Raw genomic sequence first — 98,870 nt, 5'->3', positions numbered from 1 at the left:
CGCGGGGGGGGGGGCGCGCGGGGGGGGGGGGGCGGGGCGCGGCTCCGCGGGGCCGGGGGCCCCCCCGCCCCCCCCCCCCCCCCCCCCCCCCGCCGTTCCCCGACTCCGGCCGCCCAGATCAATCACCCAGTTCGTCGAGCGACGCGACGAAGCGGATATCGCGGCCCCGGTTCGCCTCGCGCACCCAGTCGCGGAAGGCGTCGCTCGCGGCGACGTGGGCGGTGATGTCGCCGAGGACGACGAGGCGGCGGCGGTAGTTGACGAACTTCTGCGCGATCTCGCCGGCGACACCGGTCGAAAGGCGGAAGAAGTCAGGATCGAGACGCTCCACGGGTACGACGACGGTGTCCGCTCCCCCGGCGCCGAACGTCGTGGCGATGAGGTCCATCGCGTCCTGCCCGCTCCGGAGGCGGGGTCCGACCGCGTCGAGGGAGAGGATCGTGGCCATGGGACCACGCTAGGGCTTGCCAGACGCTGTTACGCGAAGATGCGGCGCATGTACTCGGCGCTCTCGTGGAAGCCGAGCCGGTCGTAGAAGCCGCCCGCGCGCCGGCTGGCGACGGTGAGCTGTGTGACGCCGCGGCGCTCGCACTCCTCCTCGACGGCGCGCACAAGGGCGGTGCCGAGATCGCGGCCGCGGGCCTGCTGGTCGACGACGATCTCCTGCAGCTGCGCGGAGGGACCGTTGGTGGAGAGCAGTGGCACGACCGTCATGAGGGCGTACCCGAGCAGTCCTTCCGGCTCCTCGGCGACGAACAGCACGACCGTCGGCTGCTCCCCCGCGAGGTAGGACGCGAGGGTGGCGTCGAACGCCGCGCGCTCCGGGGCGAAAGCGTGCCCGAGCTGCTGGACCAGAGCGAAGACGCCGTCCTCGTCGCCGGCCTGTGCGAGCCGGATCATCAGCGCGCGAAGTTGTTGCGGTAGTACTCGTAGTTCCAGCCGACGATCGCGATCAGCGCAATCGGGCCGCCGAAGAACGAGATCCACGGTCCGATGGCGAGTCCGAGGAATACCAGCATGATCCCGACGGCCAGGGCGAAGGGCCACCAACTCCAGGGGCTGAACTGGCCCATCTCCGGGTCGCCGTCGTCGACGTTCGCATCGGCCCGGTCCTGCGGGAGCTCCCCGCCCTGCGACGCGTGCGTGCGGCCGACGTAGAAGGCGACGAAGAACGCCAGGATGCCGCTCAACGCCATCGCGACGGTCCCGACCCACTCCACCCGGCCGGTGTCGATGAGCGACCAGACGATGTAGACCAGGTCGGCGAGCCAGAAGAACGCGCCGAGGATCCAGAAGAGGTTCGAGTTGGTACGCATGCGCTACTTGACCTCGCCCTTCGCGACGTCGACGACCGGAGCCTCGGGCGCGTCGGCCGGGCCGGGGCCGATGCCCACGGGCACGCCCGCCTCGGGGTGGTGGAGGTCGAACGCCGGCGACTCGGAACGGATCCGCGGGATCGAGGAGAAGTTGTGCCGTGGCGGCGGGCACGAGGTGGCCCACTCGAGCGAGCGCGCGTTGCCCCACGGGTCGTCCACGGTCACCTTCGGCGCCCGGCGGGCGGTGATCCACACGTTGAGGAGGAACGGCAGGATCGAGACGCCCAGGATGACGGCACCGATGGTCGACAGCTGGTTCATCCAGGTGAACCCGTCGGACGGCAGGTAGTTCGCGTAACGACGCGGCATCCCGATGACGCCCAGCCAGTGCTGGATGAGGAACGTCGTGTGGAATCCGATGAACAGCAGCCAGAAGTGGATCTTGCCGAGCCGCTCGTCGAGCATCTTTCCCGTCCACTTGGGCCACCAGAAGTAGAAGCCCGAGAACATCGCGAACACGACCGTGCCGAACACGACGTAGTGGAAGTGCGCAACGACGAAGTACGAGTCCGAGAGCGCGAAGTCGAGCGGCGGCGACGCGAGGATGACGCCCGTGAGACCACCGAAGGTGAACGTCACGAGGAAGCCGATCGCCCAGATCATCGGGGTCTCGAACGTGACCGAGCCGCGCCACATCGTGCCGATCCAGTTGAAGATCTTCACCCCGGTCGGCACCGCGATGAGCATCGTCATCAGGGAGAAGAACGGCAGCAGCACGGAGCCGGTGACGTACATGTGGTGCGCCCACACCGTGACCGAGAGGGCCGCGATCGCGATCGTCGCGTAGATCAGGGTCTTGTAGCCGAAGATCGGCTTGCGGCTGAAGACCGGGAAGACCTCGCTGACGATGCCGAAGAACGGCAGCGCGATGATGTAGACCTCGGGGTGCCCGAAGAACCAGAACAGGTGCTGCCAGAGGATCGCTCCCCCGTTGGCCGGGTCGAGCAGGTGGGCGTCGAAGACACGATCGGCGCCGAGCGCGAACAGCGCGGCCGCGAGCACCGGGAACGCGATGAGCACGAGGATCGACGTGATCAGGATGTTCCAGGTGAAGATCGGCATCCGGAACATGGTCATGCCGGGCGCGCGCATCGTGATGATCGTCGTGATGAAGTTGACGCCGCCGAGGATGGTGCCGAATCCGCTCATCGCGAGGCCGAACACCCACAGGTTGCCGCCGAGCCCCGGCGTGAACGTCGTGTCGCTGAGCGGCGTATAGGCGGTCCAGCCGAAGGCCGCCGCGCCCTGCGGGGTGAAGAAGCCGCCGACCGCGACGAGCGAGCCGAAGAAGTAGAGCCAGTACGCGAGCGCGTTGAGCCGCGGGAACGCGACGTCGGGCGCGCCGATCTGCAGCGGCATGGCGACGTTGGCGAAGCCGGCGAACAGCGGCGTCGCGAACATCAGCAGCATGATCGTGCCGTGCATCGTGAAGAGCTGGTTGTACTGCTCGTTCGACTGCAGCACGTCGAGCCCGGGCGTGAACAGCTCCGCGCGGATCACGAGGGCCAGGACGCCGCCGACGCAGAAGTAGAGGAACGAGGTGATCAGATAGAGGTACCCGATCGTCTTGTGGTCCGTCGTGGTGATCCACTTGACGAACACGTTGCCCTTGCGCTCGACCCGCGATCCCGCCGCCGTGCCGGTGGTGCTGTTCGGCGTGAACTTCGCCGTTCCGGTTGCCGTGGTCATCAGTTTCCTTCGGTGGAGGCGCGGCCCGTGGTGCCGGGAAGGTTGGTGTCGGTGTTGTAGCCGGGGCCGAGTCGACCGGTCTGACCGGCATCGCGCAGCTTCTGCATCTGCGCGTCGAAGTCGGACTGGCTGACCACCTTCACCTGGAAGAGCATGTCGGCGTGGTACTCGCCGCAGAGCTCCGCGCACTTGCCCTGGTAGGTGCCGGTCTTAGTGGGGATGAAGTACATGTGATTGGTCTGACCGGGGATCAGATCCTTCTTGTACAGGAAGTCGATCACCCAGAACGAGTGCGCCACGTCGCGCGACTGCTCGTCGATCTGGATCTTCTTGTTGACCGGCAGGTACAGGGTCGGGAGCTTCGACTGGTCGACGGAGCCGTCCTTGTTGAGCCGGTCGGTGACCTGCACGCCCGGCGAGTAGACGTTCTCGTCGAGGTAGTTGAAGTCCCACGACCAGCGCTTGCCGAAGACCTCGATCTTCTGATCGGGGTTGCCCGGGTTCGCCTCGATCGTCGACTGGTCGCGCGCGGTGAAGGCGAAGAAGCCGATGACCAGGATGAGCGGCACGATCGTGTAGAAGATCTCGATCGGCAGGTTGTAGCGCAGCTGCACCGGGAGGCCGGTCTGCCCCTTGCGGCGGCGGTAGACGACGGCGGCCCAGATGATGAGGCCCCAGGTGATGATGCCGACGCCGAGCAGCACGATCCACGAGTTGACCCAGAGGCTGGTCATCAACTCGGTGTGGTTGGTGACGCCCGGGCCGCCGGGCAGGAAGCCCGCTTGCTGCTGCTGCGTGCAGCCCGCGAGGGCGATGGCTCCGGCCCCGAGCAGGGGCACGACAGCCCACCGGGCAAGGCGCGAACGCCGGATCGGACGACGGCGACTGGTGCGCACTCGGGACCTCTCGGACGGCGGGGTGATACGTCGGCCAGTCTATAACGCAGCGGGGCCCCGACCTTCCCGGTCGGGGCCCCGTGTCAGTGCGCCGTGGCGCACCGGTCAACTCAGTGGAACGAGTCGCCGCAGGCGCAACTGCCGGTCGCGTTGGGGTTGTCGATCGTGAAGCCCTGCTTCTGGATGCTGTCCTCGAAGTCGATCGAGGCGCCGTCGAGGTACGGGGCGCTCATCGGGTCGACGACCACCTCGACGCCGTCGAAGTCACGGGTCGCGTCGCCGTCGAGGAGGCGCTCGTCGAAGTAGAGCTGGTAGATGAGGCCCGAGCAGCCGCCGGGCTGGACGGCGACGCGCAGACGCAGGTCGTCGCGGCCCTCCTGCTCGAGGAGGCGGCGCACCTTGTCGGCGGCGCCGTCGGTGAGCGCGACACCGTGGGTCGGCTCCGTCGTCGACGAGCTCAGGGCGGTCTCGGGGCTCAGTGCGGTGTCGGTCATGACTCGATGGTACGCGCGTCGAGCTTCGCGAGCATGAAGGCCTCGGCCAGGATCGCGCGCTTGAGGCTCGGCAGGTGCACCGACTCGTTGGGGCTGTGGGCGCGGCTGTCGGGATCCTCGACTCCCGTGATCAGGATCTGCGCGTCGGGGAAGTGCCGGACGAGGTCGGCGGTGAAGGGGATCGAGCCGCCCGATCCCATGAGCACCGGCTCGACGCCGTCCCACGCCTCGCGGAGCGCCGCCTGCTCGGCCTCGACCGCCCAGCCGTCGACCGGGGCGAGGAAGGCCTGCCCGAGGTCGATGTCGGGGTCGAAGTCGAGCTTCGCGCCGAACGGCGCGTTCGCGACGAGGTGCTCGCGCAGGATCCGCTCGAACTCGTGGGCGTCCTGCCCGGGAGCGACGCGCGCGGCGATGCGCACCCGGACGCTCGGGATGAGCGTGTTCGAGGCGTTCAGCACGCTGGGCGCGTCGATGCCGGTCACCGTGATCGAGGGCTGGAACCACTCGCGACTGAGGATCTCGCCCCGCCCGATCGGCGACGTGTGGTCCGGCAGGCCCGACTCCTCGCGGAGCTTCGCCTCGTCGTAGTCGGGCGTGGGCGCGTCGTGGCTGCGGAGGCCCTCCACCGCGACGGAGCCGTCCTCGTCCCAGAGCGTCGCGAGGAGCTTCGTGGCGGCGAGCATCGCGTCGGGGATCGCCCCGCCGAACATGCCCGAGTGCACGGCGTGGCCGAGCGTCGTGATGCGGAGGTTGAAGGCCACCATCCCGCGGAGCGCGACGTTGATGGCGGGGGTGTCGATGTCCCAGTTGCCGCCGTCGGCGACGACGATCACGTCGGCCGCGATCCGGTCGTGGAAGCGCTCGAGGAAGGTCGGGAGGGAGCGGGAGCCGAACTCCTCCTCCCCCTCGGCGTAGAGGACGATGCCGACCTGCGGGTCGATGCCGGCGGCGACGAGCGCGCGGATCGCGGCGATGTGCGCGGTGACGCCGGCCTTGTCGTCGGCGGCACCGCGGCCCGCGATGCGGTCCTCGCCCTTCAGGGTCGGCTCGTAGGGCTTCGTCTCCCAGTCGGCGTCGTCGCCGGGGGGCTGCACGTCGTGGTGCGCGTAGAGGAGGACCGTGGGCCGGCCGCCGCGGGCGGCGCGGGTGGCGAGCACGGCGGGCTGGCCGTCCTCGTCCTTGCCGGGGATCCGTGTGCGCACGATCTCGACCGACTCGAAGACCCCGGTGTCGCGGGCGAGCTCCGCCACCGCCTCGGCGCTGCGCTGCACGTGCGAGTGGTCGAAGCCGTCCCAGGAGACGGAGGGGATGCGCACGAGTCGCGTGAGGTCGGCGACGGCGGCCGGGAATCCGGCCTCCACCGCCTCGCGCAGCTCGGCCGATCGGGTGGTGTCGTCGGTCATGCGGGTATCCTAGGTTCCTCAGAATCAGAGGACTTCCCGTGGCCAAGACCCCGACGACACCCCCGCAGAGCGACGACACCGAGGTCGCCGCCGGCAAGGGGCGTGCGACCCCCACCCGCAAGGAGCGCGAGGCGGCGAACAAGCGACCGCTCGTGCCGACCGACCGCAAACAGGCCTCCAAGCTCTCGAAGGAGCAGCTGGCCGCGCAGCGCGACCGCGCCCGCGTCGGCATGGCCGCCGGCGAGGAGCGCTACCTGCCCCTGCGCGACAAGGGCCCGCAGAAGCGCTACACCCGCGACTTCGTGGACGCGCGCTGGAACGTGGGCGAGGTCCTGCTGCCGCTGCTCGTCCTCGTGATCCTCAGCTACTTCTTCCAGGGCTCGCTCGCCTGGATCGCCGAGGCGGCGCTCATCGGCGTGTGGATCGTCATCGCGATCGTCGCGGTCGACGGGATCGTCATGACGTTCCAACTGCGCAAGCGGCTCGTCGCGAAGTTCGGCTCGATGGAGCGCGGGGTGCGCTGGTACGCGTTCATGCGCGCGATCCAGCTCCGTCCGATGCGGATGCCGAAGGTGCAGGTCAAGCGCGGGCAGTACCCGAGCTGAGACCGCGGTTGATCGCACGGGCCCAGAACGGGCCCTCGTAGAGGAACGCCGTGTAGCCCTGCACGAGCGTCGCCCCCGCGTCGAGCCGCTCGCGCACGTCGGCCGCGGTCTCCACTCCCCCGACGGAGATGATGCAGAGCTGCGCCGGGACCGCGGCGCGCAGCAGGCGCAGCAGCTCGAGCGACCGGGCGGCGACGGGCGGACCGGAGAGGCCCCCGGCTCCGGCACGGTCGACGACCTCCGGATCCGTGACGAGACCCTCGCGCGACAGTGTCGTGTTGGTCGCCACGATCCCGGCGAGCCCGAGGCGCACCACGAGGGCGGCGATCCGCTCGGCCTGCTCGTCGCTGACGTCGGGCGCGATCTTGACGAGCACCGGCACTCTCCCGGCCTCGGCCTGGACCGCCTCGAGGAGCGGCGCGAGCCGGTCCAGCTCCTGCAGCCCGCGCAGCCCGGGCGTGTTCGGCGAGCTGACGTTGACGACGAGGTAGTCGGCGTGCGGCGCCAGGAGCCGCGTGCTCGCCCGATAGTCGTCGATCGCGTCGTCGACCTCGACGACGCGGCTCTTACCGATGTTGACGCCGATGATCGGGCGGCGGCGGCGTCCGCGCTCCCGCGCGACGCGGGGGGCGACCTCCTCGGCGCCGTCGTTGTTGAAGCCCATCCGGTTGATGAGCGCCCGATCCGGGATCAGGCGGAAGAGCCGAGGGCGCGGGTTGCCGGGCTGTGGTCGCGCGGTCACGGTGCCGATCTCGACGTGGCCGAAGCCGAGGACGCCGAGCCCGCGGATCGCGCGCGCCTCCTTGTCGAACCCGGCCGCGACGCCGAAGGGCGACGCGAACTCGAGGCCGAGCGCGCGGACGGCGAGCGACGGGGCGGGCCGCGTCATCGCCCGGAGAACGGGAGCGAGGATCGGCAGGATCCGGATGACGAGGTATCCGAGGCGGTGGGCGTCCTCCGCGTCGAGATGCGCGAGGACGAGCCGGAACAGGACGCGGTACATGCCGCGCCCAGCGTAGCGGGCGGTGCGACCTACTCGGCCTCGGTCGCGGCCGGCGACGCGACCCCGTGCTCCGAGCGCAGCACCGTGATCGCCGATTCGAAGTCGTCGAGCGACTCGAACGCCTGGTAGACGCTCGCGAACCGCAGGTACGCCACCTCGTCGAGCTCGCGCAGCGGCGGCAGGATCGCGAGCCCGATGTCGTTGGCGTCGATCTGCGAGACGCCCGTGGAGCGGATCGCCTCCTCCACCTTCTGCGCGAGGAGCGCCAGGTCGGCGTCGCTCACCGGTCGCCCCTGGCAGGCCTTGCGGACGCCGGAGACGATCTTCTCCCGGCTGAACGGCTCCACGATGCCGCTCCGCTTGATGACCGTGAGGCTCGCTGTCTCGGTGGTCGAGAAACGGCGGCCGCACTCCGGGCACTGGCGGCGGCGGCGGATGGCGAGGCCGTCGTCCGAGGTCCGCGAGTCGATCACGCGGCTGTCGGGGTAGCGGCAGAAGGGGCAGAACATGGCGCGACCAGGATAATTCGCGGATCAGCCGTTGGCTGGGAAGCGGGCGTCGACCGCGTCGCCGTGGGCCGGCAGCTGCTCGGCGTTGCTCAGGGCGCGCACGTGGGCCCGGACCGCCGCGAGGCCGGCGCGGTCGTACCGCACCACCTGCTGCGGGCGGAGGAACGTGGAGGCGGAGAGCCCGGAGGAGAAACGCGACTGCCCCGCGGTGGGGAGCACGTGGTTCGACCCGGCGAGGTAGTCGCCGAGGCTGACGGGCGCGTTCGCGCCGAGGAAGACGGCCCCGGCGTTGCTCACGAGCGCGAGCGTCGCCTCCGGGTCGGCGGTCTGGATCTCGAGGTGCTCCGGCCCGTAGGCGTCGCTGAACGCGGCGGCGGTGGCGATGTCGTCGACGAGCACGATCGCCGACTGCCGCCCGTCGAGGGCGGTCGTGGCGCGTGCGCGGTGCTGCGTGGCGGCGAGACGGCGGTCGAGCTCCGCGACGACGGCGCGGGCGAGGTCGGGCGCGTCGGTCACGAGGACAGCGGCGGCGATCTCGTCGTGCTCCGCCTGGCTGATGAGGTCGGCGGCGACGAGTCGCGCATCGGCGCTCCCGTCGGCAATGACGAGGATCTCGGTGGGGCCCGCCTCCGCGTCGATGCCGACCACCCCGCGGACCAGGCGCTTGGCGGCGGCCACGAAGATGTTGCCGGGCCCGGTCACGAGGTCCACGGGCTCGAGGTCGATCCCGGGGACGCCGTAGGCGAAGGCGCCGATCGCACCGGCGCCGCCCATCGCGTACACCTCGTCGACGCCGAGCAGGGCGGCGGCGGCGAGGATCGCGGGGTTCGGCAGCCCGCCGCTGTCGGCCTGTGCGGGCGAGGCGAGGGCGATCCCGCGGACACCGGCGATCTGGGCGGGGACGACGTTCATGACGACGCTCGACGGGTAGACCGCCTTGCCGCCCGGCACGTAGAGGCCGACGCGGTTCATCGGCTGCCAGCGCTGCACGACCTCGGCGCCGTCGCCGAGGGTGGTGGTGCGGTCGGGCGGCACCTGTGCGGCGCTCGCCTCGCGGACCCGTCGGATCGACTCCTCGAGCGCCGTACGGACGGCCGGATCGAGGGTCTCGAGCGCGGCGGCGATCGCGTCGGGAGCGACGCGGACCGACGTCGGGCGCACCCGGTCGAAGCGCTCCGACTGCTCCAGGAGGGCGTCCTCCCCGCGCTCCCGGACCGCCGCGATCAGCTCTGCGGCCGCCTCCGACGCCACGGCGACGTCGACCTGCGCGCGCGGCACGAGATGCGCGAACTCCGATCGGGTCGGCCGGGTGCCGCGGAGGTCGAGCGTCTGGATCACGCGCTCCAGGCTATCGGCGGTCGGCGGAGCGGCGCCGCGCGCGCGAGGATGGAGGCATGCAGGACCAGGAGGCCTTCCGTCTCGCCTTCCGTCGTCTCGCGGCCGGCGTCTCCGTCGTCACCGCGCTCACCCCGGACGGCGAGCCCGTGGGATTCACCGCGACGTCGCTCGCATCGCTCGCGGCCGTTCCGCCGATGGCGACCTTCAACATGGCGCGGTCGTCGAGCTCGTGGCGCGCGGTCGAGCAGACCGAGCACGTCCTCGTACACATCCTCGGCGCCCGCAATCGGGCGGCCGCCCATCAGATGTCGCTCGACGCCCAGCTGCGCTTCCGCGGCGACCACTGGGTGCCGGGGCCGCTCGGACTCCCCCAGCTGCGCGACGTACCGGCCTGGATGCTCGGCCGCATCGTCGGCCGCTACCCGGTCGAGGACAGCGCGCTGGTCGTCGTGCGCATCGAAGACGGCGGCTTCGGCGAGCCGGACGAGCCGCTCCTCTACCACCAGCGGCAGTACTGGCGGCCCGGCCCGGCGATCGAGTAGCCGAGCGGGGCTCAGACCACGCAGTTCGGGCCGAGCAGGCGCTTCAGCTCGCCGTAGAGGTCGGCGGTCACCGAGACCGGGAACGGGATCTCGAACATCCGCGCCGTCTCGCCGCGCACGAGCCGCAGCCGCACCTCGTTGTCGCCGGAATGCCGGATCAGCACGTCGTTGAGCGCCGAGACGACGTCGGTCGTGGCCTTCAGCTCCGGCACCGAGATGACGAGCGGCCCCGACCCCAGCGACTGCCCGGTGTCGGGCACGAAGAGGCTCTGCGCGTGCAGGTTGAACCCGTCGTCGCGCGAGCTGACACGCCCCTTGATGACGACGATCGCGTCGGCGGCGAGCGACGGCGCGAACTCCTGATAGGTCTTGCCCAGGAACATGACGGAGACCTCGCCGCTGAAGTCCTCGAGCTCGACGATGCCGTACGGGTTGCCCGACTGACGGGCGGTGCGGTGCTGCACGCTCGTCAGGAGGCCCGCCACCGTGACGACGTCGCCGTCCTGCGGCTCCGACTCGATGAGCTCGCCGATCGAGATGCTGGCGTGCTTCGCGAGCGTCATCTCGAGCCCGGCGAGCGGGTGGTCGCTCACGTAGAGCCCGAGCATGTCGCGCTCGAACGCCAGCTTCTCCCGCTTGCCCCATTCGGGCCGCTCCGGCACCTTGTCGACGGCGTGCTCGGGCTCGTCCCACAGCGAGTCGAAGTCGAATCCGACCTGCCCGTTGGCCTCGGCCCGCTTGTCGCTGACCGCGCTCTCGATCGCGCCCTCGTGGATCTCGATGAGCGCCCGGCGGGTGTCGCCGAGCGAGTCGAAGGCGCCTGCCTTGATGAGCGACTCGATGGTGCGCTTGTTGAGCGCCCCGAGCGGCACCTTGCGGAGGAAGTCGTGGAAGCTCGTGAACGCCCCCTTCTCCTCGCGCGCGGCCGTGATGAGGTCGACGACACCGAAGCCGACGTTGCGCACGGCGCCCATGCCGAAGCGGATGTCGGATCCCACCGCCGAGAAGTAGCCGATCGACTCGTTGACGTCGGGCGAGAGCACCTTGATGCCCATCCTGCGGCACTCGTTGAGGTACATGGCGAGCTTGTCGCGCGCGTCGCCGACGCTCGTGAGGAGGGCCGCCATGTACTCGGCCGGGTAGTGCGCCTTGAGGTAGGCGGTCCAGTAGCTGAGCACGCCGTACGCGGCCGAGTGCGCCTTGTTGAAGGCGTAGTCGGAGAACGGCAGCAGGATCTCCCACAGGGTCTTGATCGCCGTGTCGCTGTAGCCGTTGGCCTTCATGCCGGCCTCGAAGCCCTCGTACTGCTTGTCGAGCTCCGACTTCTTCTTCTTGCCCATCGCGCGGCGCAGGATGTCGGCCTGTCCGAGCGAGAAGCCGGCGACGCGCTGGGCGATCGCCATGACCTGCTCCTGGTAGATGATCAGGCCGTAGCTCGTGTCGAGGATGTCGGCGAGCGACTCCTGGAACTCCGGGTGGATCGGCGTGATCTCCTGCTGCCCGTTCTTGCGCAGCGCGTAGTTGATGTGCGAGTTCGCGCCCATGGGCCCCGGGCGGTACAGCGCGATGAGGGCGGAGATGTCCTCGAAGTTGTCGGGCTTCATGAGCCGCAGCAGCGACCGCATGGCGCCGCCGTCGAGCTGGAACACCCCGAGCGTGTCGCCGCGCGACAGCAGCGCGTAGGCCTCGGGATCGTCGAGGGCCAGGTCCTCCAGCACCGGCCGGAATCCCCGGTTGGCCTGGATGTTGTCGAGCGCGTCGTCGATGATCGTGAGGTTCCGCAGCCCGAGGAAGTCCATCTTGATGAGGCCGAGGGCCTCCGCCGCGGGGTAGTCGAACTGCGTGACGATCTGGCCGTCCTGCTCCCGCTTCATGATCGGGATGATGTCGATGAGCGGCTCGCTCGACATGATGACCCCGGCGGCGTGCACGCCCCACTGGCGCTTCAGCCCCTCCAGGCCGCGGGCGGCGTCGAAGACGGTCTTGGCCTCGGGGTCGGACTCGAGGATCGCGCGGAGGTCGCCCGCCTCCTTGTAGCGGTCGTGGGTCGGGTCGACGACACCGGCGAGCGGGATGTCCTTGCCCATGATGGGCGGGGGCATCGCCTTGGTGAGCTTCTCCCCCATGCCGAACGGGAACCCGAGGACGCGGCCGGCGTCCTTGAGCGCCTGCTTCGCCTTGATCGTGCCGTAGGTGACGATCTGCGCGACGCGCTCCTCGCCGTACTTCTCGGTCACGTACTTGATGACCTCGCCGCGGCGGCGCTCGTCGAAGTCCACGTCGAAGTCGGGCATCGAGACGCGGTCGGGGTTGAGGAACCGCTCGAAGATCAGGCCGTGCTGGAGCGGGTCGAGGTCGGTGATCCTCATCGCGTAGGCGGCCATCGACCCGGCGCCGGAGCCGCGGCCCGGACCGACCCGGATGCCGTGGTCCTTCGACCAGTTGATGAAGTCGGCGACGACGAGGAAGTAGCCGGGGAACCCCATCTTGGTGATGACGTCGATCTCGTACTCGGCCTGTGTCCGGACCTCGGCCGGGATCCCGTCCGGGTAGCGCACGTGGAGGCCCTTCTCGACCTCCTGGACGAACCAGCTCTCCTCGGTTTCGTTCTCGGGGACCGGGAAGCGCGGCATGTAGTTCGCGCTGGTGTTGAACTCGACCTCGCACCGCTCGGCGATCGCGACGGTGTTGTCGCACGCCTCCGGGTGGTCGCGGAAGATCTGCCGCATCTCCTGCGGCGACTTGATGTAGTAGCCGGAGCCGTCGAGCTTGAAGCGGTTGGGATCCGCCATGGTCGAGCCCGACTGCACGCACAGGAGCATCTCGTGCGCGGCCGCATCGGCGGCCTTCGTGTAGTGGGAGTCGTTGGTCGCGACGAGCGGTAGCTTCAGCTGCTGCGAGATGCGGATGAGGTCGTCGGCGACCCGCTTCTCGAGGCCCAGGCCGTGGTCCATGATCTCGACGAAGAAGTTGCCCTCGCCGAAGATGTCGCGGTAGTCGGCCGCGGCCTGCAGCGCGAGGTCGAACTGGCCGAGCCGGAGGCGGGTCTGGACCTCGCCCGACGGGCAGCCGGTCGTCGCGATGAGACCCTTCGCGTAGGTCTGAAGGAGCTCGCGGTCCATGCGGGCCTTGAAGTACTGCCCCTCGATCGACGCGAGCGACGAGAGCCGGAACAGGTTGTGCATGCCCTCGGTCGTCTCGGCCCACATCGTCATGTGGGTGTACGCGCCGCCGCCGGAGACGTCGTCCTCGCCGCCGTTGCCCCACTTCACGCGCACCTTGTCGCGACGCGACGCCGTGCCCGGGGCCAGGTACGCCTCCGTGCCGATGATCGGCTTGAGGCCGGCGTTGCGGGCCTGGTTCCAGAAGTCGAACGCGCCGAAGTTGTTGCCGTGGTCGGTGATCGCGACCGCGCTCATCCCGAGCTCGTTCACGGCTCCCATGAGGTCGCCGACACGGGCCGCGCCGTCCAGCATCGAGTACTCGGTGTGCACGTGCAGGTGCACGAAGTCCTCGGATCGGGTCGCCACCACCCGAGACTAATCCGCGCGGAGGACGTCGAGGGCGTGTCGCAGGTCGTCCGGATAGCGTGTCTCGAATTCGACCGGCTCCCCCGTCGCGGGGTGCCGGAATCCGAGCCGGACGGCGTGCAGCCACTGCCGCTCGAGGCCGACGCGTGCGGCCAGCGTCGGGTCGGCCCCGTAGAGCAGGTCACCGACGCAGGGGTGCCGCTGTGCCGCCATGTGGACCCGGATCTGGTGGGTGCGCCCGGTCTCCAGGTGGATCTCGAGGAGGGTCGCCGAGCGCATCGCCTCGAGCGTCTCGTAGTGCGTCACGCTCGGCTTGCCGTCGGCCGTGACCGCGAACTTCCAGCTCGCGGAGGGGTGGCGCCCGATGGGCGCGTCGATCGTGCCGCTGAAGGGATCGGGGTGACCCTGGACGACCGCGTGGTAGATCTTGTCGACCGTCCGGTCGTGGAAGGCGCGCTTCAGCTCCGTGTAGGCGCGCTCGCTCTTGGCGACGACCATAAGACCGCTCGTGCCGACGTCGAGCCGGTGCACGATCCCGGCGCGCTCCGCGGCCCCCGAGGTGCTGATGCGGAAGCCGGCGGCGGCCAGCGCGCCGAGCACCGTCGGCCCGTCCCAACCCACCGCGGGGTGCGCGGCGACGCCGACCGGCTTGTCGATCACGACGATGTCGTCGTCGTCGTGGACGACCGTGAAGTCGGGGACGAGCTGCGGCACCACGGCGGGTTCCTCCCGCGGGGTCCACTCCACCTCGAGCCAGCCGTCGTGCAGCCGATCGGACTTGCCGAGCGGGCGTCCGTCGAGGGTCGCTCCCCCGGCGTCGATCACCTGCACCGCGAAGCTGCGCGAGAAGCCGAGGATGCGGGAGAGCGCGGCGTCGGCGCGCTCCCCGAACAGACCGTCGGGGACGGGCAGGCTGCGGCGCTCCACGTCAGCCCCGCGGGCCGCCGGGGCCGTCCTGCGTCGGCTCGTCCTCGGCAGCCGCCGCCGGGACGGGCTTGCGGATGACCGCCTTCGACCCGTCGAGGCCGGTGCCGCGGAGCGACAGCAGGATGAACAGCGCCATCGAGAAGGTGATCGCCATGTCGGCGACGTTGAAGATCGCGGGGAACAGGCCGATCGAGATGAAGTCGACGACGTGGCCGACGCCGAATCCCGGCGGCCGGAAGAGCCGGTCGGTGAGGTTGCCGAGCGCGCCACCGAGCACGAGCCCGAACATCGTCGCCCAGGCGAGCGACCGGATCCGGCGCGCGAACCAGATGATCGCGACGATCACCCCCGCGGCGACGATCGAGAACGCCCAGGTGTATCCGTTGGCGAAGGAGAACGCGGCGCCCGAGTTCGTGACGTAGTGGAGCTGGAGTACAGGGCCGAGGAGCGGGATCTTCTGCTCCTCCTGCATCCCCGCGACGACGAGCGTCTTCGTCAGCTGGTCGAGGCCGTAGACGACCGCGCCGACCACGGCGAGCAGGAGCAGCGCCCGGACGCTGACGCGGCGCCGCGCACCCTCCGACGGGGTGCGGACCGGCGCCGCATCGTCGTCCGGCTCAGTTGCCGGCAAAACCCTGGAACTCGGACGGCTGACCGTACGCGCCGAATCCGCCGGACGGCTGGGCGCCCGGGAACGCCGGAGCGCTCTGCTGCGACGTCCCGCTCTGCTGTCCGGAGTCACCGGACTGACCGTCCGAGCCCGCCTGCTGGGCCGACGGACCAGCCTGCTCGGCGGCCGGCGGCGCGCCGACCTGGACCGGCTGCGACGTCTGCTGGCCGCCGGGCACGGGGCTCGACTCGGGCGCGCCGGCGGGCAGCTCGGGCGTGCGGTCGAGGTCGCGCAGCTGACCCTCGATGTAGCTGCGGAGCTTCTGGCGGTACTCGCGCTCGAAGGTGCGGAGCTGATCGACCTGCTGCTCGAGACCCGCCTTCTCCTGCTGCAGCGCGTCGCGCTGCTGCTCGAGCGCGGCCTTCTGCTGCTCGATGTCGCCGAGAGCCGCGCGGGCGCCCTCCTGAGCCTCGGACACGACGCGGGCGGCGGTGGCGTGCCCCTCCGCGATGAGCGCGTCGCGCTTCTCCATGCCCTCGCGCACGTGCTCCTCGTGGAGGCGGCGGGCGAGCTGGAGCAGGTTGTTGGTGTTGCCGGGGTCCATCGCGTCGGCGCTGACGGCCGGGGCGGCGGGAGCCGGGGCCGGCACAGGCGCGAAGGCGGGTTCCGGAGCCGGCACGACGGCCGGCGCGGGAGCTGCGGCGGGAGCGGACGCGGCGGATGCCGGACCGGATTGCGCCTGACGCTGCAGCTCCTGGATCCGCTGCTCGCCCTGCACGAGGCGCTGGCGCAGCTCCTCGTTCTCCTGGTTCAGACGACGCAGTTCCACGACGACCTCGTCGAGGAAGTCGTCGACCTCATCCTGGTCGTAGCCCTCGCGGAATTTGGTCGGATTGAACCTCTTGTTGACCACGTCCTCCGGCGTCAACGCCATGTTCTGCACCTTCCGATTCCGTCGATCCGGGACGCCTCCCGGAATGTCACGCTGCGATAACGCTAGCAAGATTTCCATCGCACCCCGAGGGTGGATGCCCCAGCGTAACCCACCCCGTCGGGGCGCCGGGTGAGCCCGATCGAGCGGCGCCGGAGCGCGCTCGAGCGCCCTACGCGAAGAACGCCGCGTCGACGTCCGACTCCGCCTCGGCCTGCTCGCCGCTCGTCGCGACGTGCTCGGGCGAGAGCAGGAACACCTTGGCGGTGACGCGCTCGATCTTGCCGTAGAGCCCCTGCGACAGACCGCTCGCGAAGTCGATCAGGCGACGTGCGTCGGGCTCGCTCATCTGGCTCAGGTTGATGATGACCGGCACGCCCTCGCGGAACGTCTCGGCGATCAGCTGGGCGTCCTTGTACTGGCGCGGGTGCACGGTGAGGATCTCGCTCATCGCAGGCTGGTGGTGCCGGCTCTGCACGGGGCGGCGCAGCGGCGTCACGGGGGCGCGGGTCGGCGCGGGCGCGGCGCTCGCGACCGGAGCAACGGGTGCGACCGGGGCCTCGTCCTCGTAGTCCTCGTCGGCCAGGCCGAGGTACACCATCGTCTTGCGCAGCGGATTCGCCATCTCGTCCTCCCGATGAGCTCGCGTTCGGTCCGACCTTAACCAGCGCTTGAACGTTTTCCGGTGATTGCGGTCCCGATGCGAAGGTGTGTCGCGCCCTCGAGCACGGCCTCCCGGAAGTCCCCCGACATCCCGGCGGAGATCGCGACCGCGTCGGGCGCGATCCCCCGGATGCGCTCGGAGACCGCTCGCACGCGGGCGAAGGCGGCGCGGGCGTCGGCCCCGAGCGGGGCGACGGCCATGACGCCGCGGAGCACGAGGGTCGGCAGACCGAGGACGTGCTCGGCGAGGGCCTCGGCCCGGTCCGGGTCGACGCCGCCGCGCCCGGGGTCGCCGGTGAGGTCGAGCTCCAGGAAGACGTCGAGCGGCGGGCGGTCCTCGCCCGCCCGATCGAGCGCAGCGGCGAGCTCCGGGCGGTCGACGGAGTGCACCGAGGCGGCGTACGCGCGGACCGCGCGCGCCTTGTTGCGCTGGAGCTGCCCCACGAAGTGCCAGCGCAGATCGAGGTCGGCGAGCTCCGCCGCCTTGGCCGCCGCCTCCTGGTGCCGGCTCTCCCCCATGTCGCGCACGCCGAGCGTCGCGAGTTCGCGCACGAGCGAGATCGGCTGGAACTTGGTGACGACGATGCGGGTCAGCTCCGCGGGATCGCGTCCGGCCTCGCGCGCCGCGTCGGCGACGGCCGCGTCGACCGCCGCCAACCGGCCGGCGAGCCCGCTCACCACTACTTCAGGAAGTCGGGGATGTCGAGGTCGTCGTCGTCGTCGAAGTCGCGGTCCGCGGGGGCGACGGGCGCCTCGGGCTCGACGCCCCACCCGGACGACGGAGACGGCATCGGCTGAGTCTCCTGCAGGTGCGACCCCGAGCCCGCCGCGACCCCCGCCGCCGCGACGCCGGCTCCGGCCGCCGGCACCCCCGCATCGACGAAGTTGCTGCGTCGCTCGGCCACCGGCTTCGGCTGCGGCTCGCCGCCGTCGAAGCCGGCCGCGATCACGGTGACGCGCACCTCGTCGCCCAGGGTGTCGTCGATGACGGCGCCGAAGATGATGTTGGCCTCCGGGTGCACCGCCTCCTGCACGAGCCGGGCCGCGTCGTTGATCTCGAAGATGCCGAGGTTGGATCCGCCCTGGATGGAGAGCAGCACGCCGTGGGCGCCGTCGATCGACGCCTCGAGCAGCGGGCTCGCGACCGCCAGCTCCGCGGCCTTGATCGCGCGATCGGCCCCCCTGCTGGCGCCGATGCCCATGAGCGCGGAACCCGCGCCCTGCATGACGCTCTTCACGTCGGCGAAGTCGAGGTTGATGAGACCCGGGGTCGTGATGAGGTCGGTGATGCCCTGCACACCGGCGAGGAGCACCTGGTCGGCCGTCGTGAACGCCTCGAGCATCGAGATGCCCCGGTCGCTGATCTCGAGCAGCCGGTCGTTCGGCACGACGATGAGGGTGTCGACCTCGTTCTTGAGCGCGGCGACCCCGGTCTCCGCCTGCGCCTGGCGGCGCTTGCCCTCGAACGAGAAGGGCTTCGTGACGACACCGATCGTGAGCGCGCCGATCGACTTCGCGATGCGGGCCACCACCGGCGCGCCGCCCGTGCCCGTGCCGCCGCCTTCGCCGGCGGTGACGAAGACCATGTCGGCGCCGGTGAGCGCCTCCTCGATCTCCTCCGCGTGATCCTCCGCCGCGCGCCGCCCGACCTCGGGGTCGGCGCCGGCGCCGAGACCGCGGGTCAGCTCGCGGCCGACGTCGAGCTTGACGTCCGCGTCGCTCATGAGCAGTGCCTGGGCGTCGGTGTTGATCGCGATGAACTCGACGCCGCGCAGGCCGAGCTCGATCATGCGGTTCACGGCGTTCACACCGCCGCCGCCGATGCCGACGACCTTGATCACCGCGAGATAGTTCTGGTTCGTGGTCACGTCCCGGCCTTCCGTGTTACGTCGTAGCCGGGGTTCAACCTTCAAGTTCTACTTGAACTCGAGTGATGTTCCGGTTACGCTGGTCTGCCCTCACGGTACGGACCGCCCCCGCCAGGCCCGGGAGGCAGGGCGCGTGTCGCGGCGATTGCCGTGCGATCAGCGCTGCACGCCGCCCTGATCGGTGCCGCCGTCGGCAGGCGGAGCGGGCGTGGCGCTCGTGTTCGGGGACGGGATCGCGGTCCCGCCGTCGCCCGCGGGGGCCTCCGCGCCGCCGACGCTCCCCGCATCGGCCGGGTTGAAGACCGCGAACTGCGGCGCGGAGACGGTGTAGGTGCCGGTCCCGCTCTGACCGTGCAGGGCGACGAGCCGCCCGAGGACCTGGGCCTTGAGGCTCGACTGATCCGCGCTTCCCCAGATGACCCGCTGCCCGGAGCCGCGGAGCGTCAGCGTGACGTCGTCGTGGGTCAGCGCCGCGATCGTGTCGACCTGGGCGAGCAGATCGGTGGGCAGCGCCAGCAGCACCTGCGCCATCGAGGCGAACCCCGGTCCGTCGAGGGGGGCGGAGCCGAGCTCGATCAGCGGGACGCCGTCCGGACGGGTCGCGGAGCGGGCCACGACGACGCCCGCGGGATCCACGAGCGCGAAATCGTCGGCGCCCTGGATGACGCCGACCGGCGTCCGTTCCGTGACGTGCACGACGAGGGTGCTCGGCGGCTGCAGTTCGGTGACGTAGCTGCGGATGAGGCGGTAGCGCCCCAGCTCGCTCTTGATCCGCGCATCGTCGAGCAGCGCGAGCGGCGTACCGAGGTTGGGCGCGAGCGCCTTCTCCAATGTCGCCGCACTCAGCCGGTTCGTGCCGTCGACGGTGATCGTCCGCAGGGCGAGGAGCGGCGAGTAGACGGCGCCGACGATCAGCAGGATGAAGACCACGACGAGTCCGATGCCCGCCAGCCAGCCGATGCGGCGGCGGCGCGAGCGGCGCGTGAAGCGGCGGACCTCCTGACGCTCCTCGCGACGGCGCGCCCGGGCGGCGGCGCGGATGTCGGCGCGCGGGGTGCGGTCTCCGGCGGGTCGTCGCAGCGGCGCAGGTCGCTCGCGCGGGGTCCGCTCGCGCGTCGTGCGCTCGCGCGGGGGTCGCGGACCGGCCGGCGCCTGCGGGCCGGGCGGGGTCGGCGGAGCGGAAGCGGCGGGCGGCCGTGCCGACTCGGTGCGCGGCGGCCGGGCGGACGCGCGGACCGCGCGTTCCGGCGCGGTCGGCGCGGGGCGCGCCGCCGCACCTCGCGCTTCGGGCCGCTTCACCCGTCGAGCATCTCCGACGGGACCCCGCGCCGCCGTCCCGACACGCGACTCCGGCGCTACTCCGCGGTCGGGTTCTTCTCGAGCGCGTCGAGCAGCTGCGGCACGAGCTGCGAGACGGTGCCGCAGCTGAGGGTCATGACGATGTCGCCCGGCCGGGCGACGCGCGCGACCTCGGCGGCGGCGTCCGGCCACTCGGGCAAGTACGCGACGCGCGACGGATCGTGGAAGGCGTCCGCCACGAGCGCACCTGTGACGCCCGGGATCGGATCCTCGCGGGCCCCGTCCACGGCCACGACGATCGTGTAGTCGGCCAGCCGCTCGTACACCTCGGCGAACTCGCCGGAACGGTCGCGGGTGCGCGAGTAGAGGTGCGGCTGGTGCACCGCGATGACCCGCCCCTCGCCGACCACCGAGCGGGCGCCGGCGACGGCGGCGGCCGCCTCCACCGGGTTGTGCGCGTAGTCGTCGTAGACGCGCACGCCGCCCGCCGCGCCCTTGAACTCGAACCGGCGCTTGGTGCCGCCGAAGGCGCGGAGGGCGGCGACGGCCGGCTCGATCGCGTAGCCGAGGCCCAGCAGCACGCCGAGCACGCCGGTCGCGTTGACGGCGTGGTGGCGCCCCGGCACGGCGATGCGGGCCTCGTGCACGGCGCCGTGCCAGTGCACCCGGAAGGCCACCTGCTCCCCCGCCTCGATGTCGGTCACCCGGAGGTCGACGCCCTCGGACTCCCCGAAGGTCAGCACCCGTCGGGACGGGTCGAGGCACTCGAGCACACGGCGCAGGTCGGCGCCGTCCGGGTTCGCGACGACGAGCTCGGACGCCCCGTTCGCGAAGGCGACGAACGCGTCCTCGAACGCGCTCTGCGTGCCGTACTGGTCGAGGTGGTCGGCGTCGACGTTCGTGATCAGCGCGATCGCGGTGTCGTAGAGCAGGAAGGAGCGATCGGATTCGTCCCCCTCGAGCACGAAGAGGTCGTCGGTTCCGGTCGCCGAGCTGACGCCGAGGTCGCTGATGACGCCGCCGTTCACGAACCCGGGATCGGCGCCCAGCTCGCGCAGTGCCGTCACGAGCATCCCGGTCGACGTGGTCTTGCCGTGGGCGCCCGCGACGACGACGGAGCGGTGCCCGCGCTGGATCCAGTGCAGCGCCTGCGAGCGGTGCAGCAGGGTGAGCCCGCGCTGCTTCGCCGCCAGGTACTCGGGGTTGTCGGGCCAGAGCGCGCTCGTATAGACGAGGGTGTCGCCGTCGCCGAGGCCCAGCCGCTCGATCGTGGCGGCGTCGTGGCCGACGTGGATCTCGGCACCGCGCTCGCGCAGCCGGTCGAGGTAGGCGCTCTCGGCGCGGTCCGAGCCGGAGACGCGCAGACCCGCATCGAGCATCATGTGCGCGATGCCGTTCATGCCCGACCCGCCGATACCGACGAAGTGCACCCGGCCGAGGTCGGCGGGCACGTCGATGCTGAAGTCCGGGCCGATCACCGGGACAGCCTATTCAGCGCGGACCGGCTCCGCTGCGCGTGACGCCAGCGCCTCGGCGACCAGGTCGGCCATCCGCTCGGCGCCGTCGCGCCGACCGATCGAGGCCATCGACGCGGCCATGTGGGCGAGGCCGGCTCGGTCGGCGAGGAGCGGCGGCAGCTCGGTGCGGACCCAGTCCTGGTCGAAGGCCGCATCGGCGACGACGATCGCACCGCCCGCCTCCACGGCGTCGCGGGCGTTGACCGCCTGCTCGCCGTTCCCGACGGCGTAGGGCACGAAGACGGCTGGGACCCCGAGCGCCTGGAGCTCCGCGACGGTGGAGGCGCCGGCGCGCGAGACGGCCAGGTCGGCGACGGCGAGGGCGAGCTCCATGCGGTCGCAGTACTCGAGGATCCGATAGCCGTCGAGGTGCGGATCGACGACCGGCGACCGCGACCCGGTGAGGTGCAGCACCTGCCACCCGCTCCCGAGGAGCGCCGCGACCTCCGCCGCGACGGCGTCGTTCAGCCGCTTGGCGCCGATCGATCCGCCGGTCACGAGGAGCACGGGTCGGCGATCGTCGAGGCCGAAGAGCGCCTGCGCCTCGGTGCGCGCCGCGGCGAGGTCGAGCCCGGCGATCTCGCGCCGGAGCGGCATGCCCACGACACGCGCGTGCGGCAGCCGGGTCGAGGCGAAGGTGACCCCGACGAAGGGCGTGAGCGCGGCCCCCATGCGGTTCGCGAAGCCCGGCTTGGCGTTCTGCTCGTGGATCGCGATCGGGATGCCCTCGGCGCGCGCGGCCCGGTAGGCCGGCGCCGAGGCGTAGCCGCCGAAGCCGACCACGACGTCCACCCGGTGCTCACGGAGCAGCTCGCGGGTGCGTGCCACGCTCGCCCGCCAGCGCCCGGGGAAGCGCAGCGCGTCGACGTTCGGACGCCGCGGGAAGGGGAGGCGCGGGATGGTCACAAGCTGGTAGCCCCGGGCCGGGACGAGGCGCGCCTCGATGCCCTCCGCGGTGCCCAGCACGAGCACCGTCGCATCCGGATCGCGGTCGCGCAGCGCGTCGGCGGTCGCCAGCAGCGGGTTCACGTGGCCGGCGGTGCCGCCGCCCGCGAGGAGGTACGTGGTCACCGGGGCAGGCTACCGGGCCGCGGGACGGCCGGATCGCGCCGGGCGGAGCGGGGCGACCGGCAGGGGCTCCGGTCGGTGCCGGGCGAATGACAGCGCGACGCCGATGGCCGCCATGGTCGACAGGAGCGACGACCCTCCGGCGGAGATCAGGGGCAGCGGGACGCCGAAGACGGGCAGGAGGCCGAGCACGACCGCGATGTTCACGAAGGCCTGACCGACGATCCAGAACGAGATCGCGCCGACGACGATCCGGGCGAAGGGGTCCGTGCTCATCCGGACGATGCGCACGAAGGCGATCGCCAACGCCACGAACAGCACCAGGACGAGGACCGCGCCGACGAGGCCGAGCTCCTCGCCGATGACGGCGAAGATGAAGTCGTTCGCCGCCTCCGGGAGCCAGTTCCACTTGGCCGTCGAGTTGCCCAGTCCGACCCCCACGATACCCCCGTGGGCGAGAGCCTGCCAGCCCCCGACGGTCTGATAGCAGTAGGTGAGGCTGAGCGCCTGGTCCTGGCATCCGCTCAACCAGGCGTGGATGCGGTCCGAGCGCGACGAGCCCACGTTGATGACGACGAAGCTCGCCACCGCGGCGAACGCGACCACGGCCCCGAGGTAGCGCAGGCGCACGCCGGCGTAGAAGAGGGCGGCCAGGACGACGCCGATCATGATCATCGCGGTGCCGAGGTCGCGCCCGAGGAGGACGAGACCGATCGCGATGCCCGCCACCGGCACGAGGGGGACGATCAGGCGGCGCCAGTCGTCGAGGCGCTCCGGGTGGGAGGCCAGGATCGACGCGATCCAGATCGCGAGCGCGAGCTTGATCAGCTCCGACGGCTGCGCCGTGAACGAGCCGAGGTGGATCCAGTTGCGGTTGCCGCCGACGTCGTACCCGAGCGGGGTGAACACGAGCAGCTGCAGGCCGGTCGCTCCGAGGATCGCGACCCACGCCCACCGACGCCAGAAGGCCGTCGGCATGCGGGCCGCGACGAGCATGAGCGGCAGCCCGATGAGCGCGTACAGGCCCTGGCGGGTGGCGGTGGCGAAGAAGTCCTTGTCATGCGTCGTGTACGAGTCGATCGACGACGAGGAGAGCACCATGACGAGACCGAACACCACGAGGAACAGGGTCGTGCCGAGCAGCATGAAGTACTCGGGGGTCTCGGCGGAGAACAGCCGCTGCACCGCGACGACCGCGGCCGGCGGCCGGGAATCCTGGTCGGGGCGCTGCTCCCGGGGGGAACGGCGCGGTGCCGTCGTGGTCATCGGCGCCTCCCCCTTCCCTGATCGGCCCTAGGGCTCCAGCAGCTCCCGCACCGCTCGGGCGAATCGGTCGCCCCGGTCGGCGTAGTCGTCGAACTGGTCGAACGACGCCGCCGCCGGCGCCAGCAGCACCGCGTCCCCCGCCTGGGCGAGCGACGCCGCGGCACGGACGGCCGACGGCATGACCTGCTCAGTGTCCGTCGGGTCGACCTCCACGACCGCGACCCCCGGCGCGTGTCGCGCGAAAGCCTCGCGCAGCACCGCGCGGTCCGCGCCGATCAGCACCGCGGCGCGGAGCCGTTCGGCGTGCCGTCGCACGAGCGGCTCGGGGTCGACGCCCTTCAGGAGCCCGCCGACGATCCACACCACGGAGGGATAGGCCGCGAGGGATGCCTGTGCCGCGTGCGCATTGGTCGCCTTGGAGTCGTCGACCCACACGATCCCGTCGCCCTCGCCCACCCGTTGGTTGCGATGCGCCGCGACCTCGAAGCCGCGGATCGCCCCGCGGATGTCGACGGGTGCGACGCCCGCCGCTCGTGCGAGAGCGGCCGCGGCGAGCACGTTGGCGGTCATGTGCGGCGAGTCGAGTCCTGCGGCACGGAGGTCGTCCATCGTGGCGAGCTCGAGTGCCGAATGGTGCCGCTCGTCGAGGAACGCGCGGTCGACGAGGATCCCCTCGACGAGGCCGAGGTCGCTCGGCCCGGGGATGCCCAGCCCGAAACCGATGGCGCGGGCGCCCTCCTGGACCTCCGCCTCCTCGACCATCTCGCGGGTCGCCTCGTCGGCGAGGTTGTAGACGCACGCGAGCTGGACGCCGTCGTAGACCTTCGCCTTGGCGTCGCGGTAGGCCCGCCGCGAACCGTGCCACTCGAGGTGGTCGTCGGCGAGATTCAGGCACACCGCGGCGAGCGGGGCGATGGCGCCGCCGCCCGGCATCCAGTGCAGCTGGTGGCTCGACAGCTCGATGACGAGCGCGTCGAAGCCCGCCGGGTCGCGGATCGCGTCCAGCACGGGGACCCCGATGTTGCCGGCCGGCGCCGCGCGGAGCCCGCCCGCGACGAGCATCGTGGCGGCCAGCTGCGTGGTCGTCGTCTTGCCGTTCGTGCCGGTGACGAGGATCCACGCGGCCGGCTCGCCCGACTCCGACACGACCTTGTCGCGCAGCCGCCACGCCAGCTCGATGTCGCCCCACACGGGCAGCCCCGCCTCGCGGGCCCAGGCGTGCAGCGCGTGGTGCGGCGGATATCCGGGCGAGGCGACCACGAGGTCCGCCCCGAACGCGTCGAGCTCCGGGGGCGCCACGGCCTGGTCGGTCTGCTCGACGAACTCCGCGCCGATCACGCGGAGCAGCTGCCGACGCTCGTCGTCACCGCCGCCGCCGACCACGAGCACGTCCGTGCCGAGCTCGACGAGGGTGTCGGCCACGGAGAACCCGGTGACCCCGAGACCGAACACGACGACCCGCAGGCCACGCCAGTCGGCGCGCCAGCTCGTGAGGGACTCCAGCCGCTCGCTCAGCGCAGAGTCCACTCGAGGTAGAACAACCCGACGCCGACCGCCACGAACATCGCGGCGATGAGCCAGAACCGGACGACGACCGTGACCTCCGCCCAGCCTTTCAGCTCGAAGTGGTGGTGCAGCGGACTCATGAGGAAGATCCGTCGCCCCTGGCCGTATCGGAGCTTGGTGATCTTGAACCAGACCCGCTGCAGGATCACGGAGCCGGTCGTGATGAAGAAGAGGCCGCCGATGAAGACGAGGAGCAGCTCCGTGCGGGTCAGGATCGCGAGCGCCGCGAGCCCGCCGCCGAGGCCGAGGGAGCCGGTGTCGCCCATGAAGATCTGCGCGGGCGTCGTGTTCCACCAGAGGAACCCGACGAGACCGCCGGCGATGCAGGCCGCCACGATGGCGAGATCGACCGGCTGCGCCACCTGATAGCACTTGCCGATGGCCTGGGGATCGAGCCGCTCGGGCGTGAGGCACCACTGCTTGCTCTGCCAGAAGCCGATGAAGATGTAGCCCGCGAACGCGAAGATCGACGCCCCGGTCGCGAGGCCGTCGAGGCCGTCCGTGACGTTGACGCCGTTCGAGGCGCTGACCGTGATGATGTTCGTCCAGAGCACGAACAGGATCACGCCGACGACCGGGCCGAGGAAGAACAGGTTCAACCACGGCACGTCGCGCACCGCCGAGATGAAGGGCGACGCCGGCTCCAGCCCGTACGCGTCGGGCAGCAGGATCGCGATGAGCGCGAAGATCGTGCCGACGATCACCTGGCCGAGGATCTTCGACCAGCCGCCGAGGCCGAGGCTCTGCTGCTTGCGGGTCTTCAGGAAGTCGTCGACGAATCCGACGAACCCGAGGCCGACCATGAGCGCGAGCGCCAGGACCCCGCCGCGCGAGACCGGGTAGCCGATCGCGAGGTGGCCGACGAAGTAGCCGAGTACCGAACCCGTGATGAAGACGACGCCGCCCATCGTGGCGGTGCCTCGCTTCGCGTGGTGGGTCTGCGGGCCGTCGTCGCGGATGAACTGGCCCCAGCCGATCCGGCGGAACGCGCGCGCGAACAACGGGGTCAGGAACAACGAGAAGACGAGCGAGAACCCGCCGCCGATGAGGAGCGCGATCACGCGATCGCCGCCAGGCGGTCGCCGAGGTGACGGAGCCCCGCCGACTTCGACGACTTCACGAGGACGACATCGCCCGGCCGCAGTTCGTCACGCAGAAGATCGTAGGCCGCGTCCGCATCGGCGACGAACACCGACTCCCCGTCCCACGAGCCCTCCAGCGACGCCGCCTGATGGATCGCCTTCGCCTCCTCGCCGACGACGACGAGCTGCCCGATGCCCAGTCGCACGACCAGCCGGCCGAGGCGGTCGTGCTCCTCTCCGGCCAACTCGCCGAGCTCCGCCATGTGTCCGAGGACGGCGACGGTGCGTTGCCCGGGCTCGGCGATCTGGGCGAGGGTCTTGAGCGCCGCCGCGGTGGAGTCCGGCGACGCGTTGTAGGCGTCGTTGACGATCGTCAGGCGCTCGGCGATCGCGGGGTCGCCGGTCAGCAGCTCCATCCGCCAGCGCTCGGCGCGCGGAACGGTCTCGATCGCGGCGACGGCGCGGTCGAGCGGGATGCCGAACTCGCGCGCCGTGGCCAGGGCGGCCAGCGCGTTCCACACGTGGTGCTCGCCGAGGATGCGCAGGGTGACCGGCAGGGACGCGCCGTCGGCGTGGACGGTGAACGAGGTTCCGGCGGCCGTCGCGCGGATGTCGCTCGCGCGCACGTCGGCGTGGACCGCGATCCCGAACCGCACGACGCGCGCCCGCGTCATGCCCGACATCGCCTCGACCCGCGGGTCGTCGGTGTTGAGAAGTGCGACCGCGTCGGCGGGGAGCTCGGTGACCATCTCGGCCTTCGCGCGCTGGGTCTGCTCGATGCCGCCGAAGCCGCCCGCGTGGGCGAGGCCGACCTTGAGCACGATGCCCACGTCGGGGGTGACGATGCGGATGAGCCGGGCGATGTCACCCACGGCGCTCGCCCCCATCTCGGCGACGAGGTACTCGGTGGCCTCGTCGACGCGGAGCATCGAGATCGGCGCGCCGACGTGGTTGTTGAACGACCCCTCCGGGGCGACGGTGGGCCCCTCGGCGGCGAGGATCGCCCGCAGCAGGTTCTTGGTGGTGGTCTTGCCGTTGGAGCCGGTGACGGCCGCCACCTTCAGCCGGCCGAGCGCCCGCACCCGCGCGACGACGAGATGCGCGAGCGCGGCCAGGGCGGCCACGCCGTCGGGCACGACGAGGACCGGCACCGTGACGTCGAGGGGACGTTGGGCGACGACCAGCGCTGCGCCGGCGGCGACCGCGGCGGGGGCGAAGAGATGCCCGTCCGTCTCCTCGCCGGGCAGCGCGAAGAAGACGCTGCCGGGCTGGACCTCACGGGAGTCGGTCTGCACGCTCCCCGACACGATCGCGTCGGGATCCGCGCCCTCCGAGAGCCGGCCGCCGAGCGCGTCGCGCACCTCGGCGAGAGTCAGCGCGATCATGCCCAGCCCGCTTCGTGAAGGGCCGCGCGGGCGAGCTCGCGCGCCGAGTACGGCGTTCGCACCCCGCGGATGTCGCGGTAGTCCTGGTGCCCCGGGCCGGCCCAGAGGATCGAGTCGCCCTCCTTCGCGAGCGAGACCGCCTTCTTGATGGCCTCCTCGGGCGGACTCACCTCGTAGATCTCCTCCGGCTGGTGCTCGGCGAGCCGCGCGCCCTCGAGGAGGGTGGCGCGGATCGAGGCCGGGTCCTCGAAGCGCGGGTGGTGGTCGGTGATGACGAGGATGTCGCTCAGCTCCGCGGCGACGCGCCCCATCTCGTGGCGCTTGCTCGCATCACGGTCGCCGTCCGCGCCGAACAGCATGATCGTGCGTCCCGGGGTGAAGCGGCGGACCGCGCCCAGGGTGTTCTCGAACGCGTCGGGGCTGTGCCCGAAGTCGACGTAGACGCTCGGCCCGTGCTCACCCGACACCCGCTCGGTGCGGCCCGGCAGGTAGGCGACGATGCCGCCGTCGGTGTCGAGCGCGGCGCCGATCGCCTCCAGCTCGAAGCCCGCCTCGACCAGCATCACGATCGCGAGTGCCGCGTTCGCGGCCATGTGCCACCCGATGAGCGGCTCCCGCGTGACGAGCGAGCGGCCATCCGGCCCGGTGAGCCGGAACTCGGTGTACGCCGCCGCCTCCTCGAGGATCTCGACCTTCCACTCGGCCGCCGCCAGATCCTGCGCGGCGGCGACGCCCGCGGTCGCGATGGTCGTCACCGGGATCCGCGAGGCGTCGACGACCCGCTGGCCCCACGACGTGTCGAGCGAGACGACGCCCCGCTTGCCGTGCTCCGGCTCGAAGAGGGGGAGCTTCGCGCGGAAGTACTCCTCCATGTCGTAGTGGAACTCGTCGAGGTGGTCGTGGCTGAGGTTCGTGAACCCCACGACGTCGAACACGATCCCGTCGACGCGGTGCCAGATGAGCGCCTGCGCGCTCACCTCGACGGCGACGGCGCGGACGCCCGCCTCCCGCATCCGGGCGAGGAGCGCGTGCATCTCGCTCGCCTCGGGGGTCGTGAGGCGGCTGACGACCGTGAGGTCGCCCACGTGGCGCTCCGACGTCGACGACAGCCCGGTCACGAGTCCGAGCTGGCGCAGGACTCCCTCCAGCAGATAGGAGGTCGACGTCTTGCCGTTGGTGCCGGTGGTGCCGAAGAGCAGGGGCAGGTTCTCGTCGGTGCGGTACACCCACGCCGAGACCTCGCCGAGCGCGTGCCGGGGATCGTCGACGAGAAGGATCGGCAGGCCGCTGTCCGCGGCGAGCGCTGCGCCCTCCGCGTCGGTCAGCACCGCGACGGCGCCTCCCTCCGCGGCCCGCGGTGCGTAGCGGGCACCGTGGCTGTTCGCACCGGGGACTCCGACGTAGAGGTCGCCCGGATGCAGATCCTGTGTGCTGAGGGTGACGCCGGTCAGTTCGACCCCGTCGAGCGAACCGGTGTGCTCGAGGCCGAACTCCTGCGCGAGGAGGGCGAGCGGCCGGGGGGACGGGTGCTCGGGCCGGAGCACCGGCGGGATGCGGGAATCCACTCCCTCGGGCCTCCTGATCATGGCGTCCGCGGACGCGGACTGGCTCTCCAGGTTACCGGCACGGCCGACCGCCGGTCCTACCAGGTGACGGGCGGCAGCGACGGCGCACCGGTGGCGGCGGGCACGCGGTAGGCCTTGATCACCTGGCTGGTGAGGGCCTTCCAGCCCGGCGCCGCGGCCACCGACGACGTCACGGTCTGCGGTTTCGCGAGGGTGAAGATGACGGCGTACTGCGGCTTGTCCGCGGGAACGAGGCCGGCCACGGACACGATGTACCGGCCCTTGATGTACTTGCCGGTCGCCGGGTCGGCGACCTGCGCGGTCCCGGTCTTGGCGGCGATGTTGTAGCCCGGGATCTGCAGGTACTTCGACGACGGGCCCTCCTGGTAGACGGTCTGCATCATCGAGCGCACCTCCTGCGCCGTGGCGGCCGACACGACCCGGGTGGCCTGTGTCGACGCCTTGTCGACGACCGTGCCGTCCTGCTTGGTGCAGCCCTCGACCAGGGTGAGCGGCATCCGCACGCCGTCGTTGCCGAGCGTCTGGTAGAGCTGCCCGATCTGGGCCGTGGTCGCCGTCATGCCCTGGCCGAACTGCTGGGTGACGCGGGTGACCGGGTCGGCCTGCGCCGGCGTCCGCAGGGTGCCGTGGTCCTCCCCGTAGAAGCCGGACGCTGTCTTCTGACCGAAGCCGAACTTGACGAGGTTCTGGTAGCGGTCCTCTTCGCTCTGCAGCTTGGTCAGCTGCGCGATCCCGATGTTCGACGACTGCTCGATGACACCGGCGACCGTCAGGTGCAGGTCGCCGTGCGGGTTCACGTCGGTGATGGTCGCCCCGTCGACCACGAACTTGCTCGGCACGTCGACCGGCGTGGAGGCCGTGACCTTCCCGGCCTCCACGAGCCCCGCGACGGTGGCCGGCTTCATGATCGACCCGGGCTCGAACGGTGAGACGAAGGTGTTCGCCGTGAAGGACCCCGCGTTGGCGGTCGACAGGTCGTTCGGATCGCCCGTGTCGTAGTCGGCCGCCGCCATGATGTGGCCGTCGGCGACCCGCACGACGATCGCGCTTCCCGTGTCGGCGCCCGTGGCCTGCACCTGCTGGATCACCGTCTGCTGGGCGAACCACTGCAGGTCGTGGTCGATGGTCAGCTTGACGGTGCCGCCAGCCACGGCCGGCTTCGTGGTGACCGTGCTGCCCGGCAGCGCGACGCCGTTGGCGCTCGCGCGGTACTCCTGGTACCCGTCGGTGCCGGCGAGGCAGGAGTTCTCGGAGAGCTCGACGCCCGCGAGGGGGCCGTCCGTCCCCATCAGGCCGACGAGGTTCGCCCCCACGGCGCCGTTGGGATAGGTGCGCGCCGGGTCGAGCTGCGGGTAGATCCACGGGATCCCGAGCGCCATGACCTTCTTGTACTCGGCGAGCGGCACCTGCTTGACGAGCATCGCGTAGTTCGAGTTCGGGTCGCGGATGATCGCCTGGTACATCTTCTGCGGGTCGGCTCCCGTGATGTCCGCGATCTCCTGCACCGAGGTCTGCAGGTCGATCGTCTGCTTGTCGCCGTTCGCGTTCTTGCGGGTGAACTGGTAGTCCGCGCCCTTGGCGATGCTCGGCGCGGTGGTGATGTCGAAGCGGTCGACGCTCGACGCGAGCACCGTGCCGTCGGTGTCGACGATCGAGCCGCGGCTGCCGTACACCTTGACCTGGAAGGTCTGGCGCGCGTCGGCCGCCTTGGTCAGCGACTCCGCCTGGACGACCTGGATGTCGACGAGGCGCCCGACGAAGACCGCGAGCAGGGCGAACACCCCGATCACGGTCACGGCGAGGCGGCGTCCGGTGCGGCGGCGGATCGACATCTGGGACTCCGGTCAGTGGGTGGTCGGCGACGCGATCACGTTGTCATCGGGCGAGGTGGTCGTGGACGACGGCGCGCCGCCGGCCGGCGTGCTCCCGGTCCCCCCCACTTGGGGGTTCATCGCGGCGCCGCTCCCGGCCACGAGCGCGTTCGGGACGAGGTCCCCGCTGCCGGCGATCACGCCGGTCTCGCCGGCGGAGGGCGTCCCCGACACGGCGCCGCTGGCGAGGTCGAGGTAGGCCGGATTGCCGCTCGAGACCATGCCGAGCTGTTCGGCGCGCGCGGCGACCGACTGGGGGGATCCGAGCTGGTCCAGCTGCTCGTTGAGCGCGCGCTGGCTGCGCTGCAGCTGCGTCTGCTCCGACTGCAGCGAGTGCACCTGGTAGGCGCCGTCAGCGATCCAGATGCTCAGCAGCAGCTGTCCGAGGAGGATGACGCCGATCCCCCCGAGCGTGACGAGCACGTGGGCGAGCCGCGGCCGGGCGCGGCGCTGGGCGCGGCTCGGCGCGATCTCGAGGTGACGGGTGGTCTCCGGGGCGGTGGACGGTTGGCGGCGGGGAGCCGCGGCGGTCGCGAGGCTCACGCGGCCACCTCCCTCAACTTCTCGGCGGCGCGGAGCCGGACGGGTGCGGAACGGGGGTTGCGCTCGCGCTCCTCCTCGGAGGCGAGTTCGGCCCCGCGGACGAGCAGCTTCAGCTCGGGCCGGTGCTCGGGCAGCTCGACGGGGAGCCCGCGCGGGGCCGTGGAGACGGACCGCGCCTGCAGCTCCCGCTTGACGATGCGGTCCTCGAGCGACTGGTACGCGAGGACGACGATGCGACCGCCGACCTCGAGCGCGTCGATCGCGGCGGGGATCGCCCGCTCGAGCACGACGAGCTCCTGGTTGACCTCGATGCGCAACGCCTGGAAGACCCGCTTGGCCGGGTGCCCGCTCCGCTCGCGCTGGACGGCGGCCGGGGTCGCGTCGATCAGGAGGGCGACGAGCTGCGCGGAGCTGGTGAGCGGCTCCTCGACGCGGCGCTCGACGATCCGGCGCGCGTAGCGGGCGGCGAGCTTCTCCTCGCCGTAGCGCTCGAAGATGCGGCGGAGCGCGGCCTCGTCGTAGTCGGCGAGGACCCGCTCGGCGGTGAGCGGCGATCCCGGATCCATGCGCATGTCGAGCGGGGCGTCGCGGGCGTAGGCGAAGCCGCGGTCGGTCTCGTCGAGCTGCATCGACGAGACGCCGAGGTCGAAGAGGACGCCCGCGACGCGCTCGATCCCGAGGGAGGCGAGCGCGTCGCGGATGCCGTCGTAGACCGTGTGCACGAGGTGCACGCGGTCGCCGAAGCGGGTGAGCCGCTCCCCCGCGAGGCGCAGGGCCTCCGGGTCGCGGTCGAGGCCGACGAGGACCAGCTGGGGGAAGCGGTCCAGGAAGGCCTCCGCGTGCCCGCCGAGGCCGAGGGTGGCATCGACGAGGACGCTCCCGGGACGGTCGAGCGCCGGGGTGAGCAGCTCGACCGTCCTCTCGAGCATGACGGGGATGTGGCGGGGGGCGCCGGAGGTGGTCTCGGTCATCGGTACGGTCGGGGTCCCATCCCCTCGGGCCTGATCCCCATCCGCCGCGACCTGCCACCGGGGAAGGTGCGGCAGGGCGTGCGGCTGAGGGTCCGGCCCGAGGGTCTAGAAGATGCCCGGGATCACCTCCTCATCCACGTCGGCGAAGTCGTTGGCGGTCTCCTCGGAGTACGCGTTCCACGCGGCCGTGTCCCAGATCTCGGCGTGCGTCCCGACGCCGACCACGGTGAGCTCGCGGTCGAGACCCGCCCACTCGCGCAGCATCGGGGGGATCGTGACGCGGCGCTGCGAGTCGGGCGCCTCCTGGGCGGCGCCGCTCAGGAGCTGGCGGAAGAAGTCGCGGGCGCGCTTGCCGGTCATCGACGCCTGGCGGGCCCGCTCGTAGACGGACTCGAACTCCTTCTGGCTGAAGACGTAGACGCAGCGCTCCTGACCCTTGGTCATGACGATGCCGGTCGCGAACTCATCCCAGAACTTGGCGGGCAGGATGATCCGCCCCTTGTCGTCGAGCTTGGGCGCGAAGGTGCCGAGCAGCATCCCGGCCCCCTCTCGCTCACCCCGACTTGAGGAATGCCGCCACTTTACTCCACTCTCCTCCACGTAGGAAGCACAAGCCTCCGAGATCGGCCCCGTATTGGGGGTAGGCACTCAGATAAGCCCCGAAATCACGGGCCTCTCCTTCGTGGAGTGAAGTGGAGGCGATTGCGCACAGAGCGGCGACCGCAGACATGAAAAAAAGGCCGCCCCGAGGGGCGGCCGAGTCGATGCGGCGGGCTAGCGGTCGCTGTCCTCGCCGCGGCGCTCCCAGCGCTCGCCGAGCGAGTCCATGAAAGAGGCGCGCTGCGGGCGCGGGCCGGCAGCGCGGTCGTGGCGTGAAGTGGAGGAGAGTCGACGCGGCGGTGCGATGAGCAGCAGGGCCCCCGCGAACATCGCGGCGAACCCGACCACGCCCACGATCGGCACACGGACCATGACGCCGACCACGAGCAGGGCGAGGCCTCCGAAGAGCCCGACGATGCTGAGAAGAATGGCGGTCCCGCTCGCGCGACCGCGTCGTCCGCCGACGGTCGTCACGTCGTCGGCGTCGTTGTGATAGAGGCTGCGCTCCATCTCGTCGAGAAGGCGCTGCTCCTGCTCCGAAAGCGGCATCTCGGTCTCCAGTCCCGGGTCGGGTCCATCACGGGTGGGGAGAAGTCCCGACTCGGTGATGGCTCACCAGTCTAGGCGCGGCCGCCTGGATAGGCTAGGTAGGTGCCTGGGAGTCCGCGGTTAGTGGATCTGGTGCAGGCCTCGATCGACGAGCTGCTCGATCGGGAGGCCTCCACCCTCGCCCGCATCTCCCCCGATCTCGGCGAGATGCACGCGGTCGCGCGATCCTTCCTGGCCGGCGGCAAGCGGTTCCGCGCCCTCTTCGCCTACTGGGGCTGGCAGTCGGTCGCGGGTCTGACCGACCGATCCGACCCCCTCGGCGCCGAGACGCCCGACCTCCGGCCGATCGTGGCGATCGCGGCGGCGCTCGAGGTGTTCCACGCGGCGGCCCTGGTGCACGACGACATCATGGACAACTCCGACCTGCGCCGCGGGCGTCCGAGCGCTCATCGCCAGTTCGAGGAGCAGCACCGCCGCGCCGGATGGGACGGCGCGCCCGAGCGCCACGGCGAGGCCGCGGCCCTCCTGCTCGGCGACCTGCTGCTCGGCTGGAGCGACGAGCTCTTCGAACAGGGCGTGCGCGGAACCGCCGATGCGGCGGCGGCGCGTGCGGCCCGTGACGAGTTCGCGCGGATGCGCACCGAGGTCACAGTGGGGCAGTACCTCGACATGCTCGAGGAGGACTCGTGGCGCCGGCGCGACGAGGCGGATCTCCTCACCCGGGCACAGCGCGTCGTCGTCTACAAGTCGGCGAAGTACAGCGTGGAGGCGCCGCTCGCCATCGGTGCGGCGCTCGCCGGCGGCGACCCCGAGCAGCTGGCCGCCTTGCGCGCCTTCGGGCTCCCGCTCGGGGTCGCGTTCCAACTGCGCGACGACGTCCTCGGCGTGTTCGGCGATCCCGCGATCACCGGCAAGCCCGCGGGCGACGACCTCCGCGAGGGCAAGCGCACCGTGCTGGTCACCCTCGCACGCCAGAAGCTGCCGGCGTCGGCGCGCCGGCTCGTCGACGAGCTCCTCGGCGATCGCGGTCTCGACCCGACCCAGATCAGCGTGCTGCAGTCCGCCGTGCGCGACAGCGGCGCCCTCGACGACGTCGAGCGGATCATCGAGCGCGAGGTCGCCACGGCCCTCGGCGCGCTCGGCGAGGCGCCGCTCACCCGCAGCTCACGGGAGCGTCTGGCTGAGCTCGCCGCGGTCGTGACCGCGCGCTCCGCCTGAGCGCGGACCTAGAACCCGAGCGCCTGCGCGACCCGGCGCACCTCGGCCTTGCGCCCGGAGCGAAGCGCCTCCACAGGACTCGTCCCGAGGCTGTCCTGCTCGCTCAGCAGCCAGGTGATGGCCTCGTCGTCACTGAAGCCGGCGTCGCCGAGCACCACGACGGTGCCGCGGAGGTCGTGGAGCGGCTCCCCGTCGAGGAGGAACGCGGCGGGGACCTTGAGCACGCCGTCGACGCGGGTGCCGAGGAGGATGCGCTCCTCGAGCAGGCGGCGCACCTTGCCCTGCGGCAGGTTCAGCACCTCCACGAGGTCGGGGATCGTCAGCCAATCGGCAGTGCTCGCACTCACCCGACCAGCGTGTCACGCCCGCGACGGGGTCCGCAGCCGCCCGGGACGCGGTCGATTTCCACATGATTCACATGAGCCACATCAGTTGACTCCTTATATCTTCTGTGACAGCGTGAATCGGACGTCCGCGCTCGGCGACGGATGTCGCGGTTCCTCGGGGGATGGGCCAGAGAGGCGGGGTCGGCATGGACGCGAACGGAGCGCGCGCATCGCGCGACGAGGAGCGCGCCGAAGCGGTGCGCCGGATCCGGCGCGGCGTGCACCTGACCGTGCCGGTCGTACTCGCCGGCGCGATGACCGTCACCATGAACCTCACGGGCGCCCTCCCGGCAGCCGACGCGGCGCCGAAGAAGCCCGAGGCGAAGCCCCGCGCCCTCGTCCGGTCGACCCCGGTGGCGGCACCGGGAGCGGCATCGACGCCGGCCGCCCTCGCCCCGGCCCAGGCGGCCCCCTCGCGCTATGTCGTCGCGAGCGGCGACACCGTGTCGCGGATCGCGGCGCGGTTCGGCTTGCGGACCGCCGACGTCCTCGCACGCAACGGCCTCGGCTGGTCGTCGCTGATCTACCCCGGACAGGTACTGGTCCTCGGGGGCGGCAGCGCCGCCCCGGTCGCCGCGCCTCCGGCGTCCTCGCCCGCGCGCGGCTACACGATCCAGCGCGGCGACACCATCTCGGGCATCGCCGGGCGCCTCGGCGTGACGACCCAGGCGATCCTCGATGCCAACGGCCTCAGCCGCACGAGCATCATCTACCCTGGGCAGTCGCTCCGGATCCCAGCCGGCCCGGCCTCCACGGGCGGCGCCCTCGACATCCAGACCGTCTCGTCCGTCACCCCGGTCGCCCCCGCCGACGGGCCGACCACCCCGGTCGTGAACTCCCCGGCCCCGGTCGTCGACGACGCCTACACGGTGCGCGCGGGCGACACGCTCTCCGGCATCGCCGGCCGGTTCGGGATCGGCGCGAGCGCGATCATGCGCGCCAACGGGCTCGGCGCGACGAGCCTCATCTACCCCGGCAGCCGTCTCGTGCTCCCCGGTGTCACCGCCGTGCAGGACGGCACCACCGTGACCCCGCTCACTCCGGAGATGGCCGCGAACGCGCGGATCGTCATCCAGGTCGGGCGGCAGCTCGGCGTGCCCGATCGCGGGATCGTCATCGCGCTCGCCACGGCGATGCAGGAGTCGAGCCTGCGCAACCTCGGCCACGGCGACCGCGACTCGGTGGGGCTCTTCCAGCAGCGGCCGAGTACCGGATGGGGCACCGCCTCCCAGCTCACCGACGTCTCGTACGCCGCGCGCCTCTTCTACGGCGGCCCGAAGAACCCGAACGCCGGGCGTACGAAGGGCCTGCTCGACATCCCGGGCTGGTCGGGTCTGAGCCTCACCCAGGCGGCGCAGCGGGTGCAGATCTCGGCCTACCCGAACGCGTACGCCAAGTGGGAGAAGAGCGCGCAGACCTGGCTCGCGCAGCTCCGCTGATCCCTCGCCGATCCGGGCGCGACCGGGTGTTGCGGCCGGGCCCTCAGGCGCCCGTCCGTACACTCTCAGCGTGAGCGTCAACACGTCGGACCCGGTCATCGGCCGGCTCATCGACGGGCGCTACCAGGTGCGCTCACGCATCGCGCGCGGCGGCATGGCCACCGTCTACCTCGCCACCGACCTCCGGCTCGAGCGCCGGGTCGCCGTCAAGGTCATGCACGGGCACCTGGCCGACGACAGCCAGTTCAAGCAGCGCTTCATCCAGGAGGCGCGCTCGGCGGCGCGTCTGGCGCACCCGAACGTCGTCAACGTCTTCGACCAGGGGCAGGACGACGACAGCGCCTACCTGGTGATGGAGTACCTGCCCGGCATCACCCTCCGCGATCTGCTGCGCGAGTACGGGTCGCTCACCCCCCAGCAGGCGATCGACATCGCCGAGGCCGTGCTCTCCGGGCTGGCCGCGGCGCACAAGGCCGGGATCGTCCACCGCGACCTGAAGCCCGAGAACGTGCTGCTGGCCGACGACGGCCGCATCAAGATCGGCGACTTCGGGCTGGCACGCGCCGCCTCCGCCAACACCGCGACCGGGGCGGCCCTGCTCGGCACGATCGCCTACCTCTCCCCCGAACTCGTCACGCGCGGGGTCGCCGACACCCGCTCCGACATCTACGCGGTCGGCATCATGATGTACGAGATGCTCACCGGCGAGCAGCCGTTCACGGGCGAGCAGCCGATGCAGATCGCCTACCAGCACGCGAACGAGTCGGTGCCGGCTCCGTCGAGCCGCAATCCCAAGGTGCCGCGCCCGCTCGACGAGCTCGTGCTCTGGGCGACCGAGCGCGACCCGGAGCGCCGGCCGCGCGACGCGCGGGAGATGCTCGAGCAGTTGAAGGCGGTGGCCGGCGAGATCGACGGCACCGGCCCGGCGCCGACCGTCGCCCAGCGCACCATGGTGCTGCCGTCGCCGCCGGGCGCGGCGCGGCCGTTCGCCGACGACGAGACCCAGGTGCTCGGCGCCCGCGGCGCGATGCCGACGGCGCGCACCGCGACGACTGATCAGGTCCCCGTGCGTCAGGCGGTGGAGGCGGGAGCGCCCCGGAAGCGCCGCCCGCGCCGCTGGATCCCCCTGCTCGTCATCCTCGTCCTGCTCGCCCTGATCGGCGGCGGCGCCGGGTGGTGGTTCCTCGCCGGTCCGGGCTCGCAGGTCGCGATTCCGCAGGATCTGCAGGGCAAGACGCCGGAGGCCGCCACCGCGGAGCTGCGGGCGCTCGGTCTCGAGCTCGGCACGCCCGGTCAGGCGTACTCGACCTCGGTCGCCGCCGGCCGCGTGGCCGACACCAAGCCGGGCCTCGGCTCCTTCGTCGGCAAGGGCAGCACGGTGCGGCTGCTCGTCTCGGCGGGTCGGAAGCCCATCCCGTTCTCGATCAAGGCTGGCACCCCGGTCGCGGACGCCGAGGCCGCCATCAAGGCCAACTGGTCGTCCGGGGGCGACCCGAAGAAGCAGTTCAGCGACTCCATCGCCGCCGACCAGGTGATCGACGCGCTCGGCGCCGACGGCAAGAGCCTCCTCGGGCAGGCCACCTATGGCCAGGGGCTCCCGGTCACGCTCGTCGAATCGGTCGGGAAGCTGCCGGACGTCACCGGTCAGACCTTCGCGCAGGCGCAGGACGCCCTGAATGCCGTCCATGTGACCGCGACGCAGGGCGAACAGAGCTTCAGCCACACCGTGCCGGAGGGGTCGGTCATCAAGATCGAGACCGCCGGCCCCTACGCTCCCGGGCAGACGATCGCGCTCACGATCTCGAAGGGACCGGAGCCCGTCGTCGTGCCCAGCGTGGTCGGGCAGACCTGGGCGAAGGCGAAGCAGCAGCTTCTCGACGCCGGCTTCCAGCTCGACTACAACCCCAAGGCTGCGGCCGACGCGTTTCCGTCCATATTCGTCGTCACAAAGACCGATCCTGATGGCGGAAGTACCGCACCCTGGGGTTCGACGATCAAAGTCAACTTGAGGGCCGGCGGTTAGAGCGAACGCCCGCTGAGCTCCTCCGCGACGAGGAACGCGAGCTCCAGCGACTGCATGTGGTTCAGCCGCGGGTCGCAGAGCGACTCGTACTTCGTGGCGAGGATCGCCTCGTCGATGTGCTCCGACCCGCCGAGGCACTCGGTCACGTCGTCGCCGGTGAGCTCCACGTGGATGCCGCCCGGGTGCGTGCCGGCCGCGCGGTGCGACTCGAAGAAGCCCTTCACCTCGTCGACGATGTCGTCGAAGCGGCGGGTCTTGTAGCCGGTCGAGGTGGTGAGGCCGTTGCCGTGCATCGGGTCCGTGACCCAGAGCGGCGTCGCCTCCATCCCCTGGATCGCCTCGAGGAGCGGCGGCAGCGCGTCGCGCACCTTGCCGGCGCCCATGCGCGTGATGAAGGTGAGGCGACCCGGCTCGCGATCGGGGTCGAGCTTGTCGATGAGCCGCTCCATGACGTCCGGCGTCGTGGTCGGGCCGAGCTTCACGCCGATGGGATTGCGGATGCGGCTGAAGTAGTCGACGTGCGCCCCGTCGAGGTCGCGGGTGCGCTCCCCGATCCAGAGGAAGTGCGCGCTCGTGTTGACGGGCGTGCCGTTGCGCGAGTCGATGCGCGTCATCGGGCGCTCGTAGTCCATGAGGAGGCCCTCGTGGCTCGTGTAGAACTCCACGCGCTTCAGCTCGTCGAAGTCGGCGCCCGCCGCCTCCATGAACTTGATCGCGCGGTCGATCTCGGCGGCGAGGCCCTCGTAACGGTGGTTCGCCGGGTTGGCGGCGAAGCCCTTGTTCCAGCTGTGCACCTCGCGGAGATCCGCGAACCCGCCCTGCGTGAACGCGCGGATGAGGTTCAGGGTCGAGGCGGCCGTGTGGTAGCCCTGCACGAGGCGGCGGGGATCGGCGCGACGCGACCCCGGCGTGAAGTCGTAGCCGTTGACGATGTCTCCGCGGTAGGCCGGGAGCGTCACGTCGCCGCGCGTCTCGTCGTCGTTGGAGCGGGGCTTGGCGAACTGGCCCGCCATGCGGCCCATCTTCACGACCGGCATCGAGGCGCCGTAGGTGAGGACGACCGCCATCTGCAGCAGCGTGCGGACGCGCGCCCGGATCCGGTCGGCGGTCGCGCCCGCGAACGTCTCGGCGCAGTCGCCGCCCTGGAGCAGGAACGACTCGCCGCGGGCGGCGCGCGCGAGGCGGTCGCGCAGCATGTCGATCTCACCGGCGAAGACCAGCGGGGGGAACGAGGCGATCTCGGCGGACGCGGCCGCCGCCTCCGCGAGATCCGGCCACGCCGGCTGCTGCTTGATGGGCAGGTCGCGCCAATAGTCGAGACCGGCGATCACCTTCGGATCGGCGGGGACGACGGTCTCGGTCGGGTCTGCCACGGCAAGGTCCTTGTGCTGGAGGGAGCCTCCAGGCTATCCGCTCGGCCCCGCGGTCGCTGACCGGGGCGGCCCCGTCAGTCGCTGATGACCGACGCGGAGGGCGCCGTCTCGTGGGCCTTCGGGCGGCCCGCCGCCGCCGCGCGGTCGGCCTTCGTCGGATTCGCCGCGCGCACCGACGACGCGTACACGTCGACGTACTCCTGCCCGCTCACCCGGTCGATCTCGTACATGATCTCGTCGGTGATGGAGCGGAGCACGAAGCGGTCGCCCTCCATCCCGTGGAAGCGGCTGAAGTCGAGCGGCTCGCCGAAGACCACGCCGACCCGGCGCACCCTCGGGATCCGCACGCCGAGCGGCATGATCTTCTCCGTGTCGACCATGGCGACGGGGATGACCGGAACGCCCGATTCGAGCACCATGCGCGCCACGCCCGTGCGGCCGCGGTAGAGCCGGCCGTCGGGGCTTCGGGTGCCCTCGGGGTAGATGCCGAGCTGGCGCCCCTCGGCGAGGACGCTCAGGCCGGAGTTGAGCGATGCCTCCGACGCCTTGCCGCCCGACCGGTCGATCGGCACCTGCCCGAGGCCGAGGAAGATCTCCTTCTGCAGCCAGCCGCGAAGGCCGCGTCCCGTGAAGTAGTCGCTCTTCGCGAGGAAGGTGATGTGGCGGTGGACGAGGAGCGGGAGGAACACCGAGTCGGCGAACGAGAGGTGGTTGCTCGCGAAGATCACGCCGCCGCGCTCGGGCACGTTCTCGCTCCCCCGGGTCCACGGCCGGAACACCGAGACCAGGAACGGGCCCGCGATCACCTTGATGATCCAGAACAGCCACGGACGTGAGCGTCGCATCGTGTCGACTCTAGGGCCGGGCTCGCTCAGACCTCCAGCACCCTCGCCAGGTCGGCGGCGCCCACGACGCCCGCGTCGTTGACGAGCTGCGCGATCACGAACTCGGGCTCGGGGTGGAAGCCGCGCGCGGGCAGGTGCGCCCGGAACGACTCGCGCACCGGCTCGAGCAGCAGCTCGCCGGCCGCGGCCACGCCGCCGCCGAACGCGAAGACCCGCGGATCGAGGATCGCCCCGATCGACGCGCACGCCTCGCCAAGCCGCTCGCCGAGGCGTCGCACGGCGGCGATCGCCCCCGGGTCGCCCTCGGCGATGAGGAGCCCGACGTTGGCCGCGTCGAGGGCTCCGTCGGTCTCCCGCGCGTGGGCGAGGGCCACGCCGATGCCGCCCGCGTCGGCGATCTCGCCCGCGTACCGCAGCAGCGCCCGGCCCGAGCCGTACTGCTCCAGGCAGCCGCGCTGGCCGCATCCGCACGGCAGCCCGTCCGGCACCAGGCGCATGTGGCCGATCTCGCCGGCCACGCCGAAGCCGCCGCGCAGCAGCCGGTCGTCGACGACGACCGCGCCGCCGACCCCCGTGCCGATCGTGAGCAGCACCATATCGCCGGCCCCGCGGCCCACGCCGTGCCGGTGCTCGGCCCAGCCGGCGGCGTTGGCGTCGTTGTCGATCACGATCGACGCTCCCGGCAGGCGCTCGGCGAGCAGCGCCCGGAGCGGCACCTCGCGGAAGCTGATGTTCGGGGCGTAGTAGACCTGCTCGCGGTCGGCGTCGAGGAAGCCGGGCACGACGACGCCCAGCGGCGGGATCGGGCCCTCCCCCGCCAGCGACCGCACGATGGTGACGACGTCGTCCACAATCGCGATCGCGTCGCCCGCGGGCGTCGGGCGCCGCTCGCCGCGGAGGATGCGCCCCGCGTCGTCGACGACGGCTCCCGCGATCTTCGTCCCGCCGATGTCGATCCCGATCGCGTGCACGAGCCACGAGTCTAGGGGCGCGGCGACTCCCCCTCCCGCCGCGGCTCACGGGCGGCGCCCGGCGCGCACGGGTACGATCTGTCGACGGACGTCACGTCACCGAAGGAGATGCCGTGAACGAATACACGACCCCGCCCGCCGTCGAGCCCGACGCCGACGCCAACATCACGCACCTGCTGCTCGACCGGCTGACGGCGAGCCCCGACCGCGCCATCTTCGCGCTCCCGACCGCCGAGGGCGGCTGGGAGGACCTGACGGTCACCGAGTTCCACCGCCAGGTGATCGCCCTCGCGAAGGGTCTCGTCGCCGCCGGCGTGCAGCCCGGCGACAAGATCGGCCTCATGTGCGGCACCCGCTACGAGTGGTCGCTCATCGACTTCGCCACGGCGTTCGCCGGCGCGATCGTCGTGCCGATCTACGAGACCTCCGCGCCCTTCCAGGTGCGGTTCAACCTCGAGGACTCGGGCGCGAACGCCGTGATCCTCGAGACGGACGATCACCGCGCCCGCTTCGAGGAGGTGCGGGCGGAGCTGCCGGCCGTCACGAAGGTCTGGCAGCTGAGCGACCTCGACGGGCTCGCCGCGGCGGGCACCGACGTCTCGGACGCCGAGATCGAGCGCCGCCGCACGATCGCGAAGTCAGCCGACATCGCCACCATCATCTACACCTCCGGGTCGACCGGCACGCCCAAGGGGTGCGCGCTGACGCACGGCAACTTCGTCGAGCTGGCGCGCAACTCGGCTGTCGCCATGAAGGAGGTCGTGGCCGATGGCGCCTCGAGCCTCCTCTTCATCACGATGGCGCACGTGTTCGCCCGTTTCATCTCGATCCTCGGCGTCCACGCGGGCGTGCGGGTCGGGCACCAGGCCGACACCAGCCGGCTCATCGACTCGCTCGGCAGCTTCAAACCGACGTTCCTGCTCGCCGTGCCGCGGGTGTTCGAGAAGGTCTTCAACTCGGCGGAGCAGAAGGCCGAGACCGGCGGCAAGGGAAGGATCTTCCGCGCCGCCGCCGAGGTCGCGATCGAGCACTCGAAGGCCCTCGATGCGGGCCGGGTCCCGCTCGGGCTGCGGGTGAAGTTCGCGCTGTTCGACCGGCTCGTCTACAGCAAGCTCAAGGAGGCGATGGGCGGCCGCGTGAAGTACGCGGTCTCGGGCTCGGCGCCCCTCGGCCTGCGGCTCGGGCACTTCTTCCGCAGCCTCGACGTGCGGATCCTCGAGGGCTACGGCCTCACCGAGACCACGGCGCCCGCGACGGTGAACCTGGTCTCCAAGTTCAAGATCGGCACCGTCGGCCCCGCCCTGCCCGGTGTCGGGATCCGCATCGCGGAGGACGGCGAGATCCTCGTCAAGGGCATCGACGTGTTCGCCGGGTACTGGAAGAACGAGTCCGCGACGGCGGAGGCGTTCGACGGTGAGTGGTTCAAGACCGGCGACATCGGCAGCCTCGACGAGGACGGCTATCTGACGATCACCGGGCGCAAGAAGGAGATCCTCGTCACCGCGGGCGGCAAGAACGTCTCGCCGGCCGCGCTCGAGGATCCGATCCGCGCCAACCCGCTCGTCGGGCAGGTCGTGGTCGTGGGCGACCAGAAGCCGTTCATCGCCGCCCTCGTGACGCTCGACCCCGAGATGCTGCCGGTGTGGCTGAACAACAACGGCGAGGACGCGACGATGTCGCTCGACGAGGCGGCGCGCAATCCGAAGGTGATCGCGGAGGTGCAGCGCGCCGTCGACAGGGCGAACACCCACGTGTCGCGGGCCGAGTCGATCCGCAAGTTCGTGATCCTGCCGACGGAGTTCACGGAGGCCTCCGGCCACCTGACGCCGAAGATGTCGATCAAGCGCGGGCCGATCCTCAAGGACTTCGCCGACATCATCGAGGGCATGTACGAGAAGACGCCGGCCGCGGCCGCGCCGGAGACGGCGTCGATCCCCGCCGGGTGACGGGGCGCGTCAGCTGATCGAGGTCACGCCCGCGCGGAACCAGTCCGCATTGCGGATCGCGCGCATGGCCTCGCGCTTGGCCTCGGGCTCGAGCCCCTCGACGTAGAGCCGTCCGTCGAGGTGGTCGGTCTCGTGCTGGAGCGCCTGCGCGAGCACGCCGTCCCCCTCGACCACGACGGTACGCCCGTGCGCGTCGACGCCGGTCACCCTGGCGTGCGGGTGCCGCAGGCGGGGGAAGTAGAACCCCGGAACCGAGAGGCAGCCCTCGTCGATGAGCTCCGGCTCCCCCGACACCTCGAGCACCGGGTTGAAGACGTAGCCGACGTCCCCGTCGACGTTCCAGCTGAACGCGCGGAGCCCGACGCCGATCTGGCACCCGGCCACGCCCGCACGTCCCGGCAGCAGCACGGTGTCGACGAGGTCCTCGGCGAGGGCCTGCAGGCGCGCGTCGTCCGGCCGGACCACGACCGGGTCGGAGGGCGAGCGCAGCACGGGGTCGCCGAACAGGCGGATCTGCCGTTCGGTCACGGGACGATCACCCGGGCGCCGCGCTCGGCGGGGAGCCCGTCCATGACGGAGGCGGCGAGATCGCGCGCGGCCTGACGGGTGAACGGCTTGAGCGCCGCATAGCGCACCACCGACCCGGCGGCGAGCTCCCGGTCGTAGGGGATCCGGACGACCTCCCGCACCCGCGAGCGGAAGTGTGCCTCGATCTCGGTGAGCTTCACCAGGTCCGTCCCCTGCGTCGCGGTGTTGAGCGCGACGATCCCGTTGCGGACGAGGTGCGCGTAGCCGTTGGCCTCGAGCCAGGTCAAGGTCTCGGACGCGAGGCGCGCCTCGTCGACGCTGCCGCCGGACACGACGACGACCTCGTCGGCGCGCTGGAGCGTGGCCCGCATCACCGAGTGGACGATGCCGGTGCCGCAGTCGGTGAGCACGATGCCGGTGCTCTGCTGCGTCAGCACGTCGGCGATGACGTTGTAGTCGTTCTCGTCGAACGCCTCGGAGATGAGCGGGTCGGTGTCGGAGGCGAGCACGTCGAGCCCGGTCGCATCGCGGGAGAGGTGGCGCTGGAGCGACGCCTCGTCGCGGATCTCGGGCGCGTGCACCACGACGTCGCGGACGGTGGACCGGGTCTGCCGGTTGACCCGCTCGGCGAGCGTGCCGCGATCCGGGTTCGCGTCGATCGCCACGACGCGGTCGTCGCGCAGGTCGGCGAGAGCCATGCCGAGGAGGGTGGTGATCGTGGTCTTGCCGACGCCGCCCTTGCGGGTCAGAACAGGGACGAACCGCGTGCCGCCGACGAGCGTCTTCGTGATCCGGGCGTCCGTCGCCTTGCGCTCGCGCGCCCGGGCCGAATCCCCGGGGTTGACGAGGTGGAAGGTGCCCTCGTAGACACCCCGCTGCCAGAAGCCCTCCGGTGCCGCGTGGCGGCCGGGTTTCGTGCGCGGGGCGGCGTCGGTGTCGTCGATGGGGACGGCGGGGCGCGCCGTCGCGTTCTCGAGCCGCACGCGCTCACGTCGGCTGAGCGGCGGCGCGGCCGCTTCGGGGAGCGGCGGAACGTCGGCCGGGTCGACCGGCGCGCCCTCTTCCGCCGGCTCGGGGACGAGCTCCGCCGTCACGATCTCGATCGACGTCGTCGACGGGGCGACGACGTCGGCGACGACCGGTGAGACCGCGACCTCGTCGAGGGCGACCGCCTGTTCGTCCTCCGGCGCCTCGTGCACCGGCACGGGCAGCGCGATGCTCACCGTGAGGCTCTCCGGGACCGCGGCCGTGAGATCGTCGTGCGTCGGCAGCACGGCGTGCTCGTCCACCGGTCCGGCGGCGCGCCGGCCCGGACGACGCGCGTCACGGTCGAGGGTCACAACCCGCGAGTCTACCGATCGGCCGCCGGACGGGCCCGGTCCGGGGCCTACTCGACCACCACCAGGAGGTCGCCCGCGTCGACCTGCTGGGTCGTCGGGATCGCGAGCCGGACGACGCGGCCGGCGACCGGCGTCGTGATCGCGGCCTCCATCTTCATCGCCTCGATCGTCGCGACGGCCTGGCCCGCCTCCACCTGATCGCCGTCGGCCACCTTGAGGGTGACGACGCCCGAGAACGGTGCCGGCACCTGGCCGGGCTTCGCGGGGTCGGCCTTCTCGGCGCTCTTGGTCTCGACCGTGATGGAGCGGTCGCGGATGCTGATCGGACGCAGCTGGCCGTTGATCGTCGTCATGACGGTCCGCTCGCCCTTCTCGTCGGGCTCGCCGATCGCCTCGAGCGACAGCAGGAGGCTCACGCCGCGGCTGATCTCGACCACGGTCTCCGCGTTCGACTGCAGACCGTAGAGGTATGCGCGCGTATCGACGACCGACAGATCGCCGAACAGCTCCCGCACCTGCTCGAACTGGCGGGTCGGCGCGGGGAAGAGCAGCCGGTTGAGCGTGTGCCGTCGGGTCGCGGCGTCGCCGCCCTCGTCGTCGGCGCGGAGCCCCGCCTCATCCTCCGCTGTCAGTTCCTCGACGCCGATCCGCACGTCGCGGCCCTCGAGCACCTTGCTGCGGAACGGCTCGGGCCAGCCGCCCGGCAGGTCGCCGAGCTCGCCGGCCATGAAGCCGATCACCGAGTCCGGGATGTCGTACTTCTGCGGGTTCTGCTCGAAGTCGGCCGGGTCGGCGTCCACCGCGACGAGCGCGAGGGCGAGGTCGCCCACGACCTTCGACGAGGGCGTCACCTTCGGCGGGCGGCCGAGCATCCGGTTCGCGGCCGCGTAGGCGTCCTCCACCTTCTCGAACTGGTCGCCGAGGCCGAGTGCGATGGCCTGCTGACGGAGGTTCGAGAGCTGGCCGCCCGGGATCTCGTGGTGGTACACGCGCCCCGTCGGACCCGGCAGACCGGACTCGAACGGTCGGTAGGCGCGGCGCACGGCCTCCCAGTACGGCTCGAGCGCGTCGACCGCGTCGAGCGAGATGCCGGTGTCGCGCTCGGTGTGCACCGTCGCGGCGACGAGCGCGGAGAGCGACGGCTGGCTCGTCGTGCCGGCCATCGGGGCGCTCGCCGCGTCGACCGCATCGGCGCCGGCACGGCTCGCGGCCAGCAGCGTCGCGAGCTGACCGCCCGCGGTGTCGTGGGTGTGCACGTGGACGGGCTGGTCGAAGCGCTCGCGCAGCGCCGTCACCAGCTTCTCGGCCGCCTCCGCGCGCAGGAGTCCGGCCATGTCCTTGATCGCGAGGATGTGGGCGCCCGACTCGACGATCTGCTCCGCGAGACGCAGGTAGTAGTCGAGCGTGTAGAGGTCCTCGGCCGGGTTGAGCAGGTCCCCGGTGTAGCACATGCCGACCTCGGCGACGGCGGTGCCGGTCGCGAGCACCGCGTCCACCGCCGGGCGCAGCTGCGCGACGTCGTTGAGCGCGTCGAAGATGCGGAAGATGTCGACGCCCGTGGACGCCGCCTCCGCGACGAACGCGTCGGTCACGCGGGTCGGGTACGGGGTGTAGCCGACCGTGTTGCGCCCGCGCAGCAGCATCTGGATCGCGATGTTCGGCAGAGCCTCCCGCATGGCGGCGAGCCGCTCCCACGGATCCTCGCCGAGGAAGCGGAGCGCGACGTCGTAGGTCGCCCCGCCCCAGGCCTCGACGCTCAGCAGCTGCGGCGTGAGGCGCGCGACGTGCGGCATCACCGCGACGAGGTCCTTGGTGCGCACGCGGGTCGCGAGGAGCGACTGGTGCGCGTCGCGGAACGTGGTCTCGGTGACCGCGAGGGCCTTCTGCTCGCGGAGCGCGGCCGCGAACCCGGCGGGGCCGAGCTCGAGGAGCCGCTGGCGGGATCCGGCCGGTGCCGGGGCGTCGACATCCACGACCGGCAGCTTGATCGCCGGGTCGTAGGCGCCCGCGCCGTCGCCGTTCGGCTGGTTGACCGTCACATCGGCGAGCCAGTTGAGGATCTTGGTGCCGCGGTCGCGCGACTCGCGCGCGTGGAACAGCTCCGGCCGCTCCTCGATGAACTTCGTCGACAGGTCGCCGGCCTGGAACGCCGGGTCGGCGAGCACGGCCTGCACGTAGGAGATGTTGGTGGTCACGCCGCGGATGCGGAACTCGGCGAGCCCGCGCTCGGCGCGGCGCACCGCGGTCGGGTAGTCGCGCCCGCGGGCGATCATCTTCGCCAGCATCGAGTCGAAGTGCGGGCTGACCTGCGCGCCGGTCTGCACCGTGCCGCCGTCGAGCCGGATGCCCGCGCCGCCCGGCGACCGGTAGGAGGTGATCTTGCCGGTGTCGGGGCGGAACCCGGCCGACGGGTCCTCGGTCGTGATCCGGACCTGGATCGCGGTGCCGCGGAGGTGGATGTCGCCCTGGTGCAGCCCCAGGTCGTCGAGGGTCTCCCCCGCGGCGATCCGCATCTGCGACTGGACGAGGTCGACGTCGGTGACCTCCTCGGTCACGGTGTGCTCGACCTGGATGCGCGGGTTCATCTCGATGAACACGTGCTGGCCGGCGCGGTCGCCCTCGGTGTCGAGCAGGAACTCGACGGTGCCGGCGTTGACGTAGCCGATCGACTTCGCGAACGCGATCGCGTCGCGGTAGAGCGCCTCGCGGATCGACGGGTCGAGGTTCGGTGCCGGCGCGATCTCGACGACCTTCTGGTTGCGCCGCTGCACCGAGCAGTCGCGCTCGAAGAGGTGGATCGTCTCCCCCGCGCCGTCGGCGAGGATCTGCACCTCGATGTGCCGCGGACGGATGACCGCCTGCTCGAGGAACATCGTCGGGTCGCCGAACGCCGAGTCGGCCTCGCGCATCGCGGCCTCGAGGGCCGGGCGCAGCTCGTCCTTCGTCTCGACGCGGCGCATCCCGCGTCCGCCGCCGCCCGCGACGGCCTTGGCGAAGATCGGGAAGCCGATCTCGTCGGCGCCGGCCAGCAGCTCCCCGATGTCGCGGCTCGCGGGGGTCGACTTCAGCACCGGCACGCCGGCGGCGATCGCGTGCTCCTTGGCGGTCACCTTGTTGCCGGCCATCTCGAGCACGTGGCTGCCGGGGCCGATGAAGGTGATGCCGTTGTCGGCGGCGGCCTGGGCCAGGTCCGGATTCTCGGAGAGGAAGCCGTAGCCCGGGTAGATCGCGTCGGCGCCCGACTCCTTCGCGACGCGGACGATCTCGTTCACGTCGAGATACGCGCGGACCGGGTGGCCCTCCTCGCCGATCAGGTAGGCCTCGTCGGCCTTCAGCCGGTGCAGCGAGTTGCGGTCTTCGAACGGGTAGACCGCGACCGTCTTGGCGCCCAGTTCGTACGCCGCACGGAATGCCCGGATCGCGATCTCGCCGCGGTTGGCCACCAGGATCTTCTTGAACACACAGGTCCTCTCGTCGGGTGGCGTGGGGAAGGGGTCCTCCCAGCGTAGTGACGCTAGGCTCGGTGCTCGTGCATGTGCTGAGCGTGAGCTCCCTCAAGGGGGGCGTGGGAAAGACCACCGTCACGCTCGGACTGGCCTCGGCGGCCTTCGCGAAGGGCATCTCGACCCTCGTCGTCGACCTCGATCCGCAGTCCGACGTGTCGACCGGCATGGACATCGCGGTCGCCGGCCATCTCAACGTGGCCGACGTGCTCGCCTCCCCCAAGGAGAAGATCGTCCGCTCGGCCATCGCGCCGTCGGGCTGGACCCGCGGGCGCCCCGGAACGGTGGACGTGCTGATCGGCTCCCCCTCGGCCATCAACTTCGACGGGCCGCACCCCTCGATCCGCGACATCTGGAAGCTCGAGGAGGCTCTCGCCCATGTCGAGCGCGACTACGAGCTCGTGCTCATCGACTGCGCGCCCTCGCTCAACGCCCTGACCCGCACCGCGTGGGCGGCCTCGGACCGCGTCGCCGTCGTCACCGAGCCGGGTCTGTTCTCGGTGGCCGCGGCCGACCGCGCGCTCCGGGCGATCGAGGAGATCCGCCGGGGGTTGTCGCCGCGCCTGCAGCCGCTCGGCATCATCGTGAACCGCGCACGGGTGCAGTCGCTCGAGCACCAGTTCCGCATCAAGGAGCTGCGCGACATGTTCGGGCCGCTCGTGCTCGCCCCACAGCTGCCCGAGCGCACCTCGCTGCAGCAGGCGCAGGGGGCGGCGAAGCCGCTCCACGTCTGGCCGGGCGAGAGCTCGCAGGAGATGGCGCGGCACTTCGACCAGCTGCTCGACCGCGTCATGCGCACGGCGTCGATCGCCGGTCAGCCCGCGTCCACCACGGCATAGCGCCGGTCGAGTAGCCGCGCAGCGGCGTATCGCGACCCCGCGTCTCGATACGAAGGGTCTCGATAGGATCCGCTGCGCGGCGCTACTCGACCCGCTCGGCCCGACTCAGGAGGCGCGGGCCGCCCGGCGCGCCGCGAGCTCGTCCATCGGGTCGCCGGCGGCCACGGTGTCCATGTCGACGAGGTCCGACTCCACCTCGCGCAGCACTTTGCCGACGGCGATGCCGAAGACGCCCTGGCCGCGGCTCACGAGGTCGATGACCTCGTCGTTCGAGGTGCAGAGGTAGACGCTCGCGCCGTCGCTCATGAGCGTCGTCTGCGCGAGGTCGTAGATGCCGGCCTCGCGGAGCTGGTCGACGGCGACCCGGATCTGCTGCAGAGAGATGCCGGTGTCGAGCAGGCGCTTGAAGAGCTTGAGCACGAGGATGTCGCGGAACCCGTAGAGGCGCTGCGATCCGGAGCCTGCCGCGCCGCGGATGGTCGGCTCGACGAGCTGCGTGCGGGCCCAGTAGTCGAGCTGGCGGTAGCTGATGCCGGCGGCGCGCGCCGCGACGGTGCCGCGGTACCCCGCGCCCTCCTCGAGCTCGGGCAGCCCGTCGGTGAAGAGCAGCCCGTCGGCGAAGCGAGCCTCGTCGTGGCGGTTGACTTCGCTCATGCGCGCGCTCCTCGGTTCGGGCATCGGACGGCTGACACTAACCCTCAGGTTGAAGTTGAGGTTCAACGTCCTGTGCTCCCTCACGCTACCGGTGGGCCGCGAGCGGGACAACGAGGCGCCGGGCGTGTCGCGCGGACGGCGCCCCGGGCGGTCGGCTCAGAGCCGTGACAGCGCCGAGCGGATGAGGCTCGAGCGGACGAGCTCGAGCTGTCCGGCGATCTCGCGGGCGAGCTCGAGGGCCTTGGCCCGGCTGGAGGCGTCACCGCGACGCGCCGTCGGGATCAGGGCGCTCTCGATGAGGCCGAGCTCCCGCTCCGCCGCGGCCCGGAAGCCGCGCAGATGCCGAGGCTCGATGCCGGAGCGCTGAAGCTCGACGAGCGCCTTCAGCACGACGAGCGCCTCGTCGGTGAACGTGTCGCCCGCCGCGATGAGGGACGCGGTGATCGCGTCGTTCAGCAGCATCGGGGTCGCACCCGACTCCCGCACGAGCTCCTCGCGGGTCAGCTTGCGCGTCGCGGGGAGCATCGATGGCGCCGCCGACACCTGCACGCCGCCGGGGAGCACGGGCTCCCGGCCCGCGTCGAGGTCGTCGAGGTAGCCGCGGATGACCTTGAGTGGGAGGTAGTAGTCGCGCTGCATGGTCAGCACGAGGCGCAGCCGCTCGAGGTCGGTCGGCGAGAACTTGCGGTAGCCCGACTCCGTCCGCGACGGCGTGACCAGCTGCCGCTCCTCCAAAAAGCGGAGCTTCGACGGCGACAGGTCGGGGAACTCGGGGCTGAGCCGCTGCAGCACCTGACCGATGCTGAGCAGATTCGGCCCCGAGGCCGTGGGCTTCGGGGCGGCGGCGCCGGCCCTCACCGGCTGAGCTGGGCGAGATCGAGACGCGATGCGTAGAACGTGAGGCGGAACTTACCGACCTGCACCTCGGCGCCGTCGCTGAGGAGCGCCGACTCGATCCGCACGCCGTCGAAGTAGGTCCCGTTCAGCGACCCGAGGTCCTTCACCTGGAACACGTTGCCGACCCGGGTGAACTCCGCGTGACGGCGCGACACGGTCACGTCGTCGAGGAAGATGTCGGCATCGGGGTGACGTCCCGCGATCGTCGAGTCCGAGTCGAGCAGGAACCGCGCGCCCACGTTCGGACCGCGACGGACGATGAGGAGCGCCGAGCCGGACGGCAGGGCGGCGATCGCCTCCTGCTCCTCGGGGGAGATCCCGGCCTCCATCGCCTTCAACTGCTGCGCGAAGTCGTCGGCGAAGTGGACGGTGGTGTCGTTCCCGGCATTGCCCGGGGTCGCGGGGGTCACCTCCGACGCAGTGGTCGGCGTCGACTCGGGAGCGTGCTCCTCGTGCGGGTCGTCGGCCATGTCATCCCCTCCTTTAGCGCTCAACCCTAGCCGATGCCCCGTCGCCGTCGTCCTCCCCGATTCGGATGATCCGACCGGTCTGCACGGCGTAGACGATGCCCGCCCACCAGTACAGGAAGACCCCCCACAGGGCCGCCGCCCAGCCCACCGGCGCGGCCCAGGTGTCGAGGGCGGGGAACGCCGCCCCCAGCACCAGCACCGGCATGGCGACGAGGAGGAGGAAGGTGCCCATCTTGCCGAGGTGGTGCACCGGGAGCGGGCCGAACCGGTGCTGCGCCAGGATCACGCCGAGCACGAGCAGCAGCACGTCGCGCGCGACGATGACGCCCACCAGCCACCACGGCAGGAATCCGCGGATCGCGAGCCCCACGAGCGTCGAGAAGATGAAGAGACGGTCGGCGGCGGGATCCAGCAGCTGCCCCACCCGGCTGATCTGGTTGAAGTGCCGCGCGATGTAGCCGTCGACGAAGTCGGTGACGCTCGAGACGACGAGGGTGACGAGGGCCCAGAGGTACTGCTCGGTGACCAGCAGGACGAGGAAGACCGGGATGAGCAGCAGCCGCAGGCAGCTGAGCGCGTTCGGGACCGTCACGACGCGCGAGCTGACGGCCGGGGGCACGGCCCCAGGCTAGCCTGACCGCATGTCGCCCCTCCTCGTCGCGCTCGTGGTCGCGGCGGTCGTCTGCCTGGTCTGCTGGATCGCGTCGATCGTCTCGAAGGACACCTCGTGGGTCGACCGCATCTGGTCGATCGTGCCGGTCGTCTACGTCGGGATCTTCGCGATCGCCGCGGGCTTCCGCGACCCGAGGCTCGACGTCATGGCCGTGCTCGTGCTGCTCTGGGGCGCGCGCCTCACCTTCAACTTCGCGCGCAAGGGCGGCTACTCGGGCGTCGGAGGCGATCACGAGGACTACCGCTGGGCCGTGCTCCGCGACCGCATGAGCCCCGCGCTGTTCCAGGTGTTCAATCTCCTCTTCATCGTGCTGTTCCAGAACGCGGTGCTGTTCCTCATCGCGTCGCCGGCGTGGACCGCGTTCCAGCACCGCACGCCGTTCGGCGTGCTCGACGTCGTGCTCGCGATCCTCTTCGTCGGGTTCCTCGTCGGCGAGACGGTCGCCGACCAGCAGCAGTGGAGCTTCCAGCGGTGGAAGGCCGCGGAGCGCGCCGCCGGACGGGAGCCGTCGCCCCGGTTCCGGCAGTCCGGCCTGTTCCGCGTGTCACGCCACCCCAACTTCTTCTTCGAGAACGCGCAGTGGTGGGTCGTCGCGGCGTTCGGGGTCGTCGCGGCGCGCGGGCTGGACTGGACCCTGACCGGCATCCTGCTTCTCCTGGCCGTCTTCATCGGGTCGACGCAGTTCACCGAGACGATCACGAAGAGCAGGTACCCCGAGTACGCCGAGTACCAGAAGCGGACCTCGCCGGTCATCCCCTGGTTCCCGCGGCGTGTACGCGATGAGACCGCGGGAGCCGCGGGTTAGCCTGACCGCCATGTCGTGCATCCGGTTCAACACGCCCGCCCAGCGCGCGCAGCTGGCGCGGATGGCCCCGGCCATGAAGACCGCCGAGGAGATCGCGGCGCAGCATCCTGCTCCCCCGGTCACGGAGAGCAAGATCCGCCGGATCCGTCTGCTCGCCGCCGATGCGAATCCCCGCATCCGGGCCAGTGCCGCGTCGAGCTACCACCTGCCGGACGACGTCGCCGAGGCCCTGGCCGCCGACCCCGACGCCGAGGTGCGGCGCTGGCTGGCCCGCAACGAGACGGTCTCCTGCGACCTGCTCCGACGACTCGCGCACGACGACGAGGAGACGGTGCGTGCCTTCGTCGCGGTGAACTTCTCCGCGCCCGCGGACGCGATGGCCGAGCTGGCCGAGGACGACTCGGAGACGGTGCGCGGTCTCGTCGCCTGGAAGGCGTCGCTGCGCGAGCCGGCCGGGGCCTCCGTCTAGATCCCTCCCGGCGCCCTCACCGCCAGACGGCGGCGTCGGGATCGATGCCGCGCGAGCGTGCGGCCTCATCGATGATGAGGCGCAGCCACGAGGCCAGCCCGGGGCGCAGGCGCTCGTAGTGCGCGGCGAACCCCGGATCCCGTTCGTACCGGCGGCCGAGGAGGACCTGCATCTCGCGGGTGAGCGGGAAGTAGGCCGAGAACACCTCCCGATGCCGGTCGACGAGACGGTCCGCCTCCGCGCTTCCCGGCTCGACGCCCGCCGCCATCGCGTCCGCCAGCGCGGTGTCGAACTCCTGCGCGGTCCGCGCGATGGACCGCCACTCCTCCGCCGAGCGACCGGCGGAGCGCTCGGCGTACTGCCGCCACTGGTCCGTCGCGCCGTAGCGCTGCCGGGCTTCGGCGGCCCAGGCGGGATCCCACCCCGGTCCGAAGCTCGTCCGCTGCTCGGCGTCGCTGAGCAGGACGCCGCGCTCGTGGGCGTCCGCCATCCGCTCCAGGTCGTCGCTCAGCGACGCCAGCCGATCGATGCGCTCCGCGAGCCGGGCCCGCTGGGCGCGCAACTCCGTCGCGATGTCGACGGTCGGATCGTCGAGGACCGCCCGGACGGCACCGAGATCGAGGCCCAGCTCGCGATAGGCCACCACCCGACGCAGCCGTTCGACATCGGCGACGGTGTACATCCGGTACCCCGCCGCCGTTCGCGACGACGGCCGCGCCAGGCCGATCTCGTCCCAGTGATGCAGCGTCCGGACGGTCAGGCCGAGCCGGGCGGCGGCGCGCCCGACCGTCAGACCGTCGGCGTCGCTCTCATCGGTCACGCTCACCATTCTTCTCGGGGTCCGACGACGTGATGCCGATCGCGGCGAGGTTCCGGGCCGCCTCGCTCGACGGGTCGAGGGCCTTGGCGGCCGTGAAGACGACGCGGACGCGCTCGGGGGTGACGACGTGGACGTCCCGCGTGTTCCACGCCGTGTCCACCGGCTCGTCGACCGACGACGCGTCGATCGCCCGGCAGGCCGCCACGAGCGGGTCGATCTGATCGAGCACGCAGGCGAAGCTGACGGTCATCGCGGGGACGCTCTCCGACGCCCTGTCGGCCGGGACCAGCAGAACGTCCTGGAAGGCCCACCGGCGCAGGTGCACGAGCCGACCCGGGACGCTGAACAGGTCGAAGAACCCGAGGGCGTCGGTCCAGAAGGCCAGTGAGGCGGACATGTCGGCGGTCGGGATCGTCACGAAGGACGGCATCCCGTAGATCCCGTGGAACGGCTCGGGTGCGACCGCGTCGGGCCCCGGTACCGGGACCGGGCTCATCTCGAAGGCATTGACGTAGGTGCTCATGCCGTCGACGATCCCCCCTCCCGCAGCGTGAGGGTCAAGCGCGACCGGCAGCTAGTCGGCCGCCTCGAGGCGCGGGCGCAATTCCGTCCAACTGGCGGCGAAGCCGGGGTGCAGGGGGAGGTCGGGGACCTCGTCGAACGCGGTCCAGCGCAGCTCGACGCTCTCCGCGTCGCCGACGAACGGCTCGAACGGCTCGCGGGTGCGGGCCAGGACGGTCGTGTACGACCAGTAGCCGAGGTCGAAGACCGATGTCCCGATGACGTCCACGAGCGCCGGCGGCACCCCGGCCTCCTCGTCGGCCTCGCGGATCGCCGCCTGCTCCGGGGTCTCGTCGCCCTTCCGAGCGCCTCCCGGGATGCCCCAGGTGCCGCCGAGATGGCTCCAGACCGCGCGGAGCTGGAGCAGCACGCGGTCGCCGTCCGCGATCAGCAGCCCGGCCGCGCCGTTCGCGCCCCAGAACCGCCCGTGCGGACCGTCGACCCAGACGTCCTCGGGCCCGTGCGGCCGGCGCTGCGTCGGGTCGTGCTGCGCGCGGGCCATGCCGTCAGCCTAGGCCGGTCCGGGCGTCCACCCGCTTGTCGGACGACCTGTCTACCCTCGGCTGCATGGCATCCGGCATCGTCCCCCCGTATCTTCTCGCCCGGCTCGCGCAGGCCGACCAGTCGCACCTCCACGACGCCGCGCTCGCGGCCCGGCGCACCCTCAGCCATGACGACGACCGCCGCGCCGCCCGCCTGACGCTGAGCGTCGAGGGCGGCAGCCTCGTCGCCGAGATGCGCGACGCCCCGAACCGCACGATCTCCGACGCGAAGCACACGGACACCCTGCCGGGCACGACGGTGCGCCGCGAGGGCGACGCCCCGGTCGCGGACGTCGCCGTGAACGAGGCCTACGACGGCCTCGGCGCCACCTTCGCCCTCTACTCCGAGGTCTACGGCCGCAACTCGATCGACGGGCAGGGTCTGCCGCTCGACGGCACCGTGCACTACGAGAAGGGCTACGACAACGCGTTCTGGAACGGCGAGCGGATGGTGTTCGGCGACGGCGACGGCCAGGTGTTCCAGCGCTTCACGATCTCGGTCGACGTGATCGGGCACGAGCTCACCCACGGGGTCACGCAGTACACCGCGGGCCTCCTCTACAAGGACCAGTCGGGCGCCCTCAACGAGTCGATCTCGGACGTATTCGGCTCGCTCGTCCTCCAGTACGAGAAGAAGCAGACCGCCGACGAGGCGAGCTGGCTGATCGGGCAGGGCCTGTTCACGACGCAGGTGAAGGGCGTCGCCCTCCGCTCGATGAAGGCCCCGGGCACCGCCTACGACGACCCGGTGCTCGGCAAGGACCCCCAGCCGGCGACCATGGCCGACTACGTCGACACCTCGGACGACGACGACGGCGTGCACACCAACTCCGGCATCCCCAATCACGCCTTCTACCTCGTCGCGACGACGATCGGCGGTCACGCGTGGGAGAAGGCGGGGCGGATCTGGTACGACACGCTGCTCGCCGGCATGAAGCCGACGACCGACTTCTCGGCCTTCGCGGCCCTGACGCTCGCCGCCGCCGCCACGCGCTACGGTGAGGATTCGGCCGAGGCCGACGCGGTCCGCGCCGGCTGGTCGGGAGCGGGAGTGACGATCGATGGCGGCGCGCGGTGAGCTGACCGTCGTCGTCGTGCGCTCCGGCGGATTCGCCGGGATCACGCGGCGCTGGAGCGTCGACCGCCCCGATCCTGACGACGACTGGGTCGCCCTCGTCGAGGCGTGCCCGTGGGACGACGTCGGCGAGGATCCGGCCGGCCGGGACCGCTTCGTGTGGCGGATCGAGGCGCGCCTGCCGCAGCGGCATCACGAGGCCTCGGTGCCCGACAGCCGACTCACCGGGCCCTGGCGGGAGCTCGTCGATCGCGTGCAGCGCGAGGGCACGGGCGCGGCGGGGCCGGCGTGAGCGCGGCGCGCGTCGACTCCTGGCTGTGGGCGGTGCGGCTCGTGAAGACCCGGTCCGCCGCGACCGCGCTCTGCAAGGCCGGGCACGTGCGGGTGAACGGCGACCGCGCGAAGCCCGCGCAGCACGTCGCGGCGGGCGATGAGATCCGGTTCTCGGTCGAGGGCGGGTCGCCGCGGATCGTGATCGTCCGCGACCCCGGCCTCGTCAAGCGGGTGTCGGCGCCGCTCGCGCAGGCGGCCTACGAGGATCAGAGCCCGCCGCCCCCGCCGCCGGAGGAGCGGTACTTCACCGGGGTGCGCGACCGCGGCGCCGGGCGTCCGACGAAGCGCGATCGCCGCGACATCGAGCGGTGGCTGAGCGGGGGCGGCGGTTGAGGTCGTCGGGATCGCCGCGCTGGGCGGGTTCCGACGGGCTCAACCAGCGTCGGTCGGGACCTCGTCGAGGCCCTTCTCGATCGCCGCGATCACCGCGGGGTCGTCGGGCTTCGTCGTCGGGCGGAAGCGCGACACCTCGCCGCCCGGGGTGATGACGAACTTCTCGAAGTTCCACTGGATGCGCCCGCCCTTGCCGTCAGCGGTCTTCACCTGGTGCAGCTCCGAGTAGAGCGGGTGCTTGTTCCGGCCGTTGACCTTGATCTTGTCCATGAGCGGGAAGGTGACGCCGTAGGTCGTGGAGCAGAACTCCTTGATCTCCTCGGTCGATCCCGGCTCCTGCCCCATGAACTGGTTGCACGGAAAGCCGAGCACCGTGAAGCCGCGGCCCTCGTACTGCTTCTGCAGCTGCTCGAGCTGCTCGTACTGCGGGGTCAGCCCGCAGCGGGAGGCGACGTTGACGACGAGCACGACCTTGTCGGCGTAGTCGCCGAGGGTGGCCGTGCCCCCGTCGATGGTGGTGATCTCGATGTCGCGGAGGCTGTCGGCGGTGGGCATGAAGCCGAATGTATCTCCGGCGCACGTCGAGGCGCTGGACGTAGCCTGAACCCATGGCGACCGAGTTCCTGCACGACGAGGCGGCGCACCGCTACACGATGCTGGTGGGCGGCGAGCCGGTCAGCTTCCTCGAGTATCGCGACCACGGGCCGTCCATCGTCTTCCACCACACGGTGACCGTCCCGCAGCATCGCGGCCGCGGATTCGCGGCGAAGCTCGTCGAGCACGCGGTCGACGACGTCGAGCGCTCCGGTCGGGGCCCGATCACGCCGACGTGCTGGTTCGTCGCCGAGTGGTTCGACCGCCACCCCGAGCGCGCCGGGCTCCTCGCCGCGGGCTGACGCGATGGCCACGGCGATGTTCCCGCTCGGGATGGTGCTGCTGCCGCACATGCCGCTGCCGCTGCGCCTGTTCGAGCGGCGCTACCTGATCATGCTCGGGCGCCTGCTCGAGGAGGACGAGCCGGAGTTCGGCGTCGTGCTCATCGAGCGCGGCGCCGAGTCGGGCGATCACGACGCGCAGGCCCGCTTCGGCATCGGCACGATGGCGCGGATCACGCACGTCGCGGCCGGCGAGGACGACGTGCAGCTGCTCGCCCGCGGCACCCGCCGCGTCGAGGTCGTGGAGTGGCTGCCCGACGACCCGTACCCGCAGGCGGTCGTGCGCGAGCTCCCGGAGCTGGAGTGGGACGACGACCTGGCCGAGCTGCGCGCCCGCGCCGAGGACGTGGTGCGCCGGTTCCGGCTGCGCGTCTCGGAGTTCGCGGAGCTCGGCGCCGACGCCGATGTCGAGCTCGACGACGATCCGGTCGCGTCGTCCTGGCAGCTCGCCGGGATCGCGCCGCTCGGCCCGCTCGACCTGCAGCGCCTGCTGCGCGCGACGAGCCTGCGCGAGCTGCTCTCCCGGCTGATCGAGGCCGCGGAGGAGGCGTCGCAGACGCTCGGTGCGACCGCGGTCGATGCGGTGGACGAGGAGCTCGCCGCGATGCTCGGGCGGGACGAGCCCGACGACGACGACGAAGCGGAGTCGCGTTAGCCGAGGTCGGCGGCCAGCGCCCGCGCCCGCTCGAGCGCCGCGTCGAGCGAGGCGCGCCCCTCGGCCCGGCGATCCGCCAGCGCCTCGACGTCGTCGGCGAGGGTGAGCTGCGCCACGATCCGCTGCGTCACCATGCCCATCGACGCGCCCAGGACGACCTCGAGCGCGGCGGTGCCGTGGTCCCAGTCGAGGGGGCTGCCGCTCCCGCCGTAGGCGGCACCGCGGCTCGACACGAGCACGACGGGGCGCCCGCGGAGCGGCAGCTCCTCCGGCGGGAAGCCCGCCGTCACGCCGGGGACGTGCACGTGGTCCACCCACGCCTTCAGGGTCGACGGCATCGAGTAGTTGTAGAGCGGGACGGCGACGAGCACGACGTCGGCGGCGAGCAGCTCCGCGATGTACGTCCGCTGCCCGGCCTCCCACGCGGCGGGCCGCTCCCCCGGCATCTCGCCCGCGGGCCAGTGCAGGGCCGAGGACGGCAGGTGCGGCGGCGGGTCGGCGTGCAGGTCGCGCGCGACCACCGCGTGGTCCGGCCCGAGAGCCGTCCAGGCGTCGGTGAACGCGGACGTGACGGCGCGCGAGCGGGAGCGCTCGCCGGACGCGGAGGAGTCGATCCGGAGCAGGGTGGGCATCGCGTCCACGGTAGTGCTGAGGTGGAGGCATGGACGAGAACCGCGCCTACCGCGCCGCCGACATCCGCGCGGCGGAGCGACCGCTGCTCGACGCGGGCGTGCCGCTCATGGCGCGCGCCGCCGCGGGGCTGGCGCGCGAGCTGCGCGCGTTCGACGGGCCGCTCCTCGTGCTCGTCGGATCCGGCAACAACGGCGGGGACGCGCTGTTCGCGGCCGCGGAGCTCGCGGCGGAGGGCCGCGAGGTGCGGATCGTGCCGGTCTCGGACCGGGTGCACGCCGAGGCCCTCGCCGCCGCGACGGCGGCCGGCGCGTCGACGCACGACCCCGCGGACGCGGTCGACCTCGCCCGCGGCTCCCTCGTCGTGGACGGGATCCTCGGGATCGGCAGCGCGGGGCGTGCGGCGCTCCGCGGGAGGGCGCGCGAGGTCGTCGAGGCGCTGCGACCGCTCGCCCCGACGACGGTCGCCGTGGACCTGCCGAGCGGCGTCGACCCCGACACCGGGGAGGTGCCGGATCCGGCGGTGCTGCGCGCGGACGTCACCGTGACCTTCGGGGCGATGAAGGCGGGGCTGCGGCGGGAGCCCGGCGCGTCCTACGCGGGACGGGTCGTGCTCGTCGACATCGGCCTCGACCTGTCGCCGTTCACCCCCGTGCCGCCGGCGTGAGCCGGAAGATCCGCAGCACCCGGCCCGAGGCGCGCTCGTAACCGCGGTATCCCGGCCAGTTCTCCTCGAGCCGGCGCCACACCGCCTCGCGCTCGTCGTCGCCCACGAGCTCGGCGTGCACCGGGATCCGCTCGCCGTGGACGCTGACCGCGGCGTCCGGGTGCTTCAGCAGATTGCCCGTCCAGGCCGGGTGGGCGTCGCGGGCGAAGTTGCTGCCGGTCACGAGCATCCGCCCGCAGGGCTCGGGGCAGTACATGAGCGTGACGCTCCGCTCCACCCCCGACGATGCCCCGATGGTGTGCAGCACGAGCGACGGCAGCAGCAGCCCGCTCAGCTGCACCCGGCCTCCCGTCAGCCGCGCCATCAGCCGCTCCAGCGGCGGCATGATCGTCGGCCCGATGCGCCGGAACAGGACGGTGCGCGAGAACCAGGCGACGGGACGGCGGAATGCGCGGGGCAGCACGCGACGATTCTGCCCGGCGCGTCGGGTCCATGCGCGTGCATCTAATCGGTGACATGTCACATACTGGAGTCATGAAGAAGATCGGCTTCCTCTCGTTCGGGCACTGGTCGGCCTCGCCCGGCTCCCAGACCCGCAGCGCGTCGGATGTGCTCCTGCAGTCCATCGACCTCGCGGTCGCCGCCGAGGAGGTCGGAGCCGACGGCGCCTACTTCCGGGTGCACCACTTCGCGAACCAGCTCGGCAGTCCGTTCCCGCTCCTCGCCGCGGCGGGGGCGAAGACGAGTCGCATCGAGCTCGGCACGGGCGTCATCGACATGCGCTACGAGAACCCGATGTACATGGCGGAGGACGCGGGCGCCGCCGACCTCATCGCCGGCGGCCGGCTGCAGCTCGGCGTGAGCCGCGGGTCACCGGAGTCGGTGATCGACGGCTACCGCTACTTCGGCTACGACGCGCCTGAGGGCATGACCATGGCCGACGTCGCGCGCAACAACACCGAGGTCTTCCTCAAGGTGATCGACGGGGCCCGCTTCGCGGAGCCGAATCCCCGCCCGATGTTCCCCAACGCGCACCCGGGACCGCTCGAGATCACGCCGCAGTCGCCGGGCCTGCGGGACCGCATCTGGTGGGGCGCCGGCTCCGACGCCACGGCGGTCTGGGCGGCCGAGCAGGGCATGAACCTCATGAGCTCGACGCTCAAGCAGGACGAGTCGGGCGAGCCGCTCCACGTGCAGCAGCGCAAGCAGATCGAGAAGTTCCACGAGGCCTGGACGGCGGCCGGTCACGAGCGCACCCCGCGGACCTCGGTCAGCCGCTCGATCTTCGCCCTCGTCTCCGACCAGGACCGCGCGTACTTCGGCCCGGGCGGCGGCGAGCGGGAGGACACGGTCGGCGTCATCGACGACTACCGCGCCGTCTTCGGGCGCAGCTACATCGGCGAGCCCGACGAGCTCGTAGAGGAGCTCCGCCGCGACGAGGCGATCGAGGCGGCCGACACCCTCCTGCTGACGGTGCCCAACCAGCTCGGCGTCGACTACGTCGCGTCGCAGCTCGAGGCGATCATCACGCACGTGGCGCCGGCGCTCGGCTGGCGCTGACGCCGATCAGGCGCTCGGCGTGCCGAGACGCTCGACCGGGCTCCAGAACTCGCTCTTGATGGAGGCCACGATCTTGTCGGGCGTCTCGGTCGCGGCCCGCGCTGCGACCCAGGCGGTGTCGGCCTGGAAGGCGCCCCACTTCTGCTCGCGCTCCGCCATCGACCTCCACTGCAGCAGGTAGTGCAGCACCTGGTTCGACTCGCCGATGTCGGTCGTCCAGAACCCGGCGTGCCGGATGCCGTAGGTCTCCCAGAAGGCGAAGGTCACCTTCTCGAAGCGCTCGATCAGCGCCGGGAGGCGACCGGGGAGGCAGGTGTACGCGCGGTACTCGTAGATCACCGGTCCATCCTGACGGAGAGTCCGGCCGCGCGTGCGACCTCGCCGTAGGCGCGGGCGAGACTCGCGACATCCTCGTGCGCGTTGAGGCCGCTCGGGTTGGGCACCACCCAGAGCTCGGCGCCCGCGAGCGGCTCCGGCTGACGCCCGACGGCGGCCTTCCGGGCGCCGAACGCGACGCGGTAGGCCGTGACCCCGAGCATCGCGACGACGCGCGGGCGCCAGGCGGCGACGTTCTCGACGAGCCGCTCGGCCCCGGCCCGCAGCTCGGCGGTGCTCAGCTCGTCGGCGCGCGCCGTGGCCCGGGCGACGAGGTTCGTGATCCCGATGCCGGCGCCCGTGATCTCGGCGCGCTCGGCGTCGGTGAGCCCGCGGGCGTAGCCCGGGAGTCGCGGGATGACGCCCGCCTCGAGCAGGGCCGGCCAGAACCGGTTGCCGGGGCGGGCGAACGGCGTGCGGGTGGCCGCGGTCCAGAGTCCGGGGTTGATGCCGACGAAGAGGAGGCGGACGTCGGGGCCCACGAGGTCCGGGATCGTGGCGTCGCGGTAGGACTCGAGCTCGGCCCGGGTGAAGCTCACGCGCGCGGACCACCGAGGTGCTCGGCGAAGAACGCCTCGATCCGCTTCCAGGCGTCCGCCGCGGCCTCGGGCTCCGGGCCGGCGCCGAGGATCGGGCGGGTGATCATGCGCACGAGGGGCGGGCCGGTCTCCTCGTCGTTGAGGAACGAGTGGCCGGCGGTCGGGTACTCCTTCACGTCGTGCGGCACGTCATGCTCGGCGAGCACCCGCTCGAGCGTCGCGGCCGCGCCCCGGAGGGAGCGATCGCGGGCGCCGTACGATCCGACGACCGGGCAGGCGCCGGCCAGGGCGTCGAGATCCTTGGGCAGCATCCCGTAGTTCGCCGACGCCGCGGAGAACCCGCCGTTGATCGCGGCCGCGAGGGCGAAGCCGCCGCCCATGCAGAACCCGAGGACGCCGATCGCGCCCGTGCAGTCGGCGCGCGCGGCGAGCTCCGCGCGGGCCGTCTCGATGTCGACGAAGGCCCGCCCCTCCCCCGCCCGCAGCGCGCGGAACGTCGCACCGAGGCAGCGCCGCGCGCCGCCCTCGGCGAAGAGGTCGGGCATGAGCGCGAGGTAGCCCGCGTCGGCGAGACGCGCGACCTGGCGCCGCATGACGTCGTTGAGACCATAGGCCTCGAACACGAGGACGACGCCCGGCCAGGGCCCGGGCCCGTCGGGGACCGCGAGGGCGCCGGTCAGCCCGCGCGAGCCGCCCGCGACCTCGGGGAGGTCGATGTCGACGACGGGGCGCGGCACGTCAGTTCTTCGTCGCGGCGGCCGCGGCGGTCGCGGCGGCCGCCTCCGGGGCCGACGCCTCGCCGAGGTCGATGGCGAGGGTCGACGCGAGCGCGCCGCCGCCGAGCGCCAGCAGCGCCGCCCACAGCCCCCACCGCCGCCTGCCGACGAAGGCGTCCGCCGAGGCCGCGCCCGGTCCGTCGGCGACGATCGCGAGCAGGGCCCCGATGAGCGTCAGGTTGAACTCGTAGCCGCCCTTGCCGGCGAAGAACCCGTTGCGGCCGTGCACCTTGCGGATCGCCGTGATCATCGTCGCGATGAGACCGCCGGCCGCGACGGGCGTCGCCGCGCCGAGCGCGATCGCCGCGCCGCCGAGGGTCTCGGTGCCGGCGACGAGGAGGGCGTTCGCCTTCACCGGGTGCATGTTCGACCCGGCCATCGACCTCTCGGTGCTGTCGAGTCCGCCGCCGCCCCAGGCTCCCGCGAGCTTCTGCAACCCGTGGGCGGCGAAGACCCCGCCGACGATGAGACGGAGGGCGAGCTTGGCGATCATGCGATCCTTCCGGTCGGTGATGCGTCCATCATCCCCCGGTGACCGGGGCGGCGGGACCGCGACGACCGAGCTCCGATGCGGAGATCAGGATCCCGATGTCGCCTCCGGCCGCTACGGTCGCGGCATGAGCGACGAGGCCCTGCGGATCGTGTCGGCCGATGAGGCGAGCGCTGGCGACCTGGACGCGGTGTTCGGCGTCCGCGGCGAGGCAGCGCGCTGCTCGTGCCAGTGGTTCAAGGTCCCGAGCCGTGAATGGTCGGAGGGGTCCGCGGAGCCGCGTCGCGAGCGGCTGTACGAGCAGACCGCATGCGGCCACCCCGGCGCCGCGTCGACGAGCGGGCTCGTGGCCTACCTCGGCGACGAGCCCGTCGGCTGGTGCGCCGTCGAGCCGCGCATCGCCTACGTGCGCCTGCGCTCCCAGCGGATCCCCTGGGCCGGCCGCGACGAGGATCCGGAGGACGAGGGCGTCTGGTCGGTCACGTGCTTCGTGACGCGCAGGGGATTCCGCGGGCGCGGGATCATGGCGGCGCTCGCCGCCGCGACCGTCGAGTTCGCCCGGGCGCGCGGGGCGCGGGCGCTGGAGGCCTACCCCATCGACGTGGCGCCGGGGCAGCGGTTCGGCTGGGGCGAGCTCTACGTCGGCTCGCGCTCGGTGTTCGCCGACGCCGGCTTCAGCGAGGTGTCGCATCCCACGCCCCGGCGCGTCGTCATGCGCCGGGAGCTACGTCGATGAGCACCTTGCCGACGGCTCCCGCCTCGACGGCGTCGTGTGCGGCGGCCGTCTCCTCGAGTGGGAAGCGGTGGAGCGGCAGACCGGCGGCTTCGCCGACCGGCAGCGCATCGAGGGCCTCGGTCACGTCCTCGACGGCGGTCGCGATGGCCGCCTCCGGCACGGTGTAGAGCAGCACGAACTGCAGCCGCGCGTTGAGGCTCATGAGCGCGCGGATGTCGACCTGATACTCGTCGCCCGGGTTCGCCGCATAGATGGCGACGGTGCCTCCCGGCTTCAGCACGGCCGCGTCGAGGTCCGCGTTCTGGGCGATCGCGACCTCCACGATCGTGTCGACGCCGTCGGGGGCGATCCCGCGGATGCGTTCGGCGGCGCCGTCCTCGCGGTAGTTGACGATGTGGTGAGCGCCCGCGGCGGTCGCGAGCCGCGCCTTCTCGTCGCCGCTCACCGTGGCGATGACGGTGGCGCCGGCCCAGCGGGCGAGCTGGATCGCGGCGTGTCCGACGGCTCCCGCGCCGCCCGCGACGAGCACGGTGGCGCCGGCGAGCGAGCCGGGCGCGAGGCGCTCCGGCCATCCCTCCGACACGGTCAGGGCGCGGTGCGCCGTGATGGCCGGCACACCGAGGCTCGCCCCGACGTCGAAGCCGACGCCCTCGGGCAGCGGGTGCACGCGCGCGGCACGCAGCACCGTCAACTCCTGCGCGGAGCCGCCCATCGGAGCGGCGAACGCGGCCATCGAGAGCCAGACGCGGTCGCCGACCGCGAGCCCGGACACGTCCGGGCCGACGGCGTCGACGACGCCCGCGCCGTCCTGGTTCGGCACCGACGGGCCGGAGCTCGTCCGGGTCGATCCGGCGCGCGACTTCCAGTCGGTGGGGTTCACGCCGGAGACGACGACCCGCACCCGCACCTCGCCCGGGCCGGGTTCGTCCGGCTCCCGCTCGACGAGTCGGAGCACCGACGCCGGACCGTTCTCCTCGTACACGATCGACCGCATGCCCTCATCCTGCCCATGCGGTGGCTCGGCGCGCCGGATGCGGAGGTCGCGCTCGGCTTCGAGCGGTCAGAGCTCGTCGTCGTCCTCGTCGTCGCTCGGGGTCTGCGGCTGCGTCTCCGCGCGCACGCCGCCCGGGCGCTCGCCGACGGCCGTGCCCGGGATGCGGCCCGACCCCGGGGCGTGCATCTCGCGCTCGGTGATCAGCCACTCCGGCCGGTCGTCGAGCAGCGCGTGGATCTCGGCGGTCGTCATCGCGTCGCTGACCCCGGCGCGGGCGAGCGCCGAGTTGGAGACGCCGAGACGGCGGGCGGTCTCGCTCCGGGGATGCGGCCCCTCGCGGCGCAGGGTGACGAGCCAGGCGGGCGGGTCGGCCTGCAGGGCCTGCAGCGCGTCGCGCGAGGTGGGCGTCGAGCGGAAGTCCTCGGGCGTCGCCGGCAGGAACACGCCGAGCTTCTCGGCGGCGGTGGCGGGCTTCAGGAGCTGCTGCTGACGCGGCTTCGGCTGCTGGCGGCGGTCCTCGCGGGGCTCCTCGGTCATCCCTCGAGCGTAGGGGGCCGCCGGCCCGGCCGCGGATAGCCTGGGCGGATGGAGCCGCTGGTCGTCGCGTTCGTGCTCGGCGTGACGCCCGGCAAGTGGGAGCGCATCTGGCGCGAGCGACGCCCCGGCGGCCGGCTCGAGCTGCGGCCGCTCCCGCAGGAGGCGGCGCTCGCCGCACTCGCCGACGGGACGGCGCACATGGCCCTGGCGCGCGACGTCGCCGCCGACGACGACCGCCATGCGATCCCGCTGTACCGTGAGCGACCCGTGGTGGTGGCGCCACGCGGATCCCTCGTCGCCAGCCTCGACGAGCTCGACCTCGTCGACCTGGAGGACGAGAACATCGTCGACGCGGACCTTGAACACGGCGACGGGGCGGAGGCGATCGAGCTCGTGGCCGCGAACGTCGCCGTGACGGTGCTGCCGCAGTCGGTGGCGCGCGCGCTCTCCCGCCGCGACGTCGTCGCCCGGCCGCTGCGCGACGCGCCCGACACCGGGATCGCGCTCGTCTGGCCGACCGCCTCGCCGCATCCGCTGGTCGACGCGTTCATCGGGATCGTGCGCGGGCGCACGGCGAACAGCTCGCGTTAGCCACGCCGCCGAGCGACCACCGCGGCACCGATCGCGCCGGTGAGCGCCGCGACGAAACCGGCGATCAGCAGAACCGTCGCGACGGGGATCGCCGGGAACGCCCCCAGGCCATCGGAATACCCGACGAAGGCGAATCCATCCGGACCGATCGGGAACCGAGGCAGCATGAGAAGCACGACGCCGCCGGCGAGCATCAGGGCCGCTCCTCCGATGGTGACCAGCATCCACGTGATCGCAGCCCACATGCGTCCCAGGCTAGCTCCGAGCGCCACTCACCTCCGGGTGTCGCCCACGCACTGCGAGGGGGACGGGCAGGATGGCCGCATGCCTCCCCGGGGACGTCGCGGCGTCTACGTCCGCATCGTGATCCGCGCACCGCTGTCGCGGCTGTGGGAGCTCACCCAGGATCCGTCCGCCCACGCGCGCTGGGATCTCCGCTTCAGCCGCATCGTGCCGGTGGAGCGCCTGCCGACCGGCGCCGAGCGCTTCGGCTACGAGCGGCGGCTCCCGTTCCACACCATCCGCGGCACGGGCACCTCCCTCGGCGAGCGCCGCGGCGTCGACGGCACCGCGACCTCGGCGCTCCGCTTCGACACCCACGACCGCCTCTCGCCGCTCGGCGACGGCCGCGGGTTCTGGCGCTACCGGCCCACGGACGACGGATCGGCAATCGTCTTCACGACCGGCTTCGACTACGCGCCGGGCTGGGGGCGGCTCCTCGATCGACTGCTGCTCCGCCGGCTGATCGGGTGGATGACCGCCTGGAGCTTCGACCGGCTCCGGATCTGGGCGGAGGACGATGTGCCGCCCGAGCGCTGGCCGCTGCGGTCGGCGCTCGCGCTGTGGCGCCGTGACCGCCCACGGGCCGCCCGGTGCGAGCGCACCCCGCCGCACGCGCACGCGCTGGCGGATGCGCCCGCCTCCCTCAGCACCTTGGAGGCACCGTGACGTCGATGTTCGAGCGCGCGATGGGCGACGAGTTCGCGCGACTGCACCCGATGCTCCGGCGCCGTTCAGCGTCGGCCCACCGACGTCGTTCGTGCTCGTCGAAACGTCGCTAAGTGTCTTCTGGAGACCCCATGGGGACGCCTGGCGACGCTTCGGCGACGAATCGCAGACAGATTCCTCGATTCGCCGGGGCGCGCCGGATGCTGGAATCCGCGCTTGGCGTGTCGCGGGATTCGAACGTATGTTCGACGGCATGATCGAACCCGAGCACCCGGTGCATGACGACTTCGGTCGTCAGATCGGCACGGTGCAGCGGGTCGGCGCCGCCCCGTCGGGCATGTCGCTCTGGCGCGCCCGCAGCCTCGACGGCGTCGACCTCGGCACCTTCCCCGATCGCGACGACGCCCACATCGCGGTCCGGCTGGACTGGACCCTCGGCCGCCCCCGCACCTCCGACACCCACGAGCGGTACCACCGCGCGCCCGGTGTCGGCGTGCCCGTCTTCCTCGGGCACTGAGCTCCGGACAGCACAAGGGAGCGGGGTCGTCGACCCGACGGCCGACGACCCCGCTCTCCCCCGCACTCAGCTGCAGGTGACCGTCAGATCCGCCCAGTCGGCGCGGTCGTTGTAGCCGCCGTCGCCTGCGTCGCCCACGACGAGCTGCAGGTCGACGACTCCCGTCACGTCGGCGGTGAAGCTCGTCGCGGCGCCGCGCGTGATGGTGGGGCTCGCGTACTTCGACGCGCCGTCCCCCACCACACTGAAGGTCGAGGTCCCGCCCTCCGGTCCGACGTTGATCACCGCGTCGTCGATGCCGACCGTTCCGGTGAGCGTCGTGCACGCCCCGCCGAGGTAGTACCGCACCACCGACGGCGACGCGACGCCGATGCCGGTCGGATGGACGACGCCGCCCATCGTGATGGGGCCGCCGCCGACCGTCTGGTCGACGCGCGGCTCCATCCATCCGCTCGTGGCGCTCACCCAGGGGTGGGCCGAGAGCGACGACGCACCGGCCAGCGGCACGGGCGGCGCCACGGTCACCATGACGGGCGCCCCGGTGGAGGACCCCGATCCGAGCGGCGACCGGAACCGCAGCGTCGGTGCCACCGTCGCGTCGCCGACCGCGGCGGCCGCCGGCACCGTCACCGTCGTGACGACCGTCGCGGATCTGCCGGGCGGCAGGATGGCGGGCGGCTTGGTCGCATCCGTCACGACCCAGCCGCTCGGCGCGGTCGCCGAGACCTGGATGCCGGTGGCCGGCACGACGCCGTCGTTCGTGAGCGTCGCCGTCAGCTTCACCGTCTCGCCGGGCGCGACGAGCGTCGACGAGGTCGAGGCGGCGCCGAGCACCACGCGGGGCGCGGCGACACCCGGCGCATTCGAGACGACGAGCACCGCGGTCCCCTGCGCCGGGACGGCCGCCCGGACCGTGCCGCGCGTCTGGCTGACGGCGCCGGTCCAGGCGTCGGTGACCCGCGCGAGGCCGCCGCGGAGCCTGAGGGCGGATGCCGTGGTCTGCACGGTGGCGGGTGTCGTTCCGCGGTTCAGCAGCACGACCGCCCGCGACCCGTCGGCGAGCGGCTTGACCCAGGTCTCCGTCGTGCCGGCCGGGCCGACGCGGGTGCCCTGCTTGCCGAGCCGGTCCTGGTCGACGGCGACGAGGCGCGGGTTGGTGAGGGCTGCAAGGGTCGTCGGGGTGAGCTTCGTGAGGTCGTTGCCGATCACGAGCGGCGCCGCCGAGATCGCCCACAGCGCGACCTGGGTGCGGAACTGCTCGTCGGTCATGCCGAGCTGCGGCCCGAGGTAGTCGGGGTCGCTGAAGTGACCGGGGCCGGCCGACTCCGGGTGCGCGGCGTTCGCGTCGAAGTTGCGCAGCACGTCGGCGAACTTGATGGAGCCCTGGAATCCGACATCCGTGTAGGTGCGCCATGACTGGGCGATCGCCGGGGCGTACGTCCACGTGTTGGTCGACTGCTGACTCTCGGGGTAGTCGCCCCAGTCGGGCGAGGTCACCGGGTTGCAGATGTTGAGGATCATCGGTCGGTGGCTGGCGTTGTTCCGCAGGGCCTTCGCGAACTCCATGTAGACCGTCTTCGGGTCGAGGTTCGCGGCGATCCCGCACAGGAAGTCGACCTTCACCGCGTCGAAGCCCCACGCAGCGAACGTGTCGGCGTCCGTCTGGTAGTGGCCGTAGCTGCCCAGGCCGCAGTTGGCCGGGAGGTAGGGACCGGCATCCGTGTAGATGCCCGCCTTGAGACCCATGGCGTGCAGCTTCGCGGTGAGCGACGCCATCCCGTCGGGGAATCGCGCGCGGTCGGCCTGCAGCTGCCCGTCGCTCCCGCGCGGGGTCGAGTTCTGCCAGCCCCCGTCGAGCCACACGATGTCGTAGCCGGCGCGCGCGAGGCCCGTGGATTTCAGCGCCCGCGCCTGGGCGAGCACCTGGTCCTGGGTCACGCTGCCGCCGAGGCCGTAGTAGGTGTTCCAGCCCATGTAGGGCGTGGGCGAGAGGACCGACGGGGTCGATCCTCCTGCCCTGTGGGCGGGGTCCGCGCCGGTCGCCGCCGTGGCCGGGAGGGCCGCGGTGATCGCGAGAGCGACCCCGATGACCGCGGCGAGCGCCGCGGTCCGCCAGGTCCGTGCTGTCATGCTCCGTCTCCAGTTCTCTTCATCGAGCTGGACCGCGCTCAGGGATGCGCGGGTCCGGGGGATTCGGGTTCTCCTCGACGGTAAGCAGGCTCGCGGGCGGTGCCCTAGCAGGATCCGGCGGAAAACCTGGACGATCCGACGAATCGACGAGCGCACCTCGGCGTTCCGGCGTGCTAGAGATGCCGCTGTGGAGTGGTGGGCGATCCCGGTGGCCGTCGTCGGGGGGCTGCTCCTCCTGTGGGTCGCGCTGGTGGCCGCGCTGCTCATCGCCTCACGACGCTCGGGCGACCGCACCACGCTTCGGGATGCCCTTCGACTGGTCCCGGACGTGGTGCGGCTCCTCCGCCGGCTGGTGGCCGATCGGGCGGTGCCCCGCCGCGTCCGGGTCGGGCTGACGCTCCTGCTGATCTACCTCGTACTGCCGATCGACCTGATCCCCGACTTCATCCCGGTGGTCGGCTATCTGGACGACGCGATCATCGTGGCGATCGTCCTGCGCTACGTGACGCGGGCCGCGGGAGCCGACGCGCTCGATCGGCTTTGGCCGGGGACGCCCGAGGGGTTGGCGGCGCTGCGGAGGATCTGCGGGGTCGCGCCGGGGTGATCCGCGGTCGGACTACGCACGGACGCGTCAGCGCGACTGCCTCAGGCCAACGGCTCGGAACTCGGCCGGCCGTGTATCAGCCCGTTACGACGTCCTACGATCTGTCGAAGAGGGAGCGGTGCATCAGGTGGCTTTCGCGGCCGGGTCGTCATCGGTGATGGCCCGTCGACGCCGATGAGCACGGCGGCTCTCAGCTGCGCGGGCGTATCGGGCAATTGCGCCCAAACGCTCCGTCCGGTCAAATGCCCCTCTGCGGCGCGATGGGTTCACTTGACCTAGTCTGACGACCAGCGCGGTGCTCGCGTCGGTCGGGCGGCTCACGTGGAAAGCGCAGTCGCGCCGGTGAGCGTGCTCCGCGAGTCCTCGCGTTAGGGTCGTCCTCACCAGGAGGACCGATGCTCATCAAGCTTCAGCGCGCCGACCGTGACCTGCCCGCTGGTGGAACTGTCGAAGAAGGCCGCCGTCAGGAAGCCCGGCGAGGAGCGCCCTGAGATCGCGGATTCGGACGTGCCTGAGTTCCTCGACTCGATCTGTGCCCAGCACGCCATCACGCTCGACGCGGACGTGAACCTTCGCTACGCACAAGCACACGAGTACGGCAGCCCTGAGTGGGAAGCGTTCCATTCAGCCGCTCGCCAGTCAATCGAGTCGGTCAACAACGGACTCAAAGACGACCATCTCGACAGCCTCAAGACGCCCGGACGGCGACGCGTCCGCGGGTTCGTTGCGGGCGCCTTCTTCGCAACGATCCTCATCGTCAACTACAACCTGGGAGCCTGCCCCGGTTTCCCGGACGGTTTTGTTTTGTTGATCATGCCGCGGTTGCGGCGGTGGTGTGAAGCCTCTCGAACTCGACGGGGCTGCGGTTGTCGAGGGCGGTGTGCCGGCGGGTCGGGTTGTAGAACCCTTCGATCCACTCGAACATCGCCGATGACAGCTCGGCCTTGGAGGTCCAGCTCGATCGATCCAGGAGCTCGCGTTGCATCGTTGACCAGAACGACTCGATCAGCGCGTTGTCGACGCTCGACGCGACCCGGCCCATCGAGCCGAGGAGCCCGGCCTGCCGGAGCCGGTGCCCGAAGAGCCATGAGGTGTATTGCGCTCCCCTGTCGGCGTGGACCACCGTCCCGGGCTCGGGCCGGCGTCGCCAGCGGGCCATCTCGAGCGCGTCGACGACGATCTCCGCGGTGATCCGGTCCGAGATCGACCAGCCCACGATCCGGCGGCTGAACGCGTCGATCACCGCGGCGCAGTAGACCCATCCGTCCCTCGCGCGGTGCTAGGTGATGTCGCAGAACCAGAGCCGGTTCGGCTCGTCCGCCCGGAACTGGCGCTTCACGAGATCCTCATGCGTCGCAGTGTCCGGCTTCCAACCCCGTCGCTTGCGGCGGTGAGACACCCCGGTCAGGCCTTCCCGGCGCATCAGCCGCGCAACGCGTTTCTTGCCGACACGGACGCCGAGCCCGAGCCGCAGCTCGGCAAGCACCCGCGGCGCGCCATAGGTGCCGCGCGAATCCCGGTGAACCCGACGGATCGTGCTCGCGAGCTGCGCGTCCGCGACCGCTCGCGGCGACGGCGGACGCGACACCCACTCGTAGTAGCCAGACTTTGAGACCTTCAGGAACCGGCAGGCCACCGCGACGGGAACACCATCCGCGGCGAGCTCCTGGACCAACCGGAACCCTATTTTGGGAGCACGTTCTCCCTCGCGAAATAGGCGCTGGCGCGCTTCAAGATCTCGTTCTCCATCTCCAACACCCGCAACCGGCGACGCAACTCGACAAGCTCCCGATGCTCATCGGTGGTGACCCCGGCCTTGCGGCCCGAGTCGACCGCGTCGCGATTCATCCAGTTCCGCAGACACGACTCGCTGATCCCGAGATCACGAGCCGTCTGAGCAACCGGGTTGCCCTGCGCAACAAGATCCAGAGCACGACGCCGGAACTCCGGCGGATGAGCAGCAGGCATAACGCGGACTCCTTCCGAGACGATCATCGCCTCACTCAAGATGTCCGAAGAACCGGGTCAGGCTCCGTCTCCGCTCCGATTGCGCGCCGCTCGCTGCACGCTGCCGAAGAATCAATTCCCATTTGAGGCTGGCCTCGAATGGTCAATATCGGGGGCGACCTCAGCAAATCGATGATCATTCTGTCGTCGAGTCGCGCGAATATCCATTGAGGCTTAGCTCCGCGCGCTTCAATGGATATATAGCTACTCCACAGAAATGGACATCCGGCATAGACAATTCCGAATTGTCAGACCTGGCCCAATGGGATGAAGCCCTCGGGGACGTGCTGAAGCATGCAACCGGCACGCCGGCCGCCCGAGTGCTGGCAGTGCTGATCCGTGGTCTCGATGAGGGCATCCCGGCTGAGGCCATGCGCCTGTGGATCAGGTCACGCTCCGTCGAGGGCTCGGTCCAGCCGGCGCACCGCGCTGCGGATCGGGATCGGCACGGAACCGGAGCGGAGTGGACCCACTCCGCAGAGGACACCCGGCAGATGGACGCCCGGATGAGGAACATCGTTGAGGGCCGCAGGTGGCGCGGGCTCCTGGACGCAGCTCGGGTGCGGGCCTCCAGCTCTTCGGATGATGGCGCGCGGCGTCGCGATCGACTCGAGCGGACCACGGCGCTGATGGCTGGCCTGCTGCTGGAACTGCCGGGTGAGCGCGGTGGGCTCCCGAGGAATGCGATGCTGCGCGCGGCACTGGCGGTCGTCGGCGCCCGGTGGCTCCAGGATGAGCGCGGCTTCGACTCGGTGCTGCTCTCCCATGAGCTGCTCTCGTTGGAGCTCGGCTGCTCGGCGCGCACGGCAGACCGGACGCTGGAGGCACTCCTCGACGCCGGGATTCTGACTCGCTCACGTGGCGGGCAAGGCGTCACCGGTCGGTACCGGATCGTGCGACTGCGCGACGGGGAACGGCGGTCGGCAGCGGGCGCATGGAAGGAAGACATCAGGGCGCTGGTCGACGGTGACCGGTCGGCAATCGCGGCGGTGATCCTGTCGGTCACGCATCCGGCGTGGGCCTACTCGTCGCAGCTGTCGCACCGGCACTGGCTGATGCTGCTCGCGGACGTGGCGGGCATTGATCCGGAGCGGTTCGGCATCCGAGCGCGGATGGCACCGCGGTTGCGAGCAGAACTGACCGAACGGTACGCCTTGACCCAGGCGATCGTGCGGCCGCTCCTCACGGAGATCCTGGATCGTTTGGCCGATGACCCGGAGTGCGGAGCGGGAGGGCTGACTGCTCGCGCGCGTCGGGAACGGGCGGAAGCAAAGTACAAGACCGCCATCGCCGAACGGCGAGCGGAGCGGGAGGCGGCGAGGGATGTCAAGCGACAGACCTGGAGCGTGATCGCCCAGCTACTGGAGGCGCATCCGATCCCGAAGGCGCCGTCTTTCGCTGACGTGGACAGCTCGACGAAGATGGCACGGCGCGAGGCGGCGTTCATGGCCTGGGTAGAGGTACTTCATGCTGAGGTGATCGCCGGGGACCCGCCCGAGGAGTTTCGGTCAAGCATCGGCGCTGCGCTCACCCGAAAGCTGGTCACGTCAGGATACGGCGAGACATTTGCGGACGGCACGGCCCGCTTCATATTGCGAGCCAGCCCGGAGACGACACTCGCGGAGTGGCTGGCCGCTTAACGGAGGAAGAACTCAGACTCGCTCGGGGGCGTCGTAATCCACGTGTCGAGGTTCTGGAGACCGTCACAGTCCTCGCATCGGAATGTTGAACGCCCAGGATCACCCTCGACAACGGAGACGAAGCGGTGGCTCGTTGAGGCGTTCCTGCAAGTGGACGATGGGCAGGGAACCATCCGAGCGTCGCGGATCACTTTTCCGTAGCCATCAGTCCTCTGCGCCATTGCCCCCACCTCTCTCTGACTACGTGACCGGCTGGGTTACCGCGAGCATGGTTCCAACGTTTCCCATCAAATGGTTCGAGGGCCCCGTTCAAGGTACTCGATCCCTCGTTGGCTGAGGCGGGGCGCAGGAACACACATACCGGGGCCTCCAGTCTGAAGAGGAAGCCCCGGTACCTGTTTGGTCAGTGTGTTCGTGCGGACGAGTTCCGTACGGCGACGTACAGGATTCCGATGACCGCTGCGCCGATGCACAGAGCCACGCCGAGGGGGTTCCCGACACCGCGGAAGGCGAACACCAGGATGCCCGCGAGAAGAAGCCCCGCGGCGACGCCGAGTGACACGGCGAACATGATCGTCTTGCCTCTCATCGGTGATCCTCCTCGAGCTTCGGTCACTGCGCTGCGCACCAGGGTACGCCCGCCCACGAAAGGTCGATGATTACGCCCGTGCCGTTCGCAGCACACCACCCGAGGGCACCCGCGCCAATCGCCAGCACTCCTGCGATGACGCCGCCAGCAATGCCGCCGACACCGGTTTCGGATGTGATGATGGCGGCCAAGCCTGCAACACCCGCACCAGCGCTCATCGCCGCGATGACCCGGTTTGCATCACACGAGTTGAGTTTCAGCTGATGACCGAACCATTGCGTGCTGTAGTTCGTCTGCCCGGCACAGTTTGCCCGAGAAGCTGCGCGGACGGCCGCGAGCTGGTTGGCGGTTCTCGCAATCGATGCCGCATCGACCGCCACTCCCGAAACGGAGCCGCCCCCCGCGACCACCCCGACCGCCACCTGCTGAACTGTCGATGGGTCAGCGCCGAGCGCAAGCGCCCTCGAGGCGTCGAAGTGCAACGAGCCGTTTTGAGTGGTGATCGCGGTACGCAAGTCCGCGACCTTTGCGACCGCCTCATCGCCAGCAGAGATCTCGGCTGAAGATAGTTGGTGCCCGTAATACGACCCCGCGGTGTCCGCGGTTTCGGCCATCGCGGGGCTTGCGACCACCATTCCGGCGACAACCGCCACCGAGGTAGCAGCTGCGAATAGCCAGCGCGTGTGCTTCATTCCTGATCCTTCCCAGCCAAAAATCGCTCAGGTTTGAGCGACAGGGCAACACTGCGACTGACCAGAGCTTCTGTCAAGAGAACATCCCTGCGACGACATCCAGACCGCCTCAATCGCGGATGCGCGTGTTGCGGCAGTAGAACGAACGCTTGGCAGCGCAGGAGAGACCCAGCCGAGCCCCTCGGCGGGTTGCGCGTGCTGGTGGGGCGATGGACCGGCGCCGACAGCTGAACGCGAGGGCGGCCTGCTGACCGGCGAGTCTCCGACTGAATCGCCCTGGGTTTGGTTCCGTCTTCTATTGGAGGATGGATCATGCCCCGTCAGTGCCCGCCGGAGTTCCGGCAGCGCGCGTTGCGGATGCTCGATGAAGCTCTGCCCGGCTATGAGTCGGAGTTCGAGGCGATCCGGCAGGTTGCGTCGAAGCTCGGTGTCTCGACGGAGGCGTTGCGGAAGTGGCGTCGTGCTGCAGAGATCGATTCGGGTTCTCGCCCGGGGATGACCTCGGTCGAGCATGCCGAGCTGAAGCGGCTGAAGAAGGAGAACGCCGAGCTGCGACGCGCGAACGAGATCTTGAAGGCTGCGTCGGCGTTTTTCGCCGCGGAACTCGACCGCCCCACGACGAGATGATCGCGTTCATCGATCAGATGAAGGCGCGTTTCGGGGTCGAGGCCATCTGCCGCGTGCTCAGTGCGACAGACAGTGGGTTCATCACGGCTCGTGGATATCGGGCTGCGAAAACGCGGCCGCTGTCGGCGCGGCGGCTCTCGGACGAGCTCCTCGGGGCCGAGATTGCGCGGCTGCACGAAGCGAACTACGGGGTCTACGGAGTCCGGAAGATGCACCGCGCGATGCTGCGGCAGGGATGGGCGATTGGGCGTGATCGGACCGGTCGACTCATGGGTGGGCTCGGCCTTGCTGGAGCTCGGCAGTCGAAGAAGGTCTTCACCACCCGCCCCGATCCGGCAGGGCAGCGTCCGACTGACTTGGTCGAGCGGCGATTCACTGCAATCGCGCCGCGACAGCTCTGGGTGGCGGACGTCACCTATGTCCGCACGTGGTCCGGGTTCGCCTACGTCGCGTTCATCACCGATGTGTTCTCCCGTCGGATCGTCGGGTTCAATGTCGCCTCGACATTGAAAGCAGACATCCTGCCGCTGCGGGCGTTGGATATGGCCGCGTTCGCCGCCGGCGGTGATCTGACGGGACTGACCCATCACTCGGATCACGGATCGAACTACATGGCGATGGTCTACACCGACCGGATCGTCGAACTCGGAGCGAAACCCTCGACCGGGACCGTTGGCGACTCCTACGACAACGCCCTCGCGGAAGCCGTGAACGGCCGCTACAAGACCGAACTGATCCGCCGGCGAGGACCCTGGCGGACCGTCGAGCAGGTCGAGCTCGCAACCTTGGAATGGGTGTGGTGGTGGAACAACGCCCGCCTCCACGGCGAGCTCGACCACCGCACCCCCGCCGAGGTCGAGGCCCAGCACTACGCTGACCTCGAATCACCCCGCCTGGCACCCGCCAGCCACGGAAACCCCTAGGAACCAAACCCAGGGCGATTCAAGACGAGCGTTCCCGTTGATCTGGCTCACCCGCGTGAGCCCATCGGGGTGGCCTATTGGGTATCCGTGGGCCCGAACGAGTTCACCCTCGGGGACGTGCAAGCGGCCCTGCTGAACTTGCAGGGGGTCCTTCAATACATTCAGGATGGCCACTGGCCCGCAGGCGAGTAGTCCTTGTGCCCAGACAAAGTGCACGTCATCGAAGCCCGGGGCCAGAACTCTTCGGCTCGACCGGCGACGGTCGGCCGAACAGCCTCGACGATGGAGCGCAGCATTGGCCGCCCAGGTCCTCGGACGGAAATGGAAAGTCGGTCGGCGGATGCGCGTGAAACTAGGGCGCGTCCTGGCAGCGACCCGCTGAATCTTGAACGTCACTCAGGCAGAGGGCGGCGAGCCCGATGTCTGCGCCACCCTGACTGTCTGATCCGGCAACTGCGACGCGAGACATAGATCTGGCGGAGGGTCACGTCACAGCCCTCAGAGCGAGGCTGCACGGATTGAGCCGGACCGAAGGCACTCCACAACCCGGCAGCGGGCGAATATGTGCGCCAGTAAGTGCGACTGGAACACCTCATTTGTTCCTGAACTGCCTTGTTCTAAGGCCTCAATGGTCGGGCTGACAGGATTTGAACCTGCGACCCCCTGACCCCCAGTCAGGTGCGCTACCAAGCTGCGCCACAGCCCGTGGCTTCGCGCCGGTGACCCGGCACGATCGCCTAGCCTACCGTGCCGCGGGGGCGACCTCCGCACCGGTGTAGAGCCAGACTCCCCCGATGCGATCGAAGCGGCTGCGCTCCTCGACGAGGCCGGCCGCGCCCGACGCGTCGCGGTACGCCGCGCGGAACTCCACGACGCCCGTCACATCGCCCTCTCCCCCGCGCACCGTGTCGACGATCTGCAGGCGGCGCCACACGGTCCCGTCGTCGACGTCCACGTGCTCGGGACGGGTCATCGGATGCCAGGTGCGCAGCAGGTAGGCGCCGTTGCCGCGGGCGAAGGCGGTGTAGCGGGATCGCATGAGCGCCTCCGCCGTCGGAGCCGCCACGTCGCCGAGGTGGTACGGCTCGCAGCACTCGGCGTAGGTGCGGCCGGAGCCGCAGGCGCATGGCTCGCCGCTCATGCGGTCCGCCGCAGGAGGACGACGGAGTCGGTCAGGGTCGCCGTCTCGCCGCCCGGCCCGGTCGCCGCGCGATCGCGCAGCTCCGCGATCTCGACGGACCACGCCGCCGGGTCGAGGTCGAGATCGGCCAGCTCGGTCTCGGGGGTGATGCCCGAGTCGCCCGCGTGCGGCGACCACGGCGGCATCGCCGCGTGCGCGACCGTGAGGAGGTGACCGCCGACCGCGACGTGCGCGGCCGCTCGGCGGAGGATCCCGATCCGATCGAGTTCGACGGTCGACTGGAGGAAGCAGGCCGACACGAGCGCGAGGCCGTCGGGCGCCTCCCACTCCGCGAGGTCGGCGACGACCCAGTCGATCGCGTCGCCGAGCCCGCGCTCCGCGGCCGCCGCCCGACCGCGGTCGACGGCGGTCGCCGAGATGTCGACCGCGACCACGCGCCAGCCCTGCTCCGCCAGCCACACCGCGTCGCCGCCCTCGCCGCACGCGAGGTCGACCGCGATGCCCGCGGCCGGCGGCGCGACCGCGACGAGCGCCGCGTTCGGACGACCCGACCAGACGGGGCCCGCATCGCGATAGCGGCGCTCCCAGTACTCGGCGACCGTGGTGCCGTCGGCGAGCCCGTCGTGCCGATGCCCGCCGTGCCGATGCTCGTCGCCCGTAGGCTCTGCGGTCACGCCCACTCCGCCCGGTAGACGTGGGTGATGTACGGCAGTTCCACTGCCCCGCGCTCGCCGAGCACGCGCTCCCCCAGCTCGCGCACGCGGCCGAGCAGCTCGGCGCGCTCCTCCTCCGGCAGGGCGATCGTCGCGCTGCGCGACGCCACGAGATCGACGAGCCCGTCGACGGTGAGCGGGTTCTCCCACGCGAACGTCGCCGTGCGGGTCGCGCCGAACGGCGCCCCGATGGTCGGGCCGCCGCCGGCGACGAACTCCTCCGCGTCGCTCGGGTCGATGATCTGTGCGAGCTCCGACGCCCAGCCCGAGCGGGTGTCACGGATGTTCCAGATGAGGCCCAGCGTGCCGCCCGGCCGGAGCACGCGCGCCGCCTCCGCGGCCGCGCGCTCCGGGTCGACCCAGTGCCACGCCTGCCCGAATGTCACGGCGTCGACGGACGCGTCGGGCAGCGGCAGCGCCTCGGCGGTGCCGACCTCGGTGCGCACGTCGGGCAGCTCCTCGCGGAGCTTCACGAGCATCCCGGCGTCCGGATCGACGGCGACGACCCGCCTGCCCGTCGCGGCGATCGCCGCGGAGAGCTTGCCGGTGCCGGCGCCCACGGCGGCGACGTCGACGGATCCGTCCGGAAGCAGCCAGGCGACCGCCTCGGCGGGATACGACGGCCGGGCGCGCGCATACGCGTCGGCGGCGAGGTGGAACGAGGTGCCACGGGAGCTCGACATCGCCCGCCAGCCTACGCGCGGGCTACCCGGCGGACCGGGCCTCCTCGGCCTCCCGATAGGCCGCGACGAGCGCAGGCACGCCCCGGGTCCACGGGGCGCCGTGGCCAGGGATGATCCAGTCCACGTCGAGGTTCTCGATCCGGGCGAGCGACGCCGACGATCCGGCCTGGTCGTCGGTGAACGGCGCCGGCTGCGGCCCCACGACACCGGTGAGCACGTTGCGGGTCGTGAGCTCGTCGCCCACGAACAGGGCGCGCACCGCCGGGACGTGGATCGCGACGCTGCCCGGCGAGTGGCCCGGCATCCCGATGATCTCGGGAGCCCCGGGCAGCGGCAGCACGTCGCCGTCGTGCACCGGCACGACCTCCTTCACCGCCGGCATCCGCAGGCCGCCCTTGCGCATCGCGTACGCGAAGAAGCGCAGCACCGGTCCAAGCCGGCGGCGGTCCTTGGGCGTCGCCGGCGGCTTCTCGCCCATCGCGCGCCCCGCGTCGCCCGCGCCGACGTAGACCGGGATGCCGAGCTCGGCGCGCAGCCGCTCCGCGAAGCCGGTGTGGTCGGTGTCGCCGTGGGTCAGCACGATGCCGCGGATGTCGGAGACCGGCCGCCCCATCGCCGCGAGCTCGCGGCGCAGGTCGGCGTAGTGGCCGGCGAGGCCGGCGTCGACGAGGGTGAGTCCCTCGTCGGTCACGATGAGGTGGACCGCGATGATGTCGTTGCCGATGCGATGCAGGCCGGGGGCGAGTTCCATGAAGGCTACGATAGTTAGCCATCAGCTCTCCGGTCAAGAAGGGGGACCCATGCCCGCACCCGAGAAGACGACGCTCGACGCGATCGTCGCGGTCGGACGCGACCTCGTCGAGCGCGGCGGCGCCGAGCGGCTGACCATGCAGGCGGTCGCCGACCGCGTCGGGGTGCGGCCGCCCTCCCTCTACAAGCGCGTGCGCGACCGGCAGGAGCTGCTCGGCCTCGTCGTCGGCGCGACCGTCGACGACCTGACGTCGCGGCTCGTCGCGACGACCGACGACCCCGATCCGCGCCGCCGCATCGTCGCGCAGGCCGACGCGCTCCGCGCCTTCGCCCACGAGCGACCCGTCGGCTTCTCGCTCGTGTTCGGCGCCCACGGCGCACCCCGGCCGGAGCTCGCCACCGCGACCCGCAGCGTCGCGCCGCTCCTCGACGCGGTCGCCGAGCTCACGGGGCCCGCGCACGCGCTCGACGGCGCCCGCCTCGTCACCGCGTGGGCCAACGGCTTCATCACCATGGAGCTCGGCGACTCGCTCCGCATGGGCGGCGACGTCGACGCCGCCTGGGCGTGGGGGCTCGAGCGGATCGTGGCCGCCCTCGGCTGAGACCTCGGCCGGTCAGCGGCCCTTCCGCACGAACTCGAGGTGGGTGACGCCCGATCCGGTCGTGGTCGAGCGCACGTCGAAGCGCTTCTCGAGCCCCTCCTGGCCGTCCCAGATCCGCTCCCCGCGGCCGAGCACGATCGGCACGAGCACGAGATGCATCGCGTCGACGAGGTCGGCGGTCAGGAACTCGCGGATCGTCGTCGGACCGCCCCCAAGGCGCACGTCGAGATCACCGGCCGCCTCCTCGGCCCGCCGCAGCGCATCCTCCGGCGTCGCGTCGAGGAAGTGGAACGTCGTCGACCCCACCGCGAGCGTCGGCCGCGGCCGATGGGTCAGCACGAAGACCGGGGTGCCGAACGGCGGATCCTCACCCCACCAGCCCCGCCAGTCGGGGTCGTCCTGCCACCCGGGCGGCCCGAACTTGCCGGCGCCCATGATCTCGGCGCCGAACCCCTCGAAGGCGCGGCGGGCGAAGATGTCGTCCTCGGCGGCTCCGGGCGCGAGCGTCTGCTCCTCGCCCGGGCTGCGGCCCGGCCAGGTCGGCGTCGCGAAGAACCACTGCATGAGCCGGGTGCCGGCATGCCCGAACGGCACCTCGAGCGACGGCCCCTCGCCCGTGGCGAAGCCGTCGAGGGAGACCGCGATGTTGTGCGCGCGCAGGCTCATCGGCTCCGCCTCATCGCTTGCGCTTCTCCCGGACCCGCATGTTGACGATGATCGGTGTGCCCTCGAAGCCGTACACCTCGCGCAGGCGGCGCGTGATGAAGCGGCGGTAGCCGGGATCCAGGAACCCGGTCGTGAAGAGCACGAACGTCGGCGGCCGGGTCGACGCCTGCGTGCCGAAGAGGATCCGCGGCTGTCGCCCACCGCGCACCGGGTGCGGGTGCTCGGCGACCAGCTCCGCGAGTAGGGCGTTGAACTTGCCGGTCGGGATCCGGGTGTCCCAGCTCTCGAGCGCGAGCTCCAGCGCGGGCACGAGCTTCTCAAGGTGCCGGCCGGTGCGGGCCGAGATGTTGACCCGAGGGGCCCACGAGACGTGCGCGAGGTCCTGCTCGATCTCGCGCTCCAGGTAGCGGCGGCGGTCGTCGTCGAGCAGGTCCCACTTGTTGTAGGCGAGAACCAGAGCGCGGCCCGACTCGAGCACCAGGTCGATGATCCGCACGTCCTGCTCGCTGATCGGCGCGGTCACGTCGAGCAGCACGACCGCGACCTCCGCCTTCTCGAGCGCCGCGCTCGTGCGCAGGGACGCGTAGAAGTCGGCGCCCTGCTGCAGGTGCACGCGGCGCCGGATGCCGGCGGTGTCGACGAAGCGCCAGGTCCTGCCGCCGATGTCGACGAGCTGGTCGACGGGATCCCGGGTCGTGCCCGCCAGCTCGTTGACGACCACGCGCTCCTCGCCCGCGGCCTTGTTGAGCAGCGAGCTCTTGCCGACGTTCGGCCGGCCGAGCAGGGCGACGCGGCGGGGCCCGCCGACCTCCTCCTTGGCGTAGGCGGAGACCTCGGGCAGCACCGACATCACGTGGTCGAGCAGGTCGGCGACGCCGCGGCCGTGCAGGGCACTGACCGGCATCGGCTCGCCGAGGCCCAGGCTCCACAGGGCGGCGGCCTCGGGATCGCGGATCGCGTCGTCGGCCTTGTTGGCGACGAGGATGACGGGCTTGTTCGACGCGCGGAGGAGCGGCACCACGCGCTCGTCGGTCGCGGTCGCGCCGACGTTCACGTCGACGACGAACAACACGGCGTCGGCGAGATCGATCGCGACCTCCGACTGCGCGGCCACGCTCGCGTCGATGCCCTTCGCATCGGGCTCCCACCCGCCGGTGTCGACGAGCGTGAACCGCCGGCCCATCCACTCGGCCTGGTACGAGACGCGGTCGCGCGTGACGCCGGGCACGTCCTCGACGACCGCCTCGCGGCGCCCGAGGATGCGGTTGACGAGCGCCGACTTGCCGACGTTCGGCCGCCCGACGATCGCGAGGACGGGCAGCGCGGGGAGGTAGTAGATGCCGCCGACGCCCTCCGCGGAGGCGTCGAGGATCTCGATGTCCTCCTCGTCGAGGTCGTAGTCGGCGAGGCCCGCGCGGAGCGAGGCGGCGCGCTGCTCGGCCTCGGCGTCGTCGATCGCGTCGAGGCGCTCACCGAGCTCGGGGTCGGCCTCCCACGCGTCCTCGGGCGCGAGGCCGGGGCCGTCGGGTGCGGTGGCGTCGGTGGGGTCGGGCGTGCCGGGGGCGTCGCTCATGATGCGGTCCTCTCGCGGACGAGGTCGACCACGGCGTCCACCGTCTGGTCGAAGTCGAGGTCGGTGGAGTCGAGGGTCGTGACGCCGGGGGCGGCGGTGAGGAAGTCGACGACCCGGCTGTCGCGGCGGTCGCGCTCCACGAGCTGGCCGGCCGTGCCGGCCTCCGCCGGCGGCAGGTCCTTCCTGCGGCGGGCGATGCGCACCTCCTCGGAGGCGGTGAGCAGGATGCGCACGGGCGCGTCCGGCGCGACGACCGTGGTGATGTCGCGGCCCTCCACCACGATCCCGGGCGCCTCGGTGGCGACGATCAGGCGGCGGAAGGTCTCGTTGAGCGCGAGCCGCACGTCCGGGATCCGCGCGACGTCGCTGACCACGGCGGAGACCCGCGGTTCGCGGATCGCCTCGGTCACGTCCTCCTCGCCGACCCGCACGACGGTGCCGCGCTCCCCCGCCACCGTCTCGTAGTGGAACTGGGCGAGCAGCCGGACGACGGCCACCCCGTCGGCCGGGTCGACGCCCCGCTCCAGGGCGAGCCAGGTCAGCGCGCGGTAGGCGGCCCCGGTGTCGAGGAAGGCGTAGCCGAGCTTCTGGGCCGCGGCGATCGACACGCTCGACTTGCCGCTCCCGGCGGGACCGTCCACGGCGACGACGATGGGGTTCATGCGTTCCTTCCCGGTTCGCTGAGCGACCAGCCGCGCGACTCGAGGGCGGCGGCGAGGCGGTGGGCGGCCTCCGGGAGCACGGCGATCTCGGCGAAGCCGACCTGCGCCCCGGGCGAGTGCTCGAGCCGGAGATCCTCCATGTTGACGCCCTCCTCGCCGATCTCGGTGAGGAGTCGGCCCAGCTCGCCCGGCTCGTCCGGCACCGTGACGAGGAGCGTCGCGAAGCGGCGGTCCTGGCCGTGCTTGCCCGGGATCCGGGCGACGCCCTCGTTGCCCGCGACGAGCGCCTCGGCGACCGTGCGCGGGGCGCCGACCCTCTCGGGGTCGTGGAGCGCGTGGATCACGCGGTCGAGGTCGGCGCGGTACGCGGTGAGGATCTCGGCGACCGCCGCGGCGTTCGCGCCGAGGATCTGCACCCAGAGCTCGGGATTGCTGCCGGCGATGCGGGTCGTGTCGCGGAGCCCCTGCCCGGCCAGCCCGACCTCGGCATCCGGCGCGTCGACGAGCCGGGCCGCGAGCAGCGACGCGACGAGCTGCGGCACGTGCGAGACGAGCGCGACGCCGTGGTCGTGCCGGGCGGCATCCATGCGGAGCGGACGGGCGCCGACGTCGAGCGCCAGGTCCTCGATCGCGTGGAGGTGCGCCTCGGCGACGCCGTCGTGCGGGGCGAGCACCCACGGGCGCCCGAGGAACAGGTCCGCGCGCGCCGAGACCGCGCCGCCGCGCTCCCGGCCGGCCATCGGATGCGAGCCGACGTAGCGCGCGAGGTCGGCGCCCGCGGCCGTCAGCTCCGCGAGGATGCCGGACTTGACGCTCGCGACGTCGGTCACGAGCGCGTCCGGGAAGGCCTCGAGCTCGCGCGCCACGATCTCGGCCACCGCCTCCGGCGGCACGGCGACGACGACGAGCGCCGGTGCGTCGCCGTCCGCGGCGGGGCGCCCGGCGCCGTAGTCGGCGGCGAGCCGCACGGCGGCCCTCGACGCGTCGGCGAGCTGGACCTCGACGCCCTTCTCCTGCAGCGCGAGGCCGATGCTCGCGCCGAGGAGACCGGCGCCGACGATGCGGACCGGTCCGCGCGTGCGAGCAGAGGTCATGGTGAGGACTGGCCGTTCCGGGCCAGCGTGAGCAGCCGGCCGACCTCCACTGTATCGAGGTCGCGGATGCGGCCGACGGCGAGCGATCCGAGGTGCAGCGGGCCGAACTGACGGCGCACGAGCTCCTGCACGGGGTGCCCGACGGCGTCGAGCATCCGGCGGACGATGCGGTTGCGGCCCGAGTGCAGGGTCAGCTCGACGATCGCCCGGCCGCGGGCGGGGTCCCCCACGAGACGGATCCGGTCGGCGCGGATCGGGCCGTCGTCGAGCTCGATCCCCTCGCGGAGCCGCCGCAGCGTCGCCGCGGTCGGGGCGCCGCGCACGGTCGCGATGTAGGTCTTCTCGACGCCGAACGACGGGTGCGCGAGCACGTGGGCCAGCTCGCCGTCGTTGGTGAGCAGCAGCAGCCCGCTGGTGTCGGCATCCAGGCGGCCGACGTTGTAGACCCGCTCCTCGAGGGCGTCGGTCCACTCGCGCAGATCACGACGGCCGTGCTCGTCGCGCATCGTGCTGACGACGCCGGTCGGCTTGTTGAGCATCAGGTAGCGCTTGCCGGGGTCGAGCTGCACCGCCTGCCCGTCGACCTCGACGTGGTCGACGGCCGGGTCGATCCGGCGACCCAGCTCGGTGACCACCTCGCCGTTCACCCGCACGCGCCCGGCGACCATGTACTGCTCGACGACGCGGCGTGATGCCACGCCCGCGGCCGCGAGCACCTTCTGCAGGCGCTCCCCCTCGGCAGCGCCCTCGCGAGGACCCGGGCTCATCGGAGGTCGTCGAACCCGTCGGCGCCGTCCGGCAGCAGCGGCGAGATGGGCGGCAGCTCGTCGAGCGAGTTGATGCCGAGCTGGGTGAGGAGGAGGTCGGTCGTCTCGTAGTGGATGGCGCCGGTCTCCGGGTCGGTGAACGCCTCGGTGATGAGCCCGCGGCCGACGAGCGTGCGGACCACGGAGTCGACGTTGACCGCGCGGATCGAGGCGATCGAGCCGCGGCTGATCGGCTGCTTGTAGGCGATGACGGCGAGCGTCTCGAGCGCCGCCTGGGAGAGCCGGGTCGGGTTCTGGGTGAGCACGAAGTCCGCGACGACCGCGTCGTGCTCGGGGCGCACGTAGAGCCGCCAGCCGCCGCCGACCTCGCGGAGCTCGAAGCCGCGGCGCGGTCCGCCGTGCTCGCCGTCGTAGTCGGCGACGAGCCGCTCGATCGACTGCCGCACCGCGGGCACGGGGGCGCCGACGGCGGTCGCGAGGGCGACGAGCGACAGGGGCTCGTCGGCGATCATGAGGATCGCCTCGAGGGCGCGCTCGATATCGGTCACCGCGGGTCGCGGAGCCGCCTCCGCAGCGGCGTCGCCGCCCCTCGACCCGCTCGTGCTCATGACCTCAGGCATCGTAGTCGGCCCCCAGCGCGGCGAGGTTCTCGTCGCTCCACTGCGCCGCGGTCCACTTGAGGGTCAGGTCGCCGAGCGGCTCCAGCTGCTCGAACGAGATCGCCGCGTGCCGCAGCAGCTCCAGCACCGCGAGGAACCGGGCGACGACGACGCCCTTCTGGTCGATCCCGGCGATCAGCTGCCGGAACGTCACCGGCTCGCCCCGCCGCAGCAGCGTCACGACCTGCGCCGCCTGCTCGCGGATGCTGACGAGCGGCGCGTGCAGGTGGTCGAGCCCGACGGTCGGGATCTCCCGCGGCGCGAACGCGAGCGCGGCGAGCGCCGCGAAGTCGTCGACGGTGAGCGTCCAGACGAGCTCCGGGGTCCGCTCGCGGAAGCGGTCCTCGAGCCGCACGACGCGCGCGTGCCGCGTCGACTCGCGCTCGAGACCCTCCGAGAACCAGGAGGCCGCCTCCTTGAACGCGCGGTACTGCAGCAGCCGCGCGAACAGCAGATCGCGCGCCTCGAGCAGCGCGACGTCGCCCTCGTCGACGAGCTCGCCCTGCGGCAGCAGCCCGGCGACCTTGAGGTCGAGGAGGGTGGCCGCGACGACGAGGAACTCGCTCGCCCGGTCGAGCTCCTCCGCGGAGTCGAGCCCGCGCAGGTAGGAGAGGAACTCGTCGGTGACCGCGCTCAGCGCCACCTCGGTGATGTCCATCTCTCGCTTCGCGATGAGCGAGAGGAGGAGGTCGAAGGGTCCCGTGAAGTTGTCGAGCGCGAGCGAGAAGCCGGGGGCGGTGTCGTCCGCGTCGAGCAGGGCTCCGGAGCTCCGGGGGGCCACGGCGCTACGCGACGGCGCCGCGTGCGACCAGCTCGCGGGCGAGCTGGCGGTAGTTCTGGGCCGCCGGGTGCTCGGGCGCGAAGCTCGTGACGGGTGAGGCGGCGACCGAGGCGTCCGGGAACTTCACGGTGCGCGAGATCACGGTCTCGAGCACGTCGTCGCCGAACGCGTCGACCACGCGCTCCAGCACCTCGCGCGAGTGCAGGGTGCGCGAGTCGTACATCGTCGCGAGGATCCCGTCGAGCTTGATCGCCGGGTTCAGCCGGTCGCGCACCTTCTCGATCGTCTCGACGAGCAGCGCGACGCCGCGGAGCGCGAAGTACTCGCACTCGAGCGGGATGAGCACGCCGTGCGCGGCGGTGAGCGCGTTGACGGTGAGGAGGCCGAGCGACGGCTGGCAGTCGATGAGGATCACGTCGTAGCGGTCCGACACCTGGCGCAGCACGCGCGCCAGGATCTGCTCGCGCGCGACCTCGTTGACGAGGTGGACTTCGGCCGCCGAGAGGTCGATGTTGGCCGGGATGACGTCGAGCCCCGGCGTCTTCGTCTCGACGATCGCCTCGGACACGTCCTTCGCGGAGCCGATCAGCAGGTCGTAGATCGTGGTCCGGTCGTGCGACGGCACGCCCAGACCCGCGCTGAGCGCACCCTGCGGATCGAAGTCGATCGCGAGGACCTTGCGGCCGTACTCGGCGAGGCTCGCCCCGAGGTTGATGGTGGTCGTCGTCTTGCCGACGCCGCCCTTCTGATTGCAGAGGGTGATGATCCGCGCCGGACCGTGGGACTTCAGCACCGGCGGGAGCGGGAACTCCCGCTTGGGGCGTCCCGTGGGGCCGAGCCCCGGGGTCGCGAGGCCCGGCAGCTCGGTGATGTTCTCCTGCTGCACCGACATGGCCCCGAGTCTAAATCGGGCCCTTTATCCGGCCCGGACGGCGCGCGTCAAGTACAGGTTGAAGGTTGGGTGGACCGCCGCCCGGGACGGGCGTCGGCGCTGGGGCCGCGAGGAGGCCAGAAATGGCCTCCTCTTCATGCGGAGCCCGCGCGGGCGCGGGGATGCGCCGTGACGTACACGTCGCGGAGCGCATCGGCGGTGACCCTCGTGTAGATCTGGGTCGTCGCGACGCTCGCGTGCCCGAGCAGCTCCTGGACGACGCGCACGTCGGCGCCGCCCTGCAGCAGGTGGGTCGCGAACGAGTGCCGCATGCTGTGCGGCGACAGCTCCACGCCGAGGTGGGCCCGCTCCCCCGCCGCCCGGATGATCAGCCACGCGTTCTGCCGCGAGAGCCGCGCGCCGCGGACCCCGAGGAAGAGGGCCGGCGTCGCGCGCCCCCGCGCCGACAGCAGCGGCCGGCCGCGCACCAGGTAGGCGTCGAGCGCCGCACGCGCGTAGGAGCCGACCGGCACGATCCGCTGCTTGCCGCCCTTGCCGAACAGGCGCACCACGTCGACGGTGCCGTCCTCGCCGAGCAGGTCGTCGACATTGAGCGCGACGGCCTCCGACACGCGCGCGCCCGTCGCGTAGAGCAGCTCGAGCAGCGCGCGGTCCCGGAGCCGGGCCGGCTCGTCGCCCTCGGTCGCGTCGAGGAGCGCCTGCACCTGCTCGATGGTGAGCGCCTTCGGCAGGCGGGACGGGAGCTTCGGCGCCGCCACCTCGGCGGCCGGATCCGACTCGAGGACGCCCTCCTCGAGCAGGAACCGCGTGAACCCGCGGATCGACGACAGGGCGCGCGCCACCGACGACGCCGCCTGCGGGCGTTCGCCCGAGCGCAGCGACCGGGCGTGCTCCTGGACGAGCTCCGACGTCAGCCCGGCCGGCCCCGTGACGCCCGCGCGCTCGGCCGTCGCGAGGAAGGCGGTCAGATCCCGGCGGTAGGCCGCGACCGTGTGCGTCGAGCGCCCGCGCTCGATGGCGACGTGCCGGAGGTAGCGCTCCAGCTCACGCCGCAGCTCGGCCACGCCGCGCCGCCGCGGAGAGCACCGCGACCATCATGGTGCCGTTGTGGAGCCGCCCCTCGAGCACACCGGCGACGACCTCGTCGAGCGGAGCCCAGCGGAGCACGATCTCGGCCTCCTCGTCGGTGCGGTCGAAGGCGGGCGTGGCACGCAGCCCGCGCGCCTCGTACACGTACAGCACCTCGTCGCTGCCGCCCGGCGAGGTGTGGAAGCTGATCGGCTCGCTCCACTCGTCCGCCTCGAGGTCGGCCTCCTCGGCGAGCTCGCGCTTCGCGGCGACGAGCGGCTCCTCGCCCTCCACGTCGAGGAGACCGGCCGGGATCTCCCACTCGCGGATCCCGATCGGCTGCCGGTACTGGTTGATGAGCAGCACGCGGTCGTCGTCGTCGATCGCGAGGATCGCGACGGCGCCGGTGTGCTGCATGTACTCGCGCACGATCTCGCCGTCGCCGAAGCGCACCCGATCGCGGACGATGTCCCAGACCTTTCCCTCGAAGACCGTCTCGTGCTCGAGCACCGGCGCCGGATCGCGCAGGTCGGCGAGGGGGCCGCTCTCGAGCGCGCGACGGGCGTCGTCGGTCACGCTCACGCCTCCACGGACCCGACGACGGCGATCGCCTCGGTGGCGGGGGCCATCTCGGCGGGGCGCTCGCCCGGCTCCTGCACCTCGAACAGGCGGGTCGCGTTCTGCCGGTCGAGGGCCGCGGCGACCAGCCCCTGGAACAGCGGATGCGCGCGATTCGGGCGGGAGCGGAGCTCCGGGTGCGCCTGCGTGCCGACGTAGTACGGGTGCACCTCGCGCGGCAGCTCGACGTACTCGACGAGCGAGCGGTCGGGCGAGACGCCGGAGAAGACGAGCCCCGCGTCGGCGATGCGGTCGCGGTAGTGGTTGTTGACCTCGTAGCGGTGGCGGTGGCGCTCGGCCACCTCGGTCGAGCCGTACACCTCCGCGACGATCGACCCGTCCTGGAGCTTCGCGGGGTACAGCCCGAGGCGCATGGTGCCGCCCAGGTCGCCGCCCGCGATGATGTCCACCTGCTCCGCCATCGTCGCGATCACCGGGAACTCTGTGTCGGGGTCGAACTCGGAGCTGGACGCCCCCGCGAGCCCGACCACGTCGCGCGAGTACTCGATGACCATGCACTGCAGGCCGAGGCAGAGCCCGAGGGTCGGGATCCCGTTCTCGCGGGCGAACCGCAGCGCGCCGAGCTTGCCCTCGATGCCGCGCACGCCGAACCCGCCCGGCACGCAGATCGCGTCGACCTCGCCGAGCTGCTTCTGCGCCCCCTCGGGCGTCTCGCACGAGTCGGAGGGCACCCAGCGGATGGCGACCTTCGTCTCCTGCGCGAAGCCGCCGGCCTTCAGGGCCTCGGTGACGGAGAGGTAGGCGTCCGGCAGGTCGATGTACTTGCCGACGAGCGCGATCGTGACCTCGTGCTTCGGCTCGTGCACCGCGGTGAGGAGGTCGCGCCAGCCGTCCCACGCGACCTCGCCGGCCTTCTCGTCCAGCCGCAGCTGCTCGATGATGTAGGCGTCGAGGCCCTGGTCGTTGAGCATCGTGGGGATGTCGTAGATCGACGGCACGTCGACCGCGTTGACGACGGCGCGCTCGTCGACGTCGCACATGAGCGCGATCTTGCGCTTGTTGCCCTCGCTGACCGGCCGGTCGGAGCGCAGCACGAGCGCGTCCGGCTGGATGCCGATGGACCGCAGGGCCGCCACGGAGTGCTGCGTCGGCTTGGTCTTCTGCTCCCCCGACGCGCCCATGTAGGGCACGAGCGACACGTGCACGAAGAAGACGTTGTTGCGACCGAGCTCGTGCCGCACCTGGCGCGCCGACTCGATGAACGGCTGCGACTCGATGTCGCCGACCGTGCCGCCGATCTCGGTGATGATGACGTCCGGAACCGGACCGCCGTCGGCCGGCGGCTCCGCCTGGAGGCGCATCCGGCGCTTGATCTCGTCCGTGATGTGCGGGATCACCTGCACGGTGTCGCCGAGGTACTCGCCGCGGCGCTCGCGCTGGATGACGCGGGAGTAGATCTGCCCGGTTGTGACGTTGGCGGCCTGGTCGAGGTCGATGTCGAGGAAGCGCTCGTAGTGGCCGATGTCGAGGTCGGTCTCGGCGCCGTCGTCGGTGACGAACACCTCGCCGTGCTGGAACGGGTTCATCGTCCCCGGGTCGACGTTGAGGTACGGGTCGAGCTTCTGCATGACCACGTGCAGACCGCGGGCGGTGAGGAGGTTGCCGAGACTCGCGGCGGTGAGCCCCTTGCCGAGCGACGAGACGACACCTCCGGTGACGAAGATGTGCTTGGTAAGGACCGGACCCGTATTGACCACCACGGGGTTTCAGCCTATCTCGATGATCGGGGTCCGCACCGGGACACGCGCGTGCGCGTCGCGCGCGGGAGTCGGCCGCTTACTCCCAGCGCCCGTGCGCCTGCTCCAGCAGCTCGCGGGCGTGCGCGAGGGCGTGCGCCGAGTCGGGCGATCCGGAGAGCAGCCGCGCCATCTCGAGCGCGCGGTCGTCGGCGTGCACGAGCCGGATGCTCGACGCCGTCACGGCGCCGTCGCTGCCCTTCTCGACGACGAGGTGGTTGTTCGAGAACGCGGCCACCTGGGCCAGGTGGGTGACCACGATGACCTGCGAGGTCTCGGCCAGCTTCGCCAGTCGCCGCCCGATCTCGGTCGCCGAGGCGCCGCCGACGCCGGCGTCGACCTCGTCGAAGACGAACGTCGGCACGGGGTCGCTGCTCGCGAGCACGACCTCGATCGCGAGCATGACCCGGGAGAGCTCGCCGCCGGAGGCGCCGCGCGCGACCGGTCGCGGTTCGGCGCCCGTGTGCGGCTGCAGCAGGATCGCGACCTGGTCGCGGCCGGTGAGGGTCAGCTCCCGCTCCTCCACCTCGATGACGAGGCGGGCGTCGGGCATGGCGAGCGAGCCGAGCTCGGTGGTGACGGCGGCGCCCAGGCGCTCGGCCGCGTCTCGCCGGATCGACGTGAGCCGCTGCGCGAGCTCGTCGACCCGGGCGGCGTCCGCCTCGACCTCGACCTCGAGCTCGGCGATGCGGTCCGCGTCGCCGTCGAGCTCGAGCAGTCGGCTGCTGCCGGTCGCGAGATAGGCGATGACGTCATCGAGGGTCGGCCCGTAGCGGCGCACGAGGGAGGCCAGCGCCGCCCGCCGCTCCTGGATCGCCTCGAGCTCGCGGCCGCCGTCGGCGTCGAGTCCGCCGAGGTAGTGCGACAGCTGCGCCGACGCCTCGCTCAGGGCGATCGACGCCGACGCGAGCGCTTCGACGACCGGCGCGAGCGCGGTGTCGTGCCCCGCGACGCGATCGATGGCGTGCCGCGCGCCCTCCACCATGCCGAGCGCATCGGGAGCGCCCTCGAGCTGCTGGGACGAGATCCGCTCCTGCGCCTCCGTCGCCGCGAGTCGGAGGTCCTCGAGGTTGGTCAGGCGCTCGGCCCGTTCGGCGAGCTCGTCGTCCTCGCCGGGCTGGGGCGCTGCCTGCTCGATCTCCTCCATCGCGACGCGCAGCTCCTCCGCCTCGCGCGCACGGCGGTCGCGCTCCGCGACGAGCACGTCGAGCTCGGACTGCGCCGTCTGCCAGCGCTGGAACACGTCGCGGTAGTCGCCGAGCACCGTCGCGAGCTCCGCACCCGCGAACCGGTCGAGCGCCTCGCGCTGAGCGGTCGCGGACTTCAGCCGCAGCTGCTCGGACTGGCCGTGGACGACGACGAGGTGCTCCCCCAGTTCGCCGAGCACCCCGACGGGAGCGGAGCGGCCGCCGACCGTCGCACGACTGCGCCCCTCGGACGACACCTCGCGGGTGAGGATGAGCTCGGCGCGCCCAGCGCCGCCGTCGTCGACGTCGCCGCCCGCGTCGCGCACGCGCTCGGCGACCGGGCCGTGCGCGTCGACCACCCAGTGCCCCTCGACCACGGCGCGGTCACTGCCGGTGCGGACGATCCCGGAGTCCGACCGCTCGCCGAGCAGGAGGCCGAGGGCGGTCACGACCATCGTCTTGCCGGCACCGGTCTCCCCGGTCAGCGCCGTGAAGCCCGGCCCGAGCGGCAGGCGGGCGCCGCCGATGACGCCGAGATCGCGAATGACGATCTCCTCGATCACCGCGGCGCCTCCGTGCCAGGACCCGGCTGCGGCATGAGCGGGATCGCGCCGGTCGCGAGCGTCTCGCCGCCGGGACCGCGCCAGCCGGTCACCGGCAGCGCGAACTTGTTGACGAGCCGGTCGGTGAACGGCCCATGCGCCAGCCGCGCGAGGCGGACGGGCACCGGCGACCGGCGGACCACGACCCGCGCCGCGGACGGCAGCTCGAAGGTGCGGCGGCCGTCGGCCCAGAGGACCCCCGAGGCCGAGGACCGCGGCAGCAGCTCGACCGCGAGCGACGACTCCGGCCCCACGACGAGCGGGCGCGCGAACAGCGCATGCGCCGAGAGCGGCACCATGAGCAGGGCGTCGACGCTCGGCCACACGATGGGGCCGCCGCCGGAGAACGAATACGCCGTCGACCCGGTCGGGGTCGACATCACGACCCCGTCGCAGCCGAAGCTCGACAGGGGTCGGCCGTCGACCTCGACGACGACCTCGAGCGAGCGCTCACGGTTCGCCTTCTCGACCGAGGCCTCGTTGAGCGCCCACGTCTCGTAGACCACCTCGCCGCGGAGCTTCACGCGGACCGAGAGCGTCATCCGCTCCTCGACCTCGTAGTCGCGGGCCAGCGCGCGCTCGACGGTCTGCTCCAGCTCGCCGCGCTCGGCCTCCGCGAGGAAGCCGACGTGTCCGAGGTTGACGCCGAGAAGCGGTGCCGAGGCGCCGCGCGCGAGCTCGGCCGCCCGCAGGATCGTGCCGTCGCCGCCGAGGACGATCACCAGCTCCAGGTCCGCCGTCGGCACGTCGTCGCCGAGCACCGCGAGCGGAGCCAGGTCGGGTGCCGCGCGGAGCAGATCGTCGTACTCGTCGGCCGAGACCACCGGCACGAGACCCGCCGCGATGAGCTGGCGGCAGACGGCCAGGCCCGCCTGCAGCGAGTCGTCGCGACCGGTGTGGGCGACCACCAGCAGGTGACGCGCATCGGTCATCCGGGGTCTCCTCCTGGGTTCGGCGGCGTCAGGCGAGGGCCGATACCGTGCTCCTCCATTCTGACGGATCGGCTCCCACCGCCGCGCTGAATCGGACCAGGTACTCGTGATTACCGGCGCCGCCCAGGATTGGGGAGGGGACGAGGCCCGCCGTGCGGAGGCCGAGATCGTGCGCCGCCCACAGCACCGCGGTCACCGCATCCCGTCGCAGGGCGCGATCCCGCACGATCCCCTCCCGCACGCCGCCGCGGCCGACCTCGAACTGCGGCTTGATGAGCAGCACGAAGTCCGCGTCCGCCGATGCCGAGGCGACGAGCGCCGGCAGCACCGTCGCGAGCGGGATGAACGAGAGGTCGGCGACGACCAGGTCGGCCGGCTCCGGCTCATCGCTCCAGTCCGCGACCGCCGCCGCGGTCAGCGTCCGGGCGTTCTCGCCCTCGACGACCACGACCCGCGGGTCGGAGCGCACCGGCTCGGCCAGCTGACCGTGGCCGACGTCGAGCGCGAGCACCCGTCGCGCCCCGCGCTCCAGCAGCACCTGCGTGAACCCGCCCGTGCTCGCGCCGATGTCGAGCGCGAAGCGGCCGGCCGGATCGACGTCGAACGCGTCGAGCGCGGCGATCAGCTTGTGCGCGGCGCGGCCCACGTAGCCGTCGTCGCCCGTCAGCGCGAGATCCGCGTCGGGCGCAACCCGCGACGACGGCTTGACGACCTGCACGCCGTCGACCGTGACACGCCCCTCGGCGATCGCCTGCGACGCCTGCGTCCGTGACCGGGCGATCCCTCGGCGGACCAGCTCCGCGTCGAGGCGCGACCCCTCCGCCGGCACGTCAGCCGCGCGGGGCGTCGCCGGACTCGAGCCGGGCGCGGAGCTCGTCGTGCAGGTGCGCGAGCGCCTCGGCGCGGGTCTCGAGCGGCTGGTCCTCGATCACCTGCAGCCGGGGCAGCAGGCCGTCGCGCGCTCCGTCGACGGAGTCGGAGGTCGGGAAGTCGCTCACGACGAGGAATATAGCTCGGGCGCGACGTCGAGCGCGTAGATCGGCGTGCCGGTCCGCCAGATCGCGGCGGACGCGGCGCGCAGGATCTCGATCGGCTTCCCCGAGCGCTCCAGCCGGACCGCGCCGTCCGTCACCGTCACGACCGCGCGCCCGGAGATGACGCGCGTGACGCCGCGACGCTCCTCCGACACCGGCTCGGGGTAGGGCGCGAACAGGTCGCGGAGGTCGGCGAGCAGGAAGCGCGGACGCGAATCGGCGTCGGCGGCGAGCACCTGCTTCGCGCCGTCGATCCCGGTGAGCACGAGCGCCGACGCCTGTCCGGCTCGGTTGGCGCCGACGATGTCGGTGTCGAGCCGATCGCCGACGAACAGCGGACGGGAACCGCCGAACCGCGCGACCGCCGCGTCGAAGATCGCGCGCTCGGGCTTGCCGGCGACCACGGGAAGTCGGCCCACGGCGGTGTGCACCGCCGACACGAGCGTGCCGTTGCCCGGGGCGATGCCGCGGGCCTGCGGGATCGTCCAGTCGGTGTTGGTGGCGATCCACGGGAGCTCCGGATGCGGCCGCAACGCGAAGCTCGCCTCCGCGAGCTCGGTCCACCCGACCGACGGATGGAACCCCTGGATCACGGCGGCCGGCGCGTCCTCGGCGGACCGCGTGACCGTGAAGCCCGCTTTCTCGACCTCGCTCGTGAGCCCCTCGCCGCCGACGACCAGCACGGTCGCGCCGGCGGGAACCCGCTCCGCGAGGAGCACGACCGCCGCCTGCGGCGACGTGACGATGTCGTCGGGGCGGACGCGCAGACCGAACCCGTTCAGCTGCTCGGCGACCGCGGCATCGGTCCGCGACGCGTTGTTGGTGAGGTACGCGACCCGGACCGATTCCTGGGCGTGGTTGATGCTGTCGACGGCGTGCGGGATCGGATCCGCACCGGCGTAGACCACGCCGTCCAGGTCGAAGAGCAGCAGGTCGACGCCGTCGAGCGGCGTCGCGGCCTCAGCCCTCCGCGCCCGGAGCGCCATCGGCGTCCTCGCTCGGAGTCCCGGTCTCGTCCGGCTCCTCCTCGATCACCTCGACCACGTCGTCGTCCTCGGGATTCGCGGCGCGCTCGAGCGCGGCCGTCGCGCGGTCGGACCGTTCCCACCATTCCTCGGCCTCGGCCTCGCGACCGAGGTCCGAGAGCACGGTCGCGTACGCGTCGAAGAGTGCGGGGCTCCATGCGTATGCGCGCTCGGGATCGAGCTGCGGGATGTGCAGTTCTTCGAGAGCGGCCTGCGGCTGCCCGAGGTCGAGGCGGGCCCCGGACATCGCGATCGCGAGCGCGACCTGCACCGCCGGCTCCAGGGAGTCGCGCGGCACGCTGCGCCCCAGCTCCAGCGCCTTGTCAGGGCGGCCGACTCCGCGCTCGCTGTCGACCATGAGCGGGAGCTCGTCGTCACGCCCGGAGATCCGGCGGTAGGTGCGCAGCTCCCGCAGCGCGAGAGCGAAGTCCTCGGTCGCATAGGCCGTGATCCCGACGGTCTCGCGGACCACGGCGATCCGGCCGCCGCGCCGCGCGGCCGCCAGCGCGTGGAGGTGCGCGGTCGCGGGGTCGGAGTCGATCAGCCGACCTGCCATGACGAGGTGGCGCGCCACGAAGTCGGCGTTCTCCTTGGTGAGCGACTTCAGTTCGGCGCGCGCCGCGCGGTCGAGCTGCGCCGGGACGACGTCCTCCGGGATCGCCGGGTCGTCGTGCCGCGGACGGTCGGAACCGGTATCGCGATCGTCGCGCGGCCGGTCCGAGCGCGGCCGATCATCGGCGCGCCGAGCGAACGGCCTGTCACCGGACGGTCGACCGCCCGCGCCTCCGCGCCCCGCGCGGTCCCCGCCGCGGAAGGGCCGGTCGCCCTCACGGGGACTGCGTCCGCCGCCGGTGGAACCACGTCCGCCGACGCCGGCGGTGCCGCCGGACCTGTCCCCCCCGGAGCCGGCGCCGTCACCGGACCGCGCACCGCCGCTCGATCGAGGGCCCCCGCCGGATCGACCGCCACCGGACCCGGAACGCGATGGACCACCGCGGCCACCGCTTCCACGATCCGATCTACCCGATCCGTCGCCGCGTCGCGGCCGCTCGTCTGCCATCGCACTGCCTTTCGAATGGTTAAACAGAAAAGGCCACCCAGCGATGGGTGGCCTCCTCTGAAAGAAGTCCGGCGGTGTCCTACTCTCCCACAGGGTCACCCCTGCAGTACCATCGGCGCAGAAGGTCTTAGCTTCCGGGTTCGGAATGTAACCGGGCGTTTCCCCTTCGCTATGGCCGCCGAAACACTATTGATATGTGTTGGTCCTCCTCGCCCTCTCGGGCGACGAGTCTTCTGGCTTCTCTCGAAGCGCAGTTCCCGACCGTATATCGGGAACCACAAAGTGGACGCGAGCACCAGGATAACTGGTGTTATCAAGTTGTCGGCTTATTAGTACCGGTCAGCTGCGTGGGTCGTTAGTCCCCACTTCCACATCCGGCCTATCAACCCAGTCGTCTGGCTGGGAGCCTCTCCCCCGAAGGGATGGAAATCTCATCTTGAAGCCGGCTTCCCGCTTAGATGCTTTCAGCGGTTATCCGTTCCGAACGTAGCTAATCAGCGGTGCTCCTGGCGGAACAACTGACACACCAGAGGTTCGTCCGTCCCGGTCCTCTCGTACTAAGGACAGATCTTCTCAAATTTCCTACGCGCGCAGCGGATAGGGACCGAACTGTCTCACGACGTTCTAAACCCAGCTCGCGTACCGCTTTAATGGGCGAACAGCCCAACCCTTGGGACCTACTCCAGCCCCAGGATGCGACGAGCCGACATCG

The 98,870-nt window shown here is 71.7% G+C and carries 104 protein-coding genes, 1 tRNA gene, 2 rRNA genes and 1 pseudogene; 24 read left to right on the top strand and 84 right to left on the bottom strand.

The window, feature by feature from the left end; translation table 11 throughout:
- Window positions 1–118: 118 nt before the first annotated feature.
- From ACTHM3_RS10655 to ACTHM3_RS10625, 7 genes are all read right to left on the bottom strand, one after another.
- Entirely contained in the window at window positions 119–448 is a 330-nt protein-coding gene (locus tag ACTHM3_RS10655) for a DUF4180 domain-containing protein (protein ID WP_440406073.1), read from the bottom strand.
- A gap of 29 nt (window positions 449–477) precedes the next feature.
- On the bottom strand, window positions 478–900 hold the full coding sequence (locus ACTHM3_RS10650) for a GNAT family N-acetyltransferase (protein ID WP_440406072.1): 423 nt from the start codon (window positions 898–900) through the stop codon (window positions 478–480).
- Complete coding sequence (locus ACTHM3_RS10645) at window positions 900–1,316, bottom strand: cytochrome c oxidase subunit 4 (protein WP_440406071.1); 417 nt, start codon at window positions 1,314–1,316, stop codon at window positions 900–902. The genes ACTHM3_RS10650 and ACTHM3_RS10645 overlap by 1 nt, the downstream gene beginning before the upstream one ends.
- A gap of 3 nt (window positions 1,317–1,319) precedes the next feature.
- Window positions 1,320–3,065, bottom strand: a complete 1,746-nt coding sequence (gene ctaD, locus ACTHM3_RS10640) for an aa3-type cytochrome oxidase subunit I (RefSeq protein ID WP_440406070.1) — start codon at window positions 3,063–3,065, stop codon at window positions 1,320–1,322.
- Entirely contained in the window at window positions 3,065–3,937 is an 873-nt protein-coding gene (gene ctaC, locus ACTHM3_RS10635; protein ID WP_440406076.1) for an aa3-type cytochrome oxidase subunit II, read from the bottom strand. Before ctaC ends, ctaD begins: the two co-directional genes overlap by 1 nt.
- Before the next feature lie 134 nt (window positions 3,938–4,071).
- On the bottom strand, window positions 4,072–4,455 hold the full coding sequence (erpA, locus tag ACTHM3_RS10630) for an iron-sulfur cluster insertion protein ErpA (protein ID WP_440406069.1): 384 nt from the start codon (window positions 4,453–4,455) through the stop codon (window positions 4,072–4,074).
- Window positions 4,452–5,858, bottom strand: coding sequence for a dipeptidase (locus ACTHM3_RS10625; RefSeq protein ID WP_440406068.1), 1,407 nt, complete (start codon window positions 5,856–5,858; stop codon window positions 4,452–4,454). The genes erpA and ACTHM3_RS10625 overlap by 4 nt, the downstream gene beginning before the upstream one ends.
- A gap of 38 nt (window positions 5,859–5,896) precedes the next feature.
- Here ACTHM3_RS10625 and ACTHM3_RS10620 point away from each other — a divergent pair, with 38 nt between their 5' ends.
- On the top strand, window positions 5,897–6,463 hold the full coding sequence (locus tag ACTHM3_RS10620; protein WP_440406067.1) for a DUF3043 domain-containing protein: 567 nt from the start codon (window positions 5,897–5,899) through the stop codon (window positions 6,461–6,463).
- On the opposite strand, the gene ACTHM3_RS10615 is transcribed toward ACTHM3_RS10620, so the two are convergent.
- Genes ACTHM3_RS10615 through hisD form a run of 3 tightly spaced genes read right to left on the bottom strand, consistent with a single transcriptional unit; the run spans window position 6,438 to window position 9,310 of the window.
- Entirely contained in the window at window positions 6,438–7,466 is a 1,029-nt protein-coding gene (locus ACTHM3_RS10615; RefSeq protein WP_440406066.1) for a quinone-dependent dihydroorotate dehydrogenase, read from the bottom strand. The genes ACTHM3_RS10620 and ACTHM3_RS10615 overlap by 26 nt on opposite strands.
- A 29-nt stretch (window positions 7,467–7,495) precedes the next feature.
- A complete protein-coding gene (gene nrdR, locus ACTHM3_RS10610) occupies window positions 7,496–7,975 on the bottom strand; it encodes a transcriptional regulator NrdR (RefSeq protein ID WP_440406065.1) in 480 nt (159 codons plus the stop codon).
- 24 nt (window positions 7,976–7,999) lie between these two features.
- Entirely contained in the window at window positions 8,000–9,310 is a 1,311-nt protein-coding gene (gene hisD, locus ACTHM3_RS10605; RefSeq protein WP_440406075.1) for a histidinol dehydrogenase, read from the bottom strand.
- Window positions 9,311–9,369: 59 nt separating this feature from the next.
- Here hisD and ACTHM3_RS10600 point away from each other — a divergent pair, with 59 nt between their 5' ends.
- Window positions 9,370–9,855 carry a flavin reductase family protein gene (locus tag ACTHM3_RS10600; RefSeq protein ID WP_440406064.1) on the top strand — a complete coding sequence of 162 codons (486 nt, stop codon included), beginning with the start codon at window positions 9,370–9,372 and terminating at the stop codon, window positions 9,853–9,855.
- A gap of 11 nt (window positions 9,856–9,866) precedes the next feature.
- Here the strand turns inward: ACTHM3_RS10600 and dnaE are convergent, their stop codons facing one another.
- From dnaE to ACTHM3_RS10500, 20 genes are all read right to left on the bottom strand, one after another.
- Window positions 9,867–13,331: a DNA polymerase III subunit alpha gene (dnaE, locus tag ACTHM3_RS10595; RefSeq protein ID WP_440406074.1), complete on the bottom strand. Its 3,465-nt coding sequence runs from the start codon at window positions 13,329–13,331 to the stop codon at window positions 9,867–9,869.
- Between the two features lie 63 nt (window positions 13,332–13,394).
- Complete coding sequence (locus tag ACTHM3_RS10590) at window positions 13,395–14,312, bottom strand: RluA family pseudouridine synthase (protein ID WP_440406063.1); 918 nt, start codon at window positions 14,310–14,312, stop codon at window positions 13,395–13,397.
- 1 nt (window position 14,313) lies between these two features.
- Window positions 14,314–14,943 (bottom strand): signal peptidase II, encoded by a 630-nt coding sequence (gene lspA / locus ACTHM3_RS10585; protein ID WP_440406062.1) that lies wholly within the window; start codon window positions 14,941–14,943, stop codon window positions 14,314–14,316.
- A complete protein-coding gene (locus ACTHM3_RS10580) occupies window positions 14,930–15,856 on the bottom strand; it encodes a DivIVA domain-containing protein (RefSeq protein ID WP_440406061.1) in 927 nt (308 codons plus the stop codon). The genes lspA and ACTHM3_RS10580 overlap by 14 nt, the downstream gene beginning before the upstream one ends.
- Window positions 15,857–16,025: 169 nt before the next feature.
- Window positions 16,026–16,478, bottom strand: coding sequence for a cell division protein SepF (locus tag ACTHM3_RS10575; RefSeq protein WP_440406060.1), 453 nt, complete (start codon window positions 16,476–16,478; stop codon window positions 16,026–16,028).
- Window positions 16,479–16,513: 35 nt separating this feature from the next.
- On the bottom strand, window positions 16,514–17,197 hold the full coding sequence (locus ACTHM3_RS10570; RefSeq protein ID WP_440406059.1) for a YggS family pyridoxal phosphate-dependent enzyme: 684 nt from the start codon (window positions 17,195–17,197) through the stop codon (window positions 16,514–16,516).
- Window positions 17,197–18,384 (bottom strand): cell division protein FtsZ, encoded by a 1,188-nt coding sequence (gene ftsZ / locus ACTHM3_RS10565; RefSeq protein ID WP_440406058.1) that lies wholly within the window; start codon window positions 18,382–18,384, stop codon window positions 17,197–17,199. Before ftsZ ends, ACTHM3_RS10570 begins: the two co-directional genes overlap by 1 nt.
- A 156-nt stretch (window positions 18,385–18,540) precedes the next feature.
- Window positions 18,541–19,683 carry an FtsQ-type POTRA domain-containing protein gene (locus ACTHM3_RS10560; protein ID WP_440406057.1) on the bottom strand — a complete coding sequence of 381 codons (1,143 nt, stop codon included), beginning with the start codon at window positions 19,681–19,683 and terminating at the stop codon, window positions 18,541–18,543.
- Window positions 19,684–19,739: 56 nt separating this feature from the next.
- A complete protein-coding gene (murC, locus tag ACTHM3_RS10555; RefSeq protein WP_440406056.1) occupies window positions 19,740–21,161 on the bottom strand; it encodes a UDP-N-acetylmuramate--L-alanine ligase in 1,422 nt (473 codons plus the stop codon).
- A 9-nt stretch (window positions 21,162–21,170) separates the two neighbouring features.
- A complete protein-coding gene (locus ACTHM3_RS10550; protein WP_440406055.1) occupies window positions 21,171–22,271 on the bottom strand; it encodes a UDP-N-acetylglucosamine--N-acetylmuramyl-(pentapeptide) pyrophosphoryl-undecaprenol N-acetylglucosamine transferase in 1,101 nt (366 codons plus the stop codon).
- 9 nt (window positions 22,272–22,280) lie between these two features.
- A complete protein-coding gene (gene ftsW / locus ACTHM3_RS10545) occupies window positions 22,281–23,534 on the bottom strand; it encodes a putative lipid II flippase FtsW (protein ID WP_440406054.1) in 1,254 nt (417 codons plus the stop codon).
- 27 nt (window positions 23,535–23,561) lie between these two features.
- Window positions 23,562–25,061 (bottom strand): UDP-N-acetylmuramoyl-L-alanine--D-glutamate ligase, encoded by a 1,500-nt coding sequence (murD, locus tag ACTHM3_RS10540; protein ID WP_440406053.1) that lies wholly within the window; start codon window positions 25,059–25,061, stop codon window positions 23,562–23,564.
- Window positions 25,046–26,161, bottom strand: a complete 1,116-nt coding sequence (gene mraY, locus ACTHM3_RS10535; protein ID WP_440406052.1) for a phospho-N-acetylmuramoyl-pentapeptide-transferase — start codon at window positions 26,159–26,161, stop codon at window positions 25,046–25,048. The genes murD and mraY overlap by 16 nt, the downstream gene beginning before the upstream one ends.
- A complete protein-coding gene (locus ACTHM3_RS10530; protein ID WP_440406051.1) occupies window positions 26,158–27,567 on the bottom strand; it encodes a UDP-N-acetylmuramoyl-tripeptide--D-alanyl-D-alanine ligase in 1,410 nt (469 codons plus the stop codon). Before ACTHM3_RS10530 ends, mraY begins: the two co-directional genes overlap by 4 nt.
- Window positions 27,564–29,153: a Mur ligase family protein gene (locus ACTHM3_RS10525; RefSeq protein ID WP_440406050.1), complete on the bottom strand. Its 1,590-nt coding sequence runs from the start codon at window positions 29,151–29,153 to the stop codon at window positions 27,564–27,566. The genes ACTHM3_RS10530 and ACTHM3_RS10525 overlap by 4 nt, the downstream gene beginning before the upstream one ends.
- Before the next feature lie 56 nt (window positions 29,154–29,209).
- Window positions 29,210–30,985 (bottom strand): peptidoglycan D,D-transpeptidase FtsI family protein, encoded by a 1,776-nt coding sequence (locus tag ACTHM3_RS10520; protein WP_440406049.1) that lies wholly within the window; start codon window positions 30,983–30,985, stop codon window positions 29,210–29,212.
- Window positions 30,986–30,997: 12 nt separating this feature from the next.
- On the bottom strand, window positions 30,998–31,567 hold the full coding sequence (locus ACTHM3_RS10515; protein ID WP_440406048.1) for a hypothetical protein: 570 nt from the start codon (window positions 31,565–31,567) through the stop codon (window positions 30,998–31,000).
- Window positions 31,564–32,538 carry a 16S rRNA (cytosine(1402)-N(4))-methyltransferase RsmH gene (rsmH, locus tag ACTHM3_RS10510; protein WP_440406047.1) on the bottom strand — a complete coding sequence of 325 codons (975 nt, stop codon included), beginning with the start codon at window positions 32,536–32,538 and terminating at the stop codon, window positions 31,564–31,566. The genes ACTHM3_RS10515 and rsmH overlap by 4 nt, the downstream gene beginning before the upstream one ends.
- Before the next feature lie 105 nt (window positions 32,539–32,643).
- Window positions 32,644–33,075, bottom strand: a complete 432-nt coding sequence (mraZ, locus tag ACTHM3_RS10505; RefSeq protein ID WP_440406046.1) for a division/cell wall cluster transcriptional repressor MraZ — start codon at window positions 33,073–33,075, stop codon at window positions 32,644–32,646.
- A 237-nt stretch (window positions 33,076–33,312) separates the two neighbouring features.
- On the bottom strand, window positions 33,313–33,687 hold the full coding sequence (locus ACTHM3_RS10500) for a DUF3040 domain-containing protein (protein ID WP_440406045.1): 375 nt from the start codon (window positions 33,685–33,687) through the stop codon (window positions 33,313–33,315).
- 102 nt (window positions 33,688–33,789) lie between these two features.
- Here ACTHM3_RS10500 and ACTHM3_RS10495 point away from each other — a divergent pair, with 102 nt between their 5' ends.
- Window positions 33,790–34,905: a polyprenyl synthetase family protein gene (locus tag ACTHM3_RS10495; protein ID WP_440406044.1), complete on the top strand. Its 1,116-nt coding sequence runs from the start codon at window positions 33,790–33,792 to the stop codon at window positions 34,903–34,905.
- 8 nt (window positions 34,906–34,913) lie between these two features.
- Here the strand turns inward: ACTHM3_RS10495 and ACTHM3_RS10490 are convergent, their stop codons facing one another.
- Complete coding sequence (locus ACTHM3_RS10490) at window positions 34,914–35,252, bottom strand: Rv2175c family DNA-binding protein (protein ID WP_440406043.1); 339 nt, start codon at window positions 35,250–35,252, stop codon at window positions 34,914–34,916.
- Between the two features lie 185 nt (window positions 35,253–35,437).
- Here ACTHM3_RS10490 and ACTHM3_RS10485 point away from each other — a divergent pair, with 185 nt between their 5' ends.
- Window positions 35,438–36,730, top strand: a complete 1,293-nt coding sequence (locus tag ACTHM3_RS10485) for a LysM peptidoglycan-binding domain-containing protein (protein WP_440406042.1) — start codon at window positions 35,438–35,440, stop codon at window positions 36,728–36,730.
- Window positions 36,731–36,800: 70 nt separating this feature from the next.
- On the top strand, window positions 36,801–38,753 hold the full coding sequence (pknB, locus tag ACTHM3_RS10480) for a Stk1 family PASTA domain-containing Ser/Thr kinase (protein ID WP_440406041.1): 1,953 nt from the start codon (window positions 36,801–36,803) through the stop codon (window positions 38,751–38,753).
- Here pknB and ACTHM3_RS10475 read toward each other — a convergent pair.
- The 3 genes from ACTHM3_RS10475 to ACTHM3_RS10465 form a co-directional block, all read right to left on the bottom strand.
- Window positions 38,750–40,126 carry a class II 3-deoxy-7-phosphoheptulonate synthase gene (locus tag ACTHM3_RS10475; protein WP_440406040.1) on the bottom strand — a complete coding sequence of 459 codons (1,377 nt, stop codon included), beginning with the start codon at window positions 40,124–40,126 and terminating at the stop codon, window positions 38,750–38,752. The genes pknB and ACTHM3_RS10475 overlap by 4 nt on opposite strands.
- A gap of 74 nt (window positions 40,127–40,200) precedes the next feature.
- Window positions 40,201–40,971, bottom strand: coding sequence for a lysophospholipid acyltransferase family protein (locus ACTHM3_RS10470; RefSeq protein WP_440406039.1), 771 nt, complete (start codon window positions 40,969–40,971; stop codon window positions 40,201–40,203).
- A gap of 26 nt (window positions 40,972–40,997) precedes the next feature.
- Window positions 40,998–41,942, bottom strand: coding sequence for an ROK family protein (locus ACTHM3_RS10465; RefSeq protein WP_440406038.1), 945 nt, complete (start codon window positions 41,940–41,942; stop codon window positions 40,998–41,000).
- A 113-nt stretch (window positions 41,943–42,055) separates the two neighbouring features.
- Between ACTHM3_RS10465 and ACTHM3_RS10460 the strand changes: the two genes are divergently transcribed.
- On the top strand, window positions 42,056–43,888 hold the full coding sequence (locus ACTHM3_RS10460) for an AMP-dependent synthetase/ligase (RefSeq protein WP_440406037.1): 1,833 nt from the start codon (window positions 42,056–42,058) through the stop codon (window positions 43,886–43,888).
- Window positions 43,889–43,897: 9 nt separating this feature from the next.
- On the opposite strand, the gene ACTHM3_RS10455 is transcribed toward ACTHM3_RS10460, so the two are convergent.
- The 3 genes from ACTHM3_RS10455 to ACTHM3_RS10445 are packed head-to-tail and all read right to left on the bottom strand — an operon-like array spanning window position 43,898 to window position 49,217.
- Entirely contained in the window at window positions 43,898–44,416 is a 519-nt protein-coding gene (locus ACTHM3_RS10455; RefSeq protein ID WP_440406036.1) for a peptide deformylase, read from the bottom strand.
- The gene (locus ACTHM3_RS10450) at window positions 44,413–45,756 is read right to left on the bottom strand and encodes a nucleotide-binding protein (protein WP_440406035.1); all 1,344 of its coding nucleotides are present in this window, start codon (window positions 45,754–45,756) and stop codon (window positions 44,413–44,415) included. Before ACTHM3_RS10450 ends, ACTHM3_RS10455 begins: the two co-directional genes overlap by 4 nt.
- Before the next feature lie 47 nt (window positions 45,757–45,803).
- Entirely contained in the window at window positions 45,804–49,217 is a 3,414-nt protein-coding gene (locus tag ACTHM3_RS10445; protein WP_440406034.1) for a pyruvate carboxylase, read from the bottom strand.
- Window positions 49,218–49,285: 68 nt separating this feature from the next.
- On the opposite strand from ACTHM3_RS10445, the gene ACTHM3_RS10440 reads away from it, so the two are divergent.
- Window positions 49,286–50,098: a ParA family protein gene (locus ACTHM3_RS10440; RefSeq protein ID WP_440406033.1), complete on the top strand. Its 813-nt coding sequence runs from the start codon at window positions 49,286–49,288 to the stop codon at window positions 50,096–50,098.
- A 105-nt stretch (window positions 50,099–50,203) separates the two neighbouring features.
- Here the strand turns inward: ACTHM3_RS10440 and ACTHM3_RS10435 are convergent, their stop codons facing one another.
- The 4 genes from ACTHM3_RS10435 to ACTHM3_RS10420 all read right to left on the bottom strand — a co-directional run bounded on the left by ACTHM3_RS10435 (window position 50,204) and on the right by ACTHM3_RS10420 (window position 52,738).
- Window positions 50,204–50,752, bottom strand: coding sequence for a MerR family transcriptional regulator (locus ACTHM3_RS10435; protein ID WP_440406032.1), 549 nt, complete (start codon window positions 50,750–50,752; stop codon window positions 50,204–50,206).
- Between the two features lie 156 nt (window positions 50,753–50,908).
- The gene (gene ftsR / locus ACTHM3_RS10430; RefSeq protein WP_440406031.1) at window positions 50,909–51,610 is read right to left on the bottom strand and encodes a transcriptional regulator FtsR; all 702 of its coding nucleotides are present in this window, start codon (window positions 51,608–51,610) and stop codon (window positions 50,909–50,911) included.
- On the bottom strand, window positions 51,607–52,119 hold the full coding sequence (locus ACTHM3_RS10425; protein ID WP_440406030.1) for an FHA domain-containing protein: 513 nt from the start codon (window positions 52,117–52,119) through the stop codon (window positions 51,607–51,609). The genes ftsR and ACTHM3_RS10425 overlap by 4 nt, the downstream gene beginning before the upstream one ends.
- 13 nt (window positions 52,120–52,132) lie before the next feature.
- Entirely contained in the window at window positions 52,133–52,738 is a 606-nt protein-coding gene (locus ACTHM3_RS10420; RefSeq protein ID WP_440406029.1) for a CDP-alcohol phosphatidyltransferase family protein, read from the bottom strand.
- 22 nt (window positions 52,739–52,760) lie between these two features.
- On the opposite strand from ACTHM3_RS10420, the gene ACTHM3_RS10415 reads away from it, so the two are divergent.
- Window positions 52,761–53,597, top strand: a complete 837-nt coding sequence (locus ACTHM3_RS10415) for a DUF1295 domain-containing protein (RefSeq protein ID WP_440406028.1) — start codon at window positions 52,761–52,763, stop codon at window positions 53,595–53,597.
- A gap of 10 nt (window positions 53,598–53,607) precedes the next feature.
- A complete protein-coding gene (locus ACTHM3_RS10410) occupies window positions 53,608–54,066 on the top strand; it encodes a hypothetical protein (RefSeq protein WP_440406027.1) in 459 nt (152 codons plus the stop codon).
- 16 nt (window positions 54,067–54,082) lie between these two features.
- On the opposite strand, the gene ACTHM3_RS10405 is transcribed toward ACTHM3_RS10410, so the two are convergent.
- Genes ACTHM3_RS10405 through ACTHM3_RS10395 form a run of 3 tightly spaced genes read right to left on the bottom strand, consistent with a single transcriptional unit; the run spans window position 54,083 to window position 55,949 of the window.
- The gene (locus tag ACTHM3_RS10405) at window positions 54,083–54,895 is read right to left on the bottom strand and encodes a MerR family transcriptional regulator (protein ID WP_440406026.1); all 813 of its coding nucleotides are present in this window, start codon (window positions 54,893–54,895) and stop codon (window positions 54,083–54,085) included.
- Window positions 54,876–55,409: a VOC family protein gene (locus ACTHM3_RS10400; protein ID WP_440406025.1), complete on the bottom strand. Its 534-nt coding sequence runs from the start codon at window positions 55,407–55,409 to the stop codon at window positions 54,876–54,878. The genes ACTHM3_RS10405 and ACTHM3_RS10400 overlap by 20 nt, the downstream gene beginning before the upstream one ends.
- A 51-nt stretch (window positions 55,410–55,460) precedes the next feature.
- Entirely contained in the window at window positions 55,461–55,949 is a 489-nt protein-coding gene (locus ACTHM3_RS10395) for an NUDIX domain-containing protein (RefSeq protein ID WP_440406024.1), read from the bottom strand.
- A 65-nt stretch (window positions 55,950–56,014) separates the two neighbouring features.
- Between ACTHM3_RS10395 and ACTHM3_RS10390 the strand changes: the two genes are divergently transcribed.
- Genes ACTHM3_RS10390 through ACTHM3_RS10380 form a run of 3 tightly spaced genes read left to right on the top strand, consistent with a single transcriptional unit; the run spans window position 56,015 to window position 57,730 of the window.
- A complete protein-coding gene (locus ACTHM3_RS10390; protein ID WP_440406023.1) occupies window positions 56,015–57,067 on the top strand; it encodes a M4 family metallopeptidase in 1,053 nt (350 codons plus the stop codon).
- Complete coding sequence (locus tag ACTHM3_RS10385) at window positions 57,051–57,356, top strand: protealysin inhibitor emfourin (protein ID WP_440406022.1); 306 nt, start codon at window positions 57,051–57,053, stop codon at window positions 57,354–57,356. Before ACTHM3_RS10390 ends, ACTHM3_RS10385 begins: the two co-directional genes overlap by 17 nt.
- Window positions 57,353–57,730: an RNA-binding S4 domain-containing protein gene (locus ACTHM3_RS10380; RefSeq protein WP_440406021.1), complete on the top strand. Its 378-nt coding sequence runs from the start codon at window positions 57,353–57,355 to the stop codon at window positions 57,728–57,730. The genes ACTHM3_RS10385 and ACTHM3_RS10380 overlap by 4 nt, the downstream gene beginning before the upstream one ends.
- Before the next feature lie 39 nt (window positions 57,731–57,769).
- On the opposite strand, the gene ACTHM3_RS10375 is transcribed toward ACTHM3_RS10380, so the two are convergent.
- Window positions 57,770–58,285 (bottom strand): glutathione peroxidase, encoded by a 516-nt coding sequence (locus tag ACTHM3_RS10375; protein ID WP_440406020.1) that lies wholly within the window; start codon window positions 58,283–58,285, stop codon window positions 57,770–57,772.
- Between the two features lie 53 nt (window positions 58,286–58,338).
- Here ACTHM3_RS10375 and ACTHM3_RS10370 point away from each other — a divergent pair, with 53 nt between their 5' ends.
- Complete coding sequence (locus tag ACTHM3_RS10370) at window positions 58,339–58,626, top strand: GNAT family N-acetyltransferase (RefSeq protein ID WP_440406019.1); 288 nt, start codon at window positions 58,339–58,341, stop codon at window positions 58,624–58,626.
- Between the two features lie 4 nt (window positions 58,627–58,630).
- Window positions 58,631–59,320, top strand: a complete 690-nt coding sequence (locus tag ACTHM3_RS10365; RefSeq protein ID WP_440406018.1) for an LON peptidase substrate-binding domain-containing protein — start codon at window positions 58,631–58,633, stop codon at window positions 59,318–59,320.
- Here ACTHM3_RS10365 and ACTHM3_RS10360 read toward each other — a convergent pair.
- Complete coding sequence (locus tag ACTHM3_RS10360) at window positions 59,317–59,952, bottom strand: FMN-dependent NADH-azoreductase (protein ID WP_440406017.1); 636 nt, start codon at window positions 59,950–59,952, stop codon at window positions 59,317–59,319. The genes ACTHM3_RS10365 and ACTHM3_RS10360 overlap by 4 nt on opposite strands.
- Window positions 59,953–59,981: 29 nt before the next feature.
- Between ACTHM3_RS10360 and ACTHM3_RS10355 the strand changes: the two genes are divergently transcribed.
- Complete coding sequence (locus ACTHM3_RS10355) at window positions 59,982–60,617, top strand: NAD(P)H-hydrate epimerase (RefSeq protein ID WP_440406016.1); 636 nt, start codon at window positions 59,982–59,984, stop codon at window positions 60,615–60,617.
- On the opposite strand, the gene ACTHM3_RS10350 is transcribed toward ACTHM3_RS10355, so the two are convergent.
- Window positions 60,595–61,080, bottom strand: coding sequence for a nitroreductase family deazaflavin-dependent oxidoreductase (locus tag ACTHM3_RS10350; protein WP_440406015.1), 486 nt, complete (start codon window positions 61,078–61,080; stop codon window positions 60,595–60,597). The genes ACTHM3_RS10355 and ACTHM3_RS10350 overlap by 23 nt on opposite strands.
- Window positions 61,081–61,151: 71 nt before the next feature.
- On the opposite strand from ACTHM3_RS10350, the gene ACTHM3_RS10345 reads away from it, so the two are divergent.
- Entirely contained in the window at window positions 61,152–62,177 is a 1,026-nt protein-coding gene (locus ACTHM3_RS10345; RefSeq protein WP_440406014.1) for an LLM class flavin-dependent oxidoreductase, read from the top strand.
- A gap of 6 nt (window positions 62,178–62,183) precedes the next feature.
- Here ACTHM3_RS10345 and ACTHM3_RS10340 read toward each other — a convergent pair whose 3' ends face one another.
- The 4 genes from ACTHM3_RS10340 to ACTHM3_RS10325 are packed head-to-tail and all read right to left on the bottom strand — an operon-like array spanning window position 62,184 to window position 64,360.
- Window positions 62,184–62,516 (bottom strand): NIPSNAP family protein, encoded by a 333-nt coding sequence (locus ACTHM3_RS10340; RefSeq protein ID WP_440406013.1) that lies wholly within the window; start codon window positions 62,514–62,516, stop codon window positions 62,184–62,186.
- The gene (locus ACTHM3_RS10335) at window positions 62,513–63,091 is read right to left on the bottom strand and encodes a mismatch-specific DNA-glycosylase (RefSeq protein ID WP_440406012.1); all 579 of its coding nucleotides are present in this window, start codon (window positions 63,089–63,091) and stop codon (window positions 62,513–62,515) included. Before ACTHM3_RS10335 ends, ACTHM3_RS10340 begins: the two co-directional genes overlap by 4 nt.
- Window positions 63,088–63,828 carry a dienelactone hydrolase family protein gene (locus ACTHM3_RS10330; protein WP_440406011.1) on the bottom strand — a complete coding sequence of 247 codons (741 nt, stop codon included), beginning with the start codon at window positions 63,826–63,828 and terminating at the stop codon, window positions 63,088–63,090. The genes ACTHM3_RS10335 and ACTHM3_RS10330 overlap by 4 nt, the downstream gene beginning before the upstream one ends.
- 1 nt (window position 63,829) lies before the next feature.
- Complete coding sequence (locus tag ACTHM3_RS10325) at window positions 63,830–64,360, bottom strand: DoxX family protein (protein ID WP_440406010.1); 531 nt, start codon at window positions 64,358–64,360, stop codon at window positions 63,830–63,832.
- A 124-nt stretch (window positions 64,361–64,484) separates the two neighbouring features.
- Between ACTHM3_RS10325 and ACTHM3_RS10320 the strand changes: the two genes are divergently transcribed.
- On the top strand, window positions 64,485–65,093 hold the full coding sequence (locus tag ACTHM3_RS10320; protein WP_440406009.1) for a GNAT family N-acetyltransferase: 609 nt from the start codon (window positions 64,485–64,487) through the stop codon (window positions 65,091–65,093).
- Here ACTHM3_RS10320 and ACTHM3_RS10315 read toward each other — a convergent pair.
- Entirely contained in the window at window positions 65,068–66,087 is a 1,020-nt protein-coding gene (locus ACTHM3_RS10315) for an NADPH:quinone reductase (RefSeq protein WP_440406008.1), read from the bottom strand. The genes ACTHM3_RS10320 and ACTHM3_RS10315 overlap by 26 nt on opposite strands.
- 66 nt (window positions 66,088–66,153) lie before the next feature.
- Window positions 66,154–66,624 carry a DUF5997 family protein gene (locus tag ACTHM3_RS10310; RefSeq protein ID WP_440406007.1) on the bottom strand — a complete coding sequence of 157 codons (471 nt, stop codon included), beginning with the start codon at window positions 66,622–66,624 and terminating at the stop codon, window positions 66,154–66,156.
- Between the two features lie 48 nt (window positions 66,625–66,672).
- On the opposite strand from ACTHM3_RS10310, the gene ACTHM3_RS10305 reads away from it, so the two are divergent.
- Window positions 66,673–67,215, top strand: a complete 543-nt coding sequence (locus ACTHM3_RS10305) for a LysR substrate-binding domain-containing protein (protein WP_440406006.1) — start codon at window positions 66,673–66,675, stop codon at window positions 67,213–67,215.
- Here ACTHM3_RS10305 and ACTHM3_RS10300 read toward each other — a convergent pair.
- Complete coding sequence (locus ACTHM3_RS10300) at window positions 67,212–67,460, bottom strand: hypothetical protein (protein WP_440406005.1); 249 nt, start codon at window positions 67,458–67,460, stop codon at window positions 67,212–67,214. The genes ACTHM3_RS10305 and ACTHM3_RS10300 overlap by 4 nt on opposite strands.
- 79 nt (window positions 67,461–67,539) lie before the next feature.
- Here ACTHM3_RS10300 and ACTHM3_RS10295 point away from each other — a divergent pair, with 79 nt between their 5' ends.
- Together ACTHM3_RS10295 and ACTHM3_RS10290 are read left to right on the top strand one after the other, a co-directional pair.
- Window positions 67,540–68,163, top strand: coding sequence for an SRPBCC family protein (locus ACTHM3_RS10295; protein ID WP_440406004.1), 624 nt, complete (start codon window positions 67,540–67,542; stop codon window positions 68,161–68,163).
- Between the two features lie 253 nt (window positions 68,164–68,416).
- Window positions 68,417–68,680: a hypothetical protein gene (locus ACTHM3_RS10290; RefSeq protein ID WP_440406003.1), complete on the top strand. Its 264-nt coding sequence runs from the start codon at window positions 68,417–68,419 to the stop codon at window positions 68,678–68,680.
- Window positions 68,681–68,746: 66 nt separating this feature from the next.
- On the opposite strand, the gene ACTHM3_RS10285 is transcribed toward ACTHM3_RS10290, so the two are convergent.
- On the bottom strand, window positions 68,747–70,810 hold the full coding sequence (locus ACTHM3_RS10285; RefSeq protein ID WP_440406002.1) for an NPCBM/NEW2 domain-containing protein: 2,064 nt from the start codon (window positions 70,808–70,810) through the stop codon (window positions 68,747–68,749).
- Between the two features lie 187 nt (window positions 70,811–70,997).
- Here ACTHM3_RS10285 and ACTHM3_RS10280 point away from each other — a divergent pair, with 187 nt between their 5' ends.
- Window positions 70,998–71,414, top strand: coding sequence for a YkvA family protein (locus tag ACTHM3_RS10280; protein ID WP_440406001.1), 417 nt, complete (start codon window positions 70,998–71,000; stop codon window positions 71,412–71,414).
- 811 nt (window positions 71,415–72,225) lie between these two features.
- Here the strand turns inward: ACTHM3_RS10280 and ACTHM3_RS10275 are convergent.
- The 3 genes and pseudogenes from ACTHM3_RS10275 to ACTHM3_RS10265 all read right to left on the bottom strand — a co-directional run.
- A pseudogene (locus tag ACTHM3_RS10275) lies at window positions 72,226–72,675 on the bottom strand (IS3 family transposase); the annotation flags it as partial.
- Window positions 72,676–72,693: 18 nt separating this feature from the next.
- Entirely contained in the window at window positions 72,694–73,089 is a 396-nt protein-coding gene (locus tag ACTHM3_RS10270; RefSeq protein ID WP_440406000.1) for an IS3 family transposase, read from the bottom strand.
- An 8-nt stretch (window positions 73,090–73,097) separates the two neighbouring features.
- Complete coding sequence (locus ACTHM3_RS10265; RefSeq protein ID WP_440405999.1) at window positions 73,098–73,409, bottom strand: transposase; 312 nt, start codon at window positions 73,407–73,409, stop codon at window positions 73,098–73,100.
- Between the two features lie 257 nt (window positions 73,410–73,666).
- On the opposite strand from ACTHM3_RS10265, the gene ACTHM3_RS10260 reads away from it, so the two are divergent.
- Entirely contained in the window at window positions 73,667–75,061 is a 1,395-nt protein-coding gene (locus tag ACTHM3_RS10260) for a hypothetical protein (protein ID WP_440405998.1), read from the top strand.
- Between the two features lie 403 nt (window positions 75,062–75,464).
- On the opposite strand, the gene ACTHM3_RS10255 is transcribed toward ACTHM3_RS10260, so the two are convergent.
- Together ACTHM3_RS10255 and ACTHM3_RS10250 are read right to left on the bottom strand one after the other, a co-directional pair.
- Entirely contained in the window at window positions 75,465–75,650 is a 186-nt protein-coding gene (locus tag ACTHM3_RS10255) for a hypothetical protein (RefSeq protein WP_440405997.1), read from the bottom strand.
- Between the two features lie 23 nt (window positions 75,651–75,673).
- The gene (locus tag ACTHM3_RS10250; protein WP_440405996.1) at window positions 75,674–76,342 is read right to left on the bottom strand and encodes a hypothetical protein; all 669 of its coding nucleotides are present in this window, start codon (window positions 76,340–76,342) and stop codon (window positions 75,674–75,676) included.
- 312 nt (window positions 76,343–76,654) lie between these two features.
- On the opposite strand from ACTHM3_RS10250, the gene ACTHM3_RS10245 reads away from it, so the two are divergent.
- Window positions 76,655–77,892, top strand: a protein-coding gene (locus tag ACTHM3_RS10245) for an IS3 family transposase (RefSeq protein WP_440405995.1) whose coding sequence is annotated in 2 segments (ribosomal slippage) — window positions 76,655–76,940 and window positions 76,940–77,892 — 1,239 coding nt in all. Because the reading frame shifts where the segments join, the coding sequence is not laid out codon by codon here.
- A gap of 629 nt (window positions 77,893–78,521) precedes the next feature.
- Here the strand turns inward: ACTHM3_RS10245 and ACTHM3_RS10240 are convergent.
- From ACTHM3_RS10240 to ACTHM3_RS10220, 5 genes are all read right to left on the bottom strand, one after another.
- Window positions 78,522–78,598 (bottom strand) — tRNA-Pro (locus tag ACTHM3_RS10240).
- 36 nt (window positions 78,599–78,634) lie between these two features.
- Entirely contained in the window at window positions 78,635–79,033 is a 399-nt protein-coding gene (locus ACTHM3_RS10235) for a YchJ family protein (protein WP_440405994.1), read from the bottom strand.
- Window positions 79,030–79,707 (bottom strand): class I SAM-dependent methyltransferase, encoded by a 678-nt coding sequence (locus tag ACTHM3_RS10230; RefSeq protein ID WP_440405993.1) that lies wholly within the window; start codon window positions 79,705–79,707, stop codon window positions 79,030–79,032. The genes ACTHM3_RS10235 and ACTHM3_RS10230 overlap by 4 nt, the downstream gene beginning before the upstream one ends.
- Complete coding sequence (locus ACTHM3_RS10225; protein WP_440405992.1) at window positions 79,704–80,429, bottom strand: class I SAM-dependent methyltransferase; 726 nt, start codon at window positions 80,427–80,429, stop codon at window positions 79,704–79,706. Before ACTHM3_RS10225 ends, ACTHM3_RS10230 begins: the two co-directional genes overlap by 4 nt.
- Window positions 80,430–80,451: 22 nt before the next feature.
- On the bottom strand, window positions 80,452–81,180 hold the full coding sequence (locus ACTHM3_RS10220; RefSeq protein ID WP_440405991.1) for an MBL fold metallo-hydrolase: 729 nt from the start codon (window positions 81,178–81,180) through the stop codon (window positions 80,452–80,454).
- A 49-nt stretch (window positions 81,181–81,229) separates the two neighbouring features.
- Here ACTHM3_RS10220 and ACTHM3_RS10215 point away from each other — a divergent pair, with 49 nt between their 5' ends.
- Entirely contained in the window at window positions 81,230–81,781 is a 552-nt protein-coding gene (locus tag ACTHM3_RS10215) for a TetR/AcrR family transcriptional regulator (RefSeq protein ID WP_440405990.1), read from the top strand.
- A 12-nt stretch (window positions 81,782–81,793) separates the two neighbouring features.
- Here the strand turns inward: ACTHM3_RS10215 and ACTHM3_RS10210 are convergent, their stop codons facing one another.
- From ACTHM3_RS10210 to ACTHM3_RS10120, 19 genes are all read right to left on the bottom strand, one after another.
- Complete coding sequence (locus ACTHM3_RS10210) at window positions 81,794–82,447, bottom strand: dihydrofolate reductase family protein (protein WP_440405989.1); 654 nt, start codon at window positions 82,445–82,447, stop codon at window positions 81,794–81,796.
- A gap of 10 nt (window positions 82,448–82,457) precedes the next feature.
- Window positions 82,458–84,020 carry a ribosome biogenesis GTPase Der gene (gene der, locus ACTHM3_RS10205; protein ID WP_440405988.1) on the bottom strand — a complete coding sequence of 521 codons (1,563 nt, stop codon included), beginning with the start codon at window positions 84,018–84,020 and terminating at the stop codon, window positions 82,458–82,460.
- Window positions 84,017–84,682 (bottom strand): (d)CMP kinase, encoded by a 666-nt coding sequence (gene cmk, locus ACTHM3_RS10200; protein WP_440405987.1) that lies wholly within the window; start codon window positions 84,680–84,682, stop codon window positions 84,017–84,019. Before cmk ends, der begins: the two co-directional genes overlap by 4 nt.
- The gene (locus ACTHM3_RS10195) at window positions 84,679–85,776 is read right to left on the bottom strand and encodes a prephenate dehydrogenase (protein WP_440405986.1); all 1,098 of its coding nucleotides are present in this window, start codon (window positions 85,774–85,776) and stop codon (window positions 84,679–84,681) included. Before ACTHM3_RS10195 ends, cmk begins: the two co-directional genes overlap by 4 nt.
- Window positions 85,773–86,543 (bottom strand): pseudouridine synthase, encoded by a 771-nt coding sequence (locus tag ACTHM3_RS10190; RefSeq protein WP_440405985.1) that lies wholly within the window; start codon window positions 86,541–86,543, stop codon window positions 85,773–85,775. The genes ACTHM3_RS10195 and ACTHM3_RS10190 overlap by 4 nt, the downstream gene beginning before the upstream one ends.
- Window positions 86,540–87,151: an SMC-Scp complex subunit ScpB gene (gene scpB, locus ACTHM3_RS10185; RefSeq protein ID WP_440405984.1), complete on the bottom strand. Its 612-nt coding sequence runs from the start codon at window positions 87,149–87,151 to the stop codon at window positions 86,540–86,542. The genes ACTHM3_RS10190 and scpB overlap by 4 nt, the downstream gene beginning before the upstream one ends.
- 4 nt (window positions 87,152–87,155) lie before the next feature.
- On the bottom strand, window positions 87,156–87,983 hold the full coding sequence (locus ACTHM3_RS10180) for a segregation and condensation protein A (protein ID WP_440405983.1): 828 nt from the start codon (window positions 87,981–87,983) through the stop codon (window positions 87,156–87,158).
- A gap of 4 nt (window positions 87,984–87,987) precedes the next feature.
- Complete coding sequence (locus ACTHM3_RS10175) at window positions 87,988–88,875, bottom strand: ParA family protein (RefSeq protein WP_440405982.1); 888 nt, start codon at window positions 88,873–88,875, stop codon at window positions 87,988–87,990.
- A gap of 134 nt (window positions 88,876–89,009) precedes the next feature.
- Window positions 89,010–89,939 (bottom strand): site-specific tyrosine recombinase XerD, encoded by a 930-nt coding sequence (xerD, locus tag ACTHM3_RS10170; RefSeq protein WP_440405981.1) that lies wholly within the window; start codon window positions 89,937–89,939, stop codon window positions 89,010–89,012.
- Window positions 89,920–90,519 carry an NUDIX domain-containing protein gene (locus ACTHM3_RS10165; protein ID WP_440405980.1) on the bottom strand — a complete coding sequence of 200 codons (600 nt, stop codon included), beginning with the start codon at window positions 90,517–90,519 and terminating at the stop codon, window positions 89,920–89,922. The genes xerD and ACTHM3_RS10165 overlap by 20 nt, the downstream gene beginning before the upstream one ends.
- A 2-nt stretch (window positions 90,520–90,521) precedes the next feature.
- Window positions 90,522–92,282 carry a CTP synthase gene (locus ACTHM3_RS10160; RefSeq protein ID WP_440405979.1) on the bottom strand — a complete coding sequence of 587 codons (1,761 nt, stop codon included), beginning with the start codon at window positions 92,280–92,282 and terminating at the stop codon, window positions 90,522–90,524.
- 76 nt (window positions 92,283–92,358) lie between these two features.
- Complete coding sequence (recN, locus tag ACTHM3_RS10155; protein ID WP_440405978.1) at window positions 92,359–94,068, bottom strand: DNA repair protein RecN; 1,710 nt, start codon at window positions 94,066–94,068, stop codon at window positions 92,359–92,361.
- A complete protein-coding gene (locus tag ACTHM3_RS10150) occupies window positions 94,065–95,039 on the bottom strand; it encodes an NAD kinase (protein ID WP_440405977.1) in 975 nt (324 codons plus the stop codon). Before ACTHM3_RS10150 ends, recN begins: the two co-directional genes overlap by 4 nt.
- Window positions 95,040–95,067: 28 nt before the next feature.
- A complete protein-coding gene (locus ACTHM3_RS10145) occupies window positions 95,068–95,868 on the bottom strand; it encodes a TlyA family RNA methyltransferase (protein ID WP_440405976.1) in 801 nt (266 codons plus the stop codon).
- A 1-nt stretch (window position 95,869) separates the two neighbouring features.
- Window positions 95,870–96,037, bottom strand: a complete 168-nt coding sequence (locus ACTHM3_RS10140) for a hypothetical protein (protein WP_440405975.1) — start codon at window positions 96,035–96,037, stop codon at window positions 95,870–95,872.
- Window positions 96,034–97,059 (bottom strand): HAD-IIA family hydrolase, encoded by a 1,026-nt coding sequence (locus ACTHM3_RS10135; protein WP_440405974.1) that lies wholly within the window; start codon window positions 97,057–97,059, stop codon window positions 96,034–96,036. The genes ACTHM3_RS10140 and ACTHM3_RS10135 overlap by 4 nt, the downstream gene beginning before the upstream one ends.
- Window positions 97,034–97,672 carry a hypothetical protein gene (locus ACTHM3_RS10130; protein ID WP_440405973.1) on the bottom strand — a complete coding sequence of 213 codons (639 nt, stop codon included), beginning with the start codon at window positions 97,670–97,672 and terminating at the stop codon, window positions 97,034–97,036. The genes ACTHM3_RS10135 and ACTHM3_RS10130 overlap by 26 nt, the downstream gene beginning before the upstream one ends.
- Window positions 97,673–98,224: 552 nt before the next feature.
- Window positions 98,225–98,341, bottom strand: a 5S ribosomal RNA gene (gene rrf, locus ACTHM3_RS10125).
- 126 nt (window positions 98,342–98,467) lie between these two features.
- Window positions 98,468–98,870: ribosomal RNA gene (locus tag ACTHM3_RS10120) — 23S ribosomal RNA — on the bottom strand; the annotation flags it as partial.

Source organism: Pseudolysinimonas sp. (genome assembly GCF_051954455.1).
In the GTDB taxonomy this organism is placed as follows: Bacteria; Actinomycetota; Actinomycetes; order Actinomycetales; family Microbacteriaceae; genus Pseudolysinimonas.
Note: the sequence above shows the minus strand (reverse complement) of the source record. Positions and strands in the feature narration are given on the sequence as shown.

Excerpts from the sequence above, each read along its gene's own strand:
- ACTHM3_RS10655 (WP_440406073.1), bottom strand. The coding sequence starts at position 448 with ATGGCCACGATCCTCTCCCTCGACGCGGTCGGACCCCGCCTCCGGAGC.
- ACTHM3_RS10650 (WP_440406072.1), bottom strand. The coding sequence starts at position 900 with ATGATCCGGCTCGCACAGGCCGGCGACGAGGACGGCGTCTTCGCTCTG.
- ACTHM3_RS10645 (WP_440406071.1), bottom strand. The coding sequence starts at position 1,316 with ATGCGTACCAACTCGAACCTCTTCTGGATCCTCGGCGCGTTCTTCTGG.
- ctaD (WP_440406070.1), bottom strand. The coding sequence starts at position 3,065 with ATGACCACGGCAACCGGAACGGCGAAGTTCACGCCGAACAGCACCACC.
- erpA (WP_440406069.1), bottom strand. The coding sequence starts at position 4,455 with ATGACCGACACCGCACTGAGCCCCGAGACCGCCCTGAGCTCGTCGACG.
- ACTHM3_RS10625 (WP_440406068.1), bottom strand. The coding sequence starts at position 5,858 with ATGACCGACGACACCACCCGATCGGCCGAGCTGCGCGAGGCGGTGGAG.
- ACTHM3_RS10615 (WP_440406066.1), bottom strand. The coding sequence starts at position 7,466 with ATGTACCGCGTCCTGTTCCGGCTCGTCCTCGCGCATCTCGACGCGGAG.
- nrdR (WP_440406065.1), bottom strand. The coding sequence starts at position 7,975 with ATGTTCTGCCCCTTCTGCCGCTACCCCGACAGCCGCGTGATCGACTCG.
- ACTHM3_RS10600 (WP_440406064.1), top strand. The coding sequence starts at position 9,370 with ATGCAGGACCAGGAGGCCTTCCGTCTCGCCTTCCGTCGTCTCGCGGCC.
- dnaE (WP_440406074.1), bottom strand. The coding sequence starts at position 13,331 with ATGCTGGACGGCGCGGCCCGTGTCGGCGACCTCATGGGAGCCGTGAAC.
- ACTHM3_RS10580 (WP_440406061.1), bottom strand. The coding sequence starts at position 15,856 with ATGGCGTTGACGCCGGAGGACGTGGTCAACAAGAGGTTCAATCCGACC.
- ACTHM3_RS10575 (WP_440406060.1), bottom strand. The coding sequence starts at position 16,478 with ATGGCGAATCCGCTGCGCAAGACGATGGTGTACCTCGGCCTGGCCGAC.
- ftsW (WP_440406054.1), bottom strand. The coding sequence starts at position 23,534 with ATGACCACGACGGCACCGCGCCGTTCCCCCCGGGAGCAGCGCCCCGAC.
- ACTHM3_RS10530 (WP_440406051.1), bottom strand. The coding sequence starts at position 27,567 with ATGATCGCGCTGACTCTCGCCGAGGTGCGCGACGCGCTCGGCGGCCGG.
- ACTHM3_RS10525 (WP_440406050.1), bottom strand. The coding sequence starts at position 29,153 with ATGATCAGGAGGCCCGAGGGAGTGGATTCCCGCATCCCGCCGGTGCTC.
- ACTHM3_RS10520 (WP_440406049.1), bottom strand. The coding sequence starts at position 30,985 with ATGTCGATCCGCCGCCGCACCGGACGCCGCCTCGCCGTGACCGTGATC.
- rsmH (WP_440406047.1), bottom strand. The coding sequence starts at position 32,538 with ATGACCGAGACCACCTCCGGCGCCCCCCGCCACATCCCCGTCATGCTC.
- mraZ (WP_440406046.1), bottom strand. The coding sequence starts at position 33,075 with ATGCTGCTCGGCACCTTCGCGCCCAAGCTCGACGACAAGGGGCGGATC.
- ACTHM3_RS10500 (WP_440406045.1), bottom strand. The coding sequence starts at position 33,687 with ATGCCGCTTTCGGAGCAGGAGCAGCGCCTTCTCGACGAGATGGAGCGC.
- ACTHM3_RS10485 (WP_440406042.1), top strand. The coding sequence starts at position 35,438 with ATGGACGCGAACGGAGCGCGCGCATCGCGCGACGAGGAGCGCGCCGAA.
- ACTHM3_RS10470 (WP_440406039.1), bottom strand. The coding sequence starts at position 40,971 with ATGCGACGCTCACGTCCGTGGCTGTTCTGGATCATCAAGGTGATCGCG.
- ACTHM3_RS10435 (WP_440406032.1), bottom strand. The coding sequence starts at position 50,752 with ATGAGCGAAGTCAACCGCCACGACGAGGCTCGCTTCGCCGACGGGCTG.
- ACTHM3_RS10425 (WP_440406030.1), bottom strand. The coding sequence starts at position 52,119 with ATGGCCGACGACCCGCACGAGGAGCACGCTCCCGAGTCGACGCCGACC.
- ACTHM3_RS10415 (WP_440406028.1), top strand. The coding sequence starts at position 52,761 with ATGTCGCCCCTCCTCGTCGCGCTCGTGGTCGCGGCGGTCGTCTGCCTG.
- ACTHM3_RS10410 (WP_440406027.1), top strand. The coding sequence starts at position 53,608 with ATGTCGTGCATCCGGTTCAACACGCCCGCCCAGCGCGCGCAGCTGGCG.
- ACTHM3_RS10405 (WP_440406026.1), bottom strand. The coding sequence starts at position 54,895 with ATGGTGAGCGTGACCGATGAGAGCGACGCCGACGGTCTGACGGTCGGG.
- ACTHM3_RS10400 (WP_440406025.1), bottom strand. The coding sequence starts at position 55,409 with ATGAGCACCTACGTCAATGCCTTCGAGATGAGCCCGGTCCCGGTACCG.
- ACTHM3_RS10395 (WP_440406024.1), bottom strand. The coding sequence starts at position 55,949 with ATGGCCCGCGCGCAGCACGACCCGACGCAGCGCCGGCCGCACGGGCCC.
- ACTHM3_RS10390 (WP_440406023.1), top strand. The coding sequence starts at position 56,015 with ATGGCATCCGGCATCGTCCCCCCGTATCTTCTCGCCCGGCTCGCGCAG.
- ACTHM3_RS10385 (WP_440406022.1), top strand. The coding sequence starts at position 57,051 with ATGGCGGCGCGCGGTGAGCTGACCGTCGTCGTCGTGCGCTCCGGCGGA.
- ACTHM3_RS10375 (WP_440406020.1), bottom strand. The coding sequence starts at position 58,285 with ATGCCCACCGCCGACAGCCTCCGCGACATCGAGATCACCACCATCGAC.
- ACTHM3_RS10370 (WP_440406019.1), top strand. The coding sequence starts at position 58,339 with ATGGCGACCGAGTTCCTGCACGACGAGGCGGCGCACCGCTACACGATG.
- ACTHM3_RS10365 (WP_440406018.1), top strand. The coding sequence starts at position 58,631 with ATGGCCACGGCGATGTTCCCGCTCGGGATGGTGCTGCTGCCGCACATG.
- ACTHM3_RS10360 (WP_440406017.1), bottom strand. The coding sequence starts at position 59,952 with ATGCCCACCCTGCTCCGGATCGACTCCTCCGCGTCCGGCGAGCGCTCC.
- ACTHM3_RS10355 (WP_440406016.1), top strand. The coding sequence starts at position 59,982 with ATGGACGAGAACCGCGCCTACCGCGCCGCCGACATCCGCGCGGCGGAG.
- ACTHM3_RS10345 (WP_440406014.1), top strand. The coding sequence starts at position 61,152 with ATGAAGAAGATCGGCTTCCTCTCGTTCGGGCACTGGTCGGCCTCGCCC.
- ACTHM3_RS10325 (WP_440406010.1), bottom strand. The coding sequence starts at position 64,360 with ATGATCGCCAAGCTCGCCCTCCGTCTCATCGTCGGCGGGGTCTTCGCC.
- ACTHM3_RS10320 (WP_440406009.1), top strand. The coding sequence starts at position 64,485 with ATGAGCGACGAGGCCCTGCGGATCGTGTCGGCCGATGAGGCGAGCGCT.
- ACTHM3_RS10315 (WP_440406008.1), bottom strand. The coding sequence starts at position 66,087 with ATGCGGTCGATCGTGTACGAGGAGAACGGTCCGGCGTCGGTGCTCCGA.
- ACTHM3_RS10310 (WP_440406007.1), bottom strand. The coding sequence starts at position 66,624 with ATGACCGAGGAGCCCCGCGAGGACCGCCGCCAGCAGCCGAAGCCGCGT.
- ACTHM3_RS10305 (WP_440406006.1), top strand. The coding sequence starts at position 66,673 with ATGGAGCCGCTGGTCGTCGCGTTCGTGCTCGGCGTGACGCCCGGCAAG.
- ACTHM3_RS10300 (WP_440406005.1), bottom strand. The coding sequence starts at position 67,460 with ATGTGGGCTGCGATCACGTGGATGCTGGTCACCATCGGAGGAGCGGCC.
- ACTHM3_RS10295 (WP_440406004.1), top strand. The coding sequence starts at position 67,540 with ATGCCTCCCCGGGGACGTCGCGGCGTCTACGTCCGCATCGTGATCCGC.
- ACTHM3_RS10290 (WP_440406003.1), top strand. The coding sequence starts at position 68,417 with ATGATCGAACCCGAGCACCCGGTGCATGACGACTTCGGTCGTCAGATC.
- ACTHM3_RS10285 (WP_440406002.1), bottom strand. The coding sequence starts at position 70,810 with ATGACAGCACGGACCTGGCGGACCGCGGCGCTCGCCGCGGTCATCGGG.
- ACTHM3_RS10265 (WP_440405999.1), bottom strand. The coding sequence starts at position 73,409 with ATGATCGTCTCGGAAGGAGTCCGCGTTATGCCTGCTGCTCATCCGCCG.
- ACTHM3_RS10255 (WP_440405997.1), bottom strand. The coding sequence starts at position 75,650 with ATGAGAGGCAAGACGATCATGTTCGCCGTGTCACTCGGCGTCGCCGCG.
- ACTHM3_RS10250 (WP_440405996.1), bottom strand. The coding sequence starts at position 76,342 with ATGAAGCACACGCGCTGGCTATTCGCAGCTGCTACCTCGGTGGCGGTT.
- ACTHM3_RS10235 (WP_440405994.1), bottom strand. The coding sequence starts at position 79,033 with ATGAGCGGCGAGCCATGCGCCTGCGGCTCCGGCCGCACCTACGCCGAG.
- ACTHM3_RS10225 (WP_440405992.1), bottom strand. The coding sequence starts at position 80,429 with ATGTCGAGCTCCCGTGGCACCTCGTTCCACCTCGCCGCCGACGCGTAT.
- ACTHM3_RS10220 (WP_440405991.1), bottom strand. The coding sequence starts at position 81,180 with ATGGAACTCGCCCCCGGCCTGCATCGCATCGGCAACGACATCATCGCG.
- ACTHM3_RS10215 (WP_440405990.1), top strand. The coding sequence starts at position 81,230 with ATGCCCGCACCCGAGAAGACGACGCTCGACGCGATCGTCGCGGTCGGA.
- ACTHM3_RS10210 (WP_440405989.1), bottom strand. The coding sequence starts at position 82,447 with ATGAGCCTGCGCGCGCACAACATCGCGGTCTCCCTCGACGGCTTCGCC.
- der (WP_440405988.1), bottom strand. The coding sequence starts at position 84,020 with ATGAGCGACGCCCCCGGCACGCCCGACCCCACCGACGCCACCGCACCC.
- cmk (WP_440405987.1), bottom strand. The coding sequence starts at position 84,682 with ATGAACCCCATCGTCGTCGCCGTGGACGGTCCCGCCGGGAGCGGCAAG.
- ACTHM3_RS10195 (WP_440405986.1), bottom strand. The coding sequence starts at position 85,776 with ATGACCTCTGCTCGCACGCGCGGACCGGTCCGCATCGTCGGCGCCGGT.
- ACTHM3_RS10190 (WP_440405985.1), bottom strand. The coding sequence starts at position 86,543 with ATGAGCCCGGGTCCTCGCGAGGGCGCTGCCGAGGGGGAGCGCCTGCAG.
- scpB (WP_440405984.1), bottom strand. The coding sequence starts at position 87,151 with ATGAGCACGAGCGGGTCGAGGGGCGGCGACGCCGCTGCGGAGGCGGCT.
- ACTHM3_RS10175 (WP_440405982.1), bottom strand. The coding sequence starts at position 88,875 with ATGTCGGTGCAGCAGGAGAACATCACCGAGCTGCCGGGCCTCGCGACC.
- ACTHM3_RS10150 (WP_440405977.1), bottom strand. The coding sequence starts at position 95,039 with ATGACCGATGCGCGTCACCTGCTGGTGGTCGCCCACACCGGTCGCGAC.
- ACTHM3_RS10135 (WP_440405974.1), bottom strand. The coding sequence starts at position 97,059 with ATGGCGCTCCGGGCGCGGAGGGCTGAGGCCGCGACGCCGCTCGACGGC.